102 protein-coding genes and 1 tRNA gene (2 of these 103 running past the window's edge) are annotated in these 114692 nt (G+C 73.3%); 44 read left to right on the top strand and 59 right to left on the bottom strand.

The genetic code is table 11. From position 1 onward, the window contains the following. The 3 genes in view from CCO04_RS03980 to CCO04_RS03970 are tightly spaced (at most 25 nt apart) and all read right to left on the bottom strand, a layout consistent with a single transcriptional unit that may run on beyond the window. Positions 1-1135: the 5' portion of a cytochrome P450 gene (locus CCO04_RS03980; protein ID WP_308281118.1), read on the bottom strand. The gene continues 290 nt to the left of window position 1, outside the view; only the first 1135 of its 1425 coding nucleotides appear in the window; the start codon lies at positions 1133-1135; the stop codon falls past the left edge of the window. Positions 1136-1160: 25 nt separating this feature from the next. Next, the gene (locus CCO04_RS29470) at positions 1161-4199 is read right to left on the bottom strand and encodes a helix-turn-helix transcriptional regulator (protein ID WP_215812776.1); all 3039 of its coding nucleotides are present in this window, start codon (positions 4197-4199) and stop codon (positions 1161-1163) included. A 19-nt stretch (positions 4200-4218) separates the two neighbouring features. Beyond that, on the bottom strand, positions 4219-4371 hold the full coding sequence (locus tag CCO04_RS03970; protein ID WP_215812775.1) for a hypothetical protein: 153 nt from the start codon (positions 4369-4371) through the stop codon (positions 4219-4221). 110 nt (positions 4372-4481) lie between these two features. On the opposite strand from CCO04_RS03970, the gene CCO04_RS03965 reads away from it, so the two are divergent. Continuing rightward, positions 4482-5129: a nitroreductase family protein gene (locus tag CCO04_RS03965; protein ID WP_215812774.1), complete on the top strand. Its 648-nt coding sequence runs from the start codon at positions 4482-4484 to the stop codon at positions 5127-5129. Then, positions 5129-7090 carry an ABC transporter ATP-binding protein gene (locus tag CCO04_RS03960; protein WP_215812773.1) on the top strand — a complete coding sequence of 654 codons (1962 nt, stop codon included), beginning with the start codon at positions 5129-5131 and terminating at the stop codon, positions 7088-7090. The genes CCO04_RS03965 and CCO04_RS03960 overlap by 1 nt, the downstream gene beginning before the upstream one ends. Positions 7091-7098: 8 nt before the next feature. Here the strand turns inward: CCO04_RS03960 and CCO04_RS03955 are convergent, their stop codons facing one another. Both CCO04_RS03955 and CCO04_RS03950 read right to left on the bottom strand, forming a co-directional pair. Beyond that, positions 7099-7752, bottom strand: a complete 654-nt coding sequence (locus tag CCO04_RS03955) for a response regulator transcription factor (RefSeq protein ID WP_215812772.1) — start codon at positions 7750-7752, stop codon at positions 7099-7101. Next, on the bottom strand, positions 7749-8711 hold the full coding sequence (locus CCO04_RS03950) for a sensor histidine kinase (RefSeq protein WP_308281117.1): 963 nt from the start codon (positions 8709-8711) through the stop codon (positions 7749-7751). Before CCO04_RS03950 ends, CCO04_RS03955 begins: the two co-directional genes overlap by 4 nt. 86 nt (positions 8712-8797) lie before the next feature. On the opposite strand from CCO04_RS03950, the gene CCO04_RS03945 reads away from it, so the two are divergent. From CCO04_RS03945 to CCO04_RS03935, 3 genes are read left to right on the top strand one after another with little or no spacing between them, the layout of a single operon-like run. Continuing rightward, positions 8798-9250, top strand: a complete 453-nt coding sequence (locus tag CCO04_RS03945) for a hypothetical protein (protein WP_215812771.1) — start codon at positions 8798-8800, stop codon at positions 9248-9250. After that, positions 9237-9710, top strand: coding sequence for a TrkA C-terminal domain-containing protein (locus tag CCO04_RS03940; protein ID WP_215812770.1), 474 nt, complete (start codon positions 9237-9239; stop codon positions 9708-9710). The genes CCO04_RS03945 and CCO04_RS03940 overlap by 14 nt, the downstream gene beginning before the upstream one ends. Next, positions 9710-11002, top strand: a complete 1293-nt coding sequence (locus CCO04_RS03935) for an ArsB/NhaD family transporter (protein WP_215812908.1) — start codon at positions 9710-9712, stop codon at positions 11000-11002. The genes CCO04_RS03940 and CCO04_RS03935 overlap by 1 nt, the downstream gene beginning before the upstream one ends. Positions 11003-11013: 11 nt before the next feature. On the opposite strand, the gene CCO04_RS29645 is transcribed toward CCO04_RS03935, so the two are convergent. Beyond that, complete coding sequence (locus CCO04_RS29645) at positions 11014-12195, bottom strand: CdaR family transcriptional regulator (RefSeq protein WP_215812769.1); 1182 nt, start codon at positions 12193-12195, stop codon at positions 11014-11016. Between the two features lie 106 nt (positions 12196-12301). Here CCO04_RS29645 and CCO04_RS03925 point away from each other — a divergent pair, with 106 nt between their 5' ends. Genes CCO04_RS03925 through CCO04_RS03915 form a run of 3 tightly spaced genes read left to right on the top strand, consistent with a single transcriptional unit; the run spans position 12302 to position 15325 of the window. Beyond that, the gene (locus CCO04_RS03925) at positions 12302-13993 is read left to right on the top strand and encodes an alpha/beta hydrolase (protein WP_215812768.1); all 1692 of its coding nucleotides are present in this window, start codon (positions 12302-12304) and stop codon (positions 13991-13993) included. Further along, positions 13990-14796 (top strand): poly(3-hydroxyalkanoate) depolymerase, encoded by an 807-nt coding sequence (gene phaZ / locus CCO04_RS03920; RefSeq protein WP_215812767.1) that lies wholly within the window; start codon positions 13990-13992, stop codon positions 14794-14796. Before CCO04_RS03925 ends, phaZ begins: the two co-directional genes overlap by 4 nt. 7 nt (positions 14797-14803) lie before the next feature. Next, a complete protein-coding gene (locus tag CCO04_RS03915) occupies positions 14804-15325 on the top strand; it encodes a DUF1992 domain-containing protein (RefSeq protein ID WP_308281116.1) in 522 nt (173 codons plus the stop codon). Here the strand turns inward: CCO04_RS03915 and CCO04_RS03910 are convergent. Then, positions 15261-15560: a hypothetical protein gene (locus CCO04_RS03910; protein ID WP_215812766.1), complete on the bottom strand. Its 300-nt coding sequence runs from the start codon at positions 15558-15560 to the stop codon at positions 15261-15263. The genes CCO04_RS03915 and CCO04_RS03910 overlap by 65 nt on opposite strands. An 83-nt stretch (positions 15561-15643) precedes the next feature. Here CCO04_RS03910 and CCO04_RS03905 point away from each other — a divergent pair, with 83 nt between their 5' ends. The 4 genes from CCO04_RS03905 (at position 15644) to CCO04_RS03890 (ending at position 19112) form a co-directional block, all read left to right on the top strand. Continuing rightward, the gene (locus tag CCO04_RS03905) at positions 15644-16729 is read left to right on the top strand and encodes a CoA ester lyase (protein WP_215812765.1); all 1086 of its coding nucleotides are present in this window, start codon (positions 15644-15646) and stop codon (positions 16727-16729) included. Continuing rightward, the gene (locus CCO04_RS03900) at positions 16729-17595 is read left to right on the top strand and encodes a CoA ester lyase (RefSeq protein ID WP_215812764.1); all 867 of its coding nucleotides are present in this window, start codon (positions 16729-16731) and stop codon (positions 17593-17595) included. Before CCO04_RS03905 ends, CCO04_RS03900 begins: the two co-directional genes overlap by 1 nt. Positions 17596-17727: 132 nt before the next feature. After that, positions 17728-18063: a PadR family transcriptional regulator gene (locus CCO04_RS03895; RefSeq protein ID WP_215812763.1), complete on the top strand. Its 336-nt coding sequence runs from the start codon at positions 17728-17730 to the stop codon at positions 18061-18063. Then, a complete protein-coding gene (locus CCO04_RS03890; RefSeq protein ID WP_215812762.1) occupies positions 18060-19112 on the top strand; it encodes a hypothetical protein in 1053 nt (350 codons plus the stop codon). Before CCO04_RS03895 ends, CCO04_RS03890 begins: the two co-directional genes overlap by 4 nt. On the opposite strand, the gene CCO04_RS29105 is transcribed toward CCO04_RS03890, so the two are convergent. From CCO04_RS29105 to CCO04_RS03870, 4 genes are read right to left on the bottom strand one after another with little or no spacing between them, the layout of a single operon-like run. Then, the gene (locus CCO04_RS29105; RefSeq protein WP_215812761.1) at positions 19069-19437 is read right to left on the bottom strand and encodes a GntR family transcriptional regulator; all 369 of its coding nucleotides are present in this window, start codon (positions 19435-19437) and stop codon (positions 19069-19071) included. The two genes, CCO04_RS03890 and CCO04_RS29105, sit on opposite strands and share 44 nt — an antisense overlap. Continuing rightward, the gene (locus CCO04_RS29640) at positions 19434-20252 is read right to left on the bottom strand and encodes a hypothetical protein (protein ID WP_215812760.1); all 819 of its coding nucleotides are present in this window, start codon (positions 20250-20252) and stop codon (positions 19434-19436) included. Before CCO04_RS29640 ends, CCO04_RS29105 begins: the two co-directional genes overlap by 4 nt. A gap of 40 nt (positions 20253-20292) precedes the next feature. Beyond that, positions 20293-21183, bottom strand: coding sequence for an SGNH/GDSL hydrolase family protein (locus CCO04_RS03875; protein ID WP_215812759.1), 891 nt, complete (start codon positions 21181-21183; stop codon positions 20293-20295). Continuing rightward, on the bottom strand, positions 21180-22367 hold the full coding sequence (locus CCO04_RS03870) for a CdaR family transcriptional regulator (protein WP_215812758.1): 1188 nt from the start codon (positions 22365-22367) through the stop codon (positions 21180-21182). The genes CCO04_RS03875 and CCO04_RS03870 overlap by 4 nt, the downstream gene beginning before the upstream one ends. A 98-nt stretch (positions 22368-22465) precedes the next feature. Between CCO04_RS03870 and CCO04_RS03865 the strand changes: the two genes are divergently transcribed. Together CCO04_RS03865 and CCO04_RS03860 are read left to right on the top strand one after the other, a co-directional pair. Continuing rightward, positions 22466-23623, top strand: a complete 1158-nt coding sequence (locus CCO04_RS03865; protein ID WP_308281115.1) for an iron-sulfur cluster-binding domain-containing protein — start codon at positions 22466-22468, stop codon at positions 23621-23623. Positions 23624-23632: 9 nt separating this feature from the next. After that, positions 23633-24874: an acyl-CoA desaturase gene (locus CCO04_RS03860; protein WP_215812756.1), complete on the top strand. Its 1242-nt coding sequence runs from the start codon at positions 23633-23635 to the stop codon at positions 24872-24874. Between the two features lie 7 nt (positions 24875-24881). Here the strand turns inward: CCO04_RS03860 and CCO04_RS03855 are convergent, their stop codons facing one another. Next, positions 24882-25565: a response regulator transcription factor gene (locus tag CCO04_RS03855; RefSeq protein WP_308281114.1), complete on the bottom strand. Its 684-nt coding sequence runs from the start codon at positions 25563-25565 to the stop codon at positions 24882-24884. 95 nt (positions 25566-25660) lie between these two features. On the opposite strand from CCO04_RS03855, the gene CCO04_RS03850 reads away from it, so the two are divergent. Then, entirely contained in the window at positions 25661-26686 is a 1026-nt protein-coding gene (locus CCO04_RS03850) for a hypothetical protein (protein ID WP_215812754.1), read from the top strand. Here the strand turns inward: CCO04_RS03850 and CCO04_RS29100 are convergent. Then, entirely contained in the window at positions 26677-28491 is a 1815-nt protein-coding gene (locus CCO04_RS29100; RefSeq protein WP_215812753.1) for an ATP-binding protein, read from the bottom strand. The two genes, CCO04_RS03850 and CCO04_RS29100, sit on opposite strands and share 10 nt — an antisense overlap. Positions 28492-28614: 123 nt before the next feature. On the opposite strand from CCO04_RS29100, the gene CCO04_RS03840 reads away from it, so the two are divergent. Genes CCO04_RS03840 through CCO04_RS03830 form a run of 3 tightly spaced genes read left to right on the top strand, consistent with a single transcriptional unit; the run spans position 28615 to position 31537 of the window. Further along, entirely contained in the window at positions 28615-29670 is a 1056-nt protein-coding gene (locus CCO04_RS03840) for a hypothetical protein (protein ID WP_215812752.1), read from the top strand. After that, complete coding sequence (locus CCO04_RS03835) at positions 29667-30344, top strand: ABC transporter ATP-binding protein (protein WP_215812751.1); 678 nt, start codon at positions 29667-29669, stop codon at positions 30342-30344. The genes CCO04_RS03840 and CCO04_RS03835 overlap by 4 nt, the downstream gene beginning before the upstream one ends. After that, complete coding sequence (locus tag CCO04_RS03830) at positions 30341-31537, top strand: ABC transporter permease (protein ID WP_215812750.1); 1197 nt, start codon at positions 30341-30343, stop codon at positions 31535-31537. The genes CCO04_RS03835 and CCO04_RS03830 overlap by 4 nt, the downstream gene beginning before the upstream one ends. A gap of 18 nt (positions 31538-31555) precedes the next feature. On the opposite strand, the gene CCO04_RS03825 is transcribed toward CCO04_RS03830, so the two are convergent. Both CCO04_RS03825 and CCO04_RS03820 read right to left on the bottom strand, forming a co-directional pair. Beyond that, on the bottom strand, positions 31556-32239 hold the full coding sequence (locus CCO04_RS03825) for a LuxR C-terminal-related transcriptional regulator (RefSeq protein ID WP_215812749.1): 684 nt from the start codon (positions 32237-32239) through the stop codon (positions 31556-31558). 3 nt (positions 32240-32242) lie between these two features. After that, entirely contained in the window at positions 32243-34129 is a 1887-nt protein-coding gene (locus tag CCO04_RS03820) for a hypothetical protein (RefSeq protein ID WP_215812748.1), read from the bottom strand. Positions 34130-34272: 143 nt separating this feature from the next. On the opposite strand from CCO04_RS03820, the gene CCO04_RS03815 reads away from it, so the two are divergent. From CCO04_RS03815 to CCO04_RS03805, 3 genes are all read left to right on the top strand, one after another. Then, on the top strand, positions 34273-36306 hold the full coding sequence (locus CCO04_RS03815; protein ID WP_215812747.1) for a hypothetical protein: 2034 nt from the start codon (positions 34273-34275) through the stop codon (positions 36304-36306). Beyond that, complete coding sequence (locus CCO04_RS03810) at positions 36303-37913, top strand: glycosyltransferase (protein WP_215812746.1); 1611 nt, start codon at positions 36303-36305, stop codon at positions 37911-37913. The genes CCO04_RS03815 and CCO04_RS03810 overlap by 4 nt, the downstream gene beginning before the upstream one ends. A gap of 343 nt (positions 37914-38256) precedes the next feature. After that, positions 38257-39645, top strand: coding sequence for a hypothetical protein (locus tag CCO04_RS03805; RefSeq protein WP_215812745.1), 1389 nt, complete (start codon positions 38257-38259; stop codon positions 39643-39645). Positions 39646-39655: 10 nt separating this feature from the next. Here CCO04_RS03805 and CCO04_RS03800 read toward each other — a convergent pair whose 3' ends face one another. Genes CCO04_RS03800 through CCO04_RS03780 form a run of 5 tightly spaced genes read right to left on the bottom strand, consistent with a single transcriptional unit; the run spans position 39656 to position 45833 of the window. Then, positions 39656-40822 (bottom strand): hypothetical protein, encoded by a 1167-nt coding sequence (locus CCO04_RS03800; protein ID WP_215812744.1) that lies wholly within the window; start codon positions 40820-40822, stop codon positions 39656-39658. A 13-nt stretch (positions 40823-40835) separates the two neighbouring features. Next, positions 40836-42050, bottom strand: a complete 1215-nt coding sequence (locus CCO04_RS03795; protein ID WP_215812743.1) for a class I SAM-dependent methyltransferase — start codon at positions 42048-42050, stop codon at positions 40836-40838. Beyond that, entirely contained in the window at positions 42047-42922 is an 876-nt protein-coding gene (locus CCO04_RS03790; protein ID WP_215812742.1) for a sulfotransferase, read from the bottom strand. Before CCO04_RS03790 ends, CCO04_RS03795 begins: the two co-directional genes overlap by 4 nt. Next, on the bottom strand, positions 42919-44421 hold the full coding sequence (locus CCO04_RS29635) for a polysaccharide biosynthesis C-terminal domain-containing protein (protein ID WP_215812741.1): 1503 nt from the start codon (positions 44419-44421) through the stop codon (positions 42919-42921). The genes CCO04_RS03790 and CCO04_RS29635 overlap by 4 nt, the downstream gene beginning before the upstream one ends. Then, positions 44418-45833, bottom strand: a complete 1416-nt coding sequence (locus tag CCO04_RS03780; RefSeq protein WP_215812740.1) for a hypothetical protein — start codon at positions 45831-45833, stop codon at positions 44418-44420. The genes CCO04_RS29635 and CCO04_RS03780 overlap by 4 nt, the downstream gene beginning before the upstream one ends. Before the next feature lie 338 nt (positions 45834-46171). Here CCO04_RS03780 and CCO04_RS28275 point away from each other — a divergent pair, with 338 nt between their 5' ends. The 7 genes from CCO04_RS28275 (at position 46172) to CCO04_RS03730 (ending at position 57299) form a co-directional block, all read left to right on the top strand. Continuing rightward, complete coding sequence (locus tag CCO04_RS28275; protein ID WP_252372607.1) at positions 46172-51589, top strand: PKD domain-containing protein; 5418 nt, start codon at positions 46172-46174, stop codon at positions 51587-51589. A 315-nt stretch (positions 51590-51904) separates the two neighbouring features. Next, positions 51905-53341 (top strand): sensor histidine kinase, encoded by a 1437-nt coding sequence (locus tag CCO04_RS03755; protein ID WP_215812739.1) that lies wholly within the window; start codon positions 51905-51907, stop codon positions 53339-53341. Further along, complete coding sequence (locus CCO04_RS03750) at positions 53338-54024, top strand: response regulator (RefSeq protein WP_215812738.1); 687 nt, start codon at positions 53338-53340, stop codon at positions 54022-54024. Before CCO04_RS03755 ends, CCO04_RS03750 begins: the two co-directional genes overlap by 4 nt. 76 nt (positions 54025-54100) lie before the next feature. Continuing rightward, positions 54101-54556 carry a UDP-N-acetylglucosamine--LPS N-acetylglucosamine transferase gene (locus CCO04_RS03745; protein ID WP_215812737.1) on the top strand — a complete coding sequence of 152 codons (456 nt, stop codon included), beginning with the start codon at positions 54101-54103 and terminating at the stop codon, positions 54554-54556. Next, on the top strand, positions 54553-55071 hold the full coding sequence (locus CCO04_RS28270; RefSeq protein ID WP_215812736.1) for a glycosyltransferase: 519 nt from the start codon (positions 54553-54555) through the stop codon (positions 55069-55071). The genes CCO04_RS03745 and CCO04_RS28270 overlap by 4 nt, the downstream gene beginning before the upstream one ends. Next, positions 55068-56471, top strand: coding sequence for an exopolysaccharide biosynthesis polyprenyl glycosylphosphotransferase (locus tag CCO04_RS03735; protein WP_215812735.1), 1404 nt, complete (start codon positions 55068-55070; stop codon positions 56469-56471). Before CCO04_RS28270 ends, CCO04_RS03735 begins: the two co-directional genes overlap by 4 nt. A 33-nt stretch (positions 56472-56504) precedes the next feature. Further along, on the top strand, positions 56505-57299 hold the full coding sequence (locus CCO04_RS03730) for a crotonase/enoyl-CoA hydratase family protein (RefSeq protein ID WP_215812734.1): 795 nt from the start codon (positions 56505-56507) through the stop codon (positions 57297-57299). A 23-nt stretch (positions 57300-57322) separates the two neighbouring features. Here the strand turns inward: CCO04_RS03730 and CCO04_RS03725 are convergent, their stop codons facing one another. Beyond that, positions 57323-57670, bottom strand: a complete 348-nt coding sequence (locus CCO04_RS03725; protein ID WP_215812733.1) for a hypothetical protein — start codon at positions 57668-57670, stop codon at positions 57323-57325. Between the two features lie 191 nt (positions 57671-57861). Beyond that, the gene (locus CCO04_RS03720) at positions 57862-58266 is read right to left on the bottom strand and encodes a YjbQ family protein (RefSeq protein ID WP_215812732.1); all 405 of its coding nucleotides are present in this window, start codon (positions 58264-58266) and stop codon (positions 57862-57864) included. A 276-nt stretch (positions 58267-58542) separates the two neighbouring features. Between CCO04_RS03720 and CCO04_RS03715 the strand changes: the two genes are divergently transcribed. Then, a complete protein-coding gene (locus CCO04_RS03715; protein WP_215812731.1) occupies positions 58543-60075 on the top strand; it encodes a reverse transcriptase domain-containing protein in 1533 nt (510 codons plus the stop codon). Positions 60076-60187: 112 nt separating this feature from the next. Further along, complete coding sequence (locus CCO04_RS03710) at positions 60188-60346, top strand: hypothetical protein (RefSeq protein WP_215812730.1); 159 nt, start codon at positions 60188-60190, stop codon at positions 60344-60346. On the opposite strand, the gene CCO04_RS03705 is transcribed toward CCO04_RS03710, so the two are convergent. The 6 genes from CCO04_RS03705 to CCO04_RS03680 all read right to left on the bottom strand — a co-directional run bounded on the left by CCO04_RS03705 (position 60309) and on the right by CCO04_RS03680 (position 67169). Next, positions 60309-62009, bottom strand: coding sequence for a hypothetical protein (locus CCO04_RS03705; protein WP_215812729.1), 1701 nt, complete (start codon positions 62007-62009; stop codon positions 60309-60311). The two genes, CCO04_RS03710 and CCO04_RS03705, sit on opposite strands and share 38 nt — an antisense overlap. Positions 62010-62094: 85 nt before the next feature. After that, positions 62095-62391: a DivIVA domain-containing protein gene (locus CCO04_RS28265; RefSeq protein ID WP_215812728.1), complete on the bottom strand. Its 297-nt coding sequence runs from the start codon at positions 62389-62391 to the stop codon at positions 62095-62097. Next, positions 62388-63317: an oxidoreductase gene (locus CCO04_RS03695; RefSeq protein ID WP_215812727.1), complete on the bottom strand. Its 930-nt coding sequence runs from the start codon at positions 63315-63317 to the stop codon at positions 62388-62390. Before CCO04_RS03695 ends, CCO04_RS28265 begins: the two co-directional genes overlap by 4 nt. A gap of 8 nt (positions 63318-63325) precedes the next feature. Beyond that, positions 63326-64141 (bottom strand): maleylpyruvate isomerase family mycothiol-dependent enzyme, encoded by an 816-nt coding sequence (locus CCO04_RS03690; RefSeq protein ID WP_215812726.1) that lies wholly within the window; start codon positions 64139-64141, stop codon positions 63326-63328. 51 nt (positions 64142-64192) lie between these two features. Beyond that, positions 64193-65224, bottom strand: a complete 1032-nt coding sequence (locus CCO04_RS03685; RefSeq protein WP_215812725.1) for a family 43 glycosylhydrolase — start codon at positions 65222-65224, stop codon at positions 64193-64195. 79 nt (positions 65225-65303) lie between these two features. Beyond that, positions 65304-67169 (bottom strand): acyl-CoA dehydrogenase, encoded by a 1866-nt coding sequence (locus CCO04_RS03680; RefSeq protein ID WP_215812724.1) that lies wholly within the window; start codon positions 67167-67169, stop codon positions 65304-65306. Positions 67170-67390: 221 nt separating this feature from the next. Between CCO04_RS03680 and CCO04_RS29630 the strand changes: the two genes are divergently transcribed. From CCO04_RS29630 to CCO04_RS03665, 3 genes are all read left to right on the top strand, one after another. Then, entirely contained in the window at positions 67391-70264 is a 2874-nt protein-coding gene (locus tag CCO04_RS29630) for a PKD domain-containing protein (RefSeq protein ID WP_215812723.1), read from the top strand. A gap of 67 nt (positions 70265-70331) precedes the next feature. Beyond that, positions 70332-70790 (top strand): Rrf2 family transcriptional regulator, encoded by a 459-nt coding sequence (locus tag CCO04_RS03670; RefSeq protein WP_215812722.1) that lies wholly within the window; start codon positions 70332-70334, stop codon positions 70788-70790. A gap of 84 nt (positions 70791-70874) precedes the next feature. Continuing rightward, positions 70875-73457, top strand: coding sequence for a hypothetical protein (locus CCO04_RS03665; protein ID WP_215812721.1), 2583 nt, complete (start codon positions 70875-70877; stop codon positions 73455-73457). 12 nt (positions 73458-73469) lie between these two features. On the opposite strand, the gene CCO04_RS03660 is transcribed toward CCO04_RS03665, so the two are convergent. Next, on the bottom strand, positions 73470-74138 hold the full coding sequence (locus CCO04_RS03660) for a hypothetical protein (RefSeq protein WP_215812720.1): 669 nt from the start codon (positions 74136-74138) through the stop codon (positions 73470-73472). A 107-nt stretch (positions 74139-74245) separates the two neighbouring features. On the opposite strand from CCO04_RS03660, the gene CCO04_RS03655 reads away from it, so the two are divergent. Further along, positions 74246-74698 carry a nuclear transport factor 2 family protein gene (locus tag CCO04_RS03655; protein ID WP_215812719.1) on the top strand — a complete coding sequence of 151 codons (453 nt, stop codon included), beginning with the start codon at positions 74246-74248 and terminating at the stop codon, positions 74696-74698. 12 nt (positions 74699-74710) lie between these two features. On the opposite strand, the gene CCO04_RS03650 is transcribed toward CCO04_RS03655, so the two are convergent. Together CCO04_RS03650 and CCO04_RS03645 are read right to left on the bottom strand one after the other, a co-directional pair. Then, positions 74711-75343 (bottom strand): DUF2461 domain-containing protein, encoded by a 633-nt coding sequence (locus tag CCO04_RS03650; protein ID WP_215812718.1) that lies wholly within the window; start codon positions 75341-75343, stop codon positions 74711-74713. Continuing rightward, the gene (locus CCO04_RS03645; RefSeq protein WP_215812717.1) at positions 75340-75948 is read right to left on the bottom strand and encodes a hypothetical protein; all 609 of its coding nucleotides are present in this window, start codon (positions 75946-75948) and stop codon (positions 75340-75342) included. Before CCO04_RS03645 ends, CCO04_RS03650 begins: the two co-directional genes overlap by 4 nt. 78 nt (positions 75949-76026) lie before the next feature. On the opposite strand from CCO04_RS03645, the gene CCO04_RS03640 reads away from it, so the two are divergent. Next, a complete protein-coding gene (locus CCO04_RS03640) occupies positions 76027-76482 on the top strand; it encodes a hypothetical protein (RefSeq protein WP_215812716.1) in 456 nt (151 codons plus the stop codon). Between the two features lie 13 nt (positions 76483-76495). Here CCO04_RS03640 and CCO04_RS03635 read toward each other — a convergent pair whose 3' ends face one another. Further along, a complete protein-coding gene (locus tag CCO04_RS03635; RefSeq protein WP_215812715.1) occupies positions 76496-77260 on the bottom strand; it encodes a hypothetical protein in 765 nt (254 codons plus the stop codon). A gap of 49 nt (positions 77261-77309) precedes the next feature. Here CCO04_RS03635 and CCO04_RS03630 point away from each other — a divergent pair, with 49 nt between their 5' ends. Further along, positions 77310-77540 (top strand): DUF5652 family protein, encoded by a 231-nt coding sequence (locus CCO04_RS03630; RefSeq protein ID WP_215812714.1) that lies wholly within the window; start codon positions 77310-77312, stop codon positions 77538-77540. 24 nt (positions 77541-77564) lie between these two features. Here the strand turns inward: CCO04_RS03630 and CCO04_RS03625 are convergent. Together CCO04_RS03625 and CCO04_RS03620 are read right to left on the bottom strand one after the other, a co-directional pair. After that, positions 77565-77637: transfer RNA gene (locus CCO04_RS03625), tRNA-Gly, on the bottom strand. A gap of 32 nt (positions 77638-77669) precedes the next feature. Further along, positions 77670-78452: an SGNH/GDSL hydrolase family protein gene (locus tag CCO04_RS03620; RefSeq protein WP_257752581.1), complete on the bottom strand. Its 783-nt coding sequence runs from the start codon at positions 78450-78452 to the stop codon at positions 77670-77672. A 57-nt stretch (positions 78453-78509) separates the two neighbouring features. Between CCO04_RS03620 and dcd the strand changes: the two genes are divergently transcribed. Then, positions 78510-79085: a dCTP deaminase gene (gene dcd, locus CCO04_RS03615; protein WP_215812712.1), complete on the top strand. Its 576-nt coding sequence runs from the start codon at positions 78510-78512 to the stop codon at positions 79083-79085. A 30-nt stretch (positions 79086-79115) separates the two neighbouring features. Next, positions 79116-80108, top strand: coding sequence for a siderophore-interacting protein (locus CCO04_RS03610; RefSeq protein WP_252372606.1), 993 nt, complete (start codon positions 79116-79118; stop codon positions 80106-80108). Here CCO04_RS03610 and dmpG read toward each other — a convergent pair. The 3 genes from dmpG to CCO04_RS03595 are packed head-to-tail and all read right to left on the bottom strand — an operon-like array spanning position 80105 to position 82895. Beyond that, entirely contained in the window at positions 80105-81130 is a 1026-nt protein-coding gene (gene dmpG, locus CCO04_RS03605; protein ID WP_215812711.1) for a 4-hydroxy-2-oxovalerate aldolase, read from the bottom strand. The genes CCO04_RS03610 and dmpG overlap by 4 nt on opposite strands. Then, positions 81127-82074: an acetaldehyde dehydrogenase (acetylating) gene (locus CCO04_RS03600; RefSeq protein ID WP_215812710.1), complete on the bottom strand. Its 948-nt coding sequence runs from the start codon at positions 82072-82074 to the stop codon at positions 81127-81129. The genes dmpG and CCO04_RS03600 overlap by 4 nt, the downstream gene beginning before the upstream one ends. Beyond that, positions 82071-82895 (bottom strand): 2-keto-4-pentenoate hydratase, encoded by an 825-nt coding sequence (locus CCO04_RS03595; RefSeq protein WP_215812709.1) that lies wholly within the window; start codon positions 82893-82895, stop codon positions 82071-82073. The genes CCO04_RS03600 and CCO04_RS03595 overlap by 4 nt, the downstream gene beginning before the upstream one ends. 69 nt (positions 82896-82964) lie before the next feature. On the opposite strand from CCO04_RS03595, the gene CCO04_RS03590 reads away from it, so the two are divergent. Beyond that, positions 82965-83753 carry an IclR family transcriptional regulator gene (locus CCO04_RS03590; protein WP_215812708.1) on the top strand — a complete coding sequence of 263 codons (789 nt, stop codon included), beginning with the start codon at positions 82965-82967 and terminating at the stop codon, positions 83751-83753. Here CCO04_RS03590 and CCO04_RS03585 read toward each other — a convergent pair. Together CCO04_RS03585 and CCO04_RS03580 are read right to left on the bottom strand one after the other, a co-directional pair. Next, positions 83734-85782 carry a CocE/NonD family hydrolase gene (locus CCO04_RS03585; protein WP_215812707.1) on the bottom strand — a complete coding sequence of 683 codons (2049 nt, stop codon included), beginning with the start codon at positions 85780-85782 and terminating at the stop codon, positions 83734-83736. The two genes, CCO04_RS03590 and CCO04_RS03585, sit on opposite strands and share 20 nt — an antisense overlap. Positions 85783-85856: 74 nt before the next feature. Next, on the bottom strand, positions 85857-86657 hold the full coding sequence (locus CCO04_RS03580; protein WP_215812706.1) for an SDR family NAD(P)-dependent oxidoreductase: 801 nt from the start codon (positions 86655-86657) through the stop codon (positions 85857-85859). Positions 86658-86695: 38 nt separating this feature from the next. On the opposite strand from CCO04_RS03580, the gene CCO04_RS03575 reads away from it, so the two are divergent. After that, complete coding sequence (locus tag CCO04_RS03575; protein WP_215812705.1) at positions 86696-87322, top strand: TetR/AcrR family transcriptional regulator; 627 nt, start codon at positions 86696-86698, stop codon at positions 87320-87322. Here CCO04_RS03575 and CCO04_RS03570 read toward each other — a convergent pair. The 9 genes from CCO04_RS03570 to CCO04_RS03530 form a co-directional block, all read right to left on the bottom strand. Then, positions 87319-88239, bottom strand: a complete 921-nt coding sequence (locus tag CCO04_RS03570) for an NAD(P)-dependent oxidoreductase (protein WP_215812704.1) — start codon at positions 88237-88239, stop codon at positions 87319-87321. The two genes, CCO04_RS03575 and CCO04_RS03570, sit on opposite strands and share 4 nt — an antisense overlap. Positions 88240-88334: 95 nt before the next feature. Then, positions 88335-89174: a DUF4097 family beta strand repeat-containing protein gene (locus CCO04_RS03565; protein ID WP_215812703.1), complete on the bottom strand. Its 840-nt coding sequence runs from the start codon at positions 89172-89174 to the stop codon at positions 88335-88337. A 59-nt stretch (positions 89175-89233) separates the two neighbouring features. After that, positions 89234-89818, bottom strand: a complete 585-nt coding sequence (locus tag CCO04_RS03560; protein WP_215812702.1) for a pilus assembly protein HicB — start codon at positions 89816-89818, stop codon at positions 89234-89236. Between the two features lie 54 nt (positions 89819-89872). After that, positions 89873-91210, bottom strand: coding sequence for a PASTA domain-containing protein (locus tag CCO04_RS03555; protein WP_215812701.1), 1338 nt, complete (start codon positions 91208-91210; stop codon positions 89873-89875). Continuing rightward, entirely contained in the window at positions 91200-91673 is a 474-nt protein-coding gene (locus tag CCO04_RS03550) for a SigE family RNA polymerase sigma factor (protein ID WP_215812700.1), read from the bottom strand. Before CCO04_RS03550 ends, CCO04_RS03555 begins: the two co-directional genes overlap by 11 nt. 60 nt (positions 91674-91733) lie before the next feature. Next, positions 91734-93362 (bottom strand): AMP-binding protein, encoded by a 1629-nt coding sequence (locus CCO04_RS03545; protein WP_215812699.1) that lies wholly within the window; start codon positions 93360-93362, stop codon positions 91734-91736. Positions 93363-93432: 70 nt separating this feature from the next. Then, on the bottom strand, positions 93433-96654 hold the full coding sequence (locus CCO04_RS03540) for a (Fe-S)-binding protein (protein WP_215812698.1): 3222 nt from the start codon (positions 96652-96654) through the stop codon (positions 93433-93435). 182 nt (positions 96655-96836) lie between these two features. Beyond that, positions 96837-99377 carry a dipeptidase gene (locus CCO04_RS03535; RefSeq protein ID WP_215812697.1) on the bottom strand — a complete coding sequence of 847 codons (2541 nt, stop codon included), beginning with the start codon at positions 99375-99377 and terminating at the stop codon, positions 96837-96839. A gap of 106 nt (positions 99378-99483) precedes the next feature. Continuing rightward, positions 99484-101004, bottom strand: a complete 1521-nt coding sequence (locus CCO04_RS03530; RefSeq protein ID WP_215812696.1) for an MFS transporter — start codon at positions 101002-101004, stop codon at positions 99484-99486. Positions 101005-101119: 115 nt separating this feature from the next. On the opposite strand from CCO04_RS03530, the gene CCO04_RS03525 reads away from it, so the two are divergent. After that, positions 101120-102613 (top strand): M1 family metallopeptidase, encoded by a 1494-nt coding sequence (locus tag CCO04_RS03525; RefSeq protein ID WP_215812695.1) that lies wholly within the window; start codon positions 101120-101122, stop codon positions 102611-102613. 58 nt (positions 102614-102671) lie between these two features. After that, a complete protein-coding gene (locus CCO04_RS03520) occupies positions 102672-104210 on the top strand; it encodes a hypothetical protein (protein ID WP_215812694.1) in 1539 nt (512 codons plus the stop codon). Positions 104211-104219: 9 nt separating this feature from the next. On the opposite strand, the gene CCO04_RS03515 is transcribed toward CCO04_RS03520, so the two are convergent. Beyond that, positions 104220-104774: an alpha/beta hydrolase gene (locus CCO04_RS03515; protein ID WP_215812693.1), complete on the bottom strand. Its 555-nt coding sequence runs from the start codon at positions 104772-104774 to the stop codon at positions 104220-104222. On the opposite strand from CCO04_RS03515, the gene CCO04_RS03510 reads away from it, so the two are divergent. After that, positions 104773-105180: a MerR family transcriptional regulator gene (locus CCO04_RS03510; RefSeq protein WP_252372605.1), complete on the top strand. Its 408-nt coding sequence runs from the start codon at positions 104773-104775 to the stop codon at positions 105178-105180. The genes CCO04_RS03515 and CCO04_RS03510 overlap by 2 nt on opposite strands. Here the strand turns inward: CCO04_RS03510 and CCO04_RS03505 are convergent. From CCO04_RS03505 to CCO04_RS03460, 10 genes are all read right to left on the bottom strand, one after another. Then, positions 105164-105949: a DUF2071 domain-containing protein gene (locus tag CCO04_RS03505; protein WP_215812692.1), complete on the bottom strand. Its 786-nt coding sequence runs from the start codon at positions 105947-105949 to the stop codon at positions 105164-105166. The genes CCO04_RS03510 and CCO04_RS03505 overlap by 17 nt on opposite strands. 11 nt (positions 105950-105960) lie before the next feature. After that, positions 105961-107322: a dihydrolipoamide acetyltransferase family protein gene (locus CCO04_RS03500; protein WP_215812691.1), complete on the bottom strand. Its 1362-nt coding sequence runs from the start codon at positions 107320-107322 to the stop codon at positions 105961-105963. 13 nt (positions 107323-107335) lie between these two features. Continuing rightward, complete coding sequence (locus tag CCO04_RS03495) at positions 107336-108313, bottom strand: alpha-ketoacid dehydrogenase subunit beta (protein ID WP_215812690.1); 978 nt, start codon at positions 108311-108313, stop codon at positions 107336-107338. Further along, on the bottom strand, positions 108310-109443 hold the full coding sequence (gene pdhA / locus CCO04_RS03490) for a pyruvate dehydrogenase (acetyl-transferring) E1 component subunit alpha (RefSeq protein WP_215812689.1): 1134 nt from the start codon (positions 109441-109443) through the stop codon (positions 108310-108312). Before pdhA ends, CCO04_RS03495 begins: the two co-directional genes overlap by 4 nt. A 190-nt stretch (positions 109444-109633) precedes the next feature. Beyond that, positions 109634-110530 carry a hypothetical protein gene (locus tag CCO04_RS03485; protein WP_215812688.1) on the bottom strand — a complete coding sequence of 299 codons (897 nt, stop codon included), beginning with the start codon at positions 110528-110530 and terminating at the stop codon, positions 109634-109636. Positions 110531-110647: 117 nt separating this feature from the next. Next, positions 110648-111541 carry a hypothetical protein gene (locus CCO04_RS03480; RefSeq protein WP_215812687.1) on the bottom strand — a complete coding sequence of 298 codons (894 nt, stop codon included), beginning with the start codon at positions 111539-111541 and terminating at the stop codon, positions 110648-110650. 9 nt (positions 111542-111550) lie between these two features. Beyond that, positions 111551-112300, bottom strand: a complete 750-nt coding sequence (locus CCO04_RS03475; protein WP_215812686.1) for a DUF2510 domain-containing protein — start codon at positions 112298-112300, stop codon at positions 111551-111553. A 113-nt stretch (positions 112301-112413) separates the two neighbouring features. Beyond that, positions 112414-112692, bottom strand: coding sequence for a hypothetical protein (locus tag CCO04_RS03470; protein WP_215812685.1), 279 nt, complete (start codon positions 112690-112692; stop codon positions 112414-112416). A 54-nt stretch (positions 112693-112746) separates the two neighbouring features. Beyond that, entirely contained in the window at positions 112747-113553 is an 807-nt protein-coding gene (locus CCO04_RS03465; RefSeq protein ID WP_215812684.1) for a DUF3828 domain-containing protein, read from the bottom strand. A gap of 164 nt (positions 113554-113717) precedes the next feature. After that, positions 113718-114413, bottom strand: a complete 696-nt coding sequence (locus tag CCO04_RS03460) for a DUF2510 domain-containing protein (RefSeq protein WP_215812683.1) — start codon at positions 114411-114413, stop codon at positions 113718-113720. Positions 114414-114487: 74 nt separating this feature from the next. Here CCO04_RS03460 and CCO04_RS03455 point away from each other — a divergent pair, with 74 nt between their 5' ends. Further along, positions 114488-114692, top strand: the beginning of a protein-coding gene (locus CCO04_RS03455) for a GntR family transcriptional regulator (RefSeq protein ID WP_215812682.1). Its footprint extends 500 nt past the window's final position; only the first 205 of its 705 coding nucleotides appear in the window; the start codon lies at positions 114488-114490; its stop codon lies off the right edge, out of view.

Here is a 114692-nt window from a genome sequence, read left to right as displayed (position 1 = left end):
TGACGATGATCGAGGGCCCGACGGTGGTGCCGGCCGGCAGGTCGAGGCCGCCGACGGTGGCCGGCTTCATCAGGGTCCGCACCACCATGGGGATGATCGGGTGCAGCCGCATCGACTCCTTGAGCGCGGCCTCGAGCCAGGCGTCGTCGCCCTCGTCGGCGGCGCGCTGGGCGCGGGCGACCAGGTCGGGGCTGCGGCCGATCTCGGCGAGCGCCCACGACAGGGCCGAGGCGGTCGTCTCGTGGCCGGCGAGCAGCAGCGTGACGAGCTGGTCGCGCAGCTCGATGTCGGAGAGCCCGTTCTCGCCGCCGGCGTCGTGGACCGACAGCAGCCGGGACAGGACGTCGGTCCGCTCGTCGAGGTCGTCGGCGGCGCGGCGCTCGCGGATCTCGGCGTACATGAGGCGGTCGAGCTCGACCTGGTTGTCGACCGTGCGGCGCCAGGGGCCGAGCTTCTGCAGCCGCGGGTACGCCCAGCCGAGGAGGATCGCGGGGCTGATCTCGACCGTCTGGTTGACGGCGGGCCGCAGCCGGGCCAGCCGGCGCTCGTCGGTGACGCCGAAGACGACGCGGAGGATGACCTCGAGGGTGAGGGCGTTCATCCGCTCCAGCGCCCGGAAGGTCTCGTCCTCGCGCCAACCGCCGATCTCGTCGGCGGCGACCTCGGCGACCATCGAGCGGTACCCGCGCAGCGCGTGGCCCAGGAACGCCGGCATGAGCAGCTTGCGGGCGCGGTGGTGGTCGGTGGAGTCCTGCAGCAGCAGCGAGTGCTGGCCCATGATCGGGCCGAGGATCGCGTTGCCGCGCCCTGCGTGGAAGACCTCGGGGTCCCCGGCGAAGATCTCCTTGGTCGCCTCGGGGGCGGTGAAGAGCACCAGCGGGCGGCCGCCGGGCACGAGGTTGAGGGTGAACGCGTCGCCGTACCGGCGCTGGAGCCAGGGGTGGAACTGGTGCCGGAAGCGCATCAGCGCGACCGTCTGGACCAGGGCCGGCCAGCGCGGACCCGGCGGCAGCTGGTCGAGAGGTACGCGCGGCAGGCCGCTCCCGCCGACGACGCTCATCGATCGGAACCGGCTCATGGTGAGCGCGATCGTGTCGTCGGCAGGGGGCGCGGGTGCGGGGACCTCGGTCGTCACGAGGTCGACGCTACTCGCTGGTAGCTCAGTCCAACAGGCCGTCGCGCCGGGCGACCGCCGCCGCCTCGGTCCGCCCGGCCGCGCCGAGCTTGCCGAGGATGTTGGAGACGTGGACGCTCACCGTCTTGGTGCTGATGAAGAGCTGCTTGCCGATCTCGCCGTTGGTCCGCCCCTCGGCGACGAGCGCGAGGATCTCGAGCTCGCGGGCGGTGAGGGTGACCGCAGGGGTGGCTCCGGGCGCAGCGGCGGGCGCCGTCGTCCCCTCGCCGACGAGGTCGGCGACGAGCGCGGGCGCGCCCAGCCTCTCGGCGAGGGCCCGTGCCGCGGCGGCCTCGTCGCGGGCCCGGGCGGTGTCGCCGAGGAGCCGGTGGATCTGGGCCGAGGCGGCGCGGATCCGGGCCTCCTCGGGAACGTGACCGAAGTCGACCGCACGGGTCAGCGCGGCCGACCAGGCGTCGACGAGCTCGTCGCGCGGGCCGGGGACACCGGCCAGCCAGCGGACCCGCAGGTGCTCGGCGAGCACCCGCGCCTCCCACATCTGTCCCTCGGGACCCCACGGGCTGCCGCGCTCGCGGTGCCAGGCGAGGACGGCGTCGCTGTCGGCACGGAGCTGGTCGGCCCGGTCGAGGAGAGTACGGCGCTCGGCGGCCGTGGCCCGCGGCATCGCCCGGGCGACGGCGTCGAGCGTGGTCGCGACCAGCCGCACCCGGCCGCCGAAGTGGTCGTGCCAGATCTGGGCGAGGACGCCGATCACCTCGTCGTACGTCGCGAGCGCGGTCGCCGCGTCGCCGCGCAGCGCGGCCACCTCGATCTCGACCCCGGCCGCGAAGACCGCGACCCCGCCCTCGTCGCGCCACAGCCGGCGGAGCCGGGCCAGCCCGGCCCGGACCTCGTCGGGCGCGACCCCGCGGGCGTTGAGCACGGCGTAGCGGGCGGGCTCGAGGATGCCGCGCGGGATGTCGGGCCCGGCCTGGTCGTCGACGACCGAGACGAGGGACAGGACGTCGTCCCAGTCGCCCAGGGCGTAGCGGATCCAGGTGAGCTGCCAGCGCGAGTCGATGACGTAGGGCGCCCAGACCAGGCCGATCCGGTCGACCCCGCCGAGGGCCGACTCGAACCACCGCACGGAGGGCGCCCAGTCGCCGGTGTCCTGGTAGGAGCGGCCCAGCAGCCACCGGCCGCGGACCTCGGCGTCGACCGCGCCGGCCGCGACCGCGTGATCGACCGCGGCAACGAGCGCCTCGCGCAGCCGGCTCTGCTCGTCGCCGTCGGCGATCTTGACCCGCAGCCCACCGAGGGTGGTGACGATGTCGGCGGTCAGCGCCGGCATCGCGAGGCGCTCGGCGAGGGCCAGCGCCTCGGTCGCGAACGCCTCGGCCTCGTCGGCGCGGTCGGGGTGGTAGCTGACCAGGATCCGGGCGTGGGCCGCGAGGATCTTGGCGCGCAGCATGCTCTCGCCGGGCGGGCTCAGCGCGACCGCCTCGGACGAGAGCGCGACCGCGTCGAGCGCGATCTCGGTCATCATCAGGATGTCGGCATAGCGGCTGAGCATCCGGGCGCGGGCCGCGTCGGGCATCCCCTCGGGCTGCCGGGCGGTCGCCGAGAGCTGGGCGCCGAGCAGCTGGGCCGCGCGCAGCGCGTCGCCGCCGGCGGTGAGCGCGTCGGCCGCCTTGACCACGATCTTGGCGCGGTCGATGTCGATGCGCTCGCCCCGCTCGGGGTCCTCGAGCAGCTCGAGCGCCTGCTGGAAGTGGTCGGCCGCCTCGTCGGGGCCGCCCACCTCCATCGCCTCGTCGCCGGCCTCGACGCTCGCGGTCGCCGCGCGGTCGAGGTCGTTGGCGCGGCGGGCGTGGAGCGCCAGCTCGGCGGCGGTCCCGAGGCCGGGGCTGCCGGCGAGCGCGTCGGCGTACCGGGCGTGGAGCCGGACCCGCTCGCCCGGCAGCAGGTCGTCGTAGACGGCCTCGCCGAGCAGCGCGTGCCGGAAGGAGTAACGGTCGCCGCCGGCCTCGAGGACGTTCATCTCGACCGCCTGGCGCACGCCGTCGTCGAAGGCCCCGGCGGAGAGGTCGGCCGTGCCGGCGAGCAGGTCGTGGGAGACCCGGCGACCCGCCACGCTCGCCACCCGTACGACGTGGCGCGCGGCCTCGCCGAGCCCGTCCAGGCGGACCAGCAGCAGGTCCGCGAGGTCGTCGGGCACGTCGGCGCAGTGGCCGGAGGCGACCAGCTCCTCGACGAAGAAGGCGTTGCCCTCGGCGCGCTCGACGATCCGGGCGACGGCACGGGCGTCGAGCCCGCGGGGCTGGAGCTCGCGCACCAGCGCCCGGACGGCCGTCTCGGGCAGCGGCGCGAGCGGCAGGCGGGCGACCTGGGGCAGCCGGGACCACTCCGCCACCTGCCGGCGCAGCGGGTGCCGGCGGTGGAGGTCGTCCGAACGGTACGACGCGACGATCGCGACGGGCTGCTCGAAGGTGCGGGTGAAGAGGTAGCCGAGCATGTCCCGGGTGGACTGGTCGGCCCAGTGCAGGTCCTCGACGACGAGGAGCACGGGCGCCTCGGCGGCCGCGGCCTCGAGCATCGCCTGGACCGCGCCGAAGGTGTCCCCGCGATCGGTCGCGCGGCGGTGCTCGTCGTCGGCCTCGCCTGCCGAGCGCGTACGCCGGCCGGGCCGGAGCCGCTCGAGCGCCGGGTGCTGCGCGGCGACCTCGTCGACGAGCGCGGGCCGCTGGGTCGCGATCCGCCCCAGCACCTCGCTGAACGGGAGGTAGGGCAGGGCGCTGTCGCCGAAGTCGAGGCAGTGGCCGGCCAGCACCTGCCAGTCGCGCTCGAGCGCGTGGTCGCGCAGGGCACGCAGCAGGCGGGTCTTGCCGACGCCGGCGTCCCCCGAGAGGAGCACCACCCGGTGGGGGGTGCCGGTCTCGGCCGACCGGACGGCGTCGTCGAGCACCGCGCTCGCCTCGGCGAGCTCGGCGTCGCGCCCGACCATGGTCAGGCTGCTGTGTGCGGCCACGGGCACCATCATGGCGCCGCGGACCGACACCGCGCTCACCGCGGTCACCGCGGTCACGTGCCGGCGTCTCCTGCGCTCAGCGGGAACGGCGCTCGATGCTGGGGTCGGCCGCCGCGATCCGGCGCAGCCACGACGAGCGGGTGCGCCCGGCGCGGCTGGCGGCCATGCCACGGGTGGCAAGCTGACGGCGGTAGCTGGTCTCTGCGTTGGTGAAGTAGTCGCTGCTCATGTCGTAGAGACTCGTCGTCTGAGGTAGGCACCCACATCGGGCAACCGCCTTAGGCACCCCCTCGGCCTACCTCATTTGCGAGTGGGTCGCGGGTGCGATGATGGCCCGCGATGGAGTTCGCAGAGGTGGTCCGCCAGCGCCGGATGACGCGCGCCTACGCCCCCGACCCGGTCGATCCGGCGGTGCTGGAGCGGGCGCTCGACCACGCGACCCGGGCGCCGAGCGCGGGGTTCTCGCAGGGCTGGGCGTTCGTGGTGCTCGACACCCCCGCGACGGTCCGCGGCTTCTGGGAGGCCCAGGCCGACACGAGCGCGCCGGACCGCTGGCTGGCCGGCATGATGAGCGCCCCCGTGGTGGTCGTGCCGTGCAGCCGCCGCGACGCCTACCTGGAGCGCTACGCCGAGGCGGACAAGCGGCGCGCCGGGCTCCACGAGCGCGACGAGAGCCGCTGGGCCATGCCCTACTGGCACCTCGACACCGCGATGGCCGCGCTGCTGCTCCTCCAGTCGGTCACCGACGCCGGGCTGGGCGCCTGCTTCTTCGGCCTGGTGCCGAGCCGGGTCGACGCGGTCAAGGAGGTCCTCGGCCTCGTCGACACCCTCGGCGGCCCCGGCGAGGCGCCGCACCCCATCGGCGCGATCACGATCGGGCACCCGGCACCGGACGGCTCCGGCGCGCGGGGCTCGGCGAGCCGGCGCCGCCGTACGCCGTGGCGCGAGGTGGCCCACCGCGGCCGCTGGGGAGCGGGGTGGGCCTGATGCCGCGCAAGAGCCCGGTGGTCACCCACCTCGAGTCCGGGGACCTCGACCGGCGCGAGCCGGTGCTGCCCCGGATCGCCCGGATGCTGCGGCCCTACCGCGCCAAGATCGCGCTCGTCCTGGTCGCGGTCGTCGCGTCGGCGTCGCTCCAGTCGCTGGTCCCCTTCCTGACCCGCGCGGTGTTCGACAACGCGCTGTTCCCGCTCGACGGCGGCGGCCCGCACCTGCACCTGCTGGCCTGGCTGATCGCCGGCATGTGCGCGATCCCGGTCCTGGCCGCGCTCATCGGGATCGGCCAGAACTGGCTGACCTCCACGGTCGGCAACTCGGCCATGGCCGACCTGCGCGGCGACCTCTTCGAGCACCTGCAGAAGATGGAGCTGGCGTTCTTCACCGCCACCAAGACCGGCGCGATCCAGTCCCGCCTGGCCAACGACGTGGCCGGCGTACGGACGGTGCTGACCGACACCGCGACCACGATCGTGCAGAACACGGTGACCGTGTCGGCCGCCTTCGTGTCGATGATCGTGCTGTCGTGGCAGCTCACGATCCTCACGCTGATCGTGATGCCGCTCTTCGTGCTGCTCCAGCTGCGGGTCGGACGCCGGCGCCAGCGCCTGGCCCGCCGTACCCAGGAGTCGCTCTCCGAGATGACCGCGATCACCGAGGAGGCGCTGTCGGTCAGCGGCATCCTGCTCGCCAAGGTGTTCAACCGGTCGGAGTCCGAGGTCGAGCGCTACCGCGAGGCCAACCGCCGCCAGACCCGGCTCCAGGTCGAGCAGGCGATGACCGGCCGGACGTTCTTCGCGGTCGTGCAGACGTTCTTCGCGATCACGCCGGCGCTGATCTACCTCGTCGCCGGCTGGATCATCACGGGCGGCCTGCCGGTCGGCTCCGACGCCCTGACCGCGGGCACGCTGGTCGCGTTCACCACGCTCCAGAGCCGGCTCCAGATGCCGCTGCTCCAGCTGATGCGGGTCAGTCTCGACGTGCAGACCTCGCTCGCGCTGTTCCGCCGGATCTTCGAGTACCTCGACCTCGAGCCCGCCATCACCGAGCGCCCCGGCGCGGTCGCCCTCGACCCCGACCGGCTGCGCGGGCGGGTCGAGCTGCGCGACGTCCGCTTCCGCTACCCGGAGCCCCGGGCGCTGTCCGGCACCACCAACCGCGACCGCTTCGGTGAATCTGGCGTCAGGATCGAATCTGAACCTGACGCCACCATCGGATCCGGCTGGGCGCTCGACGACATCTCGCTCGTCGTCAAGCCCGGCCAGCTCGCCGCCATCGTGGGGCCCTCGGGCAGCGGCAAGACCACGGCGACCTACCTGGTGCCGCGGTTCTACGACGTCACCGAGGGCGCCGTCCTCATCGACGGCCACGACGTGCGCGACCTGACCCTGTCCTCGCTCGCCGACGCGGTCGGGATGGTGACCCAGGAGCCGTACCTCTTCCACGGCACCATCCGCGACAACATCGCCTACGCCCGCCCGGGCGCGAGCGCGGACCAGATCGAGCGGGCGGCGCGGGACGCCAACATCCACGACCGGATCATGAGCTTCCCCGAGGGCTACGAGACGATCACCGGCGAGCGCGGCTACCGGCTCTCCGGCGGCGAGAAGCAGCGCCTGGCGATCGCCCGGGTGCTCCTCAAGGACCCGGCCATCCTGATCCTCGACGAGGCGACCTCCGCGCTCGACAACGAGACCGAGCGCCTGGTCCAGGAGGCGCTCGAGCGCGCCACCCGGTCCCGTACGACGATCGCGATCGCGCACCGGCTCTCCACGATCCAGTCCGCCGACGTCATCTTCGGGCTCGAGGACGGGCACCTGGTCGAGCGCGGCACGCACGTCGAGCTGCTGCGGGCGGGCGGCCTCTACAAGCGCCTGTACGACGAGCAGTTCTCGCGCACGCCGGCCGAGGCGCCGTGGTGCGACCCGCGGCGGGCGGACGTCCCGCTCTAGGACGCGGGCTAGGGCTCGATCAGCCCGGCCCGGATGGCGTACCGGGTCAGCTGGGTCCGGTCGTTCATCCCGAGCCGGGACAGGATGCTCGACCGGTGCTTGTCGACGGTCTTGACGCTGATCGACAGCAGCCCGGCGATCTCGCGCGAGGAGCGGCCCTCGGCGATCAGCTTGAGGACCTCGTCCTCGCGCGGGGTCAGCACGGTCTCGGGGACCCGGTCGCCGCGGGCGAGGCGGTCGAGGTAGTCGCGGACGATCGCGCCCATCGCGCCGGGGTAGACGAAGGCCTCGCCGCGGACGGCGGCGCGGACCGCCTCGACCAGGTCCTCGTCGACGACCGACTTGAGGACGTAGCCGCTGGCGCCGAGCTTGAGCGCGGAGAAGAAGTACTGCTCGTTGTCGTGCATCGACAGCATGAGCACGCGCGGCGGCTCGCGGCGCCGGCCGATCTCGCGGGCGGCCTGGAGGCCGGTCATGATCGGCATCGCGATGTCGAGGACGACGAGGTCGACCTCGACCTGGCGGAGCAGGGCGAGCACCTCGGCGCCGTCGGCGGCCTCGGCGACGACCTCGATGTCGGGCTGCAGCTCGAGGATCAGCCGGACGCCGCGGCGGACCAGCGCGTGGTCGTCGGCGAGGAGGACCCGGATCGGGGCGCTCATGCGGCGGGCACCCTGAGCCGCACGGTGGTGCCGCGCTCGCCGGAGTAGACCTCGACGGTGCCGCCGACGAGCGCGGCGCGGTCGCGCATGCCGATCAGCCCGGCGCCCTCGCGGTCGGCGGTGGCGCCGCCGAAGCCGCGGCCGTCGTCGGCGACCTCGAGCACCACCTCCTGGCCGAGCCGGAGCAGGGAGAGGTCGACCCGGGTCGCCCGGGCGTGCCGGACGACGTTGGTCAGCGCCTCCTGGGCGACGCGGTAGACGACCACCTCGACGTCGTGGCCGAGGTCGGGCAGCCCCGGCCCGAACGTACGGCGCACCGCGGGCCCGCCGTGCGCGGCGACATCGGTGGTGAGCGCGGCTAGCGCGGCGTGCAGGCCGAGGTCGTCGAGGACGCCGGGGCGCAGCTCGCGCGCCACCCGTCGTACGTCGTCGAGGCCGGTGCGTGCGCTCTCCCGGACCAGGGCCAGCTCGCCCTGGAGCTCGGCTGGGGCGCGGTCCTCGAGCTGCTTGAGCCCGAGCAGGACGACGGTGAGGCTCTGGCCGATCTGGTCGTGCAGCTCGCGGGCGATCCGGTGCCGCTCGGCCTCCTGGGCGGCGAGCGCGCGGGCGCTGCTGGAGCGGCGCTCGCGCTCGAGACGCTCGAGCATTGCGTGGTAGCTGCGCACCAGCTGGGCCCCCGGTCCGTCGCCCTCGGCCTCCAGCCGGCGTCCCTCGCCGCCGAGCTGGACCGTCGCCATCTCCCGGATCACCCGGTCGACCGGGCCGAGTGCGCTGCGCAGGAGCGCCGCGGTGACGACGAGGACCAGTCCGAGGCCGACGACGAGCACGATCGCCTCGGAGACCACGGCCTGGCGCGAGACCCGGGCCGGGGAGAACAGCAGCACCACGGTCGCGGCGCCCAGCACGGCGCCGTTGATCAGGCACACCTTCCAGTACAGGGACGTGTTGAGCAGCCGCACTCCCCTACCCTCCCCGATGCGTGGGCGCGAGGAAATGGGGACTGGACCCCATACCGCCGACGGGCGCCGGGCGGAAGCCTGGAGACATGCCGCCGCCACTCACCCGACTCCGGCGCACCCTGGGGCGTCTGCTTGCCGTCAGGGACGACGGACACCGCCCATGGGGTGAGGGCGGCGGCACCCAGACCCTGCACGTCGTACCGCTGACGGTGCGGGCACGGACGGCCGACGCCGCCGACCTGCGGATGCTGCTGGAGGTGCGGCTCGCGTCGCCCTACCCCGACCTGCCCGACGACGACCTGGAACGGATCACGTTGGCCCTGGTCATCCCCGCCACCTCCGACTGGGTACGCCGCCACGAGCTCACCGCGCTCGACGACGCCCTCGGTCCTCGCCTGCTCACCGTCGAGGACGCCGTGCGCGCGCCCATGCTCAGCCTCGGTGCCGAGCTCCTCGCCGTCGACGTGATCGCCTGCGAGCACCTGCTGGCCTCGCCGTCGGCCGAGCCCGACCAGGGAGGCCCGGATGGGCTCCGCTGAGCTCGAGCTGGCCGTCGCGACCGGGATGCTCTGCGCCGCGATCGGCTTCGCCATCGGGCTCGCGGTCGGCCGCGGACGTCAGCCGCGGTGGGCCGAGAAGGGCAGCTTCGTGCACAAGGTCTCGATCGGGTTCGCGACGCTCGACCGGCTCGACGCGGTGCTGCTGCGCTTCGAGGTCGAGGAGGAGTCGCGGCTCGCCGGCGTCGAGGTCGACGAGCTCCGGCTGCCTCCGGGTGCCGCGATCTCGCTGGTCACCCGGGGCCGCGACGCGCTCGTCCCGACCGGCCGGACCACGCTCCGTACCGGTGACCAGGTGCTCGCCGTCGCCGCCCGCGGCCAGGTGAGCGCGGTCGAGGACCGGCTGCGCTCGGTGAGCCGGTACGGCCGGCTGGCCGGCTGGTACGAGGCGCTCGAACCCAGCAGCACCGCGGCGTTCGGCGTGCGGGGGTCCGCGGCGTGATCCTCACCTCCGCCGCCCTCTCCATCTTCATCGTCGCCTATGCGCTCATCGCCACCGAGCGGGTGCACCGGGTCGCGGCCGCGCTCGGCGGCGTCGCCGCGATGGCGGTCATCGGGCTGGTCGACGCCCAGTCGGCGTTCTTCGACCACGAGACCGGCATCGACTGGAACGTCATCTTCCTGCTGTTCGGGATGATGGTGATCGTCGGCGTCCTCAAGCAGACCGGTCTCTTCGAGTTCCTCGCGCTGTGGGCCGCCCACAAGTCCGGCGGCCATCCCTACCGCCTGCTGGTGCTGCTGGTGCTGATCAGCGCCACGGTCGCGCCGATCCTCGACAACGTCACCTGCGTGCTGCTCGTCGCACCGGTCACCATCTCGGTGTGCCGGCAGCTCGGGCTGCCCTCGGCGCCGTACCTGATCTCGCTGATCCTCGCCTCCAACATCGGCGGCACGGCGACCCTCATCGGCGACCCTCCCAACATCATCATCGGCAGCCGCGCCGGGCTGACCTTCGACGACTTCCTCGTCCACTCGCTGCCGCTGACCGTGATCCTGCTGGTGCTGTTCGTCGTGATGGCGCGCTGGCTGTTCCGCAAGTCGTTCGGCGAGGTGGTCGACGTCAGCGACGTGCTCGGCGACATGCACCCGCGCGAGGCGATCACCAACATGCGGATGCTGGTGCGCTGCCTGGTCGTGCTCGGCCTGGTGATGGTGGCGTTCAGCCTGCACACGGTGCTGCACCTCGACCCGTCGATGGTCGCGATGCTCGGTGCCGGCGCGACGGTGCTCGTCTCCCGCACGGAGCCCGAGGAGTTCCTCGAGGAGGTCGAGTGGGGCACGCTCGCGTTCTTCATGGCGCTCTTCGTGCTTGTCGGCTCGCTCGTCCAGGTCGGCGTGATCGGCCGGATCAGCGAGATGGCCGCCGAGGCGATGGGCGACCGCGAGCTGCTGGCGGCGACCGCGCTGCTCTTCGGCTCGGGTGTGGTGGGCGCGTTCGTCGACAACATCCCCTACACGACGGCGACGGTGCCGATCGTCGAGGAGATGGTCGCCTCGACCGCCACCTCCGGCGCCGACAGCCCGCTGTGGTGGGCGTTCGTGTTCGGCGCGGACCTCGGTGGCAATGCGACCGCGGTCGCGGCCGGCGCCAACGTGGTCGTGCTCGGCATCGCCGCCAAGGCCGGTGAGCCGATCAGCTTCTGGCAGTTCACCAAGTACGGCGTCGTGGTCACCGTGATGACGCTGCTCGTCGCCTGGCTCTACGTCTACCTGCGCTACTTCGCGCTCGCCTAGGGCGCGCCGCCCTAGCCCAGGCCGAGGATCCGCACGCACTCCAGCGCGACGTAGAGCTCGGCCGCGTCGACGGGCCGGGCGAGGTCGCGGCCGGTGATCTCCTCGAGCCGGCGGATCCGGTAGCGGACGGTGTTGCGGTGCACGTGCAGCCGCTGGGCCGCCGTCGAGGTCGAGCCGCCGGCGGCCAGCCAGGCCCGGGCGGTGTCGAGGACGACGGTCCGGTCCTCGGGCGGCAGCGCCAGCACCGGCGCGAGGACGGCGTCGACGAGGATGCGGGCCTGGTCCGGGCTGCCCGCGAGCAGGACGGCGAGCGGGTCGGTGCCGAAGCGGGCGACCGTGGCCTCGCCCGGTGACACCGCGGCGCAGGCGACCCGGGCCTGGCGCCGGGCCTCCTGGATCTCGTCGAGCCGGCCGACCACGCTGCTGATCCCGACCCGCGCGCGGGCCAGCCCGGCGAGCACGTCGACCAGGTGGTCGGCACCGAAGCCGAGGCGCAGGGCGACCACGCCCTCCTGGTGGTCGTGGTCGAGGCGCCAGGCGGAGCGGACGTTGCGCCCGCGCAGGGCCCGCTCGACGTCGGGCAGCCCCTCGCTGCCGGGCGCGGGCGACTCGGCCGACACCACGACGTACTCGGTGGCCTGGCCGAGGTCGAGCATGCCGGCCGTCTCGCCGACGTACGCCGTCGCGTCGGCGTCGCCGTCGAGCAGCGAGCCGACGAGCACCGCCCGCATCTGGCCGTCGCGGCGGGCCCGGTCGGCCATCGCGCGGCGGTAGGCGTCGGTGACGTCGGCCGCGAGCTGGTCGCTGACCGCCCAGATGTCGGCGGCGGCGAGGAGGAGCCGGTCGCGGTCCTGGGGGTCGGCCCGCTCGACGAGCACCTCCCAGATGAACCGGGAGCCGACCCGGAAGGCCTGGAGCACGACGGCGTACGGCACGCCCTGCTCGGCCCGGGTGGTGCCGGTCTCGGTGGGGGTCTCGGCCGGCGCGACGTCGCCGGCGAGGTTGCCGAGGATGTAGCGGGCGTTGACCGTGCACGAGGCGGTGAGCTCGTCGTGGGAGACCGTCGTCCCGGCCTCGTAGACCGGGATCTCGGACCGGATCCGCGCCGCCATCGCCGCCCCGAGGGCGGCGGACTCGGGCAGCAGCCGGGCGCTGAGCTTGCGCACCTCGGGACTCACGTCGGGACCGGTCACAGGTCCGAGGGTAGGCCGCGCGTTGTGCATGCGCACAGACGATCGCCGGGAAACTCGGTGCCGCCAGCCGAAGCGCCGACCCCGTCCCCCGGCCGAACCTTGGGGCATGACCACTTCGACCGCCACGCGCCTGGCCGACGCCGCCGCGCCGCTCGACGTCCTGCTCGTCGACGCCGCCCTCGGCCCCTTCCGCCGCTTCGTGCCCGACGCGTCCACCGCGAGGTGGGCGCTCTCGCTGGCCCGCCGCCCCCGCACGACCGTACGACGCCTCGGCGGTCTCGCCGGCGAGGCGGCCCGGATCGCGGTCGGCGCCTCCGACGTCACGCCGCGCCGCGGCGACCGCCGGTTCGCCGACGTGGGCTGGACCGACAACCCGCTGCTGCGCCGCCTGGTCCAGCTCTACCTCGCGAGCGGCCGCACCCTCGACCAGCTCGTCGACGACGCCGCCCTCGACCCGCGCGACCGGCAGCGGGTCCGGTTCCTGCTGGAGAACGTGGTCGAGGCGCTGTCGCCGAGCAACGTCCCCCTGGTCAACCCCGCCTCCGCCAAGGCGGTCGTGGACACGGCCGGCCTGAGCCTGGCTCGTGGCGCCGCCCAGCTGGTCAAGGACCTCGCCGCCTCCCCGCGGATCCCCGACATGGTCGACACCTCGGGCTTCACGCTCGGCGAGAACGTCGCGGCCACGCCCGGCGCGGTCGTCTTCCGCAACGACGTGCTCGAGCTGATCCAGTACGCGCCCCAGGCCGACGAGGTCTCCGAGGTGCCGGTGCTCGTCGTCCCGCCGACGATCAACAAGTTCTACGCGATCGACCTCGCGCCGGGGCGCAGCCTGGTCGAGCACAGCGTCCAGCAGGGCCGCCAGATGCTCGTCATCTCGTGGCGCAATCCCGACACCCGGCACGCGGCCTGGGACTTCGACACCTACGTCCGGGCGATCCTCGACGCGCTGGAGGCGGTCGAGGAGGTCACCGGCAGCACGCGGACCGTGCTGGCCGGCATCTGCTCGGGCGGCATCCTGGCGAGCATCGTGGCGGCGTACCTCGCCGGGATCGGGCAGCAGGACCGGCTCACCGCGCTCGTCCTCGCCGTCACCGTGATCGACAACGCCGGCGCCGGCACGGTCGCCGCGCTCACCGACCCGCGCCTGGCCGAGCTCGCCAAGGCCCGCTCGGCGCGCAAGGGCTACCTCGACGGGCGGGCGCTCGCGGAGGTGTTCGCGTGGCTGCGGCCCAGCGACCTGATCTGGAACTACTGGGTCAACAACTACCTGCTCGGCAAGCGGCCTCCGGCCTTCGACATCCTGTTCTGGAACGCCGACACCACGCGGATGTCGGCCGGGCTGCACGCCGACTTCGTCGACCTCGCGATGGAGAACCAGCTCACCCGGCCGGGCTCGCTGAGCGTGCTCGGCGTACCGATCGACCTCGGCAAGGTCACCGTCGACAGCTATGTCGTGGCGGGCATCGCCGACCACATCACGCCGTGGGAGAACTGCTACCGCACGACCCAGCTGCTGGGCGGCGAGACCCGCTTCATCCTGTCCACCAGCGGGCACATCGCGGCGCTGGTGAACCCGCCGGGCAACCCCAAGGCGACCTACCACACCAACGACGAGCACGGCCCCGACGCGACCGCCTGGCTCAAGGGCGCGCAGACCCACCAGGGCAGCTGGTGGACCGACGTCTCGGAGTGGCTCGACGAGCGGTGCGGCGAGCGGGTGCCCGCACCGAAGGACCTCGGCTCGACCCGGCTGCGGCCGCTGGTCGAGGCGCCCGGCACCTACGTGTTCGACAAGTGACGACGCTGCGCCGGCTCACCGTCCTGGGCCACGACATCCGGGTCGCCGTACGGCCGGGGACGGAGCCGGGACCTCCGCTCCTGCTGTGCAACGGCATCGGGGCCAGCCTCGACCTGCTGCAGCCGTTCGTCGACGAGCTCGACCCGCGCGTCGGGGTGGTCCGGTTCGACGTACCGGGGGTGGGGGGATCCCCCAACCCGCGTCTGCCCTACAACTTCGCGCTCCTGGCCCACGGCATCGGCCGGATGATGACCCGGCTCGGCTTCGCGGAGTACGACGTCCTCGGCATCTCGTGGGGCGGTGGGCTCGCCCAGCAGATCGCCTTCCAGCAGCCGCGCCGCTGCCGCCGGCTGGTGCTGGTCAGCACCGCCACCGGATCCCTGATGGTGCCCGCGTCACCACGGGTGCTGCGCAAGATGGTGACGCCGCAGCGCTACCGGGACGCCGAGTACGCCGTCCAGGTGGCCGCCGAGCTCTACGGCGGGCAGATGCGCGACCGCCCCGACGACGTACGCCGGCTCATGCACGACCAGTCGCGCGTGGGCTCGCGGCGCGGCTACGTCCTGCAGCTCCTCGCCGGCGCCGGCTGGTCGAGCCTGCCCGCGCTGCCGTTCATCCGGCAGCCCACGCTGATCCTGGCCGGCGACGACGACCCGATCATCCCCCTCGTCAACGCCCGGATCATGCGCACGCTGCTGCCCGACGCCCGGCTGCACGTCTACGCCGACGGCCACCTCGGGCTCGTCACCAGCGCCGCCACGCTCGCGCCGGTCGTTGCGGAGTTCTTGCGCCCCGAGCGATAGTCGAGAGGTGGACGAGAGGGACGAGAAGGAGGAGAAGGCCGCCGCCCGGGCCCGGATCGAGCAGCAGCAGACCTGGGTCGACCTCCAGGTCCGCCAGGCGATGGAGCGCGGCGAGTTCGACGACCTGCCCGGCGCCGGCAAGCCCCTCGAGGGCCTCGGCGACACCCACGACCCGGACTGGTGGGTCAAGCGGCTCGTCGAGCGCGAGCGCATCACCGTGCTGCCGCCCGCGCTCCAGCTCCGCAAGGACGACGCCGAGCTCGACGCCGCCCTCGACCGGCTGGCCTCCGAGCGCGAGGCACGCGCCTTCGTGGAGGACTTCAACGCTCGGGTCATCCGCGCCCGCTACACCCCCGTCGACGGACCGCCGCTGATCACCCTGCCGCGCGACGTCGACGCGACCCTCGCCGCCTGGCACGAGCGGCAGGCGGCCTCGGCCGAGCGGCGCCGGGCGGCACAGGCGCTCAGCGCCGCTGCAGCTCCCAGGCGGCGCGGAGTGCTCCGCGGATGGCCGCGGCGTCGCCGCTGAGCATCGCCTGCACCTTGCGGTGCCCCTCGTAGCGCGGCGGTACGCCGAACGTCCCGGGATGCGCCGCGACCAGGTGCTCGCGCGCGACCGGGTCGGCCCGGACCACCAGCTCGTCGGCGGCGACCAGGCGGGCGACGAGGCGGTCGTCGACGTACCAGGCCGGGTGGGCGGGGGTCCCCTTGCGCCGGCAGCCCGGCAGCGAGCGCGCGAAGTCGTCGACCTCCTCGGGCGTCACCCCAGCACGCTACGCCGCGGCGGACGTCTCGGCGAGAGATCCGTCATACCCGCGAGACGTGACTCGCCGGTAGGTTGCGATCCGTGAGCCACAAGAGCGCCAAGGACTTCTTCCGACCGCTCGCCGTGGGGGCGCCGCTCCCCCTGCGCGAGATCCCCGCCCGGCCGAGCCGCGCCATCCACTTCTTCGACCCGAGCAACGAGAAGATGGCGGCCAAGATCCCCGGGATGATCGGCACGGTCGACGTGCTGCTCGGCAACCTCGAGGACGCCGTCAAGGCCGACAACAAGGTCGCCGCCCGCGAGGGCCTGGTGAAGATCGCCCAGGCCACCGACTTCGGCCCCACCCAGCTGTGGACCCGGATCAACTCCCTCGACAGCCCCTGGGTGCTCGACGACCTCACCACGCTCGTGCCCGCCATCGGCGAGAAGCTCGACGTCATCATGGTCCCCAAGGTGCAGGGCGCCGAGGACATCCACTACGTCGACCGGCTGCTCGCCCAGCTCGAGGCCAAGGCCGGCATCACCAAGCCGATCCTGATCCACGCGATCCTCGAGACCGCGCGCGGCGTGGCCAACGTCGAGGAGATCTGCGGTGCCTCCCCGCGCATGCAGGGTCTCTCGCTCGGCCCGGCCGACCTCGCGGCCGACCGCAAGATGAAGACCACTCGCGTCGGTGGCGGCCACCCGGGCTACCTCGTGCGCCAGGACCCGCCGCGCGACGCCGAGGGCAACAGCGTGATCGACGCCCAGCGCGCGGTCTTCCAGCAGGACCTGTGGCACTACACGATCGCCAAGATGGTCGACGCCTGCGCGACCCACGGGATCTACCCGTACTACGGGCCGTTCGGCGACATCGCCGACGTCGTCGCCTGCGAGGACCAGTTCCGCAACGCCTTCCTCCTCGGCTGCGTCGGCACCTGGTCGCTGCACCCGAAGCAGATCGCGATCGCCAACCGGGTGTTCTCCCCCAGCGTCGAGGACATCGCCCACGCCCGCCGCGTGGTCGCCGCCATGGGCGACGGCACCGGCGCGGTGATGATCGACGGCAAGATGGAGGACGACGCCTCCCTCAAGCAGTGCCTCGTCCTGGTCGCCCTCGCCGAGCAGCTCGCCGAGATCGACCCCGAGCTCAAGAAGACCTACGACGCGATCGAGGTGCCCGCCTGATGTCCGAGTTCAAGCCGCTGCGCTCCGTCCTCTACATGCCCAGCTCCAACGAGCGGGCCCTGGAGAAGGCGAAGACGCTCCCCGCCGACGCGATCATCTTCGACCTCGAGGACGCCGTCGCCCCCGATGCCAAGCCCGCCGCCCGCGAGGCCGCGGCCGCCGCGGTCCGGTCCGGCGAGTACGGCACCCGCCACCTCGTCATCCGGGTCAACGGCATCGGCACCGAGTGGCACGACGACGACATCAAGGCCGCCGCGGCGGCCGGACCGGACGTCGTCCTGGTGCCGAAGGTGAACTCCGCCGACGAGGTCCGCCGGCTCGTGGCCGCCCTCGAGGCCGCCGGCGCCCCCGCCCGTACGACGCTGTGGGCGATGGTCGAGACCCCCGTCGGGATGCTCAACGCGCTGTCGATCGCGACCGCCTCGGAGCGCCTCACCGGCTTCGTGATGGGCACCAACGACCTCGTCAAGGAGCTGTACGCCGAGCACGTCCCCGGCCGCCAGCCCGTGCTCACCGGCCTCGGCCTGGCCCTGCTCGCGGCCCGCGCCGCCGGCATCGTGATCATCGACGGCGTCTACAACGACGTGAAGAACATCGACGGCTTCCTCGCCGAGTGCGAGCAGGGCCGCCAGATGGGCTTCGACGGCAAGACCCTCATCCACCCCGGCCAGGTCGAGGGCGCCAACACCGCGTTCGCGCCCAGCGCCCAGGCCGTCGAGGACGCCCGCGGGCTGATCCAGGCCTGGGAGGACGGCAAGGGCTCCGGCGTCGTGACCTACAACGGCAAGATGGTCGAGAGCCTGCACGTCGAGTCGGCGGAGCGGACGCTGTCGATCGACGCGGCGATCCAGGCGCTGTCCGCCTGACCGCACCTCCGCTCGCGCCCCCGGGCCGGCCCGCCGTCACGGCAGGCCGGCCCGGGGCCTTTTTCGTGGTCGCGCCACGCCGAGCACTTCGCCGTGGCGCACTATTGCGCGAGCCGTAGTAGTGTGCGGTGCATGGACACCACCCAGCTCCTCCGCGGCGTGCTCGACCTCGCGGTCCTCGCGGTGGTCGAGCGCGAGGACGGCTACGGGTACGACGTCCTGCGCCGACTGCGCGCCGGCGGCCTTAGCGAGGTCGGCGACGCCTCCGTCTACGGGACCTTGCGCCGGCTCTACGCGGCGGGCGCGCTGACGTCGTACGTCGTGCCGTCGGACGAGGGCCCGCACCGCAAGTACTACGGCATCACCCCCGCCGGGCGCGACCAGCTCGCCCAGCAGGCCAAGGAGTGGATCTCCTTCGCCGACACCGTCACCTCCCTGCTTCCCCGCACGACAGGAGCCACGGCATGAGCGCCTCCGACGAGACCCTCGTCCTGCACCCCGACGTCACCGCCTTCGTCGACGAGGTACGCCGCCACCTGGGCGATCTCGACGACGAGACCCGCGACGACCTGCTCGGCGGGCTCGAGGCGGACCTCGCCGACCAGCTCGCCGAGGGGACGGGCGCCCCGCTGGGCGATCCCGCCGCCTACGCGGCCGAGCTGCGGTCCGCGGCCGGCCTGCCCGAGCCGCCCTCCCCGCGCCGCCTGCGCCCCGACCCGCGCCGCTGGCAGGCGCTGCCGGGCGAGCTGATGGACCGGAGCCGGGCCTGGTTCCTGGGCTACGCCGAGTCGCCGCGCCTGCGCCCCGCGTGGGACGTCGCGGTCACGCTCCGCCCGGCCTGGTGGGCCCTGCGCGCCTGGGTCGCGGTCTCCGCGATCGACGTCTACGCGGGCTCCTTCGAGCGGGTCTCGCTGATCCCGACGCTGGGCTCGCCGCTCATCGGCCTGGTGGTGCTGGCGGTCGCGGTCGCGGTGAGCGCGCTCATCGGCCTCGGGCGGCTCTGGCCCGGCTCGGGCCCCGACCGCAAGGCGGTGGCCCGCCTGCTGCTGCTCGCCGCCAACGTCTATGCCGTGGTGCTGCCCTTCGCGGCGGACTTCCAGGGCCGCGGGGTCATCGACGACACCTACGACAGCTACTCGATCGGCTGGAACGACGCGCTGCGCCAGAGCGGCGTGATGTCGAGCGGGCGGCCGGTCACCGACATCTTCGCGTACGACGCGGCGGGCAAGCCGATCGACCAGGTCCAGCTCGTCGACCAGGACGGTCGCCCGATCAGCATCCGGCTGCGCGACGCGATCCGCGACGACTTCACCGAGCGGCGCTCGGTCCCGTGCCCGGCGTACAACGGCGACACCCCCGTCACCAATGCGTTCCCGTTCGCCCGGCTGCCGCTCGTCGACGGTCGCTGCACGCCGGAGCGGGCCGCCGCCGGGGCGACGAAGCCGACGCCTCCGCTGGCGTCGCTGCCGCCGATCACTCCTGCGTGGCCGGTCCCCGAGGTCCCAGCAGCCGAGTGATCAGCTGGAGCGAGGCCCGGTCCTCGAGCCCGAGCGCCCGCACCCGCTCGACGTAGAGCCGAGCGGCCTCGCGGGCTTCACGCTCGACCCCGGAGCCGGCGACGAAGCTGCCCGCCCGGCCGCGGGTCTCGATCAGGCCCGCGGTCTCGAGCTCGCGATAGGCGCGCGCCACGGTGTTGGTGGCGACGCCGAGGTCCTCGGCGAGACGGCGTACGGTCGGCAGGCGGTCGCCCGCGCGCAGCCGCTCGTGCTCGATCTGGTCGGCGAGCTGCGACCTGATCTGCTCGTACGGCGGCACTGGGCCGCCCGGGTCGAGGACGATCACGCGGCGCCTCCCACCGACAGGACCTGACCGGCGGGGACGTCGGGCCACAGCCGGTCCCGGAAGCGGGCCCGGCCGCGCAGGGCGAGCCCCGAGGCGACGCCGGCGACGGCGATCGGGACGACCCACAGCCCGGAGGGCAGCGCGGGGTCCGCCGAGGCCAGGGTGAGCCCCAGGCAGTAGCCGGCCAGGGCGAGCTGCTGGAGCGTGGTGCGCATCCTGGCCGCCCGCCAGGCGTCCTGGAGGTAGAGGTGCGCCGCGTCGACGGCCGGCTCGGGCCGGCGGGACACGGCGACCACGGAGCCGGCGACGGCGAGCGTCACCAGCACCATCACCGCACCGGCCACCACGAGGCCCCGCTCGCCCCAGCGCACGCCGAGGCCCGCCGCACCGGCGCCGAGGAGCGCCCAGACCGCGAACGCGGCCGGCGCCGTCGGCGGGAGGTAGTCGCCGACCCGCACCGCGCGCGGGCGCGCCACGCTCACCTGTCCGGGGCGGACCGGGAAGTCGCGGCCGGCCAGCAGCAGCCGGCCGACGGCGGCGATCGGGACCACGACGGCGAAGAGGACGAGCGGGCTGGTCGCCCGGTCCGGGCCGAGCAGGAACACCGCGACGGCGGCGAGCGCGGCGACCGCCAGCACCCACCGCTCGCGCCGGTGGGCCCGGTCCACCGCGGCCATCAGCTCGGGCGCGATCCACAGGTCGTTGTCCTGGGCGAACCGGTGCCCGGCCCTCGTCAGGCTGTGCCGCGTCGGCAGCGCGAGCCAGGCCGCGGCGACCAGACCGGCCACCACGAGGAAGCGCTCGAACCCGTCCACGAGGGACATGCTACATAACTAGACTCTGTAGCAACACCCGTCAGGATCCCGCGAGCAGCTCCTCGAGCAGGTCGGCGACGACCCGCTGCTCCTGGGCGTAGGGGTGGTACTCCAGGGCCCGCTCGGCCGGGACCAGTCCGGCGACCCACGGGTCGGCGGAGCAGATGTCGTGCCCCTCGGACGCCGTCCAGACGTCGACGTAGTCGATGCCGGCCTGGGTTGCGGCGTCCTGCTGGGCCTGGACGACGCGCTCGATGAGGTCGCGGGCGAAGGGGTAGTCGCCCTTGGCCAGCGGGAGCAGGTCGCAGGTCCCGCTGGCGGGGAACATCTGGGGGTAGCCGACCATCACGATCCGGGCCTTGGGCGCGCGCTCGCGGATCTTCTTCACGGCCTTGCCGAGGCGGCGGGCCAGCGTCGTGACCTGGGACCCGAGACCGTCGCGCGCCTGGTCGCCGAGCTCGGCGCAGGGTGCGCCCTGGCGGTCCTTGAGGGCGAGGCCGACGCAGGTGGTGACGAGGGTGCCGAACGCCTTGCCGTCGTTGCCGCCGATGCTGAGGGTGACCAGGTCGGTGTCGGCGGTGAGCGCGTCGAGCTGGGGCGGGACGGGCGCGCCGTTGGGCGGGGTCTGGGACGCGGTGAGGCTCTCGGACGTTGCCCCGCCGCAGCTCACGTCGGTCAGCTCGAGGCCGAGCCGGTCGGCGAGCAGGTGGGGGTAGTTGCCGGCCGTCTGCTCGCAGCCCTGGGCGCCGGTGGTGACGCCGAGGCGCGGGCCGGCGGTGTAGGAGTCGCCGAGCGCGACGTACCTGCCCCCCTCGGCGACGGCCTCGGTCGGGCTCGCGGTCGTCGGTCCCGGATCCGGGTCGCCGGTGCAGCCGGCGAGCAGGACGCTGCCGGCGACGACGACGAGCAGACCGCGGAAGGCGGGCTTCATGCCTGCATCTCCTCCACCCCCAGGGCAATGGTCAGTGCCAGGACGCTATCGGGGTCCTCCAACCGGTCGCCGAACAGGTCGCGCAGCTGGTTCATCCGGTAGCGGATCGTCTGGGGGTGCACGAACAGCGCGGCCGCGACCTCGTCGCGCCGCCCCTGGTGGAGCAGCCAGGCGCGCAGGGTCTCGCGCAGCTTGGCCGCCGTCGCGGGGCGCAGCTCGTCGAGGGGGGCGAGGACGGCGCGGCGCAGGTCGCCGAGGGCGTCGGGGTCGGCGGTGAGCACGAGCCGGGGCAGGTGCGCCTCGGTGTCACCGGCCAGACCGAGCTGGTAGGCCCGCAGCGCCCGGTCGTACGACGCCCGTACGTCGAGCCAGGGCCGGGCCGGGCCGACCAGGCCGGCCCGGTCGCGCACCGCGCGCAGCAGCGGCGCCCGCCGCCGGCCGTGGGCGTCGGGCACCAGCAGCACCGCGGAGCCCTCGACCTCGGGGACGTCGGCGACCTGGAGGGTGCCGCGGCGTACGGACTGCATCAGCGAGCCGGTCTGGGAGTCGGGCACGATCACCGCGGTCAGCGTCGTCGGCACCGCCCACTCTGCGCGCTCGGCGGAGGCCAGCAGCGTCGGCTCGGGAGCGCCGGTGAAGAGGTGCCGGGCCAGGCGCTCCAGCATCCGCTGCCGGATCCGGCCCTCGCTGGCGGACTCGTCGCGGTGCCCCGCCACGGTGGCGCCGGAGAGCTCGTCGATGTAGTTGAAGACCAGCTCGGCGAACGAGGCCATCGTCGCGGGCTGGATGCCCTGGGCGACGGCCGCGGCGGACAGGTGCTGCCACGAGACCCGTGCCCCGATCCGGTACGCCGACAGCAGCGCGTCGATCGTGCGCCCGCTGCGGACCTCGCCCCGGCCGAGCTGGTAGGCGCCGTCGAGCGCCGAGGCCTGCGGCGCCAGCTCGTCGGGCCCGCGGCGGTCGCTGAGCAGCGAGAGGAAGCCGCCGAGGGCCACCTGGACCGCCGTCCGGATGATCTCGCCCATCGGCCCGCCGAAGGCGTCCTCGTAGGCCGGCACCTCCTGGATGATCTGCTCGACGACGTCGTCGGCGACGGCCGGCAGCTCGGCCCGGATCGCGGCCACCGTGGCCGGCGGCAGGAGCGCATCGCCGGTCCGCGACCGGCGCAGGGACCTTCGCGGCATGGAAGCGCTCCCTTTTTGTTCGTGGCGAATAAATCAGACCTGTCGATTCACCGGCTGAGGTCATGAGTTTAGCGTCATCCGCTGGGAGTCTTGGTGTTGTGAGTACGACGACCGCCGCACCTTCCGCGGCCCAGCGCCCCGCCTCGGGCCCGCGCCGGCTCCGCACCGGCCTGCGCAGCCTGCTCGACGCCGCCGTGACCCCGCTCAGCGTGGACGACCTGCTCGACCACTTCGCCCCCCTGCGCCCCGGAGCCGCTGTCGGCCTCCAGGGCCGGATCGTCTCGGTCGCCTCCGAGACCAAGGACGCCGCGACCATCGTGGTCAAGCCCGGCCGCGACTGGGACGGGCACATCCCCGGGCAGTACGTCCGCGTCGGTGTCGACGTCGACGGCGTCCGCCTGTGGCGCACCTACTCCCTGACCCACGGCCCGCGCCGCGACGGGCACATCTCGATCACCGTCAAGGCGATCCCCGGCGGTGCGGTCTCCCAGCACCTCGTGCGCACCGCGCGTCCGGGCCAGATGCTCCAGCTCGCCCAGGCCGAGGGCGACTTCGTGCTGACGCCGCCTCAGTCCGGCCAGCGCCAGAAGCTGCTCCTGGTCACCGCCGGCTCCGGCATCACCCCGGTGATCGGGATGCTGCGCAACCTCTACTCGCGCAACGAGGCCGACGCCCGCGCGGCCTACGACATCGTGCTCGTGCACTCGGCGATGAAGCGCGACGAGGTCATCTTCGGCGCCGAGCTCCGCGCCCACGCCGACGCCGGCCGGCTCCGCCTCATCGAGCGGCACACCGACACCGACGGGCTGCTCACCACCGACGACCTCGAGACCGAGGTCCCCGACCTGGCCGAGCGCACGGCGTACGCCTGCGGCCCGGCGGGTCTCCTCGACACGCTCGAGGCCTACTACGGCGAGCGCCGGCTGACCCTCCACACCGAGCGGTTCCGGCCCACCGTCGTCGACGTCGCCGCCGAGGGCGGCACGCTCACCTTCGCCGGCTCGTCCGCGGCGAACGTCGAGACCGACGGCTCCGTCCCGATCCTCGACGCCGCCGAGTCGGCCGGCGTCCTCATGCCCAGCGGCTGCCGGATGGGCATCTGCATGGGCTGCGTGCTCCCCATGAAGTCCGGCGCCGTGCGCGACCTGCGCAACGGCGAGCTCACCGTCGCGGTCCCGGGCGAGACCCACCCCGACGGCGTCAAGATCCAGACCTGCATCAGCGCCGCTGCCGGCGACTGCACCTTCGACCACTGAGGACCCGTGATGACCACGATCACCAACAAGGCCCAGAACCCCACCGCCCACCTCTCGCCCGAGGACATCGAGGCACTCGGCGCCGAGCTCGACGCGATCCGCCAGTCCGTCCTGGACGCGCGCGGCGAGAAGGACGCGGCGTACATCCGCAAGATGGTCGACATCCAGCGCAAGCTCGAGCTCGCCTCGCGCGCCACCCTGCTCGTCAGCATCTTCCCGCCCGCGTGGGTGGCCGGCACCGTCGGCCTCTCGGTCGCCAAGATCCTCGAGAACATGGAGATCGGCCACAACGTCATGCACGGCCAGTGGGACTGGATGCGTGACCCCAAGATCCACTCCACCACCTGGGAGTGGGACAACGCCTCGACCGCCGACGGCTGGAAGCACTCGCACAACGAGGTGCACCACACCTACACGAACATCGTCGGCAAGGACAACGACCTCGGCTACGGCATCATGCGCGTCGACGAGGAGCAGCGCTGGTACCCGATGTACCTCGCCCAGCCGCTGTGGAACTTCATCAACGCCTGCTTCTTCGAGTACGGCATCGCGGCCTACGACCTCGAGCTCGGCAAGAACCTGTCCAAGCCCAAGGACAAGCGCCCCGAGTCGTTCAAGAAGGCCGCCAAGGCCACGCTGCGCAAGATCCGCAAGCAGGCCACCAAGGACTACGTCGTCAACCCCGCGCTGGCGCTGCCGACCGGCTCGTTCCTGCCCGCGCTCGCCGCGAACTTCACCGCCAACGTCGTGCGCAACCTGTGGTCGCACTCGGTCATCATGTGCGGTCACTTCCCCGAGGGCGTCGAGACCTTCGAGCTCAAGTCGATCCCGGAGAAGGAGACCCGCGGCGAGTGGTACCTGCGCCAGATGCTGGGCTCCGCCAACATCTCCGGCTCCCCGCTGATGCACATCATGACCGGCAACCTGTCGCACCAGATCGAGCACCACCTCTTCCCCGACCTGCCGAGCAGCCGCTACGCCGAGGTGGCGCCCCAGGTCCGCGCGGTCTTCGAGAAGTACGGGCTCAACTACCACTCGGCGCCGCTCCCGCAGCAGGTCTACAGCGCCTGGCACCGCGTGGTCCGGCTCTCGCTCCCCAACGGCTGGCTGGCCACCACCAACGCCAAGAACCTGCCCACGCAGCTCAAGCTGCTCTACGCGCTCGCGACGGCCGACCGTCGTACGCGCCGGGTGATCCAGCTGCGGCTCGAGCGCGAGGCCCGCAAGATCGAGGCGGCCAAGGCCGCCTGAGGCCCGGTCAGGCGTCGGCGACGTACTTGTAGCCGACGCCGTAGACCGTGACGAGGTGCACCGGCTCGGCCGGGTCGCGCTCGAGCTTGCGGCGCAGGTTCATCACGTGCACGTCGACCGTGCGCTCGAGGGCGTCGTGGTCGAAGCCGAACGCGGCCTCGAGCAGGCGCTGCCGGCTGAACACCCGGGACGGCTGCTGGACCAGCGTGCGCAGGATCCGGAACTCGGCCGGGGTGCACGCCACCGGCCTCCCGGCGAGGGTGACGAGGTGCTGGTCCTCGTCGAGCACCAGCGAGCCCGCCCGGAGCACCGCGCCGCCCGGCTCGGGCCGGGTACGACGCAGCACGGCCTCGACCCGGGCCACCAGCTCGCGCGGGCTGAACGGCTTGGTCACGTAGTCGTCGGCACCGAGCCCGAGCCCGCGCACGAGGTCGTCCTCGGTGGTGCGCGCGGTCAGGAAGATGACCGGCACCTCCCCCTCCGCGCGCAGCACGTGGCACACGTCGTGGCCGTCGAGGACCGGCATCATGATGTCGAGGATCGCCAGGTCCGGCTCCCGGCGGCGGCACTCGGCCAGCGCGGCCTGCCCGTCGTGCGCCTCGACCACCTGGTGCCCGGCGCGCTCGAGGTAGGTGCGCACCAGGGCGGCGAGCTTGCGGTCGTCGTCTGCCACCAGGATCCGCGCGCCCACCCGACGATCCTGGCAGCCGGATGCCAAGAACCTGTGAAGAACCGAGCACATCGGTTCTTGACGGCCTCTTCACGTCCCGGTGGGACGGTCGCCGCATGCGAACCCCCCTCCTGCTGCCCACGCTCGCGCTCGCCGGCCTGGCGCTGACCGCCTGCACCGACGCGTCCACCCCGGCGCCGCCCGAAGCCACCGGCGCTCCCTCGTCGCAGGCTCCGGCCGCCGTGGGACCGCTCCAGGAGTACCTCGGCGTCGGCAACCGCGAGGCGGGCGGCGACGACGCCCTCGACCTGCGGATCGAGGAGGAGCTCGCCCGGTGCATGGCGGCCGAGGGCTTCGAGTACGTGCCGTACGTCGACACGAGCTTCGACGCGACGGTGACCGCCGACGGGCAGGTCCTGATGAAGCCCGCGGACTTCCCGGACCTGCCGCCCGACGAGTTCGCCGCGCAGTTCGGCTACGGCATCAGCACCAAGGACCTCGGCGCCGAGCGCAGCGCGGCGCAGAAGAACCCGAACGACGCGATCGTCGCGCGGATGAGCGTGGCCCAGCGGGTCGCCTACCACCAGGCGTTCTACGGCAAGCAGATCGCGCTCGACGACCAGGGCTACCTGGCCGGAACGTCGATCTCGAACTCCGACTCGTCCTGCTCGGGCCGGGCCTACGCGCTGGAGCCGACCGACAAGGAGCGCGCCCGGTCCGAGAAGCGGATCACCCGGGTGCAGGAGAGCTTCGCCAGTCTGCTGGACCGGGTCCGCGCGCTGCGTGAGGAGCAGGACCGCGACCCGCGGGTGAGCGCCGCGACCGCCACCTGGGGCACCTGCCTGGCCGCCGCCGGGCACCCCGGCTTCACCGTGCTCGACCAGCCCCGGGCGCACGTGCGCAAGCTCGCCGAGGGCGTGCTCGGGCCCGACCTGGACGGCACCGCTGACGCCGCGCGCCTCGCGGACCTGCGGGCGGTGGAGATCGCGCTGGCCGTCGCCGACACGACCTGCCTCGAGGCGTGGCGCATGACGTACGACGTCGTGCAGCGCGACCTCGAGGAGGCCTTCGTGCGGGAGAACCTCGCGGAGCTGGAGGCGTTCCGCTCGGCGATGGCCGCGGCGGTCGCGGATCAGGACTGAGGACCGGCGGGGAGCGAGACGGTGAAGACCGTCCCGCCGCCGGGCCGGCGGGCCGCCGCCACCGCGCCCTCGTGGGCGGCGACCAGCCGCTCGACGATCGCGAGGCCGAGCCCGCTGCCGCCCGTCTCCCGAGCACGCGAGGGGTCGGCGCGGAAGAACCGCTCGAAGACCCGCGGCAGGTGCTCCTCGGCGATGCCCTCACCACGGTCCGCGACCTCGATCAGCACCCGCGCCGCGCCGTCGCCGGCGCCGCCGGTCGTCCGGACCGCGACGCTCACCACGGCTCCGTCCGGTGAGTGCCGCACGGCGTTGGACAGCAGGTTCGCCAGCACCTGGCGCATCCGCAGCGGGTCGTGCGGGGCGGACGCCGACGCGGCGCCGGTCCGCTCCAGGACGATGCCGCGGGCCTCGGCCTGCCCGCGCATCGCCGCGAGCGCGGCCTCGACCGTGCCGACGACGTCCCCGGGCAGCCGGCGGACCTCCAGCCGTCCGGCGTCGGCCTGGGCGAGGACGGCGAGGTCGTCGACGACGTGCTGGAGCAGGACCGCCTCCTCCAGCAGCGACTCGTTCCACGCGTCGTCGCGCTCCAGGACCCCGTCGCGGCCCGCCTCGAGGTAGCCGCGCAGGTTCGACAGCGGGGTGCGCAGCTCGTGCGCGACGTCGCTGACCATCCGCCGGCGCTGCTCGTCGGAGACGGTCAGCGCCGCCGCCATCTCGTTGAACGAGCGGCCCAACCGGGCGACCTCGTCGTGCCCGGTGACCGGCACCCGGGTGGCGAGCTCGCCGGCCGCCATCTCCTGGGTCGCCGCGGTGAGCCGGCGTACCGGGCGCAGCACGCGGCGCGAGGCCAGCAGGCTGGCGACGACGGCCGCAGCGAGGATGACCACCAGCGCGACGACGATGCGCCCACCGCCGATCCGGCTGATCAGGCCGCGCTGCACCGCCCGGGTCTCGGTCACGTAGAGCACGGCGCTCGGCGCGACCAGCGGCCGCAGGTGCCGGGTCAGCGCCGAGGTCGCGCAGTCCTCCCACCCGCGGCGCTGCGCGGCGGTCAGGTCGGGCAGCTGGATCGTCACCAGGTCGGGCGGACCGTAGAGGCGCAGCACGTCGACCGGGACGTCGCGGCGGCGCAGGCAGCGGTACTCGTCGAGGGCCACGGCGTTCTGGAGGCGGGCGATGTCACCGACGGGTCCCGTCCCGGTGGCCGCGCGCGGCAGCGACCGGTCGGCGCAGTCGACGAGGACGACCGGCGTGCTCGGCAGCGCCCGCGTCCCGGCGCCGGCGGCGGACCGGCCCGAGCAGACGCCGACGGCCTGGTGGTCGCGGCGGACCGCGGCGCGCAGGCCCGCTCCGTCGGGGCGCGCCGCCAGCAGCGACGGCGGCAGCGCCAGGTCGTCGTACGCCGTGGGGGGCTGGGCGACCGCCTCGGCGAGGATCGCGGCCATGGGGTCGAGCACGGCCGTCGGCTCGCCCGGGTCGACGGCGCCGGCCGTCGTCCCCTCGTCGGAGCCGGAGCCGGAGCGGGCGAGCGGCGTGCGGTCGACGTCGGTGATCACGATCCGGCGCTCCGCCGAGGCGGCCAGCTCGGTCAGCAGTCCCCCCGCGTGCGACCAGCCGGCGCTGCCGCGGCCGTAGGCCTCCAGCCGCTGCACGATCTCCCGGTCGACGTGCGCGACGCGGACCTGCTCGCGCTCGGCGCTGAGCCGGGCGGCCTGGGTGGTGAGCAGCGCGGTCGCGACGCTGGCGACGGCGGCGACCAGCACCGAGGCGAGGATCGAGCGACCGAGCAGGCCCGGCGGGCTCACGGCTCCGGGACCCCGCGCGTCGTCACCCGGGACATCCTGGCACCGGACTGCGAAGAACATGTGAAGAAGCGGACGGCTCGTCCCGACACCGGATCTTCACAACTCGCTGCCAGCCTGCGGCCCATGATCAGAAGGTTCCGTGCGCTCGTGCTGGTCCTCCTCGGCTCGCTGCTCTTCGCGGCCGTCGGGTACGCCGCGGCGCTGGCGATGTCGCCCTCCCGCGGCGACCAGGCCGCGCCGCCCAGCGGTCCGGTCACCGCCGAGGTCGGGCTGCGCCGGCTCACGTCGTCGGTGGTCGTCCGCGGCGACGCCGGCTTCGCCGACCCGGTCGAGCTCGTCGTGCGCACGGCAGCACCGATCCCCGTGGTGACCCGCCTCCCGAGGCACCGGGGCGCCACCGTGCGGGCGGGCGAGGTGGTCCTCGAGGTCGCCGGCCGCCCGGTGGTCGCCCTGACCGGTTCGCTGCCCGCCTACCGCGACCTCGCGCCGGGCGCCGCCGGCCCTGACGTGCGCCAGCTCGAGACGGCGCTCGCGGCGCTCGGCCTCGACCCGGGCGACGTCGACGACGAGTTCACCGCGGCGACCGGGGACGCGGTCGGGCGGCTCTACGCGCGGCTCGACTACCCCGCGCCGCCGAGCGCGGGGCTGCCGATGAGCGAGGTGACCTACGTGCCGAGCCTGCCGCGGCGCGTCGACCGGATGCCGACCCGTCTGGGCGCGCCCCTCTCGGCCAAGCCGATCCTGCTGTCCGGCACCGAGCTGGTGGTGACGATCGGGCTCACCACGGCCGACACCGCCCTGCTCCGGGCGGGGATGCGCGCGGTCGTCGAGGTACCCGGCGGGCGGTCCGTGCGCGGCCGGCTGGGGCCGGTCACCACGACCGCGACCGGCGGGCGCACGACGGTGCGTCCGCTGCGCCTGACCGAGCGGCAGCGGCAGGCCCTGCGCGGGGCGAACGTGAAGGTGACCGTGCCGCTGCGCAGCACCGGCGGCCGGGTGCTCGTCGTACCGCTGGCGGCGTTGAGCACGGACGCCGCCGGCGCGGTCCGCGTGGTGCGGGTCGACGCCGACGGCTCGACGCAGGTGGTCGCGGTCGAGACCGGCCTGTCCGCGCAGGGCTTCGCGGAGGTCCGGGGCGACGGCCTCGCCGCCGGCGACCGCGTGGTGGTCGGCCGATGAGCACGTCCGCGGCCGTCATCGAGCTCAGCGGGATCGGCCGCCGCTTCGCCGGGGACCCGCCCGTCGACGTCCTGCACGACGTCGACCTGACCATCGGGGCAGGCGAGTTCGTGGCGATCGTCGGCCCGTCCGGGTCGGGCAAGTCGACGCTGCTCAACATCCTCGGACTGCTCGACTCCCCCACCACCGGGCGCTACCTGCTCGACGGCATCGACACCGCCACGGTCAACCACCGCGGCCGGGCCCGGTTGCGGGCCGGCCGGCTGGGCTTCGTCTTCCAGGCGTTCCAGCTGCTGCCGCAGCTGACGGTCCGGGAGAACGTCAGCCTCGGCGGGCTCTACCTCGGGCTGACCCTGCGCGAGCGCGGCCGCCGGGCCGACGTCCTGCTCGACCGGGTCGGCCTCGGGCACCGCCGGGACGCCCGGCCCGCGACCCTGTCCGGCGGCGAGCGCCAGCGCGTCGCGATCGCCCGGGCGCTGGTGGCGGAGCCGAGCGTGCTGCTCGCCGACGAGCCGACCGGCAATCTCGACACCGCGAGCGCCGCCGCGGTGCTCACCCTGTTCGCCGAGCTGCACGCGGAGGGCGCCACGATCGCGATGATCACCCACGACCCCGGGGTCGCGGACCGCGCCGCCCGGAGCGTGCGGATCGTCGACGGACGGGTCGCCGGATGAGCCGCGAGCGGGCCCGCCTGCGCACCCACCTCGGCGAGGCGATGGCCGGGGTCTCCGCCCGTCCCGGCCGGCTGGCGCTGACGATGCTCGGCGAGGCGCTCGGCCTCGCCGCGCTCGTCGCCACGGTCGGTCTGGCCACCACCGCGAGCGGCCAGGTGGCCGACCACTTCGACCAGGCCGCCGCCGACCGGGTCACGGTCCAGGTCGAGCCGTCCCGTGCGGAGCGCGGCGCCCGGCTGCCCGAGGACGCCGCGGACCAGGTCCGCCGGCTCGACGGCGTCGAGGCGGCCGGGACGCTGACCCGGCTGCCGGTGACCGATCCGGTCCGCACGGTGGCGGTCGTCGACCCGCAGGCACCGCCCGATCCCCTGCTCCCGGTGCTGGCCGCCTCGCCGGGACTGCTCGACGCCGTCGACGCCCACGTCACCGGCCGGCCGTACGACGACGGGCACGTCGCCCGCGCCGACGCCGTCGCGCTGCTGGGCGCGGGCGCGGCCCGCAGGCTGGGGCTCGGCGACCTGGCGCACGGCCCCGCCGTCTTCGTCGGCGACCGGGCGCTGACCGTCATCGGCATCATCGACGACGTCAGCGGGCGCGGCGAGCTCCTCGACTCCGTCGTGGTCCCGGAGACGACGGCGGCCCGCCTCTTCGGCTGGACCGGCGCGCTGTCGCTGCAGGTCCAGGTCGCCCCGAACGCGGCCGAGACCATCGCCCGGCAGGCCCCCCTGGCCGTCGCGCCCCAGGACCCCGGGATCGTCGTCGCCGCGGCCCCACCGACCGATGCGGCGCTGCGCGACCGGGTGGAGAGCGACGTCTCCTCGCTGCTCGTGCTGCTGGGGCTCGTCGCCCTGATGGCGGGCGGGGTCGGGATCGCGAACATCATGCTGCTGTCCGTCATGGAGCGGATCGGCGAGATCGGGCTGCGCCGCGCGCTCGGGGCGACCCGGGGCGACCTGATGACCCAGTTCCTTGCCGAGAGCGCCGTGGTCGGGCTGCTCGGCGGGATCGTCGGGACGAGCCTGGGCTTCGTCACCAGCATGCTGGTCGCCCTGAGCCGGGACTGGACGCCGGTGCTCGACGTACGCCTGCTCGCCGCGCCGCTGGCCGGACTCGTCGTCGGCGTCCTCGCGGGCGCCTTCCCCGCCTGGCGCGCAGGCTCGCTGGAGCCCGCCCAGGCGCTGCGCACCCTCTGACCGACCGGCCGACCGGCGTCAGCCGCGCCGGCGCGGGAAGACCTCCAGCGCCCGGCGGTACAACGCCACCGCCGCGAGCTGGGAGTCCACGCCCAGCTTGCGGCGCAGCGACTTCACCTGGCTGCGGACGGTCCCCTCGGCGACCCCGGACGCGAGCGCGATGCGCTGGACCGAGACGCCGTCGTAGAGCTCGCCGAGGATCTCGTACTCGCGGTGGGTGAGCTGCTCCATGCGGCGCACGAGCGAGCGCTGCTCCTCGGCGACGTCGGCCCACTCGCGCAGGGCGCGCTCGCGCACGCGCGGCGGGGTCGGGGAGAGCCCGGCGAGCATCTGGCGGATGGCGACGGCGAGGCCGGCGGTGGAGGTCGAGGTCGGGAGCACGCCGGTCGCGCCGGCGGCGAGGACGGTGCCCCAGCGCGGGCCCGGGGCGCTGTCGGTGAGCACGAGCCAGCGGATCGGCTCGCGGCCGAGGATGATCTCGACGTCGTGGAGGAGGTCCGGGGTCTCCAGGTCACAGAGGATCACGCCGACCGAGGCGCGACTGCCGTGGAGGCTCTGCCGGAAGGTGCGCATGGCGCCGCGGCGCGGCCACTCGATGGGGACCGGGACCAGGCCGCGCGCCTTGAGCGCAGCGGCGATGGCCTGGCCGACCAGCCGCCGCTCAGCGACCAGCGCGACCCGGCGCGGCGGGTCGGGAACCATGGCTCAGCCGCCCTGTCCCGCCGCCGCGCCCTGCCCCACGAACAGCGCGCCGGCCCAGTCGACGCCATCGATCCCGGGTCCGCCGACGACGACGGCCCGGCCCACCGGGTGCGCCGCCGCGGCGCTCTGCTGCCAGCCGATCCGGTGGAGCACCCCGTCGGGCGTGGCCCACGAGAGTGCCGTCCGGGTCGCGACCATGCCGCGCACGGTGGCCGGGTCGAAGCCCGGCACCCGTCCCGACGCGACGTAGCGCTCCGTCCCGACGATGCCGCTCTCCGGGTTGAAGTAGCGGTAGTAGAGCAGGGACGAGCCGGAGCGCGTGAAGTAGAGGCGGCCGCGGTCGTAGAACATCCCGGTCATGGCGACCAGGTCCGCGCGCCACGAGGCCAGCGGCACGATCGCGTCGGCGGTCGCCACCGCCTCCGCCGTCCCGTACGACGTCCCGTCGAACGAGCGCCGCGTGAACGTGCCGTCGCGGCTGCCGGTGTAGAGCTGGCTGCCGAGCATGAAGGCCCCGCCGACGCTCGCCCAGTCCGGTCCACCGGCCGGTGCGGTGGCCCCGCGGTAGAGCGGTCCGGACTGCACCGGCGTCCCCCAGCTCGGGTACGACGTCCCGCCGGTGCCGAAGCGCGCGATCCGGTCGCGCTGCTGCCCGCCGATCTCGTCGGTGTCCGAGGCGACCCACAGCCCGGCGGTGGTGACGAGGAAGTCGAAGACGCCAACTCCCTTGGTGCGGCCCGGGTCCCACGAGAACGGCAGCCCGTTGCTGGGGCTGAGCGCCGCGATGCCGTCGCGACGCACCGCGCCCGGTCCGGCGCTGTTGCTGCCGTAGGAGTTGTTGAACCAGCGCTGGTGCCCGCCGACGTACACCGCGGACGGGGTCACCTCCAGCGCGGTGATCGTGTCGCCGCCGGTGCGCGAGACCCACGACGGGACGGCGTCGGCGGCGTTCTGGTTCTCGAAGCGGGCGACCGCGTCGCACGGTCCTCTCGCCCCGGAGGGCCCTCCGCTCGCGGCCACGACGAAGTAGGAGCCGTCGGGCGAGAAGTCCACGTCGCGGATGTAGCTGTAGTAGTGCCGGCTGCAGTTGGGCACGTAGAACCGCGTGCGCAGCGGCGCCGGCCGGGCCTTGCGGCGGCCCAGGTCGACGACGAACAGCTGGTGGTTGCGCACGTGCTGCAGCGAGCGGAAGTTCCCGATCGCCACGAGCCGCCGCTGGTTGGGGCTGATGTCGATCTTGACGACCGTGGTCGTGCCCAGACCGCCACGCTGCCGGCCGCGGACCGCGAGCCCGAAGTACTTCCGGGCCACGCCCGTGCGTGCCTTGAGCGTGGCGAGCGCCTTCTGGTTGCGGCCCCCGATGGTGGAGAACGAGCCGGCCACCCACAGGCGCCCGCGCTGGAGCCGCAGGTCGCGCACCGAGGCGTCGATCCGGCCGGCGTTGAACCGGCGGACCACGCGACCGTTGGTGACGACGAGCTGGGCCAGCCGGGCCCGGCGCTGGCCGCCGATGGTGGTGAAGTCGCCCCCGGCGTAGACGGTCCCGTTCGGGCCGGCCCGGACGACCAGCACGGCCCGGTTGGGGTCGGGGTGGAAGGACGGGCTGATCCGCCCGGTGACGGCGTCGAAGGCGAGCAGCCCGTGCCGGCGCAGCGTCACCGTGCCGCCGGCGTCGCGGGCCCGCGTGAACGAGCCGCCCACCACGATCGTGCGGCCGACCTGGACCACGGAGAGCACCTGGCCGTCGAGGATGGAGGGGGTTCCTGAGGCAGGGACCGCGACGACCAGGCGCCCACCGGGCTCGGTACCGGCGTCGGCGGCCGGTACGGCCGTCAGCACCACACTCAGTGCGGAGCACCAGACGGCGACGAAGCGGAGCAGCGCGGACACCCTGACACGCTCCCTCCTGCTCCCGGCACCGACGCCGGATCAGGCGACAGTAGGCCGGTGCTCCGGACCCCGGTCGGCGCGCGGCGATAGTCACCCAAAATTGGTGAGTCCCCAGAACCCCCATCCCACGGACGCTTTGCTGCATGACGTCCACCGCGGGACCGGCGGACCGTTCGGGCCGGGTTGCGTGCCGATGCTTCGTCGTCGGCGTTGCCGGCCTGCCCTTGTGGTGGGTCCTCGGCGTCGCCTCGCTCGTGCCGCTGGCGATGGTGCTGCCGCTGGGGTGGGACCTGTGGCGGCGCCGGCGGGTCGTCGTACCGCCGGGGTTCGGGTGGTGGCTGCTGTTCCTCGGCTGGGTGCTCCTCGGCATCGGCACCCTGTGGGCGACCGCGCCCGGCGCGGTGGCCGACGGCGGCACCGGCCGGCTCATGGTGTTCGGCTACCGCTTCGGCTGGTACGTCGCCTGCACGGTCGTGCTCGTGTGGCTCGGCAACATCCCCGCCCGCCTGCTGTCCGACCACGTCGTGCACCGCGTCGTGGCCTGGATCTTCGTGGTCGCGGTGGCCGGCGGCGTGGTCGGCCTGATCGCTCCCGACCTCGAGCTGACCACGCTGGCGGAGACGCTGCTGCCCGGTGCGCTGCGGGGCAACGGCTTCGTCAGCACGCTGGTCTCGGCGCAGGCCTCGGAGCTGCAACAGGTGCTCGGTGGCCTCCCCCAACCGCGCCCCAAGGCGCCGTTCCCGTTCACCAACACGTGGGGCAGCGCGATCTCGCTGAGCCTGGTGTTCCTGGTCGCGCTGCTGGTCGGCTCCCGGCGCCGGTGGCGCTGGCTGGCCGCGCCGCTGCTCGCGATCGCCGCCGTCCCGATCGTGCTCAGCCTCAACCGCGGGCTGTGGCTGGCGGTCGGCGCGAGCTGCGTGGGCTTCCTCGTCCTGCTCGCCGTACGCCGCCACCACCTCGCGCTCGTCACGCTGGTCGCGGCCGTGGTGCTCGGCGGCGTGGTCGCGACGAGCACTCCGCTCGGCGCGACCGTCAACGAGCGCCTGGACCACCCGCACAGCAACGACCGGCGCTCCCAGCTCCTCGTCGCGACCGTCGACTCCATGACGAACGGCTCCCCGGTGGTCGGCTTCGGCGGGACGCGCAACGTGCAGGGCTCCTTCGCCTCGATCGCGGGAGGGGCGACCCCGGCCTGCCCGGCGTGCGGCGTACCGCCCCTGGGGACGCAGGGGCAGCTCTGGCTGGTGCTGTTCTCGCAGGGCTGGGTCGGGGCGCTGTTCTTCCTGTCGTTCTTCGTCCAGGCCCTGCGCCGGACCTGGCGATGTCGCACGATCAACGAGACGGTCGCGACCTTCGCCGTCGGCATCTTCCTGCTGCAGCTGTCGGTCTACGACACCCTCGGCCTGCCGATGATGCTGGTGATGGTGGCGATCGGCCTGGCCTGGCGCGAGCAGCGCACCGGGCAGCCGCTGCGGCTGCCGAGCCGGCGGTCCTGGGTGCTCGTGGCGAGCATCGCGCTGCTCGGCGGCGTCCTCGCGGCGGCCACGCCCTCCGGCGGCGACCCGCGGTGGCGCAGCACCGTCACGGTCGCCCTCACGCCGTCGCCGACCTACCTCGACATCGGGGACGCCGCCCGCGAGGCCGACAACGGCGGGGTGGACGTGCGCCCACCGGCACCGGCCACCGTCGACACCGAGGCGGCGCTGCTGAGCTCCGAACGACCACTGACGCTCGCCGGCGACCGGGTCGGGATCACCCCGGCCGCGCTGCGCAGCGACATCTCCGTCGCCGCGCCCCCGCTCTCGACCGTGCTCGAGGTGACCCTCACGACGCCCCGGTCCGCCGACCCGGTGGCGGCCGCGCAGGCCGTCGCCGACGAGTACCTCGCCGAGCGGACGCGCTTCCTGGAGCGGCGTCGTACCGACCTGGTGGCGCGGCTGAACGAGGAGCTCGCCGCCATCGACCCGACCGATCCGGCCTGGGCGGCCACGCGCACGTACCTGCGGGCGGCGATCGACAACCTGACCACCCACCGGCCCGCCGCGGGCTCCGTCATCCGGGTCGGTCCGGCGACCCCGGTCGGCACCGGGCACGGCGTCCGGATCACCAGCGGCATCGGCATCGGCGTGCTGGTCGGCCTCGCCTGGTTCCGGCTCCGGAGGCGACCGTGGGAGTGAGCGGACGACCGCGCGACATCTGGACCCGCCTGGTGATCGACCCGGTGACCGATCCCCTGGCCCGGGGCCTCGCGCGGCACCGCGCGGTGACGCCCAACCGGGTGACCGCGGTCGCCGGCGTCCTCGGGATCGCGGCCGCCGCCTGCCTCGCGACGGGGCGGCTGCGGACCGGCGGCGCGCTCTTCCTGCTGCGCTTCCTCGCCGACTGCCTCGACGGCAAGATCGCCCGCCTGCAGGGCACCAGCTCACCGCGCGGGGCCCTGCTCGACGTGGCCACCGACGTGCTCTGCGTCAGCGCGGCGTACGCCGCCCTCGCGGGCTGGGCGATCACCCACGACCGGGCCTCCCCGGCACTCGCCGTCGCGATGCTCTGCGCGCTCGCCTGCTACGGCTGGAGCCTCGCCCAGCGCAAGCACCTCGCCGACGCCGCCGGCCTCGGCGACGGGGGCTCGCGGCTCATCGATCGCACCGACCTGCCGCTGCTCGATCCGTGGCTGCGCCTGTGCCGGCGGCTGAACATGAGCCCGGTGCCGTGGGCGGTCGAGTGCGAGACCCTCGTGCTCGGGCTGCTCCCCCTCGTGGGCGGACCGCGGTTCCTCGCGCTCGGTCTCGGGCTCGGCCTCGCGTTCTACGTCGTCGCCACCCTCGTCAACCTGCGCCGGATGTGGCGGATCGCCGGCCTCACACCCCCCGAGGAGCCACTCGTGCTGCCCGACGTCGATGTCGTCATCGCCACCCACGACCGCCCGGTGCTCGTCCGCGAGGCGATCGCCGCCGTCCGCGACCAGGACTACGCGGGACGCGTCCGCGTCATCGTCGTCTTCGACCGCTCCGCACCGGACCCCACCCTCGTCAGCGACGACCCACGGCGTCCCGTCGACGTCGTCGCCAACGAGCGCAGCCCCGGCCTGGCCGGGGCCCGCAACACCGGCATCATGGCCGGAACCGCCGAGCTGGTGGGCTTCTGCGACGACGACGACCTCTGGCTGCCCGGCAAGCTCGACGGCCAGGTGCGCGCCCTCATGACCGGCGGTCCACCCACGTGCGTCACCGGCATCGAGATCGCGTACGACGGCACGCTCACCCCGCGCGTCCCGGCTCCCGCGGACCTCGAGCTGCGCCACCTCGTGCGCCGCCGGGTGATGGAGGCGCACCCCTCCACGGTCGTCGTACGACGGGACGCGCTGCTGACCCGGATCGGTCTGGTCGACGAGGAGATCCCCGGCAGCTACGGCGAGGACTTCGACTGGATGATCCGCGCCGCCGGCGCGGGCGGCTTCCACCTCGTCGCCACCCCCCTGGTCCGGGTGCGCTGGGGCGGCTCGCAGTTCTCCCGGCAGTGGGCCACGATCGTCGAGGCGATCGACTACGGCCTGGCCAAGCACCCCGCCTTCCACGAGGACCGCCGGGCCCTGGCCCGGCTGCTCGGCCGCAAGGCCTTCGCCCTCGCCGCCCTGGGCCGCCCCGACGCCCTCCGCTGGGCCGGCCGGACCGCGCGTACCTGGCCCCGCGAACCCCGTGCCTACCTCGCCGCAGCGGTCGCGCTGCACCTCGTCAGCGCCGATCGGCTCCTCGACCTTGCTCATCGTCGCGGCCACGGGATCTAGGGGGTGGCTCGTCGGCCCGCACCTGCTACGCGGTGCGGGCGACTCGATCTGGCGGCGTTGTCGGAGACTCGACGGGCCGCCGGCCCGCCTTCGCTCCTCCGCCTTGCCAGATCGGCCGCCCCCACCGCTCGCGACGGCGCGGGCCGGCGAGCCACCCCCTGACGCTTTCGCCGCTCCCCCATTTGGGGGGCGAGATTGCCCCCTGCCCGCATTCCTTTGGAAAGGTCCCCTCCCGACGCAGGAACAGGGAGGTGACGTCGTGGAGTACGTCCGAACACACAAGATTCGAAGGATCTCACTGATCGCAGCCCTCGCTGCGGTCGTGATCGGTGGACTGGCTCTGGTGCCGTCCGCCATGTCGAGCAAGTCGGCGGGGCGGTTCCCCGCCGGGACCTTCGAGAGCCACCAGGACGGGTTCGCCGGTGTCGGCGCCAGTCGGGTGAAGCTCTCGGGCAAGGGTGCCGGACGGCACCAGTCGCGGGCCCTCGTGGTCCGCACCGTCCACCGGGGCCCCGCCGTGGCCCGCAGCAGCGTGCGCTTTGGGGGGGCGCACGCCGCCGGCACCAAGTACGTCGTCCGGGCCTGGGTGCGCGCCACGTCGGCTCGCCCCGTCGCGCTCCGGGTCCGTGAGGTGACCAAGGGCAACGGCGTGCAGATGCGCGCCACCCGCGTGGTCGCCCAGCCCGGCACCTGGACCCCGATGAAGGTCCAGATCACCGCGAAGAAGCGGGCCTCGGCGCTGACGCTGCGCTTCCGCGCCCCGTCGCTGCCGGTCGGCGAGCGGATCCTGGTGGACGACCTCCGGGTCGCCCCGGTCGTGTCCGCCAACACCACCGACGCGAACGGCACCGGTGGCGAGGGTGCCGCCGGTCAGCTGTCCAACGGCTGCGGCCGCACCAAGCGGGGCATCCCGACGTGCAGCGGCAGCACGTACGTCGGCGCGGCGCACGGGTCCAACACGGACCCGGCCACGCTGGAGAAGCAGGTCGGCGGCCGCCTCGGCGTCCGGCGTACCTACTACACCTCGACCGGGGTCGACAAGGCCGTCAAGACCGCGCAGGCCGACCTCGCGGCCGGCCGGCTGCCGTGGATCAGCTTCAAGCTGCCCTACTCGTGGTCCGACATGGTCGCCGGTCGCGGTGACGCCTGGGCCAAGGACATCGCCCGCAAGCTGTCCGCGCTCAACGGCCCGGTCTGGGTCGCGTTCCACCACGAGCCCGAGGGCGACGGCGACATCCAGCTCTGGCGCAAGATGCAGGAGCGGCTCGCGCCGATCGTCCGCAGCAACGCCTCCAACGTGGCGTTCACCGTCGTGATGACCGGCTGGAACGAGTTCTTCGGCGAGGCGAAGTACCGCCTCTCCGAGATCTGGCCGCGGGGCGTCAAGATCGACGTCGCCGGGTTCGACATCTACCAGCAGTACGGCGTGGTGAAGAACGGCAAGACCACCACCAAGTGGACGAGCTTCGCCGACTACTACAACCGGATCTCCACCTGGGCGCGCTCGGCCGGCGTCGCGTGGGGTCTGGCCGAGACCGGTGTCACCGACACCGCCGCGGCCGCTCGCCCGTCCGAGATCTCGGACACGGTGAACCTGATGGAGCAGTACGGCGGCATCGCCTACAGCTACTTCGACAGCGCGCTCAACAGCGTCGCTCCGTGGGTGCTGGGGACCGATGCGAAGCGCAAGGCGTTCGCCCGGGCACTGGCGGACTCCCCGACGCTCCGCTGAGCCCGACGCCTCACCCGCAGAGGCGCTCCAGCGCGATCAGCGTCTGGAGCGCCCGCGGGGCGAGGTGCTCGCCGCCCGGTGCGTCCAGCAGCCGCAGGTACCGGGTGAGGATCGCCACCAGGTAGAGCAGGCTGTGCACGTGCGGCTCGCCCCCCAGGCTCCGGTCGGAGTACGACGCGAGCGCGAGCGCCCGGACCACCGCGTCCGGTGACGTCGGGGTGCCGAGGTTGAGCGCGTTGACGACGTAGTGCAGGGCATCGAGGCCGGTGGGAACACCGGTCTCGAAGCGTTCCCAGTCCCACAGCAGGACCTTCGAGCCGGTGATCGCCATGTTCCACGGCGTCCAGTCGCCGTGCCAGGCGCCGAAGGCGACCAGCCGGTGACCCGTCACGGTCGCCACCCGCTCCATCGCCCGGCCCAGCCGCCCCCGCATGACGGGGTCCGCGAGCTCGCCGGCCACCTGCCACTGCCGGCGCCACCAGTCGGACGAGGCGAGCTCGCCGTCGGTCAGCCCGAACCGCGAGGCCAGCTCGCCCATCGCCTCCTCGGGCGGCGTCCAGGAGCGCCGGTGGCGTGCCCACGGTGACGGCGCGAGCGGCCGGGTCAGCAGTACCGGCCGGCCCTCCCACGACGTCCGGGCGATCAGCTCCGGCGGGATGACGTACTGGTAGCGGTGCGCGGTCACCGCGGCGAGCGCCCGGCCCTCCGCGGCCACGTCGGCGCAGGTGTTCTCGGTCCAGCCGACCTTGGCGAACGCGCGACAGGTGCCGTCGGCGTCGAACACCTGGAGCACCGGCTTGCGGTTGACCCGCGCGGTGCCGATGCTCAGGCTGAAGGTCACCGGCGTGCCGAGCACCGCCGAGAGGTGATCGGCCAGACCGTGGTCGCCGCCGCGCACCTCGACCCGGTGCCGCAGCAGCGCCGGTACGGCGCGCACGGCGGCGCCGGCCGCGACCCGGCTGGTCGAGTCCCACCAGCTCGACCCGGCACTGACCCGGCGGAGCGAGGCGGCGGCCGCCGAGGGCGGGTCGACGGGCACGAGCACCGTCGGGACCGCGCCCCGGTGGACGACGGCGAAGCGGGCGCGCACGGGGCGGCCGTCGGCAGGCGCTCCGGCGTCCACCGTCTCGGCCCCCGGCCACAGGTCCGCGGCGACGGAGAGCAGGTCCTCGGACATCACGGCACCCACGTCACGCCGCCCGCACGCAGGCGAAGAGGTGGCGGCCGTAGTTGTCCTCGTACGGCGGCACCGCGTCCCGGTCCGGGCCGAGGTCGAGCACCTCGTCGAAGGTGGTGTGCTCGAGCAGGAACTCCCGGATGTACGTGGGATCCCAGCCGCGCAGCGACTTGCGGAACCAGCGTTCGTGCTCCTGGCCGGTGTCGAGGAAGAGCACCCGGCCGGTCGCCTGGTCGAGCAGCCGGACCAGCTCGACGGCGTCGCAGCTCCCGCGGCCCAGCACGAAGTGGTGGAGCAGGCTGAAGCACGACACGACGTCCCAGGTCTCGTGGGAGCCGCGGAGCAGTGCGACGGCGTCGCCGGTCCGGATCCGCGCGGGGTCCAGGCCGTAGACGATCCGGCCGAGCGTGGCGCCGAGCGGGTCGCGCTCGATCCCCTCGGCGTCGAGGCCGAGGTCGCCGAGGTGGCGGACGAACCAGCCGTAGCAGCTGGCCACGTCGAGATAGCTGCCGGCGAGCTGGTCGCGCCCGCGCAGGAAGGACTCCATCGCCTCGAGCCGGTCGACGCAGCAGCGCACGGTGGGCCAGCGCGCCTCCAGCTCGGGCGCGACGACCGGCTGGTAGAGCTCACGGCCGCCGTCGAGCCACGACATCGCCCGGAGCAGGTCCTGCAGCGGCGTGGTGATCGCGCCGCGCCGTACCCGCACGGGGAGCGAGGACAGGCCTGCGGCCGCGGCGAGCGCGACCCGGTGGTGACCGTCGAGGACCTGGAGGCAGTCCGAGTCCGCCACCGGTACGGCGAGCACCGGCTGTCCCGGCGGCGAGTGCAGCGCGCCGGTCGGCAGGTCCACCGGCTCGCCCGCCGCGCGGGCCAGGAACGACCGCGCCTGTGTGACCACGCCGGCCTCGTCGGTGGCGCCGAAGAAGCGGCCGGTGCGGCGTACGCACACCCGTGCCATCCGCCCGTACGACGACGCGAGGATCGCCGCGTCCGGCACGGCGCCCGGTCCTCCCGCGGCGGCGAGGTCGAGCAGCGCCGCGTGCGGGCCGTCGACCACCCGCCGGGAGGGCCAGAGGGGGTCGCCGAGGGCGCTGGCGAAGGCGGCGGCGGTCATGCCGTTCTGGCCGCCGAGCAGCAGCCGGTCGAGCGGCACCTCACGCAAGCCCGGGTGCCACCGGGTGATCCGGGCCAGCCGGTGCCGGGCGGGCGCGGAGATCAGGTCGGTCATCGCAGAGATTCCTCTCGCCAGTGGGGCACCCGGCCCAGGTAGGCGGCCAGTGCCGCATCGGGTGCTTCGAAGTGGTGGCGGAGCGTGGCCGCCAGGTCCGGGGGCAGCGGCGTGCCGGGCCGCTCGTTCCAGCGGCCGACCTCGGCCGGTCGGTGCACGGGGAGCCCGAGCCGGCGCTGGAGGTCGACGTAGACCTCGACCGGGTCGGCGAACAGCGCGTCGGCGTCGACCACGTGCACGCGCGAGCGCCCGAGCGCGGCGACGTACCGGTCGATCTGCGCCGCGTAGTCCCCGCGCTGCAGGTAGGCGTGGTGCCGGTGCGCGAAGCTCGTCGCGCCCGGGTCGGCGACGAGCAGCTCGGTCTGGCCGGCGGTCCGCTCGGCCTCCCGCGCCACCGCGTCCGCGAACGACAGCGTGTCGAAGCCGCGGGCGCTCTCGTGCCGGTGCGCGGAGTACGCGCGGGTCACCGGGTCGCGCACCATCACGACCACCTGGCACTCCGGCAGGTCGCGCGCGATCCGCTCGGCGGCGAGCGGGTGGAAGAGGTAGTAGCCGCTGCACTCGAAGGCGATCCGGCCCCGGGCGGTGCGGCGCAGGGGGAAGTGCGCGCGGTACCAGCGCCGGCCGTTCCCGTAGCCGTCGTCGAAGTAGCCCGTCCCCTTGTCGACGGTGGGCCGGCACAGCGCTGGGTGCTCACTGAGCAGCCGGAAGAGCGTGGTGGTGCCGGCGCGCTGGGCGCCGACGACCAGGAGGCCCGGCTCCTGGCGCAGGTCCGCGGTCACCAGGCCCCAGGCGAGCAGCCCCGCGCGCGCCGTACGGCGCAGGGGCGGGGGCAGCCGGCGGCGCAGGCGGCCCGCGACCTGGCGGATCATGCCGCCACCGCCAGCCGGCGCCGGGACCGGAAGCCGGTGACGAAGACGTCGACGGCGAGCCGGGTCCGCAGCCGCCACACCACGGCGGCGTACCCGAGGCCGGCGACGGCGGTGGCCACCAGCCAGCCGATCGGCGAGAGTCCGGCCACGAGGGCCAGCAGCGCGACCGGCACCCCGACACACCCGATGGGGAGCGCGGCGGCGAGGACCAGGTCGGCGACGGGCAGCCGCAGCCCGATGTCGGCGCGGAGCTGGAGCACCGCGAGCACGCAGCGCACCACGACCGCGATCACCCAGGCCACGGCCGCGCCGGCGATGCCGATCCGCGGCACGAGCAGCAGGCACAGGCCGACGTCGAGAGCGAGCGCGACCAGCGTGTTGGCCAGGCTCAGGCCGCTGCGCCCGGTCATCAGCAGGAGGGTGTCCACCGGGCCCGACGCGACGGCGAGGAGCATGCCGGCCGCCATCACCACGGCGACGACGACCGCCTCCCCCTTCGTGTACGACGTACCGAACCACCCCAGGTAGGCGGCCGGAGCGGCCGCGACGGCGAGGTAGACGGGCCAGGCGAGCAGCACGCTCCAGCAGGTGCTCACCCCGAACACCCGGGAGACCAGCGCCGGGGCGTCGTCCGCCTCGGTCGCGAGGATCATCGTGAAGCGCGGCTGCACGACGGACGAGACGGCCTGGTTGGCGAGCTGGCCGAAGACCACGAACCGGGTCGCGACGGTGTAGACCGCCGCATCCGTGGGCGAGAGCAGCCAGGCGACGAGCACGATGTCGAGCCGCTGCACGCCGACCTGCGCGATCCGGGCGATCGCCCGGGGGGCGGTGAAGCGCCAGTACTCCCGGCGGCCGACCACGGCGTCGTCGCGCGCGGCACCGGCACCGGCGCCGCGCCGGCCGCGGCCGACCACGTGGCGCAGCGAGCCGAGCGCGAGCACCGCGCTGACGGCGTACGCCGCGCCCCAGGCGGCGGCGAGACCCGCACCGGGCAGGTCCAGCAGGATCGCCACCGCGACGAACGCGATCTGCACGGCGGGGCGCACGATCCGGTCGATGAGCACGGTCGCGCGGAAGAGTGCGTGGGCCCGGACGGCCGCCAGGCACAGGTCGGTGGCGGCGGCGAGCGGGAGCGCCCACATCAGCGCCCGGGCGTCCGGCCACCACAGCCCGAGGGCGAGCGCCAGCAGCACCGCCGTCGCCAGCACCGGGACCGCGGCCGTGCGCACCAGGGCCCGGACGGCCTCCGGCCGGTCGTCGCGCAGCACGAAGCGCGCGAGTCCCGTGTCGGTCCCGAGGCCGGCCGCCGCGAGCGCGACGAGGAAGACCGCAGTGACCGCGAAGAACCGGCCGGCCGTGTCCGGCGTGACGCTGCGGGTCACGACGAGGACGAGGCCGAACCCGGCGAGGGTGCTGAGGACCGCACCGGCCAGGGTGGCCGCGCTCCCGCGCGCGACCGCCCGCAGGTGCCGGCGTTCCCCAGCGACCTCCTTCACGCGTCCACCCCCAGCAGGCCCACGACCTGCGTGTCCGTGCCGGCCGCCGCGGCGACGACCTCGTCGATCTCGGAGCGCCGGCACCGGCCGGGACGGACCTCGATCAGCACGGCCGTCGAGGCCGCGAGCAGCGCCCGGCCCACCGCCGTACCGAAGCCGGGCGAGCGGACCAGGACGAGGTCGGCGTGCTTGGCGAGCTCGGCCAGGCTGCGGCCCATCTCGGCCGACGCCGCGAGGTCGCCGAAGGCCGCCGGGTCCACCGCCGCGGTGCTGTCGTCGGCGAGCGGCCGCAACCGGCTGCGGAAGTGGCCGTCCTCCACCAGGACGTCGTCCACGACGGCCTCCTGGAGCACGAGGCTCGCCATCGCGGCGACATCGTCGGGACGGGTCAGGTCCACGCTCACGACCTCGTAGCGGGCGCGCGCGAAGGACTCCACGAGCGCCGCGAACGTCAGCGCCTTGTCGCGCGCGGGTGGCGCGACGGTCACGACCGGCGGCCGGTCCGAGCCGGCAGCGAGCACCACGGATCGCGCGTGGGCGATCACGTCGCTGTCGGCCCGGACCGGGGCCCGGAGGACGCCGAGGGGCGTGGGTCCCGCATCCGCGAGATCCTCGAGCCGCCGTACGACGTCGGGCGCGATGCGCCCGGACCGGACCACCACCACGGACAGGGTCAGCAGCAGCGCCAGGACTCCCCCCAGGAGCCCCGCGCGCATCGGGCTGGCCCACGGTCCGGGTGCCGTCAGCTGTCCCGGCGTGACCACCTGGCCGGGGTCGAGGCCCACGGCCTGGACCGCGGCCAGCTGGGCGCGCAGCGAGCTGATCTGGACGATCAGCTCCTGCGCCTGCTGGTCGAGCGGACCGCGCCGCGGGTCACCGGACCCGAGCAGGTCGAGCTTCTTGACGGTCGCGTTGCGCTCGCTCTCGCGCAGCTTGACCAGCGCCTCGAGGCGCGAGGTCCGGTCGGCGATCGCGGCGACCGTGCGGGACCTGCGGTAGTCCAGGTAGACCTTGGCGAAGGCGGATGCGCGCGCGACCGCGGTCGCGTCATCCGGCCCACGCGCGGTGATGTCGAGCAGCTGGGTGTTGGGCGGCACGCCGACCTTGATCGCCGCGAGCAGGTCGGCCGGCGTACCGGACTCCTTCAGCGTGGTCAAGACGGTGCGGGCGACCGCGTCCGACTGCAGGAGCTGGGCCTCGGTCTCGAGGTTGACCAGGTCGTCGCCGCGTCCGCCGGGGCTGTAGGCGTTGCCCTCCGACGGGTGCAGCATGATCACCGCGGTCGCGGTGTGCTGGTGGTCGCGCTGCCGCGCCCACATGGTTCCGACCCCCGCGCCGAGAACGGAGGCGGTGACGGCGGCGACCGCGGCGACCGCGATGAACCGCGGGGTGACCCTACGGAGCTGGCCCATGACACCTCCCCATCCCGACGACCGGCTCGTCGGATCGCCTCATCATGAGCGCGTCTCCCGGCTCCCGGAGGGCCCGTGCGGGGATACCCCCAATTTGTGGGAAGCCTGCGACCGCGAGCCGCGGAAAGCCCCTAGGGATGGGGGAATCCTGCCCAATATCGGTCATGCCCGCGCCAGGAGCGGTTGACACGATCGCAGGGCCCTCGGGACCGGGGGCCGTGCGAGTGCGGGGATGGGTGATGCACATGTTTTCAGCCAGGATCAGTCGGCATCAACCGGTCCCCGGCCGGCTGCGGCGTCATGTCGCGTGGCTGCTCGTCCCCATCACGGCAGCCGTGATGCTCGTCTCCGCACTCGCGCCACTACCGTTCCTCACGCCCGCTGCACAGGCCGCGCCGGGCGCGGTCGGCTTCGTCGCCTCGACGAGCACCGACGGCAACCGCACCGCACACACCGTGCGGGTCCCGGCCGCCGCCCAGACCGGTGACGTGCTCGTCCTGGCCCTCACCACCAACTCGTCGACCAGCACGATCGCCGACCTGTCCGGGTGGCAGCTCCTCGCCAGCCGCGACGGCAACGGCGTGCGCAGCCGGCTCTGGAGCCGGATCGCCACGGCCGGCGACCCGAACGCCAACGTCACCGTCACGACGAGCGCCGCGGCCAAGTCGGTGATCGCGGTGAGCGTCTACCGCAGCACCGGCGCGTCTCCGTCGGTGACCGCGGTCGCCGGCGGCACGGACGCGTCCGGCACCACCCACGTCGCGCCGGCGATCCCGGTCGCCGCGGCGGGCTCCTGGGTGCTCGGCTACTGGTCGGAGAAGTCCTCGACCGACACCACCTGGACCCTGCCCGCCGGGACGACGTCCCGCGGCACCGACGCGACCACCGGCAGCGGCAAGGTCAGCGCCGCGTGGGGAGACTCCGGCGCAGCCGTCGCCACCGGCACGGCTGCCGCCCGCACCGCCACCACCAGCACGACGGCGTCCCGCTCGGCGACGTTCTCCATCGTCATCAGTCCCGGCGACCTCACCGACAACGCGCCGACCGCCGCGTTCACCGCGAGCTGCAACGCGCTCGTCTGCGCGTTCGACGCGTCCGGCTCCGACGACCCGGACGGCGACACCCTGACCTACGCCTGGACCTTCGGCGACGGCGGCACCGGGACCGGGCGCACGCCCAGCCACACCTACGCCTCGGCGGGGCAGCGCACGGTCACCCTGACCGTCAGCGACGGCAGCCACCAGGACTCGACGACCCGCCAGGTCAACCCCGACACCGCCGTCACCTCCGGTCAGATCACCTATGTCGGCTCGGCGAGCACCGCCGGCAACCGGCCCGGTCACTCGGTGACGATCCCCGCCTCCGTCGAACCCGGCGACAGGCTCCTCCTCTTCCTCACCACCAACTCCACCGCGACCGCGATCGACAACCTCGACGGCTGGACGCAGCTCCAGACCCGCGACGGCAACGGCATCCGCGGGCGCGCGTGGACGCGCAGCGCGACGGCGGCCGACGCCGGCCGGACCGTGACCGTCACGACCGGCAGCACCTACGTGAAGTCCGTGCTGACGGTGGCCGCCTACCGCAGCACCGGCACGGCCGTGGTCGGGGCGTCCGCCCTGGGGGGTGCGGACGCCTCGGCCACCAGCCACACCACGCCGGCCGTCACCGCGGCCCACGCGAACTCGTGGCTGGTCAGCCTGTGGAGCGAGAAGTCCTCCACCGACACCACGTGGAGCCTGCCGGCCGGTACGCCGACGCGCACCCAGGCCGCCGCCACCGGCACCGGCAAGGTCAGCGGCATCCTCGGCGACTCCGCGGGCGCCGTGCCCGTCGGCCCGCTCGCCGGCAAGACCGCGACGACGAGCACCTCGGTCTCGCGCTCGATGCTCTTCTCGATCGTGCTCGACCCGGGCACCGACGCGACCGGCACGAACGAGCCGCCCGTCGCGGAGTTCTCGACGGGGTGCGCGGGCCTGACCTGCGAGATGGACGCCGCCCACTCGTTCGACCCGGACAAGGACGCGCTCACCTACAGCTGGACCTTCGGCGACGGCCAGACCGGGACCGGCGTCAACCCGTCCCACACCTACGCCACCCCCGGCACCCGGACCGTGACCCTGACCGTCAACGACGGCAACGGCCACACCGACCAGGCGACGAGCAGCGCGACCGCGGTGCCCGCGGACCCGCCTCCGGGCCACACCGCGCTGGTTCCCGACACCCCGCGCACCAACCAGCCCACCATCACCGACGGTGAGATCTGGGACATCGAGGTCGTCGGCAACCGGGTCTACATCGCGGGCACCTTCACCTCGATTCGCCAGCCCAACAACGGCGCGGTGATCAACCAGGCCGGGCTGGCGGCGTACAACTGGAGCACGGGGCAGGTCGACACCGCCTTCCGGCCGACGTTCACCAACGGCGGCGTGGACGCGGTCGAGGCCTCGCCCGACGGCACCAAGCTCTACATCTCCGGCAACTTCGGCACGGTCAACGGCCAGGCCAAGAAGGCCATCGCCCGGATCGATCCCGCCACCGGTGCCCCGATCGCGGGCTTCACCGCCAACGCCAACGGCAAGGTCAACGAGCTCGCGGTCACCAACTCCACCGTGTACGCCGGCGGCCGGTTCACCACCATCAACAACGTGCCGCGCAGTGCCCTTGCCGCCGTCGACGGCGTCACCGGAGCGGTTCGCACGGACTTCGTCCTCAACATCACCGGCGGCATCGGCACCAACGGCGAGCTCGCGGTGCAGCGGCTCAAGCTGAGCCACGACGAGGGCCGGCTGCTGGTCGTGCACACCGGCCGCCAGGTCAACGGCCAGAACCGCTACGGCGTCGCGATCATCAACACGCGCACCAACAAGCTGACGCCGTGGAAGAGCACGCTGTGGGAGGACAACCTCCAGTTCGTCGGCGGCATCCAGCGCGCCTACGGCGGCGACATCGGACCGGACGACTCCTACTTCGTCGTCACCAGCGGCTCCGGCGGCGACCGCCCGCCGATCAACGACACCGTCATCGCGTTCAAGCTCGACAACGACAGCAACGCCCAGCCGATGTGGATCTCGCGGCACTTCGACTCCGTCTACTCCGTCGCCGCGACCGAGGCCGGCATCTACATCGGCGGCCACTTCCAGTGGGCCGAGTCGGCGACGGCGCCGAAGCCGTGGCCGGGCCTGGACGACGTCGGCTACGGCACCGGGCAGGGGCTGTCGGCGTACGCGTTGGGCGACACGGTGGTCAAGCGCTTCCACCTCGCCGCGCTCGACCCCACGGACGGTCACGGGCTCGAGTGGTTCGCACCGTCGAACTCCTACGAGGGCGACAAGCACATCGAGGCGACCTCGCGCGGCCTGTTCGTCGGCGGTGACGGCAACACCAAGGGCGGCTACAACGTCGGCCGCATCGCGTTCTTCGACTTCGCCAACGTGCCCGCGCAGAACGGCACCCAGACCGTGATCAGCACCCCGATCGAGGGCCGGATCGAGCCCGTCAACGAGCCCTACGAGATCACCGGCACGGCCACCGCGGCGTCCGGGATCAACCGGGTCGAGATCGAGGTCATGGACCGCAACACCAACCGCTACCTCAACGACGACCTGACCACCTGGGGCAGCACGACGAGCAACACGATCAACGCCACGCTCGACCCCGGCACCGGTACGTCGCGCACCTGGCGGCTCCCGCTCACGATGACCGCCAACCGCGAGCTCCTCGTGCGCGCCCGCGCGGTCGCGACCAACGGCACCGCGGACAACACCAAGGCCACGAAGAAGTACGAGACCTTCGGCACGAGCGACCGCACGCCGACGACCAGCATCACCGGACCGGCGAGCCCGCTGAGCCAGCTGACGTTCACGATCACCGGGTCCGCCTCCGACGACATCGGCGTCAACGGCGTCAGCTTCACGCTGCGCGACAGCCAGAACCGCTACCTCCAGGACGACGGCACGGTGTCGGGCACCTACAACACGTTCCAGGTGACCCCCGACGTCGTCGGCGCGACCAGCACGACCTGGTCCTACGAGGTGACCGTCCCCTACGAGGACGAGTGGTGGGCGCAGGCCCGGTCCAGCGACACCGCGGGCCAGTCCTCGCTCGACACCGCGGACCGGCGCTGGATCGTGACCGAGAACGGCCAGCCGCCGTCGGTCTCGATCGCCCAGCCGGCCACCATGGTGCCGCCGACCACCGCCCAGCCGGTGACGGTGACCCCCGGCCAGCCGCTGACCTTCTCGGGATCGGCGAACGACGACCAGGCGCTCAACGAGGTCTCGATCACGCTGCGCAACAACTCGACCGGCGAGCGCCTCGCGGCCGACGGATCGTGGGGCACCAACGTGATCGCCGGGTCCTACCGGGTCTCGCCGGTCAACCTCAACCAGGCGAGCTACAACTGGACCTACACGACGCCGTTCAACCTGAGCCCCGGCTCCTACTCGTTCACGGTCAGCGCCGAGGACCAGATCGGCCTCACCACGTCGTCGAGCAACCAGGGCCGGCTCACGCTCAACGCCACCATCCCCGGTGACAACCCCCCGAACGCCACCATCACGCCGACCGGAACGATCACCGGCCAGCAGGTGCTGCTGCTGAACCTGGCCGGCAACGCCACGGACGACAAGGGCGTGGCGCGGGTCGGCGTGGCCGTGCGCGACGCGGACACCAGCCGCTACCTCCAGCCCAACGGCACGATGTCGGCGTCCTTCGCCACGCTCGACGCCACCCTGGCCAACCCGGGGGCGACGAGCACCGGCTGGACGCTCAACGTCGCGCTGCCGACGCAGGGCGACTGGAACGTCGCGGCGTACGCCTGGGACAACGCCGGGCAGCAGGACCCGTCGACGAACGGCGCCACCGCGCGCTACCCGATCTACCCGGGCGACCAGCCGCCGGTGATGAACGAGGCGCTGCTCAGCCCGACCGAGGGGACCGAGTTCCCCGACGGCAAGATCTTCGTCAGCGGCCGCGCCGAGGACGACCAGGCGATGCAGGAGGTCGACGTCGCGATCGTCAACGCGGCCGGCCAGTACATGAGCTCATCGGGCACGTTCACCAGCACCAGCGCCAGCTGGCGCACGGCGTTCCTCAACAGCCCCGGCACGCCCGGCTCGAACTTCTCCTACACGACGCCGGTGATCCCGGCCGGGGCGTACACCGTCCGGGTGCGCGCGATCGACCAGCACAACTTCGTCAGCGTGATCTACGAGCGTCACGCAACCGTCACGCACCCGCCCAACAACCCGCCCGTGGCCAGCTTCACGGTCAGCTGCACCAACAACGTCTGCGCCTTCGACGCCCGCGGCTCGACCGACGAGAACGCCGCCACGCTGACCTACTCGTGGGCCTTCGGCAACGGCAGTGGCAGCGGACCGGTCCCGACCCGGACCTACACCGCCCCCGGCACCTTCACGGTGGTCCTCACCGCGCGCGACGAGTGGGGAGACGTCGGGACCGCGACCCGGACCGTCACGATCACGACGCCGCCCGGCAACCGGGCACCCGTCGCGGTGCTCAACCCGCCGGCCTGCTCGAACCTGTCGTGCAACTTCTCCGCCGTCGGCTCGGCCGACCCGGACACCGGCGACACGATCTCCTACCGCTGGCAGTGGGGCGACGGAACGGCCGACTCGACGTCGACCTCGCCGGCGCACACCTTCCCGGCCGCCGGCACCTACCCGGTCCGGCTGATCGTCACCGACGGCTGGGGCGCCGCGACGACCACGACCCGGTCGGTCACCGTTCCGTAAGGTTGTCAGCGACATCCAATTGTGGTGAAGATGCTCGACAAATCGGGCCCAAAACCCAAATATTAGGGACGTTCCGGCGTTCCGGGTGCACGACCGCGAGTGCCGCGCATAATCGGCTGCATGGCGAGTCCGCATCCGGACCGTCAGTCCCGTCACCAGCGCACGGTGAACTCTCGGGCGGTCACTCGACGACGGTCCTTTACCCAGATCGGGGCAAGCGCGCCCCCACAAAGTCAGCACTGGCCGGCCGGCCAGGGGCTGTCCCGCCTCGCACGTCCCTCACCCCTCGGGTGGACGCTGCTGCTGACCGCCCTGATGCTGCACCCGTACGCCGTCCTGCTGCTGCAGAGCCCGACCCTCGACCCGATGGCCGCGGCGGGCGGGGTGTGCATGGTGCTCGCCGAGCTCGTCCTGCTCGGCAGTGCACAGGTGCTGACGTTCGACGCCCGCATCGACCCGAACCTGATGCGCTCGCGGCTCGCGGCCGCAGCCGCGCTCGTCGCGGTCCAGGACCTGCCGCTCATCGTGTGGGCCCTCGCCGACCCGAGCCAGACCGGGCAGACCTACCGCCTCTCGCTCGGCCAGTTCGTCACGTTGGCCGCGGTCCTGGCGCTCGTCGCGCACGGCGCCCGCGGCACCCGGCTGCCCCGCATGAACCCGATGGCCACCGGGCTGCTGCTCGGCCTCCTGGTGCTGGGCGTGCGGCTCACGCTGATCCTGACCGGCTTCTCGGCGTACCTCGACATCCACCGGCCCCTCGACATGGCCATGATCACCGCGACCGCCGGGCTCATCGTCCTCATGTGCGTCCAGCTCGTGCGCTCCCCGCTGCCGCACTGGGCGGCGCTGCGGGTCGGGACCGGGATCGTGCTGCTGTTCGTGGCCCGGCTGTGGGCGAGCATCCTCGAGGCACCGACGCCACCGCCGATCACGGTCATCGCCCTGGTCCTGTGCAACGCGCTGATCCTGACCACGGTGATCAGCCTGCTGTTCGCCACCCTGACCGACACCCGGGACCGCGAGTCCCTCCTGCTGCACCGGGCCGCCGTCGCCGAGGCCACCGTGCAGCACGACCGCGAGGTCGTGCACGAGGTCCGCGCCGCGACCGCCGGCATCGTCGCCGGGGTGCACCTGCTGGCCAGCGACCAGGTCCCACCCGGGCCACGTCGCGACGCCCTGCAGCGGATGGTCGACGTCGAGGCCGAACGGCTGCGCCGGCGGGTCGCCGACGAGCCCGAGGAGAGCGTCGCCCAGCTCTCGGTCGACGACCTGGTCGAGCCGCTCGTCATCGCCCAGGAGGCCCTGGGCCACCGGGTCACCTGGCGTCCCGGCGGGCTGCACGTCGTCGGCCGGCACGACGGGATCACCGAGGTCCTCAACATCCTGCTCACCAATGCCCACCGGCACGCGCACGGCACCGCCACCACGGTCGCCTCCCGCGTCGTCGGGCGCGAGGTCGAGATCCGGGTCTCCGACCACGGGCCGGGGATCGACCCCGCCCTGCGCTACCACCTCTTCCAGTGGGGCGCCCGCGGCACCTTCTCGACAGGCCAGGGCATCGGCCTGCAACGCGCCCACCGACTGATGCTCGAGCTCGGTGGCTCCCTGCGGCTCGGCTCCGGCCGGCCCGACCGCGGTGCCACCTTCGTGGTCACCCTTCCGCACGCAGACACCGATGCCGACGTCGCCGCTCCCGCGCGTCCGCTTCGCCTCAGCTCCTCGGGCGAGCGAACGACGGGAATGGCTGGATGAACGGATCACCTCACCGCCCGATGCGGATCACCATCATCGACGACCACGCGCTGTTCGCCGAGTCCGTGGCCTTCACCCTCGAGGCCGAGGGCTATCTCGTCCGGCGGATCGACCTCGCCGACCACCACACCACGCTCGCCACGGTGCTCGCCGCGGCCGCCCGCAACGCACCCCGCATGGTGCTGCTCGACCTCAGCCTCGGCCGGCTCGGCGACGGCATGCGGCTCATCGCTCCCCTCAGCGCGACCGGTGCGGCCGTCATCGTGATCACCGGGAGCGTCGACCGCTCCCGGTGGGGCGAGGCCGTACGCCACGGCGCCAAGGCCGTCCTGCTCAAGACCTGTCCGCTGAGCGAGGTCATCGCGACCGTACGACGGGTCCGCGACGGGCTTCCCCTGATGACACCGGAGGAACGGGCCGCGCTGATCGAGGTCGCACTGCACGACCGCGACGAGCTGCGCGACCTCCGCTCCCGGCTCGAACGGCTGACCCGCCGCGAGTCCGAGGTCCTCGGTGCCCTCATGACCGGCGCCCAGGTGCGGGAGATCGCACGGTCCAGCGTGGTCTCCGAGGCGACCGTGCGCTCGCAGGTGAAGTCGATCCTCGCCAAGCTCGAGATGAGCTCGCAGATCGCCGCCGTGGGTGCGGCGTTCAAGGTCGGCTGGCACCCGCCCGAGCACTGACGCGGAGGCCGGAACGCCTGTCCCTATGCCGCATTTGGGGCATGTCGTCGTGCTCGCACCTCCCTAGGGTCTCTGCATGCGCCTGTTGCTGGTCTCGTCCTCCGGAGGACATCTCGCCCAGCTCCTGTGCCTGCGCGGATGGTGGGAGAAGCACGACCGGCACTGGGTCACCTTCGACACCGAGGACGCCGTCGCCAAGCTGGAGGGCGAGGACGTCACCTGGGCGCACCACCCCACGACGCGCAACCTGCCGAACCTGCTGCGCAACACGGTCCAGGCACGCGCCGTCCTACGCCGCTTCGACCCGGACCTCGTCGTGACGACGGGGGCCGCGGTCGCGGTGCCGTACTTCTGGCTGGAGCACACACACCGGCACCACGCCCGGACCGTCTACCTCGAGGTCTACGACCGGATCGAGACGCCCACGCTGACCGGACGCCTGTGCCGGCCGGTCACCGACCTCTTCCTCGTGCAGTGGCCCGAGCAGCAGCAGCTCTACCGCTCCTCCGTCGTGGTCGGTGGGCTGTGGTGAGCCCGCCGCGCCGCCGTCCGCGCGAGGCCCCGCTCGTCGCGGTCCTCGTCGGCACCGACCACCACCGCTTCGACCGGCTCGTCGCGTGGGCCGCGGATCTCCAGTACCAGGGCGCCTTCCGGGTCCACGTGCAGCACGGTGCCACCCCGCTCCCGCCGGCCATCACCGGCTCCACGATGCTCGGCCCGGACGCGCTGGCCGAGCTCCTCGACCGCGCCGACGCGGTCGTCACCCATGCCGGCCCGGGCATGATCATGGACGCCCGCGAGCACGGGCACACGCCCATCGTCGTGCCCCGCGACCCGGCGCTGGGCGAGCACGTCGACGACCACCAGCAGCGCTTCGCCCGGTTCCTCGCGCGCAGCGGCACCATCGTGACGGCGTACGACGCCACGGAGCTGCGCGCCCGCCTCGACCTCGCCGTCCTGCTCGGCCACCCGCTCCCCGCGCACCGCGCGGCCTCTCCCACGCTCGCCCGTTTCGAGGCGCTGGTCGAGGACCTCGTGCACCGATGACCGTCGTCGAGGCCCGCCTGCAGGCGCTGACGACGACGGGGACCCGGACCGCCGTCCGCCGGATCGTCCGGCACCGCACCGGCCGCCTGCTCATCGCCGGGGACGCGGTCGCCGCCGTCCTCGTCGTCTTCCTCGCCACCCTCGCCGGCGGCGTGCACCGCGGCCCGGACGCCCTGCTGTTCGTGCCGATCTGGCTGGCCGCCGTCGCCACCACCGGCGACTACCGCCTGCCCGGCTCGATCGCCCTCCGCGGCCACCGCCTGCTCCTCGCCGCACTCGTGCTGCCGACCGCCGCGCTCCTCACCGCCGAGGCGATCGGATACCCGCTCTCCGCCCTCACCGTCACCACCGTCTGCGCGGGGACCGCGACCCTCGGCATGGCCGGACGACGACTGCTGCCCGCCGGGCCGTCGTACCGGGTGGTCGTGGTGGGCGGCGCCGCCGCCCTGCCCGGCCTGGTCGACCGCCTGGTCCGCACGCACCCCCACCGCTTCGCGGTCGTCGGCGCCTGCGTCGCCGCCGGAGCGCCGCCCCGCCTCGGCGACCTCCCCCTCGGCCAGGGTCTCTCCTCCTGCCCCGACATCGTCCTCGCCGGCGACGCCGACGCCGTCCTCCTCGCACCCGACCCGGCGATCGACCCGGCCGCCGTACGCCGGCTGCGCTGGCGGCTCGAGGACGCCGGCCTCGCCGTCTTCGTCTGGGCCGGCCTCGACATCTCCCCCGCCGGCCGGACCCGCCTCGACCTCGACGACGACCTCCCCCTCCTCCACCTCGACGCCCCGCGCCGGATGGGCCCCACCCACGCGGTGAAGCGCCTCCTCGACCGCGCCCTCGCCCTGCTCGCCGTCCTGCTGCTCACGCCCTTGCTGCTCGCCCTGGTCATCGCGGTCCGCCTCGACTCCCCCGGCCCCGCGTTCTACCGCCAGGTCCGTGTCGGCCGCGGCGACTCCCGCTTCACGATGTGGAAGCTGCGCACCATGCACTGCGACAGCGACTCCCCCGCCACCCTCGCCGCCCTCGCCGCCGCCGACCACGGCAGCGGCCCCCTCTTCAAGATCGCCCGCGACCCCCGCGTCACCCGCCTCGGGTACTGGCTGCGGCGTACCTCGCTCGACGAGCTGCCCCAGCTCTTCAACGTCGTCCTTGGCCAGATGTCCCTCGTCGGCCCCCGCCCCGCCCTCCCCGCCGAGGTCGAGCGCTACCACCCCGACGTCCGCCACCGCCTCGTCGTGCACCCCGGCATCACCGGCCTGTGGCAGGTCTCCGGCCGCTCGGACCTGTCGTGGGAGGAGTCGGTCCGGCTCGACCAGGAGTACGTCGACGACTGGTCGCTGCTGCTCGACCTGCGGATCGTCGTACGGACGGTGGGAGCGGTGCTCCGCGGCCGCGGTGCCTACTAGGACTCGTTGTTACTTGCGAGTAGTATCGGCCCCATGAGCCACGTGACCTGCACGATCTCCGACGGCATCGCCCACGTTCGCCTCGACCGCCCGGAGAAGCTCAACGCCCTCACCCTCGACATCCTCGACGACCTCGTCGCCACCGCCCACGACCTGCGCAAGGACAAGACCCTCCGCGCCGTCGTCATCAGCGGCGAGGGCGACGCCTTCTGCGCCGGCCTCGACTTCGCCTCCGTCCTGCGCAACCCCACCGGCGTCGCCAAGGCCTTCGTCCCCCGCCCCTGGCGCGGCACGAACACCTTCCAGGAGGCCCCCTGGGCCTTCCGCCGCATCCCCGTCCCGGTCATCGCCGCCGTCCACGGCCACTGCCTCGGCGGCGGCCTCCAGATCGCCCTCGCCGCCGACTTCCGCATCGCCACCCCCGACTCCCGCTGGTCCGTCCTCGAGGGCAAGTGGGGCCTCATCCCCGACATGTCGGGCATCCAGTCCCTCAAGGAGCTCGTCGGCATCGACCAGGCCAAGCTCCTCACCATGACCGCCGAGATCTTCGACGGCTCCCGCGCCCACGACCTCGGCCTCGTCACCACCCTCTCCCTCGACCCCCTCGCCTCGGCCCTCGCGCTCGCCGACGAGCTCTCGGCGAAGTCACCCGACGCACTCGCTGCTGCGAAGCGGCTCTTCAACTCGACCTGGAACGCGTCGGCTCGTCGTACTTTCGGGCGGGAGCGGGTCGAGCAGGCGTTCCTGCTCGCGGCGCGCAACACGAAGGCGGCTCGGGAGGCGGCGTTCGGGAAGGCTACGGCGTCGTACGGGCCTCGGGGGCGGTAGGCCACCCCGGGGCGGTTCTCCGATCACCGCAGGCGGCGCAAGCGCCCTTCGAGCAGCCCGATGGCCCGCCTGTCGATCTCGCCTACCGTGCTCGGGAGCGCCCCGCTGGGCTCGCCGAAGCCTTGCCCTGACCCAGCAGCAAGAACCTCGCCCTCTCCCAACGCCAGGTACACATAGCTCGCCTCGTCCACCGAGCCCAGCGCTTCGCGTCCTCGCAACCAGTCGAGAAGAGCCTGCACTCCACAGGCATCCTCGATCGCCGGCTCGGCGAGCATCCTGATGCCCCGGCTGGAGATGAAGAACGCAGCCCAACCCGAAGGACGCTCGCCCGGAAAGGTCGGCTCCCAGCGGGCGTTCCGGGACATCGCCATCCCACCACTCCGTCCCATCAGGCTCCCGGTGCGTCCTCGTGCGAACCGGGAGGCCCGTCTCGGGCTCAACCCCTGACGCAACATGGGCCTGCTCAGGGTAGAGGACTCCCCCACTGCCTTTCAGCCACCGCGGAGTGTCCTGTGCGAGCCGCTGCGTCGCTGCGACTCGTCATCCGCATCGGCCATGCGCGTTACCCCGCCAAGAAGCTGAACCGCACCTCCCGCACCTCGTTGTCCACGTTCAGGTCCACCAGGCACACGCTCTGCCACGTCCCCAACAGCATCCGCCCACCCACCACCGCCACCGTCGCGTACGGCGGCACGAGCGCCGGCATCACGTGCGAGCGGCCGTGCCCGGGGCTGCCGTGGCGGTGGCGCCAGCGGTCGTCGGCGGGGAGGAGGTCGCGCAGGGTGGCGAGGAGGTCGTCGTCGCTGCCGGCGCCGGTCTCGAGGATGGCGAGGCCTGCGGTGGCGTGGGGGACGAAGACGTGGAGCAGGCCGTCCCCCCTCCCCGCCACGTACGACGAGCAGTCGGCCGTCAGGTCGAGCACGGCCTCGCGGTCGCCGGTGCGGTAGGTCCTGGTCTCGGTGTCCACGACGCCCATCCTGCCCGGCGGTACAGCACCAACCGACCTGTCCATTTCAGTCTTGCTCTGGACAGATGATGTCGAGCATGCGATTCTCGCTCCAGGTCTCAAGAGAGACTAGGCAACCTTCCATTTCGGCGCAGGCAGGCCTGATCAGCCCCTGTTCCCAAGGGGATCTCCGGATCCCGCAACTGCATATTTTGCGTTGAATGTTTTGAGTTGGTTGGAGGCCGCGAAGGGGGCTCGGGCACGCCCGGGCCCCCTTCCTCGTAGAGAGGTGTCGGCATGTGGGGCGGGCTCGAAGAAGCGATCTACAATGCGGCGACTCGCCAAGTCGCCAAGCACGAGGCGTACTTTCGCTGGGTCTACGAGGAGAACCGGCGGCGAGCGCGGCGGAGCACCGCCGCCGCGGCGAAAGTGCAGATCCGGCGGCCGCGAGTCTGGACACTCGATCCGGGCTTCGACCCTTACCTGGTGCGAGCTCGATCAGCCACCATCGCGCACTCCATGACACGCGCCCTCAAGCGCGGCGTCTACACGCCACACCGACCTGCCGGGCGACTGGTAGAGAAGCGCTCAGGTGGATACCGCACGGTCAGCATGTTTCCGATTGCCGACGAGGTGATCTCGAACCGGGTCTATTCATCTCTCATGGACAAGAACCGTCCGCTACTCAGCTCGAGGTCGTACGCCTACCGCCGCGACCTGAGTCCTCATGACGCCATCCTTCACATGCGCGCCGAGTTCCAACAGAGCGCGCGACTGTTCGTAGCGGAGTACGACTTCAGCAAGTTCTTCGACAAGATCTCCCACCAGCACATCTGGACCTGCATCGACTCCCTCAACATCGTCCGCACTCCGAGAGAAGAGGCCCTTGTCGAGGCCTTCCTCGCTACCCCAGAGCCATACCTCGACGCCACAGCCAAGGCCAGCCACGCCACCAGTCGAACGATCGGCCTCCCGCAGGGGACATCGCTGAGCCTGTTCCTCGCCAACCTGGCCGCCTCTCCCCTCGACCGCGCACTTGAGCGTCTTGGCGTCAACTTCGTCCGCTACGCGGATGACACCGTCATCTGGAGCTCCAGCTACGACGCCGTGTGCGAGGCCGCATCGGCGCTCCACGAACTCTCCGAGACGATCGGCTCGCCGATCAACTCGGACAAGAGCCCCGGTGTGCGGCTGCTCCGCAACGGAGTATCCGCACCCCACGAGATGAAGAGCACAGCGTTCGTCGAATACCTCGGACACGCCGTGGAGCTTCGATCGATTCGGATGCACGACGACGCCGTACGACGCATCAAGGCGAAGGTCAATCAGCTGATCTTCACCAACCTCCTCCTTGAGCCGCTCCGAGGAACCCAAGACACTTCGCGAATCGGCAAGAACGATCGCGACTACGTCGTCTACGTTTGGCAGCTCCGCCGCTACCTCTACGGCAGCCTCAGCGAGGCTCAGGTTAGGCGGTTTCAGAACGGCCAGGTCCCACCGATGAGTTTCAAGGGTGCGATGTCCTTCTACCCGCTGGTGAACGACGCAGAGAAGCTGGCGGACCTCGACGCATGGATCACGACCCACACGTGGCTCGCACTTCAGAAGCGGCGAAAGTTGCTGGCGGCGGCAGGCGTCGCGTCGTCCCCCGTCGTCTGGCAGGTCCGGCGCGAGAAGCTCCATAGCTTCAGCACCACCGCCACCGCGACGGGCGCACTGATCGACCTTCGACTGCCCAGCGTGTGCCGCATCTCCAGCCTGATCCAAGACGCAGTGAAGCGGCATGGAATCGCAGTAGTCGCCGGCGGCGGCGCTCTCTACAACTACTGATTCCTTCCCTCGCTTGGAGTTCGGGCGCCTGATTCGAGCGATGAGTGTCGAATCCGGCCGAGGTCATACGTGGAGAAGGTGAGAGCACCACCGACCAGACGGGAGCAGGGCCATGTGGGAGACCGCGAGCATCCACGAGCACCGCCAGCACCTCAGCCACGACCTGCCGTGCCCGGCCTGCGGCCACGCGGCCCACACCTACCTCGCGTGCAGCGACACGTGCGCCTGCGCGCCTACGGTGATGCCGGGCGAGCTGCCGATCGCCGCCTAGCCACCTGGACGACGGCGGCCCAGGCTGCCGCCGACTGCATCGTCCAGTGCACGGGCAGCAGCAGGGCGCGGGTGGCGGTGGCGAGGCCGTGACGTCGTGCGGTCAGTCCCACCGCGGCCAGGACGGCGAGCCCGAGCCCGGTGGCGACGGCCAGTACGGCGGTGCCGGCGCCGGGGGCGCCGAGGCCGTCGCGGAGGGCGAGGGCGGCCAGCGACAGCAGCGCCACGGCGTAGGGCAGGAAGACGGTCAGGGCACCGCGTCCGGCGCGGGCGCCTCCCAGCGCGGCGGCGTACGTCGTCGCGCGGGCGGTCAGCCAGTCGTCGGCGCCGAGCTCGCGGCTCCGGGTCGAGGACGACGCGAGCGTGGCCACCCGGACCGAGCCGGGCAGGTCGGTTCCGAGGACGGCCCAGCCGCCCAGCCGACGCAGGAGCGGGAGGTGGGCGTGGACCGACGTCCGCTCGGTACGGCGGACGTCCGCGCCGGGCGTCGTCGCCGCCGTGTCGTCGAGCAGCAGGGCGCCGTCGACCTCGGCCAGGCCGGTGAGCAGGGTCCGGCGATGCCGCCAGAGCCGGTGCTGCACGTCGAGGACGCCCAGGGGCGGCCGGCCGTCGGTGTCGGGCAGGTGCGGGTCGAGCTGCTGGTCGAGGTCGCCTTCGAAGGCGGCGACGGCGCTCCGGAGCTGGTCGGGCGCGGGGACCTCGTCCTCGGCGTAGGCCACCACGTAGCGACCGTGGGCCAGGGCGAGGCCGTCGTCGTGGGCGAGCTCGCGCCGAGCGAAGCGGTCGCCCGCGATGGGGACGACGCGGACCCAGTCGGGCGGCGCCGCCCGCCGGATGCCGGCCTGCGTCGCGACGTCGTCCTCGGCGACGAGGAGCAGCACGTCCAGCTTGGCCGCGGGGTAGTCGAGCGCCGCGAGGTTGGCCATGGCCCGCCCGGCCGCGCGCGAGCCGCCGGCCAGCCGGACCAGCACGGAGTAGACCGGGAGGAGCGTGTCCGACGTCGCGCCGCCGGGACGACGTCGCAGCGCCGCCCGCACCGCCGAGGTCACCAGCGCCAGCGTCGCCAGCAGGAACAGCACGGACGTCGCGGCCGCGAGCACCGCGACCACGCCCACCGGCACGAGGAGCAGCACCGCTGCGGCAAGCGCCGCCATCAGCGCCGGACCGGCCGGCCGGACCGAGCCGACCGGGCGCGCCACCGGACCTCGCCAGGAGCCGGCACCGGATCCCCGGACGCTCCGACGCCGCGCCGCGGCCGCCACGTGGTCGAGATCGCGCTGGGTGCAGGCCACCAGCTCCAGCCGCCAGCCGGGATAGCGCTCGGCGACCTCGTCGAGCAGGTCCGGGCCGGGCCGCACCGTTGTCGCCACGACCAGCGCCCGCGAGGCACCGGGACCGCACGCGACCCAGCCGAGCGCGGCCGTCTCGACGATCTCGCCGTCGGTCGCGAAGCCGGGCTGCGGGGGTTCGCGAACCAGGTCGCGCAGCGCGAGCTCCCACTGGCGGGCCAGGGCGCCGTAGAGCTCGGGGCGCTCCAGCGACCCGCTCTCGAGGAGGTGCTGGCCGAGGTAGCCGCCCTCCGCACGCTGGCGGCGCAGCGCGTCCGTCAGCTGTGCGTCGTCGATGCGCCCCTCGCGCAGCAGGCGATCGCCGATCCGGTCCATCAGTCACCCTCTCCCGCAGCAACGCTACGGGCACCCCACCAGGGCGTCAGGGGAAGCCCCCGGAAATGTCCGATCGGACATTTCCTCAGCGCACGTCGCGCCGGAGGACCTCCTGCAGGAACTGGTCGACCTCGTCGGTCGCGTACCCCTCGCGCAGCTTGACCAGCGGGAACTGCGCCGCCTCGACGATCCCGCGCACCGACCGCCCCGCCCGGAACGCGTCCACGAGCCGGTCGAGCAGCTCGTCGACCGACCGCATGTCGTAGCCCTCCCGGAACCGCACCGCCTTGAACCGCGCCGTCTCGACGAAGCGCGCGTTGTCATCGCCGCCGTCGGCGGCGCCCTCGCCGGCGTTCGAGCCGTACCGTCCGAGCCCGCTCACGGGTACTCCAGGTCCACGGTCTCTTCGCTGATCTCCCACAGCCGGCGCGCAGCACCCTCGTTGCGGGCCAGCTTGCTGCGCCCGACGATGCGCGGCGGGCCTGCCATCTGCTGCAGCCCGCTCGGCCCGACGAAGGTGTTGCCGGGCAGGTCGGCGGTCGCGGCCATCAGGGACGGCCAGGCGCCGGCGGCGGCCGACTGGGAGACCGCCTTGACGCCGGCGTCGAGGATCGAGGCGATACCGCCGGCGGAGCGGCCGTACTGGCCGTTGGCGGCGAGGTGGGTGCCGGCGAAGCCCGGGTGGGCGGCGAGGGCGCGGACGGGCAGGCCGGCAGCGGTCAGGCGGCGGTCGAGCTCGGCGGTGAAGTAGAGGTTGGCGAGCTTGGACTGCCCGTAGACGCGCCACTTGCTGTAGCGGCCGCGCTGCTCGCGCGGGTCGCCGAGGGGCGCCTTGCCGGCGAAGTTGTGGAACATCGAGGACACGGTGACCACCCGGCCGTCGGCGCTCTGGACGAGCTGCGGGAGCAGCAGGCCCGTGAGCAGGAACGGGCCGAAGTGGTTGGTCGCGAGCTGGAGCTCGAGCCCGTCCGCCGTCCGCGAGTACGACGTCCCCATCACACCCGCGTTGTTGACGAGCACGTCGATCGCGCCCACCTGCGCGACCGCAGCCGCCGCGGTGCGCACCGAGCCGAGGCTGGCCAGGTCGAGGTGCAGCGCCTCCAGCGCGGCGTCCGGGACCTCGCCGCGGATGGCGCCCACGGTCTCCTCGACCTTGGCCGGGTTGCGTCCGGCGAGGATGACGCGCGCCCCGCGCCGGGCCAGCTCGAGGGCGGTGTGGTGACCGAGGCCGCCGAGGGTGGGGCCGGTGACGACGATCGTGCGGCCGGTCTGGTCGGGCAGGTCGGCGACGTTCCACTTGTCGGACATCGGTTCCCTCACGGAGTGGTGGCGAGCCGGGCGACGATGCTGCGCCCGAGCTCCTGGTCGCCCGAGATGGTGACGGCGCCGTCGGCGGCGGGACGGCGCCCGCCGGCGAGGACGATGAAGCTCTCGCGGTCCATGGACAGCGCGACGGTCGGTCCGGCCGGTACGTCGGGCAGCCGCCGCGCGCGGCCGTCCTCGCCGATGACGACGGCGATCGGCTCGCTGCCGGCGACGTCGAGCACGGCCGTCGTACCGACCGGCGGGGCGACGCGCTTGCCGAGGACGAAGCCGAAGCCCTCGGCGAGGTAGTCGGTGGTGTGCCGGGCGGCCGCCGAGTCCATGCCGCCGGGACGGCCGGTGGCGCGGCGGATGTCCTGCTCGTGCATCCACACGTCGAGGGGCCGGTTGCGCAGGAGGGTCCGCTGGTTCCAGCCGATCATCCCGAAGATGCCGGGGGCGGGCGCCGCCGCGTCGTCCGGTACGTCGGCGAGCAGCGCCGCGCGCCGGGCCCCCGTGCGCGTGCGGATCTCCTCGACGATCGCGGCGGGCGCGACCTCGCGCCGGGTGACGACGCCGATCTCGGTGAACTGGCCCATCGGGCCGGTGATGTGGGGCGCCTCGCCGATCTCGGCGGTCTCGTTGGGTCCGCCGCCGAGCAGCGACTCGAGGTGGGCGGTGTGCGAGACGACGGCCTTGACGTCCCAGCCGGCCAGGTCGGTCTCCCGCGCCCAGTCGTCGGGGTCGAGCTGGTCGAGCAGCGCGACGAGGTCGCCGATCGCGCTCCACCAGGTCTCGACGTAGCCGGCCAGCAGCTCGCGGTCGCTCATGGCGCCGATGCTAGCGAGCCGGGCCGCACGAGACCGCGCAACACGTCAGCGTCAGCGCAGGTAGCGCTTCACGACCGGCACGCCGGAGCGGAAGACCAGCCGCGCGGCGTACATCGCGCGCCGTGCCTTCTGCTCGCCACCGTTCCAGCCCCAGAACGCCCCACCCTTGGGGATCGTCGAGCTGCGGCGCACCCAGCCGTGGAAGTACAGCGTCGCCTTGCCCTTCTGCACGACGACGTCACCGCCGCCCGGACCGCACAGGCCGCCCGTCGAGGCCCGGTCCAGGAGCACCCCCTGCGGAGCGGCGGCCCACGCGGTGAGCGAGGTCGAGCGCCGCCACGTCTGGTGATAGCTGCAGCGGGCGAAGTCCCCCTCGGAGGCGAACAGGTAGTAGGCGCCGCCGGTGCGCAGCAGCACGGGGTTCTCCACCACCCCGGGCGAGCGGACCAGCTCGACGCTCGGCCCGCGCGCCTTGCGCCCGGCGCCGTTGAGCGGCAGCAGCCGGACCGAGGACGGCTTGCCGTCGGTCTTGTAGAGCAGGTAGCGCCGCCCACCCTCCTCGTACGCCGACGGGTCGATCACGCCGCGACTCGGCAGCCCCGGTACGGCGACCGGGTCGCCCGCGGCCGGCACCTTGGCCCGCGCCGGGCACACCAGCGGCGCCGTGCCGACGGGCCGGAACACCTCCAGCGGACCGCGCGCGACGGCGACGCCGATACAACGACCCTCCGGGCCCAGACCCCGCACGGGGACGGCGAAGTAGAGCACCCAGCGATCCCCGATCCGGGTCAGGTCGGCCGCCCAGATGGCGCCCTTGCGGGCCCAGGCAGGACGCTCGGCGAGCACCGGCTCGGTCCAGCGCCACGGGCGACCGGGCTCCTTGACGGCACGGTCGACCTGCTCGCCGGTCGCGACGACGACCAGCCGCTTGCCGACCGCGACGACGCTCGGGTCGCCGACGTTGCCGGCCAGGACCGGCTCCGGGTAGCGCTCCTCGGCATGCGCGGGCACGGGCCCGGACGCCGCCACGAGGGCGGACCCGAGCAGCACGGGCAGCGCGAGGAGCAGCAGACGACGAAGCACCCGCGCACCCTAGGCGAAAAGCAGCGACGGCCGCCCCGGTTTCCCGGAGCGGCCGTCGCGGTGCCGTGGACCCGAAGGGTCAGAAGGCGTCCTCAGAGAGGTCCATGACGTCCAGGTTGGCGCCCTGGGCGATCTTGAGCTCGGCCGAGAGGCGCGGCAGGTTGAGCTGGGCGAACCACTGGGCGGCGGCGACCTTGCCCTCGTAGTAGGCCTGCTCGTTGCCGGCGTCGCCGGCCAGCTTGTCGAGCGCCACCTCGGCGCCGCGGAGCAGCAGCCAGGCGCAGACGACGTCACCGAGCGCCATCAGCAGGCGCGTGGTGTTGAGGCCGACCTTGTAGATGTTCTTGATCTCGTCCTGGGCGGACATGAGGTCGTTGATCATCAGGCCGACGATCGCCTCGGCGTCGGCCAGGGCGGTCGCGAGGAGCTCGCGCTCGTTCTTGAGCCGGCCGTTGCCCGCGCCGGACTCGGCGAACGCCTTGATCTCGGCCGCGAGGTGGCCCAGCGCCTTGCCCTGGTCCTTGACGATCTTGCGGAAGAAGAAGTCCTGGCCCTGGATCGCGGTGGTGCCCTCGTAGAGGGTGTCGATCTTGGCGTCGCGGACGTACTGCTCGATCGGGTACTCCTGCAGGAAGCCCGAACCACCGAAGGTCTGGAGCGACTCGGTGCCGAGCAGCACCCACGAGCGCTCCGAGCCGTAGCCCTTGACGATCGGGAGCAGCAGGTCGTTGACCGCCTCGGCCAGCTCGTCGCGCTCCCCGGCGGCCTTGGCGCGGAACACGGTGTCCTGCCAGGTGGCGGTGTAGAGCACGAGCGAGCGCATCGCCTCGGCGAACGACTTCTGGGTCATCAGCGAGCGGCGGACGTCGGGGTGGTGGGTGATCGTGACCCGCGGGGCCGTCTTGTCGGCGGACTTCGTCAGGTCGGAGCCCTGGACGCGCTCCTTGGCGTAGTCGAGCGCGTTGAGGTAGCCGGTCGAGAGGGTCGCGATCGCCTTGGTACCGACCATCATGCGGGCGTTCTCGATGACGTCGAACATCTGGCGGATGCCGTCGTGGACCTCGCCGAGCAGCCAGCCGCGGGCAGCCTCGCCGCCGCCGACCTGGGCGTCGCCGAAGGTGAGCTCGCAGGTGTTGGACACCTTGAGGCCCATCTTGTGCTCGACGTTGGTGACGTAGACGCCGTTGCGCTCGCCGGTCAGCTCACCGGTCTCGACGTCGAAGTGGTACTTCGGGACGAGGAAGAGCGAGAGGCCCTTGGTACCGGGGCCGCCGACGCCCTCGACGCCCTTCGGGCGGGCGAGGACGAGGTGCATGATGTTGTCCTGCAGGTCCGACTCGGCGCTGGTGATGAAGCGCTTGACGCCGGAGATGTTCCAGGTGCCGTCCTCGTTGGGCGTGGCGAACGTCTTGCCGGCACCCACGTCGGAGCCCGCGTCGGGCTCGGTGAGGACCATCGTGGCGCCCCACTGCTTCTCGAGCATGAGCTGGGCGATCTTGATGTCGCGCTCGACGCCGTTGGCGTTCTTGAAGACGACCGAGCCCATCGACGGGCCGGTGCAGTACATCCAGATCGGCGCCTGCGCGCCGAGGACCATCTCGCCGGTCGCCCAGACCAGGGACGGCGGCGCGGTGGTGCCGCCGATCTCCTCGGGCAGGCCGAGCGCCCAGAAGCCGGACTCCATCCAGGAGTCGTAGGACTTCTTGAACGACGCCGGGACCGGCGCGGTGTTGGTCGCGGGGTCGAAGACCGGCGGGTTGCGGTCGGAGTCGACGAAGGAGGCGGCCAGGTCCTCGCGCGCCACGCGCTCCACCTCGGAGAGGATCTCGCGCGCGGTGTCGGCGTCCATCTCCTCGAAGACGCCGGTGCCGAGGTACTCCTGCACGTTGAAGAGCTCGAAGAGGTTGAACTCGATGTCACGCAGGTTGCTCTTGTAGTGGCTCACTGTCCCACCATTTCTAGGGGTTCGCAGAGTGTGTCGTCATGGCTACTCGCCAGTAACTTCATGATACGGGGGGTGCTTGCTGCGGGCAAGCAACAGGGGGTTGGCATCGCTCACACCGACGCCCCGACCGGCGCCGATCCGGCCCGGATCACGCGGTTGGGTCGGCGAATTCACCCAAAAAGGGCCATTCGGCTCCCGGCCGAAAAGGATCGGATGGGGCGGTGAACCTCCCGCGAACATTCGGATCCCTGCTCGCCGTCGGCGCCCTCGCCGCCGGCCTCCTCGCCGGACCGGGTGCCGCGTCCCCGGCCCAGGCCGCCGACACCGGCAACGCCGCTCCCCAGCCCGGTCGCGTCGTCAGCGACGACCCCGCGTCGTTCACCCCGCACGTGATGGACGGCGCCGTCTACACGGTCAACCAGGTGGGCGACTGGATCGTGGTGGGCGGCAGCTTCACCACGGTGCGCAACGCCGGCAGCACCACGAACATCGCGCGCCGCAACGTCTTCGCGTTCCGCGCCGACACCGGGCAGGTCAGCACGACGTTCGCCCCCAACCCGAACGGGCTCGTCTACACCGTCCAGCCGGCCGCCGACGGGACGTCGGTCTACCTCGGCGGCGCCTTCGACAGCGCGACGTCGGCCGGGGCGACGGTCGCGGTGAGCCGGCTCTACAAGGCCGACATCAACACCGGCAACCGGATCGCGCAGTTCCAGCCCGGCACCCTCAACGGCCAGGTGCGCGACGTCTCGGTGGTCGGCAACCGGCTCTGGGTCGCGGGCAAGTTCACCCACGTGCAGGGGCAGCCGAGCAAGGGGCTGGCCGCGATCAACGCGACGACCGGAACCCGGGACCCGTACTACGCCAGCGTGTTCGCCGGCGTGCACCGCGGCACCACCACGAACGTCCAGAAGATCGCCACCAGCCCGGACGGCACGCGCCTCGTCGCGATCGGCAACTTCGACACCGTGGACGGCGTGAAGCGCCACCAGTTCGCGGTCCTCGACATCGGCAGCGGCACGCGGGCGACGCTCGCGAACTACTACACGACCCAGTACGAGTCGCCCTGCAGCGCATCGTTCGAGACCTACATGACCGACGTCGAGTTCTCCCCCGACGGCTCGTTCTTCGTCATCTCCACCACCGGCGCGTACGGCGGCTACACCGCCAGCATGGCCGCCACGAGCGGCTGCGACGTGGTCGCCCGGTACGAGACGGGCGCCAGCGGTACGACGGTCCGGCCGACCTGGACGGCGTACACCGGCGGCGACACGACGTGGACCGTCGAGGTCACCCAGAACGTCGTCTACACCGGCGGCCACATGCGCTGGCAGAACAACCCCGCCCGTGGCGACGCGGCCGACGAGGGCGCCGTGTCGCGGCCCGGGATCGCGGCGCTCGACGTGCGCAACGGGATGGCGCTGTCGTGGAACCCGACCCGCACGCTCGGCGCCGGCGTGCGCGACCTGCTCGCCACGACCGCCGGACTCTTCGTGGGATCCGACACCGACGTGATCGCGGGCGAGACCCACCGCAAGATCGCCTTCCTGCCCCTCGCCGGCGGCGAGGCGCTCGCCGACGAGCCCGAGGGGACGCTGCCCGGCGACATCTTCCGGGTCGCGAGCGGGCAGTCCCAGCTGGTGCGCACCGCGTTCGACGGCACCACCGCGAGCCCACCGGTCAACGCGCCCAACGGCACCGGGTGGGGCACCACCGTCGGGGCGTTCATGGTCAACGGCGTGCTGTACACGGCGTACTCGAACCGGACGCTGACCCGGCGCACCTTCGACGGCACCACCTACGGACCGGAGAGCGTCGTCAACACCGCCGACCAGCTCGTCTACCAGGACGACTGGCACAACGGCGACATGCCGACCCTCACCAGCCTCTTCTTCCGCGACGGCTGGCTCTACTTCACCAAGTCGGGCTCGTCGCTGCTCTACCGCCGCGGCTTCGAGCCGGAGTCGGGCGTGATCGGGCAGCAGCTCTTCTCGGTCGGCTCGGTGACGGGCGTGAGCTACACCAGCATGCGCGGGGCGTTCGTGGCCGGCGGCCGGCTGTACTTCGCGAGCAGCAACGGCTCGCTCACCCGCGCCGACTGGGGCACCCACGGCGCCGTCGCCGGGACCGCCACGACACTCGCGCCGTCCGGCTCCGGCTGGGCCTCGCGCGCCTTCTTCCTCTACCAGGGACCGCCGATCGCACCGCCCGTCAACGACCCGCCCACGGCCGCGTTCACCGTGTCCTGCACCGGTCTCGACTGCACGTACGACGCGACCGGATCCAGCGACGACGGCACCATCACGTCCTACGCGTGGACCTTCGGCGACGGCCAGAGCACCACGACCGCCGGGCCCACCGTCACCCACACGTACGCCGCGGGCGGCGCGGTCACCGTCGGCCTCACCGTCACCGACGACGGCGGCAAGACCGGGACGACGACCCGCACCGCCCAGCCCGGCGCGGGCGCGAGCCCGATCACGCTCGTGGGGGCGACCTCGACCCAGGGCAACCGGATCAACCACCAGGCCGCCGTACCGGGTGGGGTGCAGGCGGGCGACCTGCTGCTGGCCTACTTCACGGCGAACACCACCGCGCCGTCGTACAACGGGCCGGCGGGGTGGACCCCCGTCCAGTCGGCCACGGCCGGGACCAAGGCGACCGGCATGCTGTGGCGTCGTACCGCCACGGGGGCGGACGCCGGGAGCACGGTCACCGTCACCTCCAGCGCCTACGCCAAGAGCGTGCTCACCGTCGTCGCCTACCGCGGCGTCGCCCCGACCGTGACGAGCGCGATCGCCGTACAGACGAGCGCGGGGACGGTGCACGCGACCCCGACCCTGACCGCGCCCGACGGCGCGCACTGGCTGGTGAGCTACTGGGCCGACAAGAGCAATGCGACCACCACGTGGTCGCTCCCGCCCGACGTCACCCAGCGCTCGACGGCGTCGGGCACCGGCTCGGGCTACATCTCCGGCGTCCTCGCCGACAGCGCCGGCCCGGTCCCCGCCGGACCCGTCGGCGGACTCAGCGCCACGGCCGACGCCAGCGGCTCGGCGGCGATCACCTTCAGTGTCCTGCTGGGGGCTCCGTAGGCGACGCGCGGCGCTTGGGTACCCCTAGGTCGAGTGACTCGATCGAACAATCTGAGACACTGGACCCATGCGCGTCTCCGCCAAGTCCGACTATGCACTCCGGGCGCTCATCGCCATGGCAGGCCGGTCCGACGGCCGGGCGGTGAGTGCAGAGGAGCTCGGTCGTCTCCAGGACATCCCCCACGGCTTCCTCCAGGCCATCCTCGCCGACCTCCGGCGAGCCGGCATCGTGATGTCCCAGCGCGGCCAGTCGGGCGGCTGGCGGATGGCCCGCGAGGCCGGCACCGTCTCGGTCGCCGACGTCATCCGCGCGGTCGACGGCCCCCTCGTCTCCGTCTACGGGCTGCGCCCCGAGGCGGTCAACTACAACGAGGACGCCGAGGTGCTCCAGCACGTCTGGATCGCCGCGCGCCGGGCCCTGCGCGAGGTCTTCGAGGACGTCTCGATCCAGCAGCTCGCCGACGGCCAGCTGCCCGAGACGGTCACCTCACGGACCGCCGACGACGACGCCTGGGCCCCGCACTAGTACGTCGGGTGCCGGGCCCGGGACCGGGTCTCGTTTCCGCGCCTGACCCCTCATCCCTGACCGGGCCGCACCGATCGTCCGGGCATGCGCCGTGTCCTGATGTCCCTCCTGCTCGGGATCGCGGTGGTCACCCCGGCCGCGCTGACCCTCTCCCCCGCCGCGCCCCAGCCGGCCCGGTGCGGCAGCGGTGACGCGCTGAGCTGGACGCTGCCCGGGGCGTGCCAGCACGCCGACGAGCCGCCGCCGGGGGTCGACCCGACCGAGCCGGTGAGTACGGCGGTCCTGCGGGCGCGCGACGGCGGCACCGCCGGGGCGTACGACGCGGCCGAAGCGCTCGGCGTACCGGCGCCGGTGCAGGCCGCCGCCGCGAGCCCCGCGGTGACCTGCGAGGGCGACGGGGCGAGCGGCTACCGCACCCAGGCCATGTACGTCGTCGAGGCCGGCCGCACCAACCGCTTCGCGGCGCTGCTCCCCAGCTTCCGGCTGTGGGCGGCCGGGGTGGACGACGTCGTCAACCGGTCCGCGGCGCTGACCGGCGGGGTGCGGAAGGTCCGGTTCGTCACCGATCCCGACGGCGGCACCTGTGTCGCCAAGGTGCTCAACGTGACCGTGCCCGCGGGCGCGATGTCGTCCTTCAACGCGACCATCGCGGCGGTCCAGGCGCTCGGCTACACCGACCCGAGCCGCAAGTACCTCATGTGGACCGACGCGACCGTGCTGTGCGGGGTCGCGTCGATGTACCCCGACGCCACCGACGGCCAGGGCAACCCCAACAACGGCCGCTACGCGCAGTACGCGCGGATCGACTCCGGCTGCTGGGGCTTCGGCGACGGGGCCGCGCAGCACTCGGTCGAGGCGCACGAGCTGCTGCACACGCTGGGCGGCGTGATGAGCACGGCGCCGCACGGGACGCGGGCAGGTCACTGCTGGGACGAGTCCGACACGATGTGCTACGCCGACGGCGGCGGGTTCGCGATGAAGCAGGTGTGCCCGGCCGAGCGCGAGTACCTCTTCGACTGCAACAACGACGACTACTACTCCACCTACCCCGATCCGGGCAGCTGGCTCGACACCCACTGGAACGCCGCGGACTCGCGCTTCCTGATCGGTGGCGGGGACGGCTCCGGCGGTGGAGCACCCGGTACGCCGACCGTCCTCGGCGCGACGATCGCGGTCAACAACCCCGCCGTACCGGGGCTCTCGACGCAGGCGACCCTCGCGCCGTCACTGCCGGCCGGGCGCACGGTCGCGTCCGTGCAGTGGAAGTCCGCTCGCGCCGACTGTGTCTTCGCGAGCCCTGCCGAGCTGCAGACGGCAGTCACCTGCAATGCCACGGCGGCCGCACCGACGACGGTGACGGCGACGCTCAAGGACTCCTCCGGCGCGACGAAGGTCGTCACCAGTCCCCTCACCTTCGCCACCGGTACGGCGCGCCCGGTCACCGTCGCCTTCCCGGCCGGGACCTCGGCCGCGGTCTGCACGGGCGCGGGCTTCCCGCTGACGGCCCGGGTCCTCGACACCGCGAGCGGCCAGCCGGTCAAGGGCCTCGCCGTGGCGCTGACCAAGCAGACCGCGACGATGACCGCCCCGGCGAGCGCCGGCGCGCCGGTCACGACCGTCGAGGGCACCGTGGCCCTCAACCAGACGGCGACGGTCGCGACGACGTACCGTGCGCGGACGGCGGCCGGGACGGTCTACGCCGCCGGCGGACCGGCCGAGCTCGTCGCGACGCCGGGCCGCTGCGCCACGGCGCTCGCGGCCGAGATCGACCGGACCACGGCCTTCTACGGCGACCCGGTCACGGTGACCGGACGGCTCACCGCGGCGGTCCCGTCCGGGGTGACGCTGGCCGTGCGGCTCACCACGGCCGCGGGCCGGGTGCTGCCCCTGGGCTCGGCCAAGACCGGTGCGGACGGGCGGTTCAGCCTCGTCGCGAAGCCCACCGAGTCGGGCGTCGTGTCGGTCGCGCTGGCGGTCTCGGTGTCCTACGCGGCGGCGTCCGCGACGGCGGGGACGCTCACGGTCGTCACGCCCACGACCCGGATCACCGGCGCCATCGACCGGTCCGAGGTCGGGTACGGCCAGAACGTCACCGTCACCGGCCGCCTCCAGCGCGACGCCGGCGGCACCCTCAGCGCGCTGGCCGGCAAGCCGGTCTCCGTGTACGTCGCCCCCGCGGGCGGCGGCGCCGCGGTCAAGATCGGGGGCGGCACCACCAACGCGGAGGGCCGGTTCACGGCCGTCGTACCGCTCAAGGTCAGCGGGACGCTCAGCGTCACCTCGGCCGCCGCGGCCGGGCAGCCCGCCGCATCGGCCGCGGTCGGTCCGGTCGTCGCAGGCACCTGGACCACGGCGCTCACCGCGACCGCCTCGGCGAGCAGCGTGCCGGCCGGCGGATCGGTCACGCTGAGCGGCAGCGTCAGCCGTACCTACGCCGCGGCCGGCGCCACGGCGCCGTCCCCGGCGTCGGGCCTGCGACTCAAGGTGACCTTCCGGGCGACCGGTTCGGCGACGAGCACGGTCGTGGCGACGCCGACGACCACGGCGAGCGGGACGTTCACGCTCAAGGTGCTGCCCAAGGGCGCCGGCACGTGGACCGTGTCGCTGCCGGCCGTCGTCGGCTACACCGCCGCCGAGGCCGCACCGCTGACGATCGGCATCGGCTGACCCGCGAGGGGATCAAGCGACCTGGCCGAGCTTGCGCTTGAGCCGGCGGCGCTTGCGGTCGAGCTCCTCGAGCCGCACCTCGAGCGAGGCGTTGCGGCGGGCGAGGCGCTCGACCTCGCGCAGGGCGTCCGGCAGGGACTGGAAGGCGGCGGCGGTGTGCGGGACGGCGGCGAGACCGAGGGACGCCGTACCGAAGCCGACGAGGGCGCCGAACGCCTTCCAGACCTCGGCCGGCGCGAGGCCGTCGGTCTCGAGGACGTGCAGCCGCTCGGGCTTGCGGCACGCGGCGCTCCAGCGCGCGGCGGTCGCCGCCTCGTCGTCCAGGCCCGTGGTGACCACGACGTGGACCCGGTAGCCGGCCAGGGCGTCGACGAGCAGCGCGACCTGCTCGGGCGTCGCGCCGACGAGCAGCGACTGGCTGAAGACGAGGTCGGCACGGGCCTTCTCGGCACGGCGCACGAGCCGGGTCCACTGCCCCTCGACGTCGGCGCGCTTGAGGCCCCAGTCCTTGTGCGCACGGGTCATCTCGACCGCCGCCCGGAAGCTCTCGGCCGTCGACCGGGCGACCGAGGCGTACCCCAGCTCGACCAGCGCGGCGTGGTGGTGGGCCAGCGCGGACTCGATCACGTCACCGGCGCCGGGCATCCCGACGTGGATCCAGGCCTGGTGCTTCTTCGCCATGACCCCACCGTGGCAGTCCCCGATGAGCGGCCCGTGAACCCGCGGTGACCGGCAGCGGTCGAGGACGGGGGTAGAACACGTTCTAAAACCGCCCTACGATGGCCCGCATGATCACCTCCGACGCCATCGTCTGGAACGCCCCCAACGACCCGCACCCGGCCCGCGCGGCGTCCCAGCGGTCCTACTCCGCGGTGGCCAAGGGCGACCTGGCCGAGTGGCTCACCGTGTACGCCGAGGACGCCGTCCTCGAGGACCCGGTCGGCCCCTCGATGTTCGACCCCGAGGGCAAGGGCCACCACGGCCACGCCGGCATCTCCGCCTTCTGGGACAAGGCGATCGCCCCGATCGGCACCTTCGAGTTCACCATCAACGACTCGTTCGCCAACCCGGGCGGCAACACCTGCGCCAACATCGGCCGGATCAAGACCTCGTTCCCCGACGGCTCCCACACGACGACCGACCTGATCATGGTCTACGTCGTCGACGACGACGGCCGGGTGAAGTCGATGAAGGCGTTCTGGGAGCCGGAGCGGACGATGGCGAGCTTCACCACCGCCTGACGGCCGGCCGGCTCAGACGGTCGTCGCCTCCGCGATCCAGCTCACCAGCGGCCGGAGGCGGCGCCAGTCCTCACGGACCCGGTCGAGCAGCTCGCCGGTGTGCACGAACGGCTCGAAGCCGTACGAGCGCATGCCCAGCACCGTCTTCATCTTGAGCAGCTCGATCCGCGGGTGCTCCTTGTCGTAGCCCCGCGGCACCGTCTTGAGCCGCTCCCCCGACACCTCGAACCCACCCCGCTCCAGGTCCCGCAGGATCCGCTGGAGCACCTTGCCGGACTTCTCCTCCGCCATCGCCTCGCGCAGCGCCGCCAGCCGCGGCCCCCCGGCCTCGTAGATCCCACCCCCGACCCGGACACCCGGCGCGGCCACCTCGACGTACCAACCGGTGGCGGCGGCGACCCCGACGAACGCACCCTGGTGGGTCTTGTAGGGCGTCTTGTCCTTGGCGAAGCGCACGTCGCGGTAGGGGCGGAAGACCTTGGCGTCGCCGAACTCCTGGGCCAGGGCGTCGGTCAGTGCGACCATCGGGGCCTTGACGGACTCGGTGTAGACGGCCTTGTGGGCCTCCCAGAAGGACTTGGTGTTGTCGACCTCGAGGTCGTCGTAGAAGTCGAGTGCGGCGACGGGAAAGCCTTCGAAGGTCACCGGAGCAGCCTAGGCGCCCGCGACGCGGGACTCAGCGTCGCGCCGTGCCGGACGACCGCCGTGCGCAGGTCGCCCTCCGCGGATCGGGCGCGGGACTCGCCCCAGAGCAGGATGGCGCGCTCGGCCCGGGGACCGACGAGCAGCCGGTCGGCCGGCACTGCCGCGCTGTCGATCACGAGCCTCGGCCAGGGAGCGGTCGTCCAGCGCCGCAGCAGGAGAACCTTCCAGGTCATGGCGCCGTCCACCTCCAGCTGTGTGATGTCCGCACAGCGATAGCGCCGGAGGACCTTCCGGCCACGGAGCACCACCAGCCGGCCGTCGTCCACGACGTACGACACACGCCCGGGACCCAGTCGCCACAGCAGGACGGTCCCCATCCCGACCACCACGGTCGGCGGCAGCACGAGGACGAGGAGCCCGGCGATGATCTCCACCGGGTGCAGATCGCTCGCGACGACGGCCGTCACCGAGAGCCCGACCCCGACCACGAAGAACCTTGTCCACCAGAAGACGAGACCCACCCACGCCTGGCGCGGGTCGGGCGCGATCGTCGTGACCGACCCGTCGTAGCGGTCCTCGGTGGGGACGGCACGGGCGAACTCCACGCCCGGAGCGTACGACCTGCGAGCTGCGCCACGCACCGGATCAGCCCGTTCGCGCGGAAGGGCCGCTACCGTCCCGTCATGGCCGCGTGGAGCCCCGTCCGATCGATCGCCGTGGGTGGCCTCGTTGCCGTGGGCTTCCCCGACGAGGAACGCGTGGGGGTCGGCAGCCACTCCGGCCTGGGCGTCTTCGATGCCGCCAGCGGCGCAATCCTTGCCCGCGTTCCCGATGTCGACGGGTCCTACGACTGGCACCGCGACGAGCCACCTGCCCTCGTCTACGCCGACGACCGCGGGCAGCACGTCGTCCCGGTGGCCGGTCTTTGGGGCGGCGAGCTCGCCACCCGTACCGCGGACGGCTGGAGCGCCGAGCTCACGCCGACAGGCGCCCGCCTGGCCGGCCCGGAGGGCATCGTCGTGGAGATCGACGACCACGACGAGCCCCGGGCGCTCGGGTTCTCACCCGGTGGCCGGATCTTCGTCCACGCCACGACCGCGACGCTCCACCTCGCCGTACGCCCTGGTCGGCCCGGCTGAACCGGACCCGCGGCTACCGGCTCGGGCTGGGCTCGATGACCGCGCCGACGAGTGAGGCCGGCTCCGGGATCGGCACGTTCCAGCGCAGCGCGTGGTGCAGCGCGACGACCATCCGGGAGTCGTCCAGCGGGTGCTCCGGGTCGTGCCAGACGACGGTCTCGTGACCGTCCTCGATCGGCGCGCGGCTCGGGATGCCCACCACCCGCCGCAACCGGTACGTCGTCCCGTCGGCGCCGGTGAAGCGGAACGTCACGGTCGTGAAGACCATGCCGCTGCCCTCCTCCCAGTCCCACGGGTCGAGGCCGTCGTCGACGACGACCGCGGGGCACGGGACGCCGGAGGCCATGAGGGCGAGGTCGCGGGCGTAGGCGCGGGCCCGGTGCGCGGGGACGAAGAGCGCCAGCGCGAGCGCGATCGTCCCGAGCCCGGTCAGCACCCCGACCGCGGTCAGGTAGGGGCCGTCGAGGTCGTGGCGGACGACGGCGACGAGCCCGCCGAGGCCGGCGGACAGGCAGAGCGTCGCGTAGCCCTGCCACAGGGTGAGCTGCTGCGGGAACGCGTCGACCCAGAACATCCAGGTCAGCCCGCCGACGACGACCAGGACCCCGCCGACCACCAGCGAGGTCGCCGGGGCGGGTGCCTCCGCGGACGCCAGCGCGCCGTACCCGGCCAGGACCCCGCCGCAGAGCTGGAGGAGCCACGAGATCGCGGGCTTGGCCGGCCTCCGGGGCAACGGGTCGACCCGGTACGAGCCCGGGTCCGGCTGGGGGGTCGCCATGGGCCATTAGACCCTGGGGCGGCGCCGGCGCGCCAGGCATACTCGGCCCATGGCCAAGAAGCGCTGGCGCGACCTGAGTCCGCGGACGCGGAAGATCATCCTGGTGACCGGGGCCGTCGACGGCGCGCTCAAGGCGGTCGCGCTCGCCGACCTCAAGCGTCGCGACGCCGACGAGATCAACGGCTCGAAGCGGACCTGGGCGACCGCCCTGACCCTGCTGAACACGGCCGGCGTGCTGCCGATCGTCTATCTGGTGCGCGGCCGGAGACCGGCCGCCTGAGGGCGCCGGGCCCCCGATCCTCGGAGCGGACGACGAGGTTCGAACTCGCGACATTCAGCTTGGGAAGCTGACGCTCTACCAACTGAGCTACGTCCGCAGTGCCCCGGCTTCGCCAGGGCGAGAAGGATGCTACCCGATGGGTGCGAGCACCGGTCGCTTCGGTTCCACCCCGTCGCCGGAGGAGCGCCCGGTGACCCGTCGCTTGACCCACGGCGCGAGGTGCGTGCGGGCCCAGGCGAGGTCGGCGGAGCGCTGCTCGCGCGGGCTCAGCACCGGGACGTCGGCGAGCGGGAGCGGCTCCAGCTCGTGCGGTACGCCGAGCGCGTCGAGCGCCGCGATGGCGATCATCTGGTGACCGTGGGCGTTGAGGTGCAGGCGGTCGTCGTCCATCACCTCGGCGACCTTCCAGTCGCGCATCCGCCACATGTCGACCACGGTCGCGCCGTGCTTCTCGGCGATCTCGCGGACCCACTCGTTGAAGATGGCGGTCCGGCCGCGGATCACCTTGATCACGCTGTTGAGCCCCGGGTCGGCGATCGTGAACAGGACGACGTGGGCGCCGGCCGCGCTCATCCGCCCCACCGCCTCGTCGTACGACGCCGCGAGGGCGTCGATGTCGACCTTGGGCCGCAGCACGTCGTTGCCGCCGCCGTGGATGGTGACCAGGTCGGGACCGAGCGCGAGGCCGGCGCCGACCTGCTCGTCGATGATCGCGGGGAGCTTGCGGCCGCGGATCGCCAGGTTGGCGTAGCCGAAGTCGCGGCCCTCGGCGGCGGCCCGGCCGGCGAGGCCCTCGGCGAACCGGTCGGCCCAGCCACGGACGCCGTTGGGGCGCGTCGGGTCGGCGTCGCCGACCCCTTCGGTGAAGGAGTCGCCGAGGGCGACGTACTTGCTGAAGGTGCTCGTGCTCACGCGTCCCATTCTGCGCTCGTGACCGGGACCACGTCCTACACGGGTAGTGTGCGGCCCGTGCTGCTCAGCGACCGCGACATCACCGCCGAGATCGACGCCGGGCGGATCGCCCTCGAGCCCTACGACACGACGATGCTGCAGCCGTCGTCGATCGACGTGCGTCTCGACCGCTTCTTCCGGGTCTTCGACAACCACAAGTACCCCTCGATCGACCCCGCGGCGGACCAGTCCGACCTGACCCGCGTCGTGGAGCCCGAGGGCGACGAGCCGTTCATCCTGCACCCCGGGGAGTTCGTGCTCGGCTCGACGTACGAGGTGGTCACGCTGCCCGACGACATCGCCGCCCGCGTCGAGGGCAAGTCCTCGCTGGGCCGGCTCGGGCTGCTCACCCACGCGACCGCGGGCTTCGTCGACCCGGGCTTCTCCGGGCACGTGACGCTCGAGCTGGCCAACGTCGCGACGCTGCCGATCAAGCTCTACCCGGGCATGAAGATCGGGCAGTTCTGCTTCTTCCGGCTGACCTCGCCCAGCGTTCACCCCTACGGCTCGGAGAAGTACGGCTCGCGCTACCAGGGCCAGCGCGGCCCGACGCCGTCGCGCTCGTTCCAGAACTTCCACCGCACCTCGATCTGACGATCGCGGAGGTTAGGTTAGCCTGACCTCATGACCGCCGAGCAGAACGAGTACGTCGCCAGCCTGCCCATGATCCTCGACGAGGTCGAGGTGCTCCGGGTCGAGCGCGTCTCGCCGTCGTTCGTCCGGATCGAGCTGGGCGGACCGGCGCTGGCCGAGCTGGGCCCCGACGGCCCCGTCTACGACCAGCGGATCAAGCTGATCTTCCCGAACGCGGCCGGCGGGCTGCCGTCGTTCGCGAACGCCGACGAGTCGTGGTGGACGAGCTGGATCGAGATCCCCGAGCACGAGCGCGGCTCGATGCGGACCTACACGATCCGCGACATCCTCGGCGAGGGCGCCGCGACCCGGCTGGTCGTCGACATCGTCGTCCACGACACCGACCACGCCGACGAGAAGGACCACGAGGACGGCGCCGGCAACCGCTGGGCGCTCCAGGCCGCCGTCGGCCAGCGCCTGGTGACGCTGGCCCCGCGCAAGGGCCAGGAGTTCGGCGGCATCGAGTGGGAGCCCGGCGCCGCCCGGCGCCTGCTGCTGGTCGGTGACGAGACCGCCGTGCCCGCCATCCGCGGCGTGCTGCGCGACCTTCCGGCCGACGCCCGCGGCGCGGTCTTCGTGGAGGTCCCGGTCGACGCCGACGTCCAGGACGACGTCACCGCACCGGCCGGCGTCGAGGTCACCTGGCTGCCGCGCAACGGCGGCGCCCGGGGCGAGGAGCTGCACGCCGCCGTCCTCGCCCACCTCACCGGCACCGCGCCGGCCGAGGCGCTGACGGTCACCGAGGACGAGATCGACCCCGACCTGTGGGAGACGCCGGTCTACTCCTCCTCCGGCGAGGAGGTCGCCGAGGCGACGGCCGTGCCGACCGACGACAGCCCCTACGCCGGGCTCTACGCGTGGATCGCCGGCGAGTCCAAGGTCGTGACCGGCCTGCGTCGCAAGCTGGTCAACGACCTCGGGCTCGACCGCGGCCAGGTCGCCTTCATGGGCTACTGGCGCGAGGGCGTCTCGATGCGCTCCTAGACGGCCGCGGCCTCGCGCTCGTCGACGAGGGTGAGCGCGATGTCGACGATCATGTCCTCCTGGCCGCCGACGAGCCGGCGCTTGCCGCACTCCATGAGGATCTCGCGGACGTCGACGCCGTACTGCTCGGCGGCGCGCTCCGCGTGGCGCAGGAACGACGAGTAGACGCCGGCGTAGCCGAGGGTGAGCGTCTCGCGGTCGACCCGGACCGGGCGGTCCTGCAGCGGCCGGACGATGTCGTCGGCGGCGTCCTGGAGCGCGAAGACGTCGCAGCGGTGCTCGAAGCCCATCAGGTCGGCGACCGCGACGAAGGCCTCGATCGGGCAGTTGCCCGCGCCCGCGCCGTGGCCGGCGAGCGAGGCGTCGACCCGGTAGACGCCGTTCTGGACGGCGACCACGGAGTTGGCCACCGACAGCGAGAGGTTCTCGTGGGCGTGGATGCCGATCTCGGTCTCGGCGTCCAGCACGCCGCGGTAGGCCTGCACCCGGGCGGCGACGTCGTCCATGGTGAGCCGGCCGCCGGAGTCGGTGACGTAGACGCAGTGCGCGCCGTAGGACTCCATCAGCTTGGCCTGCTGGGCGAGCTGCTCGGGCGCGGCCATGTGCGAGAGCATCAGGAAGCCGGAGACGTCCATGCCGAGCTCGCGGGCAGCGGCGATGTGCTGTGCCGAGACGTCGGCCTCGGTGCAGTGCGTCGCGATCCGGACTGAGCGGACGCCCAGGTCGTAGGCGCGCTTCAGGTCGTGGACCGTGCCGACGCCGGGCAGCAGCAGCGTGGTGAGCCGGGCGTTCTTGAGCACCGAGGCAGCGGCCTCGATCCACGCCCAGTCGTTGTGCGAGCCGGGGCCGTAGTTGACCGAGCCACCCGCGAGACCGTCGCCGTGCGCGACCTCGATGGCGTCGACACCGGCCTCGTCGAGGGCGACGACGATCCGCTTCACGTCGGCCGGATCGATCCGGTGCCGGATCGCGTGCATGCCGTCGCGCAGGGTGACGTCCTGGACGAAGATCTTCGTGCTCACTGGGCGGTCTCCTTCGCGGCGGCGATCCGCTCGGCGACCTGGAGGCCGGCGGAGGTCATGATGTCGAGGTTCCCGGCGTACGCCGGGAGGTAGTGGCCCGCACCGGTGACCTGGAGGAACACCGACACCTGGTGGGTCGGCCGGTCGGCGCCGTCGACGAGGAGCGTCTCGACCGGCTGGTCGGCCGGGATCTCGGTGATCTGGACCTTCTGCACGAGCCGGTAGCCCGGCACGTACGCCGCCACGTCGGCCACCATCTTCTCCACGCTGGCGCGGATCTCGTCGTGCACGCCCGGGTCGGGCGCGCTCACGAGCGCGAAGACGGTGTCGCGCATCATCAGCGGCGGCTCGGCCGGGTTGAGGATGATCACCGCCTTGCCACGCTGGGCCCCGCCCACGCGGGCGATCGCGCCCGAGGTGGTCTCGGTGAACTCGTCGATGTTGGCGCGCGTGCCGGGGCCCGCGGACTTCGACGAGATCGAGGCGACGATCTCGGCGTAGGCGACCGGGACGACGCGGGAGATGGCCGCGACGATCGGGATCGTCGCCTGGCCGCCGCAGGTGACCATGTTGACGTTCTCGGCGTCGAGGTGCTCGTCGAGGTTGACCGCCGGGACGACGTACGGCCCGATCGCGGCGGGCGTCAGGTCGATGAGCCGCTTGCCCAGCGGGCGCAGCAGTGCGTCGTTGTGGAGGTGGGCCTTGGCGGACGTCGCGTCGAAGACGATGTCGATGTCGGCGAACTCCGGCATGGCGATCAGGCCCTCGACCCCCTCGTGGGTGGTCGGGACGCCGAGGTCGCGCGCCCGCGCGAGCCCGTCGGAGGCCGGGTCGATGCCGACCAGGGCCCCCATCTCGACGTGCTGCGCGGTCTGCAGCACCTTGATCATCAGGTCCGTGCCGATATTGCCCGACCCGATGATCGCGACCTTGGTCTTGCTCATGCGTTCTCCTCACTCGCGCTGCTGAAGGTGATCGAGACCGACCCGAGGCCGGCGATGGTGACGTCGACGGAGGCGCCGGGCGCGGCCGGGCGCATCGGGCCGAGGGCGCCGGAGAGGATCACCTGGCCGGCGCGCAGCGGGTCCCCGAGCGCGCGGGCCTGGCGGGCCAGCCACTGGACGGCGACGATCGGGTCGCCGAGCGAGGCGGCGCCGGTGCCGACGGAGTCGTCCTGACCGGTGACGGTCATCGTCATCGCCGCGTCCTTGGGCACGAAGCCGTCGGCGAGGGTGCGCCGCTCGCTGCCCAGCACGTACGACCCGGCCGAGGCGTTGTCGGCGACGGTGTCGGCGAAGCTGATGTCCCAGTTCGCGATCCGGCTGTCGCAGATCTCGATGGCGACCACCGCGTGGTCGATCGCGGCGGCGACCTGGTCGAGCTCGAGGTCGCCCTCGGCGAGGTCGGCGCCCAGCACGAAGGCGATCTCGCCCTCGACCTTGGGCTGGAGCAGCCGGCTGATGTCGACGGGCGCGGCGGCGTCGTGCTCCATGTCGTCGAACAGGACGCCGAGGTCCGGGGTGTCGACGCCGAGCTGCTGCTGCACGGCCTGCGAGGTCGCGCCGATCTTGCGGCCGACGACGCGGGCCCCGGCCGCGAGGCGGTGGGCGTTGAGCTGCTGCTGGACGGCGTAGGCGAGCTCGATGTCGCGCTCGCCGATGAGATCCCGGATCGGTGCGCACGGCTGGTTCGTGGCCAGGGCGGTGTGCAACCGCTCGGCCGCGGCGCCCACCGCGGCCTCGAGATCGAGGGTCGATTCGGTCATGGCGCCACTCTCCCGGGCCGGACCTCGGGGGACCATGCCGGCGTTCCACTCACCGGTACGCTGTCGTCCATGGGAGGAGCGGCGACGGATCCCGGGCTCGACACGGTGCTCGGCAAGGCGGTCGCGATCCTGCGCGCGTTCGGCGCCGACGACCGGCTGCTCCCCCTCGCCGAGCTGGTCCGGCGCACCGGGCTGCCCAAGGGCACCGTGCACCGGGTCGCCGGCGACCTGGTGCACCACCGGCTGCTCGACAAGACCGCCCACGGCTACCGCCTCGCGGGCGGGCTCTTCGAGCTCGGCATGCGGGCGGCCACCGAGCGGACCCTGCTCGAGGTGGCGACGCCCTTCCTCCAGGACCTCTACGAGCGCACCCACGAGACCGTGCACCTCGGGCTGCGCGAGGGCACCGAGGTCGTCTACGTCGCCAAGATCGGCGGGCACCGGCAGGCCCGCAGCCCCTCCCGGCCCGGCGGCCGGATGCCGATGCACTGCACGGCGATCGGCAAGGCGCTGCTCGCCCACGCCGAGCCCGACGTACGGGCGGCGGTGCTGGGCGGGCCGCTCCCCCGTCGTACGCCGCACACGGTGGTGGCGCCCGGCCTGCTGGAGCAGCAGCTCGACCGGGTGCTGGACAGCGGGCTCGCCTACGAGCGCGAGGAGTCCACGCTCGGCCTGCTCTGCGTCGCCGCGCCCGTGCTCGACGTCGGCTCCGGCGCGGTGCTCGCCGCGCTGAGCGTGACCGGCCCGGTCGGCCGGTTCCGCCCCGAGGCCCACGAGAACGCCGTCCGGGCGGCCGCCGCGGCCATCGCTGGCATGCTCACCCGCCGCCCGGGGGCGGTCAGCGCACCGCCATCGTGAGGCTCGACGGCGTGCTCGGCCCGGTGTGGATCGTGACCGGCACGAGGTGGCCGACCAGGTCGGGCACCGTCGACAGCAGGTGCGGTACGTCGAACGCCTGGACCGAGATCCGCAGCCGGTGCCCGGGCGCGATCACCGCACCCGTCGGGAAGATCTCGACGTCGACCGGCGCGACCTGGCCGCGCGGCAGCTTGGCCTTCGCCGCCCGGGTGAACGGGTGGTACGGCTGCAGCAGCTTGCCGTCGAGGTAGCGCGAGCGGCTCTTGTCGAGAGCCCGGTGCGCGATCGTCTGCCAGCCGCCACTGATCCGGGACACGGTGCCGTCGGGGGCGACGTCCTCGACCGCGACCGACAGCATGCCGTCACCGCTGGGCGTCGAGACGTAGAGCCGCGCGTCGAGCGGGCCCTGGAAGCGGACGGCCTTGGTCATCGGCGCGGTGTCGAAGGTGACGCCGCCGAGGTCGTTGAGCTTGTTGTCCTTGAAGCACGGCAGGTCCTTGAGCAGCATCGCCGGCAGGCCGGCGGTCCACTGGTTGGCCGAGCGGGTGCACAGGCCGGTGACCGGCACCGGTGGGACGACGGCCAGGCCCGCGGCCGGCGTACCGGTGGTGAGGGTGCCGGCCTTGCCGCCGAGGCTCGCCGAGCCGGAGAGCTGGAAGCTGCGGGCCCGCAGGTCGGAGTCGATCCACCTGGCCTTGCGCACCCAGGCGCCCGAGCCCTGCTCGTAGTAGGTCAGCGGCGCGATCTGGTCGAGCTTGCCGTCGCGGCCCTTGAGGTACTGGTCGAACCAGCGCAGCTGGAGCTCGTTGAGCGGGCCGTAGCCGGCCTTGACCACCTCGGCACCTGCCGAGCCCTGCAGGTGGTCCCACGGCCCGAGGATCAGCTTGGCCGGGACACCGCGCTGCTGGAGCCGCTCGAACACGAGCGGGGTGCCGCGCTGGAAGAGGTCGAACTCGCCGCCGACCAGGAAGGTCGGCACGGTGACGTTGTCGAGCACCTCGATCGGCGAGCGCTCGCGGTAGAACGGGCCGTCGTACGCCGGGTCGCCGCCGAGGAGCGCCTTGCCGGCGAGCGGCAGGGTGAAGTTGAGGCCGCCCATGAGGTGGTCGAGCGCCATCTTCAGGCCGGCCTGGGGCTCCTGCAGCCCGTAGGCCGGCGGCACCACGCCCGCCGCGGTGACCAGTCCCAGCCAGAGCGGGATGAAGCCGACGTCGATCTGCCCGCCCGACGCGACCACGTCGCGGTAGACGTCCGCGGCCGGCACCTGCGGGAAGATCGCCTTGAGGCCCTGCGGCTTGCGGGCGGCGGCGAAGAGCTGCGAGATCCCCATGTAGGACGCCCCGGTCATCCCGACGCTGCCGTTGCTCCACGGCTGCCGGGCGGCCCAGGTGACGATCGCGCCGGCATCCTTGCCCTCGCGGGCGCTGAACGCGCCCCACTGTCCCTGCGAGGAGCCCGTGCCGCGCGCGTCGACGGTCAGCTGCGCGTAGCCGCGCTTGACCAGGTACGCCGGGTCCGCGCCCGCGAGCGTCGCCCCGGCGCCCGCGGAGAGCACCGTCTTGTTGTAGGCCGTGATGGTGACGATCACCGGCAGCCGGGTGGTCACCGGCTTGCCGTCGGCGCCGGCCGGGCGGACCAGGTCGCCGCGCAGCACCACGCCGTCGTCCATCGTGATCGCGAGGTCACGGGTGGTCGCGGTGGCGGTGTAGTCGGCGGCGCGCGGGGTCCACGGCGCGCTCGGGGCGGCCTTCGCGGCGCTCTTGGCCTGACCCTGGCCCGAGGCCTTGCCCGCCCCGGCGGCGGTCCCGGAGGTGCCGCCCGCGCGCACCTCGGCGGACGGCGCGAACCGCTGGTCCGGCGCACCCGCCGCCCGGTTCCCGGTCCCCGCCGCGGTGGCGGCCGTGGGCGCCGGGCTCGCCGGCCCGCGGCGGTCGGTGGCCGCGTCGGCGGCCGGCAGCACGAGCGCGGCGATCAGCGCCGCGGCGGCCAGGGCCGCGACGGAGCGGCGGCGCGTGGTCAGGTCGTTCATGGTGAGCCCTCCCTGGGGTACTCACCGGTAACGAGCGGGACGTGGCGTCGGTCACGCCCCGCCGCGCGGGGCGCTCAGGGCTGGTCCGGCATGTTCGTCCAGCCCTTGCCGTCGTGGCGGCGGTACCACCCCGACGCCGCGAGCGTCCCGCCGTCCACCGGGACCGTGTGCCCGGTGACGAAGCGCGCCGCGTCGCTGGTCAGGAAGTCCACCACCCCGGCATGGTCCGCGGCCTCGGCGAAGCGTCCGAGCGGCAGCCACAGCGGGACCAGGCCCTCGTCGCGGCCGCGCAGCATCGCGGCGCGCGAGGTCTGCGCGGTGTCGGTCAGGTCCGGCGCGATCGCGTTGACCCGGACCCCGCGCGGGCCGAGCTCGACCGCCATGCTCTTGGTGAAGGCCGAGACCCCCGCCTTGAACGCCGAGTACGGCGCGCTGGCCGGGATCCCGCGGTAGGCCTCCACCGTCGAGACGTTGACGATCGACGAGCCGGCGACCAGGTGCGGCAGCACGGCGTACGTCATCGCGAAGACGTGGCGCAGGTTGAGCTCGTAGAGCCGCTGCCACTGCTCCGGCGTGCTGTGCGCGAAGTCGCGCGAGGCGGGCCGGAAGTCGCCCACGTTGTTGACCACGACGTCGATCGCGCCGCTGATCGCGGCGGCCGTCGCGACCACCTCGGCGACGACCTCGTCCGCCGTCACGTCCCCCGCTACGACGGTGCACGTGCCGCCCGCGGCCCGCACCGCCGCGGCGGTCCCGGCCGCGGCCTCGGCGTCGATGTCGTTGAGCACGACGTGGTCCCCGCGCTCGGCGAGGGCACGGGTGATCGCGCCCCCGATCCCGCTCGCGCCGCCGGTGACGATGCTGGTCCGGTTCATCGGTCTCTCCTCTGCTCCTGGTCTGGCAGGATCGCGCCGTGCCTCCTGCGACTCCCGATCCCGCTGCGCGGCGGCTGCGCGCCCGCGAGGACCCGGCGGTGCGGCGGCAGGCGATCCTCGATGCCTCCGCACGGTTGTTCGCGACCCGCGGCTTCGCCGACACCACGGTGCGCGACATCGGCGACGAGGCCGAGATCAAGTCGGGCAGCCTGTACCACTACTTCGCGTCCAAGGACGCGATCCTCGAGGCGGTGCTGCGCGAGTTCCTCACCGACCTCGGCGCCGCCACGGAGGCGATCGTCTCGGCCGGCACCCGCCCGCGCCGCCAGGTCACCGACCTGGTCCGGCACGCGTTCACGCTGATGGGCGAGCGGCCCTCGTGGGTGCTGACCTACCAGAACGAGTTCCTCCGGCTGAGTGGTCAGCCCGGCTTCGAGTTCGTCGCCGGCGAGAGCGCGCGGATCGAGGCGGCCTGGGTCGCCGCGCTCACCGCGAGCACGGAGGCGGGCGACTTCGCGGTCGACGTACCGGTGGCGGTGCGCTACCGGCTGGTCCGCGACGCCACCTGGACGGCGGTGCGCTGGTACCGCCCGGGCGAGCCGTTCGACGCCACCGCGCTCGCCGAGCAGTACGTCGCCGTGGTCTACGGCAACCACGAGCGCTAGCGCGGCGGCAGCGCGTCGACCGCGGCGACCATCGCCCGCAGCATGGCGGGGACGCCGCCGCGCTCGTAGCCCAGCCGCGCGACGTCCTCGGCCGCCGGCTCGTAGGCGAGCGTCGTGCCCTTGCCGGCGACCAGGAAGTCGTCGGGCAGGAAGACGTGGTCCTCGGCGCAGACCGCCACCCGGCGCTCGGCGCCCGCGCCGGCCGCGTCGAAGAGCGCCTGGAAGTAGTCCTGGAACGACAGGTTCACGTCGCCGATGAGGTAGGCGCGCCCCGCCTCTCCGTCGCTGAGCGCGCCCGCGACGGCGGCCGCGACGGCGTCGACGGACATGTAGTTGGTCCCGCCGAACGGCGCGCAGTCGGGCACCTGCTCGGCCATCTCGCCGCGCGCCCAGCGCACCATCTTGGCGAACCCGCGCAGTGCCCGGCCCGGCGCGACGCCGACGACATTGGGCGGGTTGACCGCGCACACCGCGAAGTCCGGCGTCGCCAGGGCGAGGACCTCGCGCTCGGCGACCGCGCGGGCCCGGACGTAGGCATTGGTCTCGACCAGCCCGGGCAGCACCTGGTGGTAGTAGCTGCCGACCAGGACCGCCCGGCGTACCCCGGCGGTGCGGGCCTCGGCGAAGAACGCCGGCAGGCTCGCGGTCTGCACGTCCTGCCAGGTCTCCTCCGACGCGTGCGGGCCGACGTGCCGGATGTCCTGGGCCGCGGAGAAGACGACCGCCTCGACGCCGGCGAGCCGCTCGGCCCAGCCGGACTGCGTGTAGTCGCCCTCGACGAAGGGGTACGCCGCCGCGGGCGCGCCCGGCTCGGGACGGTTCCGCCCGGCCACTGCCACGTCGTGCCCGCGCCGGGCGAGCTCGTCGGCCACGACCGACCCGATCAGACCGGTTCCGCCGACCACCAGGACCCGCATGCCATCCTCCGTTACCTATCGAGCGCTTGTTAGATAACGAGCAGCATGGTCCGGCCGGCGGCCGCTGTCAACCGGGCCCCGGCGGCTCAGGCGGCTCAGGCGGGGACGAGCGCGATGTCGCCCGAGACGGTGGTCGCGCGCAGCTCGACGTGGTCGGCGCCCGGCTCGGGCTGGCCGACCGGCGGCAGGGACGAGGCGACCCGGCCGGTGACGGTGCTGAGGTCGGTCCACACCGGCGTACCGGCGGGGACCCCGACGCGGACCCGGGTCGAGGCGCCCTTGACCGTGATCCGGCCCCGGCGCGCGGTGCGGACGAGGACGTCGCCCGAGCCGGTCTTGGCGCTCACGTCGGCCGCGCTGTCGCCGACCTCGACGTCGCCGGAGCCGGTCTTGACCACGACCGTGCCGAGCGCCTGGCCGAGGCAGACGTCACCGGAGCCGGTCGAGACCGAGGCGGTCCGGGCGACCCGGCCGAGGTCGACCGCGCCCGAGCCGGTGCGGACCTTGAGGTCGCCGTCGACCTCGGCGACCGTCACGTCGCCGGAACCGGTGTCGACCACGACCGTGGTCGCCTGGTCGAGGCGCACCGCGCCCGAGGCGGACTTGACCCGGGCGGTCATCAGCGAGCCCGCGGCCTCGATGTCGGCACTGCTGCTGCGCGCGACCAGGTCGCTGGCGAGCGGGATCGCGACCTCGATGACCAGCTCGTCACCGTTGCCGAACAGGCCGTTGCGCGGCTTGGGCGCGATGACGTCGATCCGGCGCTCGTCCTGGGCGACCCGGACCTCGGCGGCCCGGGCGCCGGTGAGCGTCACCTCGGTGGTCGCCTGCTCGGCGGCCCGGACGACGATGCGGCCGCGGCCGTTCTCGACGTGGAGCCGGACCGGGCCGGGGGTCTCGAAGACCTGGCGGAGGGGTTCGTACGTGCTGGTCATGGCGTGCTCCTGGGGTTCGGGGAGGAAGAAGTGGGTGGGGTGGGTGGGGGTGGGTGGGCTCAGAGCCAGCCGGTCATCCGGCGGTCGCCCGGCTTGCCCCCGAAGGGGAAGTCGCCACCGAACGGAAGGCTGGTGAGGTCGACGTCGACGTGGATCGCGCGCTCGCTGGTCGCGCCCCGGACCAGGGCGACGAGCCAGGTGTTGAGCGACTGGCCGGCCCGGGTGGCGAGCTCGTCGGCACGGGCCTTGAGCGACTCCGGGAGGCGCAGGCTGACCCGGGCCAGCCCCTCGTCCTCATCGGGGAGGGCGGGCGGCGCGGGCACCGCCGGCGGCTGCGGCGGCACCGGGCCGTCGCTCCCGCCGGGAGCACCGGGGCGGCCGAGACCGCCGAGACCGCCGGGCCCGCCCGCGTCGACGACGAAGTCGAGGTCGCGCCCGTCGAGCCGGACGTCGACCCCACCGCCGGGCATCGCCGCGGTGATCTCGGTGGCGGCCTGGGAGATCGCCTCCATCACGGCCAGCCGGACCGCGGGGTCGAGCGCGTACCCGAGCCGCTCGGCGATCGCCCGCGCCTCGGGGCCGGCGCTGTCAGCGGCGGCGAGGAGGTCGCGACGGAGGCTGTCGACGTACGGCGTGATGTCCATGTGCATCACTATGACGTCATCATGACGTCATTTCAACCTCTGTGTGACGTCAATCTAGGAAAGGTTGACGCCATAGACCTGTCCGCGGGCGTCGATCCAGAGCTCGACCTGCCAGCCCTCGCACCGGGCGCCGCGCGGGAAGAGGCGCACGATGTCGCCGGTCGCGGCGGCGTACGACGACGGCAGGGGGCCGCTGGTCCCGCAGGCCGCCCGGCCGGCGGCCACCGCCACGTCCCCGGTGAAGTGCAGGATCGTGGCGATCGGGTCGATGCCGCAGTCGGGGAATCCCAGGCCCGAGCAGCCGGCCCAGGAGCCGCGGTCGTCCGGGCGGTCGTTCCACCGCGGGGCGCCGAAGTGGTCCCCGCCGCCGAGCATGTTGCGGACCCGGTCCGCGAACGCCGGCGCCGGCCCGGTGCCGCGTGCCCAGGCGACGAACCGGTCCGCGGCGGCCTCGCGCACCCGGTCGGGCCGGGGCGCGGACTGCGCCTGCGGCGGCAGCACCGTCATCGCGATCGCGGTGATCCGGCCCTCGCCGTCGGTGGTCCACCACACCGCCTCGACCGGACAGAGGTCGCTGCCGGCCGCCCGGTCGACGGTGACGAACCCGCGCATCTCGTCGGGCGCGCAGCCGGGGCTGCCGTGCCCGACCCGCACGGCGGGAAGCCGGGCGCCGGCGCCGAGGTCCGCCGGGGTCCGGGTGCTGAGCTCGCGCAATAGCGCCGGAGCCGCGTGGCAGGTGCCGCCGCCGCCTTCGCACAGGGTCCAGGCCGGCGCCTGCGGGTCGCGCAGGTCGGCGCCGTCGACCTCGACGGCCGGCCCGCCGATCACCGAGAGCTCGACCCGGGAGGCCAGGCGCGGCACGTCCCCCCAGCCGCGGGCGAACCGCAGCAGGTCCAGCGCGCGGCGGCTGTCCGGCTCCCCCACGCAGTCGACCACGTTGATCGGCACCGTCACCTGGAGCCGGACCTCGGCGCCCGCCACAACCGGCTGCCCGGGCCCCGGGTTGGTCCGGGTGACGAGACCCACCGGCCAGCAGCCCTCGCGGCGCTCGCTCACCCGGACCTTCAGGCCCCGGCTCTCGAGCTCGGCGACGGCCGGGTCCACCTCGGCGCCGAGCAGGGGCGGCATCCGGTCGTCGTCGTACCGGTGCTCGCGCTCGACCGGCCGCCCGTCCGGTCCGGCCGGCTGTGGCCGGTCGTCGCCCGCGCGACCGACCAGCACGACCAGGCCCACGATGAGGACGACCGCTGCAGCCGCCGCGGCCGCCCCGGCGAGCAGGCCGGCGCCGCGGCGGTGGTGCGGGTCGGCAGGGTCGAGGGGGTCGACGTCGATCGTCGCGGCCGCCCGGGCCAGCAGCACCCGGGCCCGCTCCTCGCTCAGCTCATCGGACATCGGGGGCCTCCACGAGGGGCGCGAGCGCGGCGAGCGCGCGGGAGGTACGGGACTTCACGGTGCCCGGCGCGACCCCCAGCGCCGCCGCCGTGTCCCGCTCGGACAGGTCCGCCCAGAAGCGCAGCACCAGCACCTCGCGGTGCTCGGGCGACAACGCCGCCAGCGCCCGTCGTACGGCGATCCCCTCGGCCCACGCCAGGTCCTCGGCCGGGCCGTCGGGCAGGGTCGCCGTCGGGAGCTCACCGTTCCAGCGGCGCTGCCGGGCGTCGTGCAGCGTGGTGACGAGGACGCGGTGCACGTAGGCGTCGGGCCGGTCCGCCGCCGTCACCCGCCGCCACGAGCGGAAGCACTTGAGGAGCGCGCTCTGGACGATGTCCTCCGCATCGGCCGCCGGGCAGCCGAGCAGCACGGCGGTCCGCACGAGCCGCGGGCGGCGGTCGGCGACGTACGCAGTGAAGTCCATGCCGGGCTCCTCCTCGGGTCACCCAGTGTGACCGGCGGGGGGGCCGGATCGGTTCCGGGCTCAGCCCAGGCCGAGGATCTCCGTGGACCGCTCCCGCATCTCGATCTTGCGGATCTTGCCGGTCACCGTCATCGGGAACTCGTCGACCAGCATCACGTAGCGCGGGATCTTGTAGTGCGCGAGCTTGCCCGTCGCGAACTCCTTGACCGCCGCGGCGTCGAGCGGGGCGGCGCCGGGGCGGACCCGGATCCAGGCGCAGAGCTCCTCGCCGTACTTCTGGTCGGGGACGCCGACCACCTGGACGTCCTCGACGTCGGGGTGGGTGTAGAGGAACTCCTCGATCTCGCGCGGGTAGATGTTCTCGCCGCCGCGGATGACCATGTCCTTGATCCGGCCCACGATGTTGGCGTAGCCGTCCTCGCGCATGACCGCGAGGTCACCGGTGTGCATCCAGCCGTCGGCGTCGATCGCCTCGGCGGTCTTGTCCGGGTCGGTCCAATAGCCGAGCATCACGCTGTAGCCGCGGGTGCAGAACTCCCCCGGCTCCCCACGCGGGACGGTCTCGCCCGTCACCGGGTCGACGATCTTGATCTCGACGTGCGGGGCGGCGCGCCCGATGGTCGCCGTACGGCGGTCGAGGTCGTCGTCGGCACGGGTCTGGCAGCTGACCGGGCTGGTCTCGGTCATCCCGTAGGCGATCGACACCTCCGCCATGTGCATCTCGTTGATGCAGCGCTTCATCACCTCGACCGGGCAGATCGAGCCGGCCATGATCCCGGTGCGCAGGCTGGACAGGTCGAAGTCCGCGAAGCCCGGCGTGTTCTGCATCGCGATGAACATCGTCGGCACGCCGTAGACCCCGGTGCACTTCTCGTCCTGGACCGCCTGCAGCGTGATCGCCGGGTCGAAGCCCGGCGCCGGGATCACCATCGTCGCGCCGTGGGTGACGCAGCCGAGGTTCGCCATCACCATGCCGAAGCAGTGGTAGAAGGGCACCGGGATGCAGAGCCGGTCCTGCTCGGTGAAGCCGATCAGCTCGGTGACGAAGAAGCCGTTGTTGAGGATGTTGCGGTGGCTGAGCGTGGCGCCCTTGGGGAAGCCCGTCGTCCCACTCGTGTACTGGATGTTGATCGCGTCGTCCGGGCTCAGCGCGCGCTGCCGCTCGGCGAGCGCGTCGGCGGGGAGCCCCCGGCCGGCCTCGAGGAGGGCCTGCCAGTCGTCGCTGTCGACGTACAGCGTGCGCTCGAGGCCGGGCACCTCACCCTTGCCGGTGACCTCGTCGACCATGCCCCGGTAGTCACTGGTCTTGAAGCTCGTCGCGGCCAGCAGCAGGCGCAGATCGGACTGGTTGACGGCGTACGCGAACTCGTGGGTGCGGTACGACGGGTTGACGTTGACCAGCACCGCCCCCGCCTTGGCCGCCGCGAACTGCACGATCGTCCACTCGGCACAGTTGGGCGCCCACATCCCGACCCGGTCGCCCTGCTCGATCCCGAGCCCCAGCAACCCCCGCGCCACCTCGTCGACGACGGCGTCGAACTCCCGCCACGTCCACCGGCGCCCGCTCGCCACCTCCACCAGCGCCTCACGGTCCGGCCACCGCGCGACCGTCCGCTCGAGGTTGGCTCCGATGGTCTCCTCGAGGAGGGGCGTGGTGGTCTCACCCGCGGCGTACGACAGCTCGGTCATGGGTCCATGGTGACGCGCGGGTGAGCGCGGTCACACCCCCCTAAAGGGGGTAGGGCCCTTCTGGAGCCGCTCAGAGGTCGAAGAGCGAGCCTGCCTCGTTGATGTCGGCGTCGGTCCGGGGCTGGTGGGTCGCACCGGAGGACGTCGGGGCCGCGGGGGCCTCGGGCTCCGGCTCGGGCTCCGGCTGGGTCTCGGGCTCCGGCTGGGGCTCGGGCTCCGGGGTGGGCTCCGGCTCGGCAGCGACGGGCGCCGCAGCAGGAGCGGGCTCCGGAGCAGCGAGGTCGAACAGCGAACCCATCGCGTTGAGGTCCACGTCGGTCGCCGGAGCGGTCGGCGCAGGCGCGGCCTCGGCGACCGGGGCCGGCTCGGGCTCGGGCTCGGGCGTGGGCTCGGGCTCGGGCGTGGGCTCCGGCTCAGCGGCGACGGGCGCCGCCGCCGGCGCGGGCTCCGGAGCGGCGAGGTCGAACAGCGAGCCACCGGCGTTCAGGTCGACCGCCGGTGCGGCCGGTGCCGCCGGCTCGGCCGGGGCAGCGGGGGCCTCGGCCGCGGGAGTGGGCGTGGGCTCGGGCTCGGGGGTGGCGAGGTCGAACAGCGACCCACCGGAACCGAGATCCACCGACTTCGTCTCGGCCGCCGGCTCCGCAGCGGCGGGTGCCGCCGGAGCGGGGGCCGGAGTGGGCGCAGGGGTGTCGAAGAGCGAGCCGCCGTCGTCGAACAGCGAACCCGAGGACGAGCCCGAGTCGGCCGGCTTCTCGGCAGCCGGAGCCGCCGGGGCCGGCGTCGCAGCCGGGGCCGGGGTGTCGAACATGGAGCCCGGGTCGTCGAAGAGCGAACCGCCTGCGGCGGGCTCCGCCTTCTTCTCGGGAGCGGCCGGCGCCGCCGGGGCAGCGGCCGGGGTGTCGAACATCGAGCCCGGGTCGTCGAACAGCCCGCCGCCACCGCTACCGCCGGCAGCACCAGCGGACGCCGGAGCCGACGGCTCGGCCGGAGCCTCCTCGACCGCCGGAGCAGCAGCCGGAGCAGCCGCCTCAGCAGGCGGCGCTGCAGCGGCAGGAGCAGCCGCGGCCGCGGCCGCAGGAGCCGCCGCCTTCGGCTGCAGCGGGGCACCCTCACCCGGGAGCAGCTTGGTCGCCTGCTCGCCCTTCACCGACGCCAGCAGCATCTGCGCGACGTCGAGGACCTCGACCTCCTCGCGCGCCTCGCCGTCGGCCTGCATCTTGGTCAGGCCGTCGGAGAGCATCACGCGGCAGAACGGGCAGCCCACGGCGACCTGGTCGGCGCCGGTGCCGACGGCCTCGGCGGTGCGGTTCAGGTTGATCCGCTCGCCGATGGTCTCCTCCATCCACATGCGGGCGCCGCCGGCGCCGCAGCAGAAGGACCGCTCGGAGTTGCGCTCCATCTCGGCGAGCTCGGCGCCCGGGAGGATCTGCAGGAGGTCGCGCGGCGGGGTGTAGACCTGGTTGTGACGGCCCAGGAAGCAGGGGTCGTGGTACGTGATCTTGCGGTCGTGCGCGCCGGCACCGGACGCCACGGGGGTCAGCTTGCCCTCGCGGACGAGGCGGTTGAGCAGCTGGGTGTGGTGGATGACCTCGAGCTCGATGCCGAGGTCGCGGTACTCGTTCTTGAGCGTGTTCATGCAGTGCGGGCAGGTGGAGACGACCTTCTTGGCCTTGGCCTCGGTCAGGGTCGCGATGTTCTGCTGGGCCAGGCCCTGGAACACGAACTCGTTGCCGGCGCGGCGCGCGGAGTCGCCGGTGCACGTCTCGCCGTTACCCAGTACGCCGAACGAGACGCCCGCGAGGTCGAGCAGCTCGGCGACGGCGCGGGTGGTCTTCTTCGCGCGGTCCTCGTAGGCACCGGCGCAGCCGACCCAGAACAGCCAGTCGACGGACTCGAGGTCCTCGATCTGGTCGCCGACGACCTTGACCTCGAAGGGCAGGTCCTTGGCCCAGTCGAGGCGGACCGTGGGCGACATGTTCCACGGGTTGCCCTTGTTCTCCAGGCCCTTGAAGAGGCCGTTGAGCTCGGAGGGGAAGTTCGACTCGACGAGCACCTGGTAGCGGCGCATGTCGACGAAGTGGTCGACGTGCTCGATGTCGACGGGGCACTGCTGGACGCAGGCACCGCAGTTGGTGCAGGCCCACAGGGCGTCCTCGTCGATGACGAAGTCGCCGCCCTCGGGGTTGTAGAACCACTCACCCGCGTCGACGTCGGCCTTGCCGACGAGGGTGCGCTGCTCGGCGCCGCCGGCGACGGCGTACGCCTCCTCACGCAGGGCCATCATCATCAGCTTGGGCGAGAGGGGCTTCTCGGTGTTCCAGGCCGGGCACTGCGACTGGCAGCGACCGCACTCCGTGCAGGTCGTGAAGTCGAGGATGTCCTTCCAGGAGAAGTCCCAGATCCCGCCGACGCCGAGGATGGCGTCCTCGTCGAGGTCGTCGACGTCGTCGAGGGTGATCGCCTTGCCGCCGGAGGTGAGCGGCTTGACCGCGCCGAGGGCCGTGCGGCCGGACTCCTCGCGCTTGAACCAGATGTTGAACCAGGCGGTGAACCGGTGCCAGGCCACACCCATGGTCAGGTTGGTCGAGATCACGATCAGCCAGACCATCGCGGAGACGATCTTGACCATCGCGATGAAGTAGATGATGTTCTCGAGCGAGCCGATCGAGTCGTGCCCGGTCGGGTAGAGGTTGCCGAAGTACTGCGAGATCGGGAAGTGCGCGCCGGTCGCGTGCTCGGCGTGCTCGCCGCCGTGGGCCTGGGCCAGGTTGTACTCCGCGCCGCGGATGAAGAGGATCGCGGAGCTCTCGAGCAGCACCATCGCCTCGACGAAGAAGGCCTGCCACATGGTGGAGCCGAAGAAGCGGCTCTGGCGGCCCAGCTTCGAGGGCAGGTGCGTGAGGCGGTAGTAGATCAGCGGGATGATCGCGAGCGTGCCGAGCAGGCCGAGCAGCTCGGCGACCCACTCGTAGACGACCCACTTGCCGATGATCGGGATCGTCCACTCGGCGTCGAAGAGCTGGATGAACGCCGCGGCGACCGCCGTGGAGAGGAAGAGGAACGCCGCGAAGGCGAACCAGTGCAGGATGCCGACCCACGTCCACTGGAGCATCCGGGTGTGCCCGAAGGTCTCCTTGACCATGGTCAGCGTGCGCCCCACGGGGTTGCCGGTACGCCCGGGCGCCGGCTGCCCCCGCTTGATCACCCCGAGCATCGCCAGGACGGCGCGTGCCGTCAGGGCGACGGCAACGACCGAGACGGCCAGGGAGACGACGATCGCAAGGGTCTGCATGGTGTCCAACAGCTCCTCATCCGCAGGGAGTCAGGGGCGCGCACACAGGTGTGCGCCGGACGAGCCTAGTGCCGACGGCCGGGACGGGTCGCGATAGGCAACCCTTACCCGCGCCGCCCGCAGCGGGCGCGCTTCGCTGAATCCTACCGACAGGTAACTTCGGCCGCGCCGTGATCCCCGCCTCACCGGAACCGGACGGCCTTGACCTTCCCGGCGGCGCCGAAGCGGACGACGACCTTGACCTTCGCCTTCTGCTTGGACTTGGCGCAGAAGACGAACTTCGTGCCGAGGCGCTCGTACGGCTGACCGACGCGCGCCATCACATCACGCGTGCTCATCCGGGTGCGCACCATCCGCTTCGCGAGACGCTGCGCCTTGGCCTTCGACATCCGCAGCGCGGGGTTGCGGCACGAGTCGGCGCGGACGCCGTAGGTGCGCTCCCACATCTGCAGGTAGGCCTCGGCACCGCGCGCCATGTCGTCGACGATCTTGGCGCCGTCGCCGCGGCGCTGGGCGTCGGCGACCTTGCGCAGGTCCTCGACCCAGTCGGGGTAGAGGCCGTACTGCGCGACGCCGTCGGTGTTGATGTCCCAGGTGCGCTGACCGGCCTTCTGCTTGTCGATCCGGACGCCGCCCAGACCGGTGAACGGGTACTTCACCGGGTTGGGCACGTCCTTGCCGCGCGGGTTGCCCTGGGCGCCGAGGCCGTTGATGTCGGCACCGAACCCGAAGCCGAAGTAGTAGCGCGAGTCGGCCCAGCCCAGGTGCCGGCGCCACTTGGCGACGAACCCGGTCGAGTCCCCGGCGTACGGCGTGATGAAGCCGCCCGCCTTGTAGATCCGCGGGTACGTGTCCGGCGTCGACCAGGAGTGGCTGGAGATCACGCCGGGGTAGCGCAGGTCCTCGATGACGTCCATCGACGCGGCGCGGGCCTTGACCGAGAGGTGGTCGGGGTCGAAGACCATCTTGCGCCGGGCCATCCCCTCGATCGTGTGCACGCCGAGCTCGGTCAGGCCGCGCTTGTTGCAGTGCGCGGGCTGCGGGTACAGCGGCAGCGCGGGCAGGATGCCGAGCACCTTGCCGAGCGCCCCGAAGAGCGCGTCCTGCTGACCCGCGGTGATGTCGGGGATGGTGATCTGGGCGTTGTCCGCGGACTCGCCGTCGGCGGGATCGCAGTGCTCCATCGCCCAGAACGAGCCGGTCTCGAGGAAGTTGGCGGCGTTGACGAGCGGCCCGATCGCGCCCGCGTCACCGGCGACGCCGGCCAGGGCGTTGTCGAACTTGTTGACCAGCTCCATCTGCCGGACGCCGAGGCGCTGCATCTCGTCGAGGTTGGCGTCGATCTCGCCCGGCGTGCACGCGGGCTGGTCGCGACCGAGCACCTTCTTGTAGGTGCAGCCGAACGGGATCGAGGTCTCGATCCCCATGATCACGGCCATCTTGCCGCCGTTGATCACGCGCCGGGCCTCGAAGGGGTCCTTCACGATCCGGTAGAAGCCCTTGCCGGGGCCGCCGAACTGGGCGTCGATGTAGCTCTGCATCTTCACCATGTCCGCGGCCTGGAGCCGGATGGACGTCATGTCGTCGCAGGAGTTCCGCTTGAGCGGGTAGAGCTGGCAGAGCTTGTTGTTCTCGACGAGCAGGTTGACGAACAGCCGCTGGCCGCCGCGCCAGGCCCGCTCGAGCCAGCGGTAGTAGGTGCCCTCGTGGGTCAGCGACTCCGGCGCCGGCCAGTCCTTGAAGGTCGGCCAGCCGACCGGGTCGTGCGAGGCCTTGCCGGAGAGCACCGACTCGAGCAGCGCGCCCTTGCCGCCGGTGATCTTGTGGTCGGCGCAGTCGTCGAGCGCGTACGGCGCGCCGTACTCGTGCCAGGGCCGGCCGCAGTGCACCTTGCCGCCGAGGAACTCGAAGGCCATGCCGTGGGTGTGCGCGTCGACGAACCCCCGCACCTCCTGGTACGACGTCACGCCCGCGAACGGGTCGCCCGTCACGTCGATCCCCGCCTCCGGGTACGCCGGGCAGCTGCGCGCCAGCGCCAGCCGGAACGGCGTGCCGGTGGTCCCCGAGCCGAGCGCGCCGCCGGCCTGGGCGACGAGCGCCCGGGCGCCGATCGCGAGCACGAAGCCGCGCGCGGTCTTGGTGACGGTCCAGTCGGCCTGGGCGCTCGGCTTGGCGGCGACGGCGACGGAGCCGTTGCGCTGGAGCGTGAGCTCGCCCTGCGGGGTGTGCAGCAGGTAGCCGCCGAGCCGGGTCGCCTTGAAGTAGTAGGTGCCGTAGCGGCCGGTCGGCGTGCTCAGCGTGTAGCAGCCGCCGGCCATCGCGTAGCGGTCGGCGGGCACGGCGGTGCGCGGCTGGTAGGCCCGGACCGTGGTCAGCCGCGGGTCGGGGAGGGCGCGCTGGGAGGCGACGTACTTCTCCGCCGAGCGGCGCTCGGCCGCGCTGGTCGGGTCGACCGCCTCGTCGCCGACGGCGAGGCCGCGGGAGACGTCGTTCTTGGTGGCCGGGTCGTTGTGGTCGTGCGGCGGCAGGAGTGCGTCGTCGTGCGGGACCCCGCGCTCGGACTTGGCCTGCTCGTTGGCCATCGCCAGGGTCACCGCCCCGCCACCGGCTCCGCTCGTCGGGATCGCGAGGGCGACCCCCACGACCGCCAGCGCCACCAGCGCGGCGAGCCCGACCCGGCGGGCCCCGCCCGCCTGCTCCTGCGTCACGACGTCCTCAGCCACAGCCTTACCTCCCTGTCCCCGGGCGCACCGGAGTGACCCCGATCACTCCTCAACGAGGGGGACGGGTCCAGGTCACGCAAAACGTGACACTGATTCAGGTTGTCGCCTAGCGAGCGTGGCGCAGGGTGCGTGCCGCCAGCAGCACGGCCACCCCGCTGAGGACGACACCGAGGAGCGAGGTCGTCGCGACGCCCGACCCGAAGGCGTGGTGCGCCGAGGCGAGCAGGGCCTCGGCGTTCCGGGCCGGCAGCTCGGTCGCGACCTGGGTGGCGCCGGCGAGGGTGTCGCGCGCGGTCGCCGCCTGGGCCGCGGTGAGCCCGTCGGGGAGCACCACCCGGTCGGAGTAGGCGTTGGTCAGGATCGTGCCGAGGATCGCGGTGCCGAGCACGGTCCCGACCTCGTAGGCGGTCTCGGAGATCGCCGAGGCCGCCCCGGCCCGGGCCTCGGGCACCGCCGAGACGATGAGGTCGTTCGACACGGTCTCGGCCGCGCCGACCCCGGCGGCCAGCAGCGCGAAGGAGACCATGATCGTGGTGACGCCGACCGTCCCGTCGCCGAGCGCGATGGTGGCGTAGCCCGCGCCCGAGGCCAGCAGCGCCCCGCACACGACCACCACCGGCCGCACCCGCTGGACGATCGGTACGACGCTCAGCCCGGCCACGATCATCGCGAGCACGCCCGGCAGCAGCGCGAGCCCGGCGTCCATCGGCGCGTAGCCGTGGACGAGCTGGAGCTGCTGGGAGACGAAGAACAGGAACCCGATCAGCGAGAACACCGACAGCAGGTTGACCAGCACCGCGCCGCTGAACGCACCCGTCGCGAACAGCCGCACGTCGATCATCGGGTGCGCGAGCCGCAGCTGGCGGCGCACGAAGACCACGATCACCACCAGGCCCACCGCGAGCGCAGCGAGGCCGAGCCCCAGTGCACCGCCCTTGGCGGCGGTCTTGATGCCGAAGACCAGGGCGAGCATCGCGACCAGCACCAGCACCGCCGACCACGGGTCGAGCGGGTGCCCGTCGGGGTCGCGCGACTCGGGCAGCAGGAAGGGCGCCAGCACCAGGAACAGCACGAGCACCGGCACCGCCATCAGGAACACCGAGCCCCACCAGAAGTGCGCGAGCAGGAAGCCGCCGACGATCGGGCCCAGCGCGGAGCCGGAGGCGAAGCCCGCCGCCCAGATCGCGATCGCCGTACGACGCTGCGCCCGGTCGGTGAAGATGCTGCGCAGGAGCGAGAGCGTCGAGGGCATCAGCATCGCGCCGAAGACCCCCAGCCCGGCCCGCGCCGCGACCAGCGCCTCGCCGGTCGGCGCGAACGCGGCGGCGACCGACACCAGGGCGAAGCCGACGCTGCCGATGAAGAGCATCCGGCGCCGTCCGTAGCGGTCGGCGAGCGCACCCATCGGCACCAGCAGGCCGGCGAGGACCAGCGGGTAGATGTCGACCATCCACAGCACCTGGGTCGCCCCGGGCGCGAGGGAGAGCGAGATCTGCGGCAGCGCGAACGCCAGCACCGTGTTGTCGACCGACACCAGCAGCACCGGCAGCAGGAGGACGCCGAGGGCCGCCCACCGCCGCGTCGCGCTTGGTTCCGCGGTCCGCCGACCGCCCCGTCCTGAGCTCATGACCCCCCAACGCCCCGTCCGCCGCTCCGGCTGCCGGGAGGTGCCGACCGGTGCGCAAAACGTCGATTGCCCGCCGGGCCGGTTCGGTCTGGGGGTCGTCGGGAAGGATGAGCCCATGCCCGTGACTCCTCGCCGCGCACTCGCCACCCTCGTGACCCTGGCGCTCGGCCTGACCCTGGCCGCCTGCGGCGAGGACGCGGCCGGCACCCGGGCCGACCCGATGTCTTCCGGCTCCGGCGCCGGCGTCCCCGGCCCCACCGGCGAGCCGACCCGGGTCACCGACCGCGGCGACCTGTCGGTGGCCCGCAGCGAGACCCGCGAGGACTCGGTCTACCCCGAGGTCGGCGACCCGCTCGTCGACGCGCTGCACTACGCGCTCGACCTGACCTGGGACCCGAAGCAGGACCGGCTGAGCGCGAAGCAGAAGCTCACCTTCCGCGCCACCACCGACGCCGCACAGATCCCGCTCGCGCTGAGCGATGCCCTCGAGGTCTCGGCGCTGACCGTCGACGGCGAGAAGGCCGCGTTCACCGGCGCCGACGACCGGCTCACCATCGACCATCCCGTCACCGCCGACCAGCAGTACGTCGTCGAGCTGGCCTACGCCGGCACCCCGGTCCCCGCCGACGCCCCCAGCACCCGCTCGGACTTCCGCCAGGGCCTGGGCTGGAACATCACCGACGACCACGAGACCTGGACCATGCAGGAGCCCTACGGCGCCTTCACCTGGTACGCCGTCAACGACCAGCCCGCCGACAAGGCGCTCTACGACTTCACCCTGACCGTGCCCGAGCCGTGGTCCGGCGTGGCCAACGGCGTGCTCACCGACACGACCACGCGCAAGGGCATGGTCACCGACGTCTGGCACCTCGCGGAGCCCGCGTCGTCGTACCTGGTGACGGTGGCGTTCGGGCACTACCAGCGCACCGACCTCAAGTCCGCGAGCGGCGTCCCGGTCCAGGTGTGGGCGCCGGCCGACGGCGAGGCCCTGCCCGGCGGCACCGGCACCGCGCCCGACGCGATCGACTGGCTGGAGAAGATCCTCGGCCCCTACCCGTTCGAGAGCTTCGGCATCGTCGTGGTCGACAACGAGAGCGGCATGGAGACCCAGACCATGGTCACGCTCGGCAACACCGAGTACAGCCTCTCCCCCGCGGTCGTCGTCCACGAGGCCGCCCACCACTGGTACGGCGACACGGTCTCCCCCGCGGACTGGTCCGACGTGTGGATGAACGAGGGCATGGCGATGTACCTCCAGGGCATGTGGGAGGCCGAGCAGGAGGGCATCTCCATCGACCGCAAGATGGATGAGTGGGCCGGCTTCGAGGACGACCTGCGCGCGGGCGCCGGGCCGCCGGGCGACTACGACCCGCAGCAGTTCGGCGACGGCAACATCTACTACGGCCCCGCCGTGATGTGGCAGGAGCTGCGCAAGAAGATCGGCGACGACCGGTTCTTCGCGCTGCTCAAGGACTGGCCCGCGAGCCGTGAGAACCGCTCGACCGACCGCGCCGACTACCTGGCCTGGATCGAGAAGGAGACCGGCGAGGACCTCGGCGCCTTCTTCGACGCCTGGCTGCTCGACAAGCAGTCCCCGCCCCGGGCCTGAGCGGGCCGCGCACCCGCGCACCCTTCCCAGGGACTGAAACACGTTCTACCCTCCGGGGATGCGCCTTCGCTCCCTGGCGGCTGCTGCCGCTGCCGGCGTCCTCGCCCTGACCCTCGGCACCACCGGATCCCCCTCGGCCGCGGCCGGCGGTGACCCGGCCCTGCCCGGGCTCCCGGCGCTGCCGACGATCCCCGGGCTGCCGATCCCCCCGCTGCCCACCGACCTGCTGGTGCCCCGGTTCACCGGGGCGGCCGTCACGCCGCAGCCGCTGGCGGCGCCACCGGTCCCGCAGAACCCGTTCCTCGCGCCCAACGGGCGCAGCAGCATGCACAACGACGCCTACAGCACCGACGCGTACGCCGTCTCGGGGCCGACCGGGCGCGGGCTGACGATGCGCACGGCGTCGTACGGGATCCGGGAGTGCGCGACCATCGCGTTCGACTCCCGGGACCGGATCGTCGGCCTGTGTGGCGGACTCGAGGGCTTCACGCTCATGGTGATCGACCCGGTCACCCTGCGCGCGATCTCCCAGCTCCAGCTCTCCCAGCGGGACCTGACCTCGGGCGCGAACCCGCTCACCGACATCTGCGGGGGCACGTACTTCTTCCTCGACGGCGACGACCGCGCCTTCGCGACCACGACCGACTCCGCGATCGCGGAGGTGAGCGTGACCGCCGCGGGCGGGCTGGTGAAGGGCCGGCGGTGGCCGCTGGCGTCGTACCTGCCCGAGGGGGACTGCCTCGTCGCGACCGGCGTCGACTGGTCCGGGCGGCTGTGGTGGTTCAGCCAGCAGGGCACGGTCGGCACGCTCGACCGGGCCGGCGGCGCGGTGCGCACGCTGCGACTGCCCGCCGGCGAGGGCATCTTCAACTCGGTGTCGACCGACGAGACCGGCGGCGTCTACTTCGTCTCGACCCACCAGACCTACCGGCTCGACGCGGCCGCGGACGGCACGCCCGAGGTCACCTGGGCGATCCCCTACGACCGCGGCACCCGCAAGAAGCCGGGCATGCTCTCCCAGGGCTCGGGCACCTCGCCCACCCTCATCGGCGAGAAGTGGATCGCGATCGCCGACAACGCCGAGCCGCGCAGCCACGTGATCGTCTACGACCGGCGTACCGGCGTACCGGCCGGCCAGCGCGAGCACTGCTCGATCCCGGTGCTCGCCGACGGCGCCAGCACCACCGAGAACAGCCTCGTCGCGGCGGGCGAGTCGGTGATCATCGAGAACAACTACGGCTACGCCGGCGTGCAGTCCACGCTGCTCGGCAAGTCCACGACGCCCGGCGTCTCGCGGGTGATGATCGAGGACGACGGCTGCCGCGTCGCCTGGACCAACCCCACCGTCGCGCCGACGTCGGTGCCGAAGGCCTCGCTCGGCAACGGGCTGGTCTACGTGTACTCCAAGCCGCCGGGCAACATCCTCGACGCCTGGTACGTCACCGCCATCGACATCCGCACGGGCGAGACCCGCTGGAGCCGGCTCACCGGCACCGGGATCCAGTGGAACAACCACTACGCGTCGATCTACCTCGGCCCCGACGGGGCGCTGTACGTCGCGACGATCGTGGGGCTGATCCGGATCAAGGACTCCTGAGCCGGCGGCTCAGAGCGCGGCCGGCAACGTGGTGACGCCCTCCTCGGCGAGGAAGTGGCCGGCGCCGGGCACCACCCGGACCGGTACGCCGAGCAGGTGGGCGAGCCGGTCGGTGTGCCCGGCGGGGACGTAGGCGTCCGCGTCGGAGCGGAGCACCGTGACCTCGCCGGTCCGGGACGCGATCCGGGCCAGGCCCGCGACCGCACCGGCGACATAGGGGTCCAGGCCGGGCAGCGCGGGGAGCGGGTCCACGAACCCGGCGACGAGCACGAGCCGGCCGAGCCGCCAGTCACCGGGCAGCGCGGCGAGGTGGCGCAGCACGGTGAGGCAGCCGAGGCTGTGCCCGACGACGAGGTCGCCGGCTCCGGGTGTCCCGACCGCCGCGGCGGTGGCGGTGAGCCACCGGCCCGGGTCGGGCGAGTCCGGCTCCGGCAGGGCGGGGACGACACTCGCCCAGCCGGCCTCGGCGAGCCGTGCCGCGAGCCAGCCGAACCAGTGATCGGCCGGCGTGGCGCCGTACCCGTGGATGATCGTGGCGCGCGGCGGGGTTGCACTCGTCGTCATGGCGAGGACCGTAGGGGTTCACGCCGGCGTGAAGGTCAAGCGGAGGAACCGGATGCTGATCGGCGAGCTCGCCCGCCGCACGGAGACGTCCACCCGGGCGCTGCGGCACTACGAGGACACGGGCCTCCTCGTCCCCGACCGCACGACGGGCGGCTACCGCACCTATGCGGCGGCTGATGTCGCGCGGGTCGCGCAGATCCGGACCCTGCTCGCTGCCGGGATCGGCACCGCGACCATCCGTCGCTTCCTCGACTGCGCCCGCGACGGCCGCCACGGCACCTACCTCGAGCTGTGCCCCGACCTGCGCGCCGAGCTGGACGCCATCGCCGCCCGCCTCGACGCCGAGCAGGCCGCACTGGCGGCCCGACGCGAGCGGTTGGCCGGACTGGTCACGGCGTCGCGGTGACCGGTCCTCGCACCCGGCGCGGCGGGGTGTGGATGTCGAAGGGCAGCAGCTCCTGGCCGAGCAGCGAGTGCGGCTCCTGGCCCGGCTGGACGAGCCCGAGCCGCTCCAGGAACGGGAACCGCGCCTCGGCCGCGACGAAGTGGCGCGCGGCCATCGGCGGGTGCCAGATGCTGTAGGTCCCGACGCGGCCGGCCCGGCCGCGGCGGTACCAGCCGACCGTCGGGTGGGTCAGCAGCGCCTGCCAGTCGCGCTCGGTGGCGAACCCGTCGAGCCCCGCCGGTACGGCGGCCGCCTCGCTCGCCCGGCAGGTCGCCTCGTCGGTGCGGAGCGCCCACGACGCGCGGCCGTCGTCCCAGGTGGCGGTGAGGCCGATCCGCTCGCGGCGCCAGGGCATCCCCCACAGCCGCCGCGGCAGCACCACGGTCGGGTGGTCGAAGGCGGTGCCGAGGAACCAGGCGCCACGGACGCCGTCGCGGCGTACGTAGGCGCGGTAGTTGACCTGCCCGCAGGTGATCGCGACCCGCGGCAGCCCGCGGAAGTGGAAGCTCTCGTCGCGGAAGGCGACCGCCGAGACCAGCGCCGCGGGTCCGCCGGCGAGCTCGACCACCTCGGGCACGTAGCCCGCGGGGAGGTGCCGCGCCAGCCGCTCCGGGCTGACCCGGAACGTGGTGATCATGAAGTCGCGCAGGTCCGAGGCGGCGTGGAACCAGCGCACCCGGGGCCGGTCGGTGCCGAGGAAGCCGGCCAGCCCCGGCTGCGCGTCGTCCATGCGGCCGCGGGTCAGAAGAGCAGCGCCGTGGCGGGATCGCTGACCAGGTCGGCCACGTCGGCGAGGAACCGGGAGCCGGTCGCGCCGTCGATGTGGCGGTGGTCGAAGGACAGCGACAGCGTCATCACCTGGCGCGGGACCACCTGGTCCCCCACCACCCACGGCTGCGCCTTGATCGCGCCGAGGCACAGGATCGCGGACTCGCCGGGGTTGATGATCGGCGTCCCACCGTCGACCCCGAACACGCCCACGTTGGTGATCGTGAACGAGCCGCCGGACAGGTCGGCCGGCTGGGTCCGTCCCTCGCGCGCGGTCGCCGTCAACGCCTCGAGCGCCTGGGCGAGCTCGACGAGCGAGAGCGCGTGGGCGTCCTTGACGTTGGGGACGACGAGCCCGCGCGGGGTCGCCGCGGCGATGCCGAGGTTGACGTAGTGCTTGACCACGACCTCCTGGGCGGCCTCGTCCCAGGTCGAGTTGAGCAGCGGCGTACGGCGCAGCGCGAGCAGGCAGGCCCGGGCGATGACGAGCAGCGGGCTCACCTTGAGCCCGGCGAGCTCGCGGCGCTCCTTGAGCCGGGCGACCAGCTCGACCGTGGCGGTCGCGTCGATCGTGACCCACTCGGTGACGTGGGGCGCGGTGAAGGCCGAGGAGACCATCGCCGCGGCCATGTTCTTGCGGACGCCCTTGATCGGCTCACGGGTCTCGCGGCCCGCCGGGTCGGCGACCACGGGACCGGGGGCGACGCGCGTGGCGGCGGGGGCAGGGGTGCCTCCGGCGGCCACGGCGAGGACGTCCTCCTTGCTGACCGTGCCGCGCGGGCCGGTGGGGACGAGCGCGGTGAGGTCGACGCCGAGGTCGCGGGCCAGGCGGCGCACGAGCGGCTTGGCGAGGGCGCGGATCGGACGGGTGGGCGCCGGCGCGGCCTCCGGGGCCGGCGCGGGCCCGGCCTCGGCCTCGGGCACGGCCTCGCCCTTGCGGGTGCGCCGCTTGAGCGCACGCTGCTTGGGTCCGTAGCCGACCAGCGTGGCGTTGCCCTCGGGCGGCACGTTGGTGTCGATCACCTCGGGGCCGGCGGACGCCGGTGCCGCGGCCGGTGCCGCGGGCGCGGGGGTCGCGGCGGGGGCCGGCGCGGAGCCGGGCTCGCCGATCCGGATGATCGGCGTGCCGACCTCGACGGTGTCGCCCTCGGCGACCAGGAGCGCGAGCACCTCGCCGGCGTAGGGCGAGGGCAGCTCGACGATGGACTTGGCGGTCTCGATCTCGACCACGATGTCGTTGATGGCGATCACGTCGCCGGTCTTGACCCGCCAGGCGACGATGTCGGCCTCGGTCAGGCCTTCGCCGACGTCGGGGAGCTTGAACTCGTTCGACATGGGGCGGCGCTCCTCAGAACCCGAAGGTGCGGTCGACGGCATCGAGCACCCGGTCGAGGTCGGGGAGGAAGGCCTCCTCGATCCGCGCCGGGGGGTAGGGCGTGTCGTAGCCGGTCACCCGCAGCACGGGCGCCTCGAGCGAGTGGAAGCACTCCTCGGTGACCCGGGCGGCGATCTCGGCGCCGAGGCCGAGCGTCTGGTGGGCCTCGTGGACGACGACGAGCCGGCCGGTCCGGCGTACGGACTCGTGGACGGGCAGCAGGTCGAGCGGCGAGAGGGTGCGCAGGTCGATGACCTCGAGCGAGCGCCCCTCCTCGGCGGCGACGGTCGCGGCGTCCAGGCAGGTCGACACGGTCGGGCCGTAGGCGACGAGCGTGGCGTCCGCGCCGGGCCGGACCACGCGCGACTGCCACAGCGGCGCGGGCGGTGCCGCCTCGTCGACGTCGGCCTTGGCCGAGTGGTAGAGCCGCTTGGGCTCGAGGAAGATCACCGGGTCGTCGGCGTGGATGGCCTGCTGGATCATCGCGTAGCCGTCGGCCGGGTTGGAGCAGGCGACGACCTTGAGCCCCGGGGTGTGGATGAACTGCGCCTCGGGCGACTCGCTGTGGTGCTCGACGGCGCCGATGCCGCCGCCGAACGGGATCCGGATGACCATCGGGATCCGGATCCGGCCCTGGCTGCGGAAGTGCAGCTTGGCGACCTGGCAGACGATCTGGTCGTAGGCGGGGTAGACGAAGCCGTCGAACTGGATCTCGACGACCGGGCGGTAGCCGCGCATCGCCAGGCCGACGGCGGTGCCGACGATGCCGGACTCGGCGAGCGGGGTGTCGATGACGCGGTCGTCGCCGAAGTCCTTCTGGAGGCCGTCGGTGATCCGGAAGACGCCGCCGAGCGTGCCGACGTCCTCGCCCATGACGACGACCTTGTCGTCGTCCTCCATCGCGCGGCGCAGACCGGCGTTGAGCGCCTTGGCCAGGGTCATCGTGGTCATGCCGTCACCTCCTCGAACGACGCGGCGTGGGCGTCGTAGGCCGCCTGCTGGGCGGCCAGCTCGGCCGTCTGCTCGGCGTGCACCAGCGCGAACATGTCGCGCAGGTCGGGATCGGGCAGCGCATGGCACTCGCGCCGCATCCGCTCACCGAGCGCGTCGGCCTCGGCGGCGACCGCGGCCATGAACTCGTCATCGGCCAGGCCGTTGCGGCGCAGGTAGGCCTCGAGGCGGGCGATCGGGTCCTTGAGCTTCCAGTGCTCGACGTCGTCGCTGAGCCGGTAGCGCGTCGGGTCGTCGGTCGTGGTGTGAGCGCCCATCCGGTAGGTGTAGGCCTCGATCAGGATCGGGCCCTGGCCCTCGCGGGCGCGCTGGAGCGCGGCGCGCATCACGGCGTACGTCGCGAGGACGTCGTTACCGTCGACGCGGATGCCGGGGAAGCCGAAGCCCTGGGAGCGGCGGTAGAGCGGGATCCGGGACTGGCGCTCGAACGGCTCCGAGATCGCCCACTGGTTGTTCTGGCAGAAGAACACCACCGGGGCGTTGTAGGAGGCCGCGAACACGAACGCCTCGTTGACATCGCCCTGGGACGAGGCGCCGTCGCCGAAGTGGGCCACCACCGCGGTGTCGCGCTCGGGGTCGCCGGTGCCGACCAGGCCGTCGCGCTGGACGCCCATCGCGTAGCCGGTGGCGTGGAGCGTCTGCGCGCCGATCACGATCGTGTAGAGCCCGAAGTTGTGCTCGTCGGGATCCCAGCTGCCCTGGTCGACGCCGCGGAAGAGCGCGAGCAGCTTGACCGGGTCGACCCCGCGGCACCACGCGACGGCGTGCTCGCGGTAGGTCGGGAAGACGTAGTCCTGGGGGGCCAGCGCCCGTCCCGCCCCGATCTGCGCGGCCTCCTGGCCGAGGAGCTGGGCCCACAGGCCGAGCTCACCGTGGCGCTGGAGCGCGGTCGCCTCGATGTCGAGACGGCGTACGAGCGTCATGTCGCGGTAGAACCCGCGCAGCTCGTCGGGGGTGAAGTCGAGGTCGAAGCCCGGGTGGTGGACCCGCTCCCCCTCGGGCGTCAGCAGCTGGACGAGCTCGGGGTCGGCCGGTTCGGGGGCCGGCGGTCCGAAGACGGGGTCGGTCATCACCACTCCTTGCGTCCGTCCCGGCGGGGTCGCCGCCGCGGAACGGTTAGGGGTCGTTCCGTGGTCCGGCTCGGTCACAGGGGTGGCGTGACGTGTGATCCGGAACACACGCTCACCGCCACGATACTCGTCCCCATGTCCGACTCGTGAAGGACGGCCCGGGCGTGCGTTGCCCGGGCCGTCGTCCTGCCTACTTCTTCTCTACGTAGCTGTACCCGCTGACCAGCCAGGTGCCGGACGATCCGTCGAGCGCCCAGGTGGACTGGAGGGTCTTCTTGGTGTTGGGCGCGTAGACGTCGCCCTTGACCTCGGAGATGTCGCCGACCGTGGTCGGGTCCTCGAAGGTGTACTCGGCGTTGGACATCGTCAGGTTGCCGGCAACCTTCTTGCAGCCGGCCTGGTCGGTGAACTCCGAGGCGAAGTAGTCCGGCGTGGTCAGCCCCTCGACCGCCAGGCAGTCCCCCTCGAGGAGCGAGTCGAGGAAGGCCCGGGCGGTGATCGTCGGGTCGTCGGTCGGAGCGTCGCCGAGGCTGCCCGTCGGCGAGTCGGTCTCGGTCGGCTCCTCCGTCGGCTCGTCGGTGGGCTCGTCCGTCGGCTCGTCGGTCGGGCTCTGCGAGGTCTTCTCGTCGCTGGCCTTCTTGTCGTCGTCATCGCCCTTGAACACGGTGAAGGCGAGGATCGCCGCCACCCCGAGGACGAGGACCACCACACCGGCGACGATGCCGATGATCAGGCCCTTCTTGCCGCCCCCGCCGCTGCCGCCGGCCGGCGGGGCCGGGAAGCCGCCCGGGTAGCCGGGACCACCCGGACCACCGGGACCACCGGGACCACCGGGACCGCCGGGATAGCCGCCGGGCTGGCCGGGGTAGCCGCCGGGAGCGGGCGGCTGGCCGTAGGGCTGCTGGGGCGGCTGGGGCTGGCCGTACGGCTGCTGCGGCTGACCGTAGGGCTGCTGCGGCTGCTGCGGCTGGCCGTAGGGCTGCTGGGGCTGCTGCTGAGGAGGAACAGGCGCACCGCCGGACGTGGGCGCGATCTGCGTCGGGGGGAGCTCGCCGGGCTGTCCGGGCGGCGGGAACTGATCACTCACTCGTGTGAGCCTAGGGAGTGATCTGGTCCCGCGCACCAGGAATCGCCGAAGCGGGCGGGAGCGCCTGCGCCGCCCGTGGCGGGCCGCACTGCCGGGTGGCGGTGTCGCCCCGACCGGTCAGTACTGCTCCTGCGGGTGCGGGTAGGGGTAGGGCTCCGCGGCGGCCCGCTCGCGCCGCGGCCACAGCGAGAGCCCGACCAGGACCAGCCCGACGGGAGCGGCGACCAGGAACCCACGCGCATAGGGCGCCAGTGAGCCCACCACCGCATCGAGCATGACGCCCACCAGCTCCCGGCGGCTCGCGTCGACCTGGTCGAGCGCGGCGGTGGTCGCCGGGTCCACGGCGAGCAGGACGACGACGGCGGCCAGCGCCGCGCCCAGCAGGGCGAAGCCGGCGGTCCGCACCCGGCCGCGCCACCCGTGCGCAACGGCGAGGCCGAGCAGCACCAGCGCCGCCCAGGCGATCGGCAGCAGCCGGTTGACCCGGTCGGCGGCCCGGTACGCCGGACCGGCCTCGGCCACCTTGGCCTTGGCCTCGACCGGGACGTCGAGCGGGATCGTGGGCAGCAGCCCGACCGGGATCCCCCGGTCCTCGAGCTGGAGCAGCACCTGCGCCACCAGCGGGCTCGCGTCGACGGTGATCGAGCCCTCGGTCGCCGCGTCCGGGTCGTCGAGGATCGCCAGCACCTGCTGGTGGAGGTCGGCATTGGCCTGGCGCCAGAACGTCGGGAAGTCCGGGCTGCGCACCACCTTGAGCGCCGCCGCCCGGGCCCACTCGCGCACGGCGCTCGGCAGGCCGACGGGGATGTGCTTCTGCAGGCCCTTGACCGCCGCGTCGGCCGCGGCGTCGGCGAGCACCTGCTGCACGACGGCGTCGTCGGAGAGGTCGCCGACCGTGTCGACGTACGCCTGGCGGTCGTCGACGCGCTCGGTCACCCAGGTGGCGCCGATCGCGAACGGCGCCAGCAGGGTGGCGAGCAGGACCGTGACGACTGCGGTGAAGGACCTCATCGTGACTCCCTAGTTGCCGCTGTACTCGGGCTCGGCGACCTTCCAGTCGCCGTCCTCCTCGACCAGGAGCATGTCGAACCTCCGGCTGTGGTGGCTCTCGCCCTCCAGGACCTCGTCGAGGAAGGCATCGTCCCCCTTGTAGTCCGTGGTCTGGCGTACCGACACGACCACCTCGTCGTCGCCGCGCTCGTCGACGTCGGTGATCTCGACCTCCTGGTCGAAGTTGCCGCGGATCTCGTCGAAGGACAGGTCGAGCTGGTCCTCGTAGTCCTCGGCCGCCTCCTCCTCGTCCTTCGCGGTGCTCTCGGCGAGCTCGCCGCAGTCGTCGGCGTCGCGGAGGTCGAGGAGGGCTTGCCGGGCGTCCTCGGCGGTCAGCTCGCAGACCTTGCCGTAGTCGCTCTCGAACTGCGCCTGCAGGTAGTCCTCGGCGACAGCCTCCGGTCCGCCACCGGTCAGGCCCCGGACCAGGACGACGGCCAGGACCAGCAGGACGAGCGCGCCGCCGCCGGCGCCGAGGAGCACGACGAGGGTCTTGTTGCTGCCGGAGGCGGGGGGCTGCGGTGCCAGGGGCAGCGGCGCCGGGGGCGCCGGGGGCGCCGGGGGCGCCGGGGGCGCCGGGGGCGGCGGAGGCTGCTGCGGCGGCGGGGGCTGGGTGTGCTCGGTCCACCCGGTGCCGTCCCACCAGCGCTGACCGCCCAGCCCGTCGGCGTACCACCCGGCGGGGACGGGGGCTGGTTCGGGTCGGGCATGCGGATTCACTCCTCGAGACGGCGAGCAGCCTGCGGGCAGCGCGGACCGGGCCGCATCATGTCACGCGAGCGGAGGCCCGCCGCCGGGCCGGAGCGCCGCGGGGCGCCGCGGAGCGGATCGCCTCAGCCGGCGGTGATGATCGCGACGACCACGACGAACCCGATGAGCGCGATCGCCGTGAGCAGGCCCATGGTGAACCCGATCGTGCGCTTCGCGCTGGCCGGCGGGGGCGGCAGGCCCGGGCCGGTCGGGACGCCGTAGCCGGCCGGGGGGTAGCCCGGCTGTCCGGGGTGACCCGGCTGACCGCCCCCGAGGTACGCCGGCGGCGGGGCCGGCTGCTGCGGGTAGCCCTGCGGGACGCCGGGCTGCGGCGGGACACCGTACGGCGGGGGCTGCGTCATGGCCTCAGCCTAGGAGCGCGGCCCGGTCCGCTCCACCGGTTGCGCGAAATCCGTTCAGCCGGTCTGGTCGCCGGCCCGGTCGATCAGCCAGCGACCGTCCTCCTGGACGAGCTTGACGGCCGTCTCCTGGCTCTTGCCATAGGCGGTGATCTCGACCGCGACGCTCGCCGTACCGCGGGCCTGGTCGACACTCGCCTTGCCGACGTCGTAGGTGACCTGGTTGCCGAGCTCGGTGGGGATCGCGTCGTTGGCGCAGCGGCCGTTGGCCTTGAGGTACGCCTTGGTCACCAGCTCCTCGGCGGTCGCGCAGTCGCCGGCGAACGCCGCATCGAGGAAGGCCTCGACCACGGCCGCCGGCTCGTTGGGCACGGCGGACGCGGTGCTGGTGCCGCTCGGCGTACCCGTGGCCGTCGCGCTCGGGCTGCTGGAGGCACTCGGGCTGCTGGGGGTGCTCGGCGCGCCGGTCGAGCGGCCGGCCGCGTAGGACGCGACCCGCCAGGCGCCGTCGACCTGATCCAGGCTGAAGAGGTAGTCCGTCGAGCCCTCGGGGCTGGTGAACCGCACCGGTACGGTCGCCGTCGAGCCGTCGATGCTCCCCCGGCCGACCTCGGCGTCGACGTCCTCGGCCGACAGCAGCTGGAACTCGTCGCTCTCGCACGGCCGGGCCGCCCGGGCGGTCTCGGTGAGGAGCTTCTCGGCCGCGGCGCAGTCGCCGTCCTCGGCGGCATCGAGGACGTCGTCGACGACGTCCTCCGGGGATCGGGCGCTGCTGTTCCGGTCGTCCCGGTCACCGCGGTCGCCACGGTCGTCGCCGTCGTTACCGCCGGTCAGGACCAGGACCAGACCCACGACCACGCCCACGAGAGCGAGGACGCCGACGATCCCGAGCCCGATCCACAGACCCTTGCCCTTGGCCGGGCCTTGACCTGGAGGAAGGGGCGGCGCGAACGACGGCGGCGGCCCGGGCGGCGGTGGAGGCCCCGAGGGAGGCGGAGGCGGAGGCCCGGGCGGCGGCGGAGGCAGGCTCACCGCGGGCTCACCTGCTCGAGGAACTCGCTGAACCACGACTCCAGCTCGGACGGGTTCGTCGGGAAGTCGTCCGGCAGCAGGCCGGTCGGGAACTCGCTCGGCAGCTTCGTCGGGAACGGGATGCTCGGCAGGTCGGTCGGCAGCCCGCTCGGGAACTCGGTCGGGAAGTCCGACGGGTTGATCGTCGGCAGGTCGAGCGAGGTCGACGGCGCGTCGGTCGGCCCGTCCGTGGTGGTGGAGGTGTCCTCGCTGACCTTCTCGTCCTTGTTCTTGTCGCCGTCGTCCTTGCCGAGCAGCACGATGCCGCCGACGACCACGATCGCCAGGAGCAGGACGACGCCGAGCACGGCGATCGCGATCCGCAGTCCCTTGCCACCGCCGACCTCGAGCGAGGGCGCACCCAGTCCCAGTCCCGGACCCGGCCCCGGCCCCGGCGCGTACGGCGCGTAGCCCGGCGGTGGTCCGGGCGGCAGGGGCGGCAGCACCGCGGTCGGTTCCGGCGTCCCCGGGTCGCCGCCGGCCGGCGGTACGGCGACCGTCTCCCCACCGACGGGCGCAGCAGGCGCACCAGGCGTGGCCGGTGCCGAGGGGTCCGTCCGGACGTGGTCGGTCCAGGCGTTGCCGTCGTACCAGCGCTGGTTGCCGTCGGCGTCGGGGTACCAGCCGGGCTGGCTGGGCGTCGGTCCGGGCACCCGGGCCTCCTGCGGGGGTCGGTCGGAGGGGACGACCACACCGTATCCCGCGGCTCCCCCGGCACAATGAACCCATGGCCGCACCGTCCTCCGCGCCCCAGGGCCGCTTCGCGACGCTCAGCGTCGAGCACGCCTCGACGGTGTCCCGGGTCGCGGCCGAGCTGCGCCGCGCGGTGTTCGAGGGCGAGCTCGAGAGCGGTACGCCGCTGCGCGAGATCGCGCTGGCCGAGTCGCTGGGCGTCTCGCGGCCCACGGTGCGCGAGGCGCTGTCGGTCCTGG

Source organism: Pimelobacter sp. 30-1 (assembly GCF_018831735.1).
Lineage (GTDB): Bacteria > Actinomycetota > Actinomycetes > Propionibacteriales > Nocardioidaceae > Nocardioides.
The sequence above is the reverse complement of the archived record's forward strand: the minus strand, read 5'-3'. Positions and strand labels throughout refer to the sequence as shown.

Coding starts and splice junctions, on each gene's coding strand:
- CCO04_RS03630 (WP_215812714.1), top strand. CDS start 77,310: ATGGCCAAGAAGCGCTGGCGCGACCTGAGTCCGCGGACGCGGAAGATC.
- CCO04_RS03870 (WP_215812758.1), bottom strand. CDS start 22,367: ATGCCGCGAAGGTCCCTGCGCCGGTCGCGGACCGGCGATGCGCTCCTG.
- CCO04_RS03580 (WP_215812706.1), bottom strand. CDS start 86,657: ATGAACCGGACCAGCATCGTCACCGGCGGCGCGAGCGGGATCGGGGGC.
- CCO04_RS03970 (WP_215812775.1), bottom strand. CDS start 4,371: ATGAGCAGCGACTACTTCACCAACGCAGAGACCAGCTACCGCCGTCAG.
- CCO04_RS03945 (WP_215812771.1), top strand. CDS start 8,798: ATGCCGCCGCCACTCACCCGACTCCGGCGCACCCTGGGGCGTCTGCTT.
- CCO04_RS03565 (WP_215812703.1), bottom strand. CDS start 89,174: ATGACCAGCACGTACGAACCCCTCCGCCAGGTCTTCGAGACCCCCGGC.
- CCO04_RS03695 (WP_215812727.1), bottom strand. CDS start 63,317: ATGTCCGACAAGTGGAACGTCGCCGACCTGCCCGACCAGACCGGCCGC.
- CCO04_RS28275 (WP_252372607.1), top strand. CDS start 46,172: ATGCTCGTCTCCGCACTCGCGCCACTACCGTTCCTCACGCCCGCTGCA.
- CCO04_RS03710 (WP_215812730.1), top strand. CDS start 60,188: ATGTGGGAGACCGCGAGCATCCACGAGCACCGCCAGCACCTCAGCCAC.
- CCO04_RS03705 (WP_215812729.1), bottom strand. CDS start 62,009: ATGGACCGGATCGGCGATCGCCTGCTGCGCGAGGGGCGCATCGACGAC.
- CCO04_RS03690 (WP_215812726.1), bottom strand. CDS start 64,141: ATGAGCGACCGCGAGCTGCTGGCCGGCTACGTCGAGACCTGGTGGAGC.
- CCO04_RS03715 (WP_215812731.1), top strand. CDS start 58,543: ATGTGGGGCGGGCTCGAAGAAGCGATCTACAATGCGGCGACTCGCCAA.
- CCO04_RS03890 (WP_215812762.1), top strand. CDS start 18,060: ATGAGCGCCTCCGACGAGACCCTCGTCCTGCACCCCGACGTCACCGCC.
- CCO04_RS03470 (WP_215812685.1), bottom strand. CDS start 112,692: ATGACGCAGCCCCCGCCGTACGGTGTCCCGCCGCAGCCCGGCGTCCCG.
- CCO04_RS03510 (WP_252372605.1), top strand. CDS start 104,773: ATGGCGAGGACCGTAGGGGTTCACGCCGGCGTGAAGGTCAAGCGGAGG.
- CCO04_RS03520 (WP_215812694.1), top strand. CDS start 102,672: ATGCGCCTTCGCTCCCTGGCGGCTGCTGCCGCTGCCGGCGTCCTCGCC.
- CCO04_RS03735 (WP_215812735.1), top strand. CDS start 55,068: ATGACCGTCGTCGAGGCCCGCCTGCAGGCGCTGACGACGACGGGGACC.
- CCO04_RS03530 (WP_215812696.1), bottom strand. CDS start 101,004: ATGAGCTCAGGACGGGGCGGTCGGCGGACCGCGGAACCAAGCGCGACG.
- CCO04_RS03835 (WP_215812751.1), top strand. CDS start 29,667: ATGAGCACGTCCGCGGCCGTCATCGAGCTCAGCGGGATCGGCCGCCGC.
- CCO04_RS03860 (WP_215812756.1), top strand. CDS start 23,633: ATGACCACGATCACCAACAAGGCCCAGAACCCCACCGCCCACCTCTCG.
- CCO04_RS03515 (WP_215812693.1), bottom strand. CDS start 104,774: ATGACGACGAGTGCAACCCCGCCGCGCGCCACGATCATCCACGGGTAC.
- CCO04_RS03780 (WP_215812740.1), bottom strand. CDS start 45,833: ATGGGCCAGCTCCGTAGGGTCACCCCGCGGTTCATCGCGGTCGCCGCG.
- CCO04_RS03955 (WP_215812772.1), bottom strand. CDS start 7,752: ATGAGCGCCCCGATCCGGGTCCTCCTCGCCGACGACCACGCGCTGGTC.
- CCO04_RS03665 (WP_215812721.1), top strand. CDS start 70,875: ATGCGCCGTGTCCTGATGTCCCTCCTGCTCGGGATCGCGGTGGTCACC.
- CCO04_RS03610 (WP_252372606.1), top strand. CDS start 79,116: ATGACCGCCGAGCAGAACGAGTACGTCGCCAGCCTGCCCATGATCCTC.
- CCO04_RS03830 (WP_215812750.1), top strand. CDS start 30,341: ATGAGCCGCGAGCGGGCCCGCCTGCGCACCCACCTCGGCGAGGCGATG.
- CCO04_RS03925 (WP_215812768.1), top strand. CDS start 12,302: ATGACCACTTCGACCGCCACGCGCCTGGCCGACGCCGCCGCGCCGCTC.
- CCO04_RS03505 (WP_215812692.1), bottom strand. CDS start 105,949: ATGGACGACGCGCAGCCGGGGCTGGCCGGCTTCCTCGGCACCGACCGG.
- CCO04_RS03545 (WP_215812699.1), bottom strand. CDS start 93,362: ATGACCGAGCTGTCGTACGCCGCGGGTGAGACCACCACGCCCCTCCTC.
- CCO04_RS03960 (WP_215812773.1), top strand. CDS start 5,129: ATGCCGCGCAAGAGCCCGGTGGTCACCCACCTCGAGTCCGGGGACCTC.
- CCO04_RS03730 (WP_215812734.1), top strand. CDS start 56,505: ATGAGCCACGTGACCTGCACGATCTCCGACGGCATCGCCCACGTTCGC.
- CCO04_RS03595 (WP_215812709.1), bottom strand. CDS start 82,895: ATGACCGAATCGACCCTCGATCTCGAGGCCGCGGTGGGCGCCGCGGCC.
- CCO04_RS03640 (WP_215812716.1), top strand. CDS start 76,027: ATGGCCGCGTGGAGCCCCGTCCGATCGATCGCCGTGGGTGGCCTCGTT.
- CCO04_RS03725 (WP_215812733.1), bottom strand. CDS start 57,670: ATGGCGATGTCCCGGAACGCCCGCTGGGAGCCGACCTTTCCGGGCGAG.
- CCO04_RS03660 (WP_215812720.1), bottom strand. CDS start 74,138: ATGGCGAAGAAGCACCAGGCCTGGATCCACGTCGGGATGCCCGGCGCC.
- CCO04_RS03560 (WP_215812702.1), bottom strand. CDS start 89,818: ATGGACATCACGCCGTACGTCGACAGCCTCCGTCGCGACCTCCTCGCC.
- CCO04_RS03600 (WP_215812710.1), bottom strand. CDS start 82,074: ATGAGCAAGACCAAGGTCGCGATCATCGGGTCGGGCAATATCGGCACG.
- CCO04_RS03795 (WP_215812743.1), bottom strand. CDS start 42,050: ATGACCGACCTGATCTCCGCGCCCGCCCGGCACCGGCTGGCCCGGATC.
- CCO04_RS03570 (WP_215812704.1), bottom strand. CDS start 88,239: ATGCGGGTCCTGGTGGTCGGCGGAACCGGTCTGATCGGGTCGGTCGTG.
- CCO04_RS03540 (WP_215812698.1), bottom strand. CDS start 96,654: ATGCAGACCCTTGCGATCGTCGTCTCCCTGGCCGTCTCGGTCGTTGCC.
- CCO04_RS03480 (WP_215812687.1), bottom strand. CDS start 111,541: ATGAGGTCCTTCACCGCAGTCGTCACGGTCCTGCTCGCCACCCTGCTG.
- CCO04_RS03840 (WP_215812752.1), top strand. CDS start 28,615: ATGATCAGAAGGTTCCGTGCGCTCGTGCTGGTCCTCCTCGGCTCGCTG.
- CCO04_RS03965 (WP_215812774.1), top strand. CDS start 4,482: ATGGAGTTCGCAGAGGTGGTCCGCCAGCGCCGGATGACGCGCGCCTAC.
- CCO04_RS03790 (WP_215812742.1), bottom strand. CDS start 42,922: ATGATCCGCCAGGTCGCGGGCCGCCTGCGCCGCCGGCTGCCCCCGCCC.
- pdhA (WP_215812689.1), bottom strand. CDS start 109,443: ATGACCGACCCCGTCTTCGGACCGCCGGCCCCCGAACCGGCCGACCCC.
- CCO04_RS03940 (WP_215812770.1), top strand. CDS start 9,237: ATGGGCTCCGCTGAGCTCGAGCTGGCCGTCGCGACCGGGATGCTCTGC.
- CCO04_RS03750 (WP_215812738.1), top strand. CDS start 53,338: ATGAACGGATCACCTCACCGCCCGATGCGGATCACCATCATCGACGAC.
- CCO04_RS03655 (WP_215812719.1), top strand. CDS start 74,246: ATGATCACCTCCGACGCCATCGTCTGGAACGCCCCCAACGACCCGCAC.
- CCO04_RS03525 (WP_215812695.1), top strand. CDS start 101,120: ATGCCCGTGACTCCTCGCCGCGCACTCGCCACCCTCGTGACCCTGGCG.
- CCO04_RS03635 (WP_215812715.1), bottom strand. CDS start 77,260: ATGGCGACCCCCCAGCCGGACCCGGGCTCGTACCGGGTCGACCCGTTG.
- CCO04_RS03755 (WP_215812739.1), top strand. CDS start 51,905: ATGCTGCACCCGTACGCCGTCCTGCTGCTGCAGAGCCCGACCCTCGAC.
- CCO04_RS03670 (WP_215812722.1), top strand. CDS start 70,332: ATGCGCGTCTCCGCCAAGTCCGACTATGCACTCCGGGCGCTCATCGCC.
- CCO04_RS03900 (WP_215812764.1), top strand. CDS start 16,729: ATGTCCGAGTTCAAGCCGCTGCGCTCCGTCCTCTACATGCCCAGCTCC.
- CCO04_RS03875 (WP_215812759.1), bottom strand. CDS start 21,183: ATGAAGCCCGCCTTCCGCGGTCTGCTCGTCGTCGTCGCCGGCAGCGTC.
- CCO04_RS03850 (WP_215812754.1), top strand. CDS start 25,661: ATGCGAACCCCCCTCCTGCTGCCCACGCTCGCGCTCGCCGGCCTGGCG.
- CCO04_RS03590 (WP_215812708.1), top strand. CDS start 82,965: ATGGGAGGAGCGGCGACGGATCCCGGGCTCGACACGGTGCTCGGCAAG.
- CCO04_RS03745 (WP_215812737.1), top strand. CDS start 54,101: ATGCGCCTGTTGCTGGTCTCGTCCTCCGGAGGACATCTCGCCCAGCTC.
- CCO04_RS03895 (WP_215812763.1), top strand. CDS start 17,728: ATGGACACCACCCAGCTCCTCCGCGGCGTGCTCGACCTCGCGGTCCTC.
- CCO04_RS03550 (WP_215812700.1), bottom strand. CDS start 91,673: ATGGACTTCACTGCGTACGTCGCCGACCGCCGCCCGCGGCTCGTGCGG.
- CCO04_RS03585 (WP_215812707.1), bottom strand. CDS start 85,782: ATGAACGACCTGACCACGCGCCGCCGCTCCGTCGCGGCCCTGGCCGCC.
- CCO04_RS03555 (WP_215812701.1), bottom strand. CDS start 91,210: ATGTCCGATGAGCTGAGCGAGGAGCGGGCCCGGGTGCTGCTGGCCCGG.
- CCO04_RS03800 (WP_215812744.1), bottom strand. CDS start 40,822: ATGTCCGAGGACCTGCTCTCCGTCGCCGCGGACCTGTGGCCGGGGGCC.
- CCO04_RS03495 (WP_215812690.1), bottom strand. CDS start 108,313: ATGACCACGATGACCCTGGCCAAGGCGCTCAACGCCGGTCTGCGCCGC.
- CCO04_RS03825 (WP_215812749.1), bottom strand. CDS start 32,239: ATGGTTCCCGACCCGCCGCGCCGGGTCGCGCTGGTCGCTGAGCGGCGG.
- CCO04_RS03500 (WP_215812691.1), bottom strand. CDS start 107,322: ATGTCGAACGAGTTCAAGCTCCCCGACGTCGGCGAAGGCCTGACCGAG.
- CCO04_RS03815 (WP_215812747.1), top strand. CDS start 34,273: ATGACGTCCACCGCGGGACCGGCGGACCGTTCGGGCCGGGTTGCGTGC.